Source organism: Oceanisphaera submarina (genome assembly GCF_046521305.1).
In the GTDB taxonomy this organism is placed as follows: Bacteria; Pseudomonadota; Gammaproteobacteria; order Enterobacterales; family Aeromonadaceae; genus Oceanimonas; species Oceanimonas submarina.
Genome location: NZ_JBKGFN010000009.1, coordinates 1 through 115,343, shown reverse-complemented (window position 1 = coordinate 115,343; position 115,343 = coordinate 1). Strand labels below are relative to the sequence as shown.

At 58.8% G+C, this 115,343-nt stretch carries 91 protein-coding genes, 1 pseudogene and 2 riboswitches; of the genes and pseudogenes, 35 read left to right on the top strand and 57 right to left on the bottom strand.

Going from position 1 to position 115,343, the window contains the following annotated elements; all coding sequences use genetic code 11:
• The first annotated feature begins 61 nt into the window (after positions 1–61).
• Positions 62–1,876 (top strand): MOSC N-terminal beta barrel domain-containing protein, encoded by a 1,815-nt coding sequence (locus ACLEIV_RS10450; protein WP_410456593.1) that lies wholly within the window; start codon positions 62–64, stop codon positions 1,874–1,876.
• Between the two features lie 74 nt (positions 1,877–1,950).
• Here the strand turns inward: ACLEIV_RS10450 and ACLEIV_RS10445 are convergent, their stop codons facing one another.
• Positions 1,951–4,770, bottom strand: a complete 2,820-nt coding sequence (locus ACLEIV_RS10445) for an FAD-binding and (Fe-S)-binding domain-containing protein (RefSeq protein ID WP_410456592.1) — start codon at positions 4,768–4,770, stop codon at positions 1,951–1,953.
• A gap of 227 nt (positions 4,771–4,997) precedes the next feature.
• Here ACLEIV_RS10445 and ACLEIV_RS10440 point away from each other — a divergent pair, with 227 nt between their 5' ends.
• A complete protein-coding gene (locus ACLEIV_RS10440) occupies positions 4,998–6,029 on the top strand; it encodes a Gfo/Idh/MocA family oxidoreductase (protein ID WP_410456591.1) in 1,032 nt (343 codons plus the stop codon).
• A gap of 70 nt (positions 6,030–6,099) precedes the next feature.
• On the opposite strand, the gene ACLEIV_RS10435 is transcribed toward ACLEIV_RS10440, so the two are convergent.
• Positions 6,100–7,140: a YeiH family protein gene (locus ACLEIV_RS10435; protein ID WP_410456590.1), complete on the bottom strand. Its 1,041-nt coding sequence runs from the start codon at positions 7,138–7,140 to the stop codon at positions 6,100–6,102.
• Between the two features lie 163 nt (positions 7,141–7,303).
• Between ACLEIV_RS10435 and ACLEIV_RS10430 the strand changes: the two genes are divergently transcribed.
• Complete coding sequence (locus ACLEIV_RS10430) at positions 7,304–8,197, top strand: LysR family transcriptional regulator (RefSeq protein ID WP_410456589.1); 894 nt, start codon at positions 7,304–7,306, stop codon at positions 8,195–8,197.
• Between the two features lie 71 nt (positions 8,198–8,268).
• Here the strand turns inward: ACLEIV_RS10430 and ACLEIV_RS10425 are convergent, their stop codons facing one another.
• The 5 genes from ACLEIV_RS10425 to ACLEIV_RS10405 all read right to left on the bottom strand — a co-directional run bounded on the left by ACLEIV_RS10425 (position 8,269) and on the right by ACLEIV_RS10405 (position 12,472).
• On the bottom strand, positions 8,269–8,742 hold the full coding sequence (locus ACLEIV_RS10425) for a YehS family protein (RefSeq protein ID WP_410456588.1): 474 nt from the start codon (positions 8,740–8,742) through the stop codon (positions 8,269–8,271).
• Entirely contained in the window at positions 8,732–9,001 is a 270-nt protein-coding gene (locus ACLEIV_RS10420; RefSeq protein WP_410456587.1) for an RNA recognition motif domain-containing protein, read from the bottom strand. Before ACLEIV_RS10420 ends, ACLEIV_RS10425 begins: the two co-directional genes overlap by 11 nt.
• 202 nt (positions 9,002–9,203) lie before the next feature.
• A complete protein-coding gene (locus ACLEIV_RS10415; protein WP_410456586.1) occupies positions 9,204–10,643 on the bottom strand; it encodes a sodium:solute symporter family protein in 1,440 nt (479 codons plus the stop codon).
• A 98-nt stretch (positions 10,644–10,741) separates the two neighbouring features.
• Positions 10,742–10,848: riboswitch (TPP riboswitch) on the bottom strand.
• A gap of 50 nt (positions 10,849–10,898) precedes the next feature.
• Complete coding sequence (locus tag ACLEIV_RS10410; RefSeq protein WP_410456585.1) at positions 10,899–11,840, bottom strand: DMT family transporter; 942 nt, start codon at positions 11,838–11,840, stop codon at positions 10,899–10,901.
• Between the two features lie 23 nt (positions 11,841–11,863).
• Positions 11,864–12,472 (bottom strand): nitroreductase family protein, encoded by a 609-nt coding sequence (locus tag ACLEIV_RS10405; RefSeq protein ID WP_410456584.1) that lies wholly within the window; start codon positions 12,470–12,472, stop codon positions 11,864–11,866.
• Positions 12,473–12,555: 83 nt separating this feature from the next.
• Between ACLEIV_RS10405 and ACLEIV_RS10400 the strand changes: the two genes are divergently transcribed.
• Complete coding sequence (locus ACLEIV_RS10400) at positions 12,556–13,464, top strand: LysR family transcriptional regulator (RefSeq protein WP_410456583.1); 909 nt, start codon at positions 12,556–12,558, stop codon at positions 13,462–13,464.
• A gap of 56 nt (positions 13,465–13,520) precedes the next feature.
• Here the strand turns inward: ACLEIV_RS10400 and pyrC are convergent, their stop codons facing one another.
• On the bottom strand, positions 13,521–14,564 hold the full coding sequence (gene pyrC, locus ACLEIV_RS10395; protein ID WP_410456582.1) for a dihydroorotase: 1,044 nt from the start codon (positions 14,562–14,564) through the stop codon (positions 13,521–13,523).
• A gap of 149 nt (positions 14,565–14,713) precedes the next feature.
• Positions 14,714–14,818, top strand: a riboswitch (TPP riboswitch).
• A 48-nt stretch (positions 14,819–14,866) separates the two neighbouring features.
• Between pyrC and ACLEIV_RS10390 the strand changes: the two genes are divergently transcribed.
• Positions 14,867–15,640: a 3-oxoacyl-ACP reductase gene (locus ACLEIV_RS10390; protein WP_410456581.1), complete on the top strand. Its 774-nt coding sequence runs from the start codon at positions 14,867–14,869 to the stop codon at positions 15,638–15,640.
• Positions 15,640–16,947, top strand: coding sequence for an LLM class flavin-dependent oxidoreductase (locus tag ACLEIV_RS10385; protein ID WP_410456580.1), 1,308 nt, complete (start codon positions 15,640–15,642; stop codon positions 16,945–16,947). The genes ACLEIV_RS10390 and ACLEIV_RS10385 overlap by 1 nt, the downstream gene beginning before the upstream one ends.
• Positions 16,948–17,066: 119 nt before the next feature.
• On the opposite strand, the gene ACLEIV_RS10380 is transcribed toward ACLEIV_RS10385, so the two are convergent.
• The 11 genes from ACLEIV_RS10380 to ACLEIV_RS10330 form a co-directional block, all read right to left on the bottom strand.
• A complete protein-coding gene (locus tag ACLEIV_RS10380; RefSeq protein ID WP_410456579.1) occupies positions 17,067–17,810 on the bottom strand; it encodes an ABC transporter permease in 744 nt (247 codons plus the stop codon).
• Complete coding sequence (locus ACLEIV_RS10375; protein WP_410456578.1) at positions 17,807–18,754, bottom strand: ABC transporter ATP-binding protein; 948 nt, start codon at positions 18,752–18,754, stop codon at positions 17,807–17,809. Before ACLEIV_RS10375 ends, ACLEIV_RS10380 begins: the two co-directional genes overlap by 4 nt.
• On the bottom strand, positions 18,751–19,902 hold the full coding sequence (locus ACLEIV_RS10370; protein ID WP_410456577.1) for an ABC transporter permease: 1,152 nt from the start codon (positions 19,900–19,902) through the stop codon (positions 18,751–18,753). Before ACLEIV_RS10370 ends, ACLEIV_RS10375 begins: the two co-directional genes overlap by 4 nt.
• Positions 19,903–20,139: 237 nt before the next feature.
• Positions 20,140–21,057 carry a glycine betaine ABC transporter substrate-binding protein OsmF gene (gene osmF, locus ACLEIV_RS10365; protein WP_410456576.1) on the bottom strand — a complete coding sequence of 306 codons (918 nt, stop codon included), beginning with the start codon at positions 21,055–21,057 and terminating at the stop codon, positions 20,140–20,142.
• Positions 21,058–21,366: 309 nt separating this feature from the next.
• On the bottom strand, positions 21,367–25,464 hold the full coding sequence (locus ACLEIV_RS10360; protein ID WP_410456575.1) for a hypothetical protein: 4,098 nt from the start codon (positions 25,462–25,464) through the stop codon (positions 21,367–21,369).
• A gap of 199 nt (positions 25,465–25,663) precedes the next feature.
• A complete protein-coding gene (locus tag ACLEIV_RS10355) occupies positions 25,664–27,673 on the bottom strand; it encodes a dipeptide ABC transporter ATP-binding protein (RefSeq protein WP_410456574.1) in 2,010 nt (669 codons plus the stop codon).
• 12 nt (positions 27,674–27,685) lie between these two features.
• Positions 27,686–28,561, bottom strand: a complete 876-nt coding sequence (locus ACLEIV_RS10350; RefSeq protein WP_410456573.1) for an ABC transporter permease — start codon at positions 28,559–28,561, stop codon at positions 27,686–27,688.
• 2 nt (positions 28,562–28,563) lie between these two features.
• On the bottom strand, positions 28,564–29,502 hold the full coding sequence (locus ACLEIV_RS10345; RefSeq protein ID WP_410456572.1) for an ABC transporter permease: 939 nt from the start codon (positions 29,500–29,502) through the stop codon (positions 28,564–28,566).
• Entirely contained in the window at positions 29,496–30,641 is a 1,146-nt protein-coding gene (locus ACLEIV_RS10340; protein WP_410456571.1) for an alkaline phosphatase family protein, read from the bottom strand. The genes ACLEIV_RS10345 and ACLEIV_RS10340 overlap by 7 nt, the downstream gene beginning before the upstream one ends.
• A gap of 37 nt (positions 30,642–30,678) precedes the next feature.
• Complete coding sequence (locus ACLEIV_RS10335; protein WP_410456570.1) at positions 30,679–32,157, bottom strand: ABC transporter substrate-binding protein; 1,479 nt, start codon at positions 32,155–32,157, stop codon at positions 30,679–30,681.
• 142 nt (positions 32,158–32,299) lie between these two features.
• Positions 32,300–33,223: a LysR substrate-binding domain-containing protein gene (locus ACLEIV_RS10330; RefSeq protein WP_410456569.1), complete on the bottom strand. Its 924-nt coding sequence runs from the start codon at positions 33,221–33,223 to the stop codon at positions 32,300–32,302.
• Between the two features lie 200 nt (positions 33,224–33,423).
• On the opposite strand from ACLEIV_RS10330, the gene ACLEIV_RS10325 reads away from it, so the two are divergent.
• The 3 genes from ACLEIV_RS10325 (at position 33,424) to sstT (ending at position 36,684) form a co-directional block, all read left to right on the top strand.
• Entirely contained in the window at positions 33,424–34,524 is a 1,101-nt protein-coding gene (locus tag ACLEIV_RS10325) for a TauD/TfdA family dioxygenase (RefSeq protein ID WP_410456568.1), read from the top strand.
• Positions 34,518–35,108, top strand: a complete 591-nt coding sequence (locus ACLEIV_RS10320) for an HD domain-containing protein (protein ID WP_410456567.1) — start codon at positions 34,518–34,520, stop codon at positions 35,106–35,108. Before ACLEIV_RS10325 ends, ACLEIV_RS10320 begins: the two co-directional genes overlap by 7 nt.
• Before the next feature lie 355 nt (positions 35,109–35,463).
• Positions 35,464–36,684 carry a serine/threonine transporter SstT gene (gene sstT / locus ACLEIV_RS10315; RefSeq protein WP_410456566.1) on the top strand — a complete coding sequence of 407 codons (1,221 nt, stop codon included), beginning with the start codon at positions 35,464–35,466 and terminating at the stop codon, positions 36,682–36,684.
• 130 nt (positions 36,685–36,814) lie between these two features.
• On the opposite strand, the gene ACLEIV_RS10310 is transcribed toward sstT, so the two are convergent.
• The 3 genes from ACLEIV_RS10310 to ACLEIV_RS10300 form a co-directional block, all read right to left on the bottom strand.
• Positions 36,815–37,762 carry a PDC sensor domain-containing protein gene (locus ACLEIV_RS10310; RefSeq protein WP_410456565.1) on the bottom strand — a complete coding sequence of 316 codons (948 nt, stop codon included), beginning with the start codon at positions 37,760–37,762 and terminating at the stop codon, positions 36,815–36,817.
• A gap of 238 nt (positions 37,763–38,000) precedes the next feature.
• Positions 38,001–39,404, bottom strand: coding sequence for an alanine/glycine:cation symporter family protein (locus tag ACLEIV_RS10305; protein WP_410456564.1), 1,404 nt, complete (start codon positions 39,402–39,404; stop codon positions 38,001–38,003).
• Positions 39,405–39,531: 127 nt separating this feature from the next.
• Complete coding sequence (locus ACLEIV_RS10300; protein ID WP_410456563.1) at positions 39,532–40,290, bottom strand: gamma-glutamyl-gamma-aminobutyrate hydrolase family protein; 759 nt, start codon at positions 40,288–40,290, stop codon at positions 39,532–39,534.
• 103 nt (positions 40,291–40,393) lie between these two features.
• Here ACLEIV_RS10300 and ACLEIV_RS10295 point away from each other — a divergent pair, with 103 nt between their 5' ends.
• Positions 40,394–41,284, top strand: a complete 891-nt coding sequence (locus tag ACLEIV_RS10295) for a LysR family transcriptional regulator (RefSeq protein WP_410456562.1) — start codon at positions 40,394–40,396, stop codon at positions 41,282–41,284.
• 77 nt (positions 41,285–41,361) lie between these two features.
• Here the strand turns inward: ACLEIV_RS10295 and ACLEIV_RS10290 are convergent, their stop codons facing one another.
• From ACLEIV_RS10290 to ACLEIV_RS10275, 4 genes are all read right to left on the bottom strand, one after another.
• Entirely contained in the window at positions 41,362–42,771 is a 1,410-nt protein-coding gene (locus ACLEIV_RS10290; RefSeq protein ID WP_410456561.1) for a YfcC family protein, read from the bottom strand.
• Between the two features lie 68 nt (positions 42,772–42,839).
• On the bottom strand, positions 42,840–43,949 hold the full coding sequence (locus ACLEIV_RS10285; RefSeq protein ID WP_410456560.1) for an NAD/NADP-dependent octopine/nopaline dehydrogenase family protein: 1,110 nt from the start codon (positions 43,947–43,949) through the stop codon (positions 42,840–42,842).
• Positions 43,950–44,142: 193 nt separating this feature from the next.
• Complete coding sequence (locus ACLEIV_RS10280) at positions 44,143–45,072, bottom strand: LysR family transcriptional regulator (RefSeq protein WP_410456559.1); 930 nt, start codon at positions 45,070–45,072, stop codon at positions 44,143–44,145.
• A 141-nt stretch (positions 45,073–45,213) separates the two neighbouring features.
• Positions 45,214–46,086 (bottom strand): LysR substrate-binding domain-containing protein, encoded by an 873-nt coding sequence (locus tag ACLEIV_RS10275; protein ID WP_410456558.1) that lies wholly within the window; start codon positions 46,084–46,086, stop codon positions 45,214–45,216.
• 91 nt (positions 46,087–46,177) lie between these two features.
• On the opposite strand from ACLEIV_RS10275, the gene ACLEIV_RS10270 reads away from it, so the two are divergent.
• Positions 46,178–47,143: a TDT family transporter gene (locus tag ACLEIV_RS10270; protein ID WP_410456557.1), complete on the top strand. Its 966-nt coding sequence runs from the start codon at positions 46,178–46,180 to the stop codon at positions 47,141–47,143.
• 142 nt (positions 47,144–47,285) lie between these two features.
• Here the strand turns inward: ACLEIV_RS10270 and ACLEIV_RS10265 are convergent.
• The 21 genes and pseudogenes from ACLEIV_RS10265 to ACLEIV_RS10165 all read right to left on the bottom strand — a co-directional run.
• A pseudogene (locus tag ACLEIV_RS10265) lies at positions 47,286–47,375 on the bottom strand (thioredoxin domain-containing protein); the annotation flags it as partial.
• Positions 47,376–48,419 carry an NADP-dependent oxidoreductase gene (locus ACLEIV_RS10260; RefSeq protein ID WP_410456556.1) on the bottom strand — a complete coding sequence of 348 codons (1,044 nt, stop codon included), beginning with the start codon at positions 48,417–48,419 and terminating at the stop codon, positions 47,376–47,378.
• Positions 48,420–48,733: 314 nt separating this feature from the next.
• A complete protein-coding gene (locus tag ACLEIV_RS10255) occupies positions 48,734–49,891 on the bottom strand; it encodes an iron-containing alcohol dehydrogenase (protein ID WP_410456555.1) in 1,158 nt (385 codons plus the stop codon).
• Between the two features lie 114 nt (positions 49,892–50,005).
• A complete protein-coding gene (locus ACLEIV_RS10250) occupies positions 50,006–50,593 on the bottom strand; it encodes a TetR/AcrR family transcriptional regulator (RefSeq protein ID WP_410456554.1) in 588 nt (195 codons plus the stop codon).
• Positions 50,594–50,751: 158 nt separating this feature from the next.
• Positions 50,752–51,351 carry an NAD(P)H:quinone oxidoreductase gene (gene wrbA / locus ACLEIV_RS10245; protein WP_410456553.1) on the bottom strand — a complete coding sequence of 200 codons (600 nt, stop codon included), beginning with the start codon at positions 51,349–51,351 and terminating at the stop codon, positions 50,752–50,754.
• Positions 51,352–51,521: 170 nt separating this feature from the next.
• Positions 51,522–52,220, bottom strand: a complete 699-nt coding sequence (locus ACLEIV_RS10240; RefSeq protein WP_410456552.1) for a pirin family protein — start codon at positions 52,218–52,220, stop codon at positions 51,522–51,524.
• A gap of 55 nt (positions 52,221–52,275) precedes the next feature.
• A complete protein-coding gene (locus tag ACLEIV_RS10235) occupies positions 52,276–53,235 on the bottom strand; it encodes a quinone oxidoreductase family protein (RefSeq protein ID WP_410456551.1) in 960 nt (319 codons plus the stop codon).
• A gap of 58 nt (positions 53,236–53,293) precedes the next feature.
• Complete coding sequence (locus ACLEIV_RS10230) at positions 53,294–54,289, bottom strand: glutathione S-transferase family protein (protein ID WP_410456550.1); 996 nt, start codon at positions 54,287–54,289, stop codon at positions 53,294–53,296.
• Between the two features lie 97 nt (positions 54,290–54,386).
• On the bottom strand, positions 54,387–54,881 hold the full coding sequence (locus tag ACLEIV_RS10225; RefSeq protein WP_410456549.1) for a DoxX family protein: 495 nt from the start codon (positions 54,879–54,881) through the stop codon (positions 54,387–54,389).
• Positions 54,882–54,947: 66 nt separating this feature from the next.
• Positions 54,948–55,208, bottom strand: coding sequence for a hypothetical protein (locus tag ACLEIV_RS10220; protein ID WP_410456548.1), 261 nt, complete (start codon positions 55,206–55,208; stop codon positions 54,948–54,950).
• 141 nt (positions 55,209–55,349) lie between these two features.
• Positions 55,350–56,711 (bottom strand): tRNA uridine-5-carboxymethylaminomethyl(34) synthesis GTPase MnmE, encoded by a 1,362-nt coding sequence (gene mnmE, locus ACLEIV_RS10215; protein ID WP_410456547.1) that lies wholly within the window; start codon positions 56,709–56,711, stop codon positions 55,350–55,352.
• A 335-nt stretch (positions 56,712–57,046) separates the two neighbouring features.
• Positions 57,047–58,708 (bottom strand): membrane protein insertase YidC, encoded by a 1,662-nt coding sequence (gene yidC / locus ACLEIV_RS10210; protein ID WP_410456546.1) that lies wholly within the window; start codon positions 58,706–58,708, stop codon positions 57,047–57,049.
• A 3-nt stretch (positions 58,709–58,711) separates the two neighbouring features.
• Positions 58,712–58,957 carry a membrane protein insertion efficiency factor YidD gene (gene yidD, locus ACLEIV_RS10205; protein ID WP_083399029.1) on the bottom strand — a complete coding sequence of 82 codons (246 nt, stop codon included), beginning with the start codon at positions 58,955–58,957 and terminating at the stop codon, positions 58,712–58,714.
• Positions 58,918–59,280, bottom strand: coding sequence for a ribonuclease P protein component (gene rnpA / locus ACLEIV_RS10200; RefSeq protein ID WP_104485617.1), 363 nt, complete (start codon positions 59,278–59,280; stop codon positions 58,918–58,920). Before rnpA ends, yidD begins: the two co-directional genes overlap by 40 nt.
• Positions 59,280–59,414 (bottom strand): 50S ribosomal protein L34, encoded by a 135-nt coding sequence (rpmH, locus tag ACLEIV_RS10195; protein WP_188630650.1) that lies wholly within the window; start codon positions 59,412–59,414, stop codon positions 59,280–59,282. The genes rnpA and rpmH overlap by 1 nt, the downstream gene beginning before the upstream one ends.
• Before the next feature lie 275 nt (positions 59,415–59,689).
• Complete coding sequence (locus tag ACLEIV_RS10190) at positions 59,690–60,442, bottom strand: amino acid ABC transporter ATP-binding protein (RefSeq protein ID WP_410456545.1); 753 nt, start codon at positions 60,440–60,442, stop codon at positions 59,690–59,692.
• Positions 60,443–60,449: 7 nt separating this feature from the next.
• Complete coding sequence (locus ACLEIV_RS10185) at positions 60,450–61,115, bottom strand: amino acid ABC transporter permease (RefSeq protein WP_410456544.1); 666 nt, start codon at positions 61,113–61,115, stop codon at positions 60,450–60,452.
• Between the two features lie 3 nt (positions 61,116–61,118).
• A complete protein-coding gene (locus ACLEIV_RS10180) occupies positions 61,119–61,877 on the bottom strand; it encodes an amino acid ABC transporter substrate-binding protein (protein ID WP_410456543.1) in 759 nt (252 codons plus the stop codon).
• Between the two features lie 191 nt (positions 61,878–62,068).
• A complete protein-coding gene (locus tag ACLEIV_RS10175) occupies positions 62,069–62,989 on the bottom strand; it encodes a LysR substrate-binding domain-containing protein (protein WP_410456542.1) in 921 nt (306 codons plus the stop codon).
• A gap of 65 nt (positions 62,990–63,054) precedes the next feature.
• Entirely contained in the window at positions 63,055–65,064 is a 2,010-nt protein-coding gene (locus tag ACLEIV_RS10170) for a CocE/NonD family hydrolase (RefSeq protein ID WP_410456541.1), read from the bottom strand.
• Entirely contained in the window at positions 65,048–66,643 is a 1,596-nt protein-coding gene (locus ACLEIV_RS10165; RefSeq protein WP_410456540.1) for a BCCT family transporter, read from the bottom strand. Before ACLEIV_RS10165 ends, ACLEIV_RS10170 begins: the two co-directional genes overlap by 17 nt.
• 387 nt (positions 66,644–67,030) lie before the next feature.
• Here ACLEIV_RS10165 and dnaA point away from each other — a divergent pair, with 387 nt between their 5' ends.
• The 12 genes from dnaA (at position 67,031) to ACLEIV_RS10105 (ending at position 86,525) form a co-directional block, all read left to right on the top strand.
• The gene (gene dnaA / locus ACLEIV_RS10160; RefSeq protein WP_410456539.1) at positions 67,031–68,425 is read left to right on the top strand and encodes a chromosomal replication initiator protein DnaA; all 1,395 of its coding nucleotides are present in this window, start codon (positions 67,031–67,033) and stop codon (positions 68,423–68,425) included.
• Between the two features lie 13 nt (positions 68,426–68,438).
• Positions 68,439–69,542 carry a DNA polymerase III subunit beta gene (dnaN, locus tag ACLEIV_RS10155; RefSeq protein ID WP_410456538.1) on the top strand — a complete coding sequence of 368 codons (1,104 nt, stop codon included), beginning with the start codon at positions 68,439–68,441 and terminating at the stop codon, positions 69,540–69,542.
• A gap of 2 nt (positions 69,543–69,544) precedes the next feature.
• On the top strand, positions 69,545–70,636 hold the full coding sequence (gene recF / locus ACLEIV_RS10150; RefSeq protein ID WP_410456537.1) for a DNA replication/repair protein RecF: 1,092 nt from the start codon (positions 69,545–69,547) through the stop codon (positions 70,634–70,636).
• Between the two features lie 4 nt (positions 70,637–70,640).
• On the top strand, positions 70,641–73,058 hold the full coding sequence (gene gyrB, locus ACLEIV_RS10145) for a DNA topoisomerase (ATP-hydrolyzing) subunit B (protein ID WP_410456536.1): 2,418 nt from the start codon (positions 70,641–70,643) through the stop codon (positions 73,056–73,058).
• 859 nt (positions 73,059–73,917) lie between these two features.
• Complete coding sequence (gene bcsG, locus ACLEIV_RS10140) at positions 73,918–75,579, top strand: cellulose biosynthesis protein BcsG (RefSeq protein WP_410456535.1); 1,662 nt, start codon at positions 73,918–73,920, stop codon at positions 75,577–75,579.
• A 29-nt stretch (positions 75,580–75,608) separates the two neighbouring features.
• Positions 75,609–75,812 (top strand): cellulose biosynthesis protein BcsR, encoded by a 204-nt coding sequence (bcsR, locus tag ACLEIV_RS10135; RefSeq protein WP_410456534.1) that lies wholly within the window; start codon positions 75,609–75,611, stop codon positions 75,810–75,812.
• The gene (gene bcsQ, locus ACLEIV_RS10130; protein WP_410456533.1) at positions 75,803–76,540 is read left to right on the top strand and encodes a cellulose biosynthesis protein BcsQ; all 738 of its coding nucleotides are present in this window, start codon (positions 75,803–75,805) and stop codon (positions 76,538–76,540) included. The genes bcsR and bcsQ overlap by 10 nt, the downstream gene beginning before the upstream one ends.
• Positions 76,537–79,128, top strand: coding sequence for a UDP-forming cellulose synthase catalytic subunit (bcsA, locus tag ACLEIV_RS10125; protein ID WP_410456532.1), 2,592 nt, complete (start codon positions 76,537–76,539; stop codon positions 79,126–79,128). The genes bcsQ and bcsA overlap by 4 nt, the downstream gene beginning before the upstream one ends.
• A gap of 10 nt (positions 79,129–79,138) precedes the next feature.
• Complete coding sequence (gene bcsB / locus ACLEIV_RS10120; RefSeq protein WP_410456531.1) at positions 79,139–81,385, top strand: cellulose biosynthesis cyclic di-GMP-binding regulatory protein BcsB; 2,247 nt, start codon at positions 79,139–79,141, stop codon at positions 81,383–81,385.
• A 13-nt stretch (positions 81,386–81,398) separates the two neighbouring features.
• Positions 81,399–82,505, top strand: coding sequence for a cellulose synthase complex periplasmic endoglucanase BcsZ (gene bcsZ / locus ACLEIV_RS10115; RefSeq protein ID WP_410456530.1), 1,107 nt, complete (start codon positions 81,399–81,401; stop codon positions 82,503–82,505).
• The gene (gene bcsC / locus ACLEIV_RS10110; protein ID WP_410456529.1) at positions 82,487–85,966 is read left to right on the top strand and encodes a cellulose synthase complex outer membrane protein BcsC; all 3,480 of its coding nucleotides are present in this window, start codon (positions 82,487–82,489) and stop codon (positions 85,964–85,966) included. The genes bcsZ and bcsC overlap by 19 nt, the downstream gene beginning before the upstream one ends.
• A 346-nt stretch (positions 85,967–86,312) precedes the next feature.
• The gene (locus tag ACLEIV_RS10105; protein WP_410456528.1) at positions 86,313–86,525 is read left to right on the top strand and encodes a hypothetical protein; all 213 of its coding nucleotides are present in this window, start codon (positions 86,313–86,315) and stop codon (positions 86,523–86,525) included.
• Between the two features lie 195 nt (positions 86,526–86,720).
• On the opposite strand, the gene ACLEIV_RS10100 is transcribed toward ACLEIV_RS10105, so the two are convergent.
• Positions 86,721–88,871 carry an inverse autotransporter beta domain-containing protein gene (locus tag ACLEIV_RS10100; protein ID WP_410456527.1) on the bottom strand — a complete coding sequence of 717 codons (2,151 nt, stop codon included), beginning with the start codon at positions 88,869–88,871 and terminating at the stop codon, positions 86,721–86,723.
• A 194-nt stretch (positions 88,872–89,065) separates the two neighbouring features.
• Positions 89,066–91,573, bottom strand: a complete 2,508-nt coding sequence (locus ACLEIV_RS10095; RefSeq protein ID WP_410456526.1) for a CoA transferase — start codon at positions 91,571–91,573, stop codon at positions 89,066–89,068.
• Positions 91,574–91,981: 408 nt separating this feature from the next.
• Here ACLEIV_RS10095 and ACLEIV_RS10090 point away from each other — a divergent pair, with 408 nt between their 5' ends.
• The 7 genes from ACLEIV_RS10090 (at position 91,982) to ACLEIV_RS10060 (ending at position 100,518) form a co-directional block, all read left to right on the top strand.
• Positions 91,982–92,212, top strand: coding sequence for a hypothetical protein (locus ACLEIV_RS10090; protein ID WP_410456525.1), 231 nt, complete (start codon positions 91,982–91,984; stop codon positions 92,210–92,212).
• A 44-nt stretch (positions 92,213–92,256) separates the two neighbouring features.
• Positions 92,257–93,852, top strand: a complete 1,596-nt coding sequence (locus ACLEIV_RS10085) for a BCCT family transporter (protein WP_410456524.1) — start codon at positions 92,257–92,259, stop codon at positions 93,850–93,852.
• 87 nt (positions 93,853–93,939) lie between these two features.
• On the top strand, positions 93,940–95,097 hold the full coding sequence (locus ACLEIV_RS10080) for an iron-containing alcohol dehydrogenase (RefSeq protein WP_410456523.1): 1,158 nt from the start codon (positions 93,940–93,942) through the stop codon (positions 95,095–95,097).
• 65 nt (positions 95,098–95,162) lie between these two features.
• On the top strand, positions 95,163–96,659 hold the full coding sequence (locus ACLEIV_RS10075; protein WP_410456522.1) for a CoA-acylating methylmalonate-semialdehyde dehydrogenase: 1,497 nt from the start codon (positions 95,163–95,165) through the stop codon (positions 96,657–96,659).
• Positions 96,660–96,865: 206 nt separating this feature from the next.
• Positions 96,866–97,768, top strand: a complete 903-nt coding sequence (locus ACLEIV_RS10070; protein WP_410456521.1) for a LysR substrate-binding domain-containing protein — start codon at positions 96,866–96,868, stop codon at positions 97,766–97,768.
• Between the two features lie 77 nt (positions 97,769–97,845).
• Positions 97,846–99,534 carry a dihydroxy-acid dehydratase gene (gene ilvD / locus ACLEIV_RS10065; RefSeq protein WP_410456520.1) on the top strand — a complete coding sequence of 563 codons (1,689 nt, stop codon included), beginning with the start codon at positions 97,846–97,848 and terminating at the stop codon, positions 99,532–99,534.
• Between the two features lie 558 nt (positions 99,535–100,092).
• Complete coding sequence (locus ACLEIV_RS10060; protein WP_410456519.1) at positions 100,093–100,518, top strand: Hsp20 family protein; 426 nt, start codon at positions 100,093–100,095, stop codon at positions 100,516–100,518.
• A gap of 69 nt (positions 100,519–100,587) precedes the next feature.
• Here ACLEIV_RS10060 and ACLEIV_RS10055 read toward each other — a convergent pair whose 3' ends face one another.
• From ACLEIV_RS10055 to glyQ, 4 genes are all read right to left on the bottom strand, one after another.
• A complete protein-coding gene (locus ACLEIV_RS10055; protein ID WP_410456518.1) occupies positions 100,588–101,850 on the bottom strand; it encodes a valine--pyruvate transaminase in 1,263 nt (420 codons plus the stop codon).
• Positions 101,851–102,009: 159 nt separating this feature from the next.
• Positions 102,010–102,351 carry an antibiotic biosynthesis monooxygenase family protein gene (locus tag ACLEIV_RS10050; RefSeq protein ID WP_410456517.1) on the bottom strand — a complete coding sequence of 114 codons (342 nt, stop codon included), beginning with the start codon at positions 102,349–102,351 and terminating at the stop codon, positions 102,010–102,012.
• A gap of 125 nt (positions 102,352–102,476) precedes the next feature.
• On the bottom strand, positions 102,477–104,546 hold the full coding sequence (gene glyS, locus ACLEIV_RS10045; RefSeq protein WP_410456516.1) for a glycine--tRNA ligase subunit beta: 2,070 nt from the start codon (positions 104,544–104,546) through the stop codon (positions 102,477–102,479).
• A 9-nt stretch (positions 104,547–104,555) separates the two neighbouring features.
• Positions 104,556–105,467 (bottom strand): glycine--tRNA ligase subunit alpha, encoded by a 912-nt coding sequence (gene glyQ, locus ACLEIV_RS10040; RefSeq protein WP_410456515.1) that lies wholly within the window; start codon positions 105,465–105,467, stop codon positions 104,556–104,558.
• Positions 105,468–105,600: 133 nt separating this feature from the next.
• Here glyQ and ACLEIV_RS10035 point away from each other — a divergent pair, with 133 nt between their 5' ends.
• Both ACLEIV_RS10035 and ACLEIV_RS10030 read left to right on the top strand, forming a co-directional pair.
• On the top strand, positions 105,601–106,170 hold the full coding sequence (locus ACLEIV_RS10035; protein WP_410456514.1) for a DNA-3-methyladenine glycosylase I: 570 nt from the start codon (positions 105,601–105,603) through the stop codon (positions 106,168–106,170).
• Between the two features lie 88 nt (positions 106,171–106,258).
• Positions 106,259–106,909, top strand: coding sequence for an OmpA family lipoprotein (locus ACLEIV_RS10030; RefSeq protein ID WP_410456513.1), 651 nt, complete (start codon positions 106,259–106,261; stop codon positions 106,907–106,909).
• Positions 106,910–106,960: 51 nt separating this feature from the next.
• On the opposite strand, the gene ACLEIV_RS10025 is transcribed toward ACLEIV_RS10030, so the two are convergent.
• From ACLEIV_RS10025 to fadB, 4 genes are all read right to left on the bottom strand, one after another.
• Positions 106,961–107,887, bottom strand: coding sequence for an AEC family transporter (locus ACLEIV_RS10025; protein ID WP_410456512.1), 927 nt, complete (start codon positions 107,885–107,887; stop codon positions 106,961–106,963).
• A 72-nt stretch (positions 107,888–107,959) separates the two neighbouring features.
• Complete coding sequence (gene tusA / locus ACLEIV_RS10020; protein ID WP_410456511.1) at positions 107,960–108,205, bottom strand: sulfurtransferase TusA; 246 nt, start codon at positions 108,203–108,205, stop codon at positions 107,960–107,962.
• A gap of 574 nt (positions 108,206–108,779) precedes the next feature.
• On the bottom strand, positions 108,780–109,955 hold the full coding sequence (gene fadA, locus ACLEIV_RS10015) for an acetyl-CoA C-acyltransferase FadA (protein WP_410456510.1): 1,176 nt from the start codon (positions 109,953–109,955) through the stop codon (positions 108,780–108,782).
• Positions 109,956–109,976: 21 nt separating this feature from the next.
• Positions 109,977–112,121: a fatty acid oxidation complex subunit alpha FadB gene (gene fadB, locus ACLEIV_RS10010; RefSeq protein ID WP_410456509.1), complete on the bottom strand. Its 2,145-nt coding sequence runs from the start codon at positions 112,119–112,121 to the stop codon at positions 109,977–109,979.
• Positions 112,122–112,497: 376 nt separating this feature from the next.
• On the opposite strand from fadB, the gene ACLEIV_RS10005 reads away from it, so the two are divergent.
• The 3 genes from ACLEIV_RS10005 to hemG all read left to right on the top strand — a co-directional run bounded on the left by ACLEIV_RS10005 (position 112,498) and on the right by hemG (position 115,211).
• Positions 112,498–113,127: a YigZ family protein gene (locus ACLEIV_RS10005; RefSeq protein WP_410456508.1), complete on the top strand. Its 630-nt coding sequence runs from the start codon at positions 112,498–112,500 to the stop codon at positions 113,125–113,127.
• Positions 113,128–113,219: 92 nt separating this feature from the next.
• Positions 113,220–114,677: a TrkH family potassium uptake protein gene (locus ACLEIV_RS10000; RefSeq protein WP_410456507.1), complete on the top strand. Its 1,458-nt coding sequence runs from the start codon at positions 113,220–113,222 to the stop codon at positions 114,675–114,677.
• 9 nt (positions 114,678–114,686) lie between these two features.
• Complete coding sequence (gene hemG / locus ACLEIV_RS09995) at positions 114,687–115,211, top strand: menaquinone-dependent protoporphyrinogen IX dehydrogenase (RefSeq protein ID WP_410456506.1); 525 nt, start codon at positions 114,687–114,689, stop codon at positions 115,209–115,211.
• Positions 115,212–115,343 lie beyond the last annotated feature (132 nt).

Sequence of the window (115,343 nt, the reverse complement as noted above, 5' to 3'; positions counted from 1 at the left end):
CCCAAACATTACCCGTTGGGCTGCTGTTGTAAACTGATACTAGTGAGCAAGGTGAAATAATATGGCGGTGATCACGGGACTGAATATTTATCCAATCAAGTCGGCGGCAGCAGTGCTGGTGGCGGAGGCCAGGGTTTCCCGGGAGGGGATCACCGGGGACCGCCGCTATATGTTGGCCCGATCGGATGGCAGCTTCGTGACCGCCCGCACCCATCCTCGTATTCAATCCATCATGGTAAAGCCGGTGGCCGGTGGGCTGGATCTGCAGTATGGCGATAAGCGGCTGGCGTTGCGCCAGCGGCAGTTTGGGCTGCAACCGGTCACTACATCCGTGTGGGACGATCAGTTTATCGCCTGGAGTACCCATCCTGAATATGATGCCTGGTTCAGCCTGATCCTGGAACAACCGGTGCAGTTACTCTGGGTGGGTGAAGAATCCGGGCGTTATCGCGACAAGCTGGGGACTGCTGTCAGCTTTGCCGACGGCTACCCGCTGCTGCTGCTCTCCGAAGCTTCGCTGGCCGATCTCAATCTGCGCGCCGATGCCCGCATGGAAATATCCCAGTTCCGTTCCAACCTGGTGGTGAAAGGCGTACGCCCCTTCGAAGAGGACGGTTGGCGGCGCATTCGTATCGGTGAGGTGGAGTTTCTGGTGGCCAAGCCTTGCAGCCGCTGCGTGATGACCACCATAGAGCCGGGCTGCGAGCACTTTAACCGGATGAAGGAGCCGCTGGCGACGCTGCTGCGTTACCGCAGGGGAGAGGACGGTGAGGTCTATTTCGGTCAGAATCTGGTGCCGCTCAACGAAGGGCACATTCATCTGGATGACGAGGTGGAAATACTGGAATACGCCAGCGCGCCCATTTATCCGGATGCGGCGCCCAAACGCCGGTCGTTGCGTTGTGTGGTGCGCGAACCGCTGGCGCGGGACATGGATACCTACTGGCTGGAGGCGGTGGACGGCAAGCCGCTGGCCGATTACCAGCCGGGCCAGCATCTGCCGGTGGCGCTGGATATCGACGGGCAGCGCCACTTGCGCTATTACACCCTGAGTTCAAGTCCGACACGACCGGGCCGTTACAGCATCAGCGTCAAGCGTCAGCCCGATGGCCGGGTGTCGAACTGGCTGGCAGAGGCATTGCAGCCGGGCTGCGAGCTGCTGGCGCATGCACCGGCCGGTGACTTCATGCTCAAACCGGCGGAAGGTTACCTGATGCTGTCGGCCGGCTCCGGTGTCACCCCCATGTTGTCGATGGTGCGGGCGCTGGCGGATCAGGGACGACTCGAAGATGTACATTTCTTGCATCTGTGCCGCACCGAGGCGGACATTCCGGCCCGGGCCAAGCTGGAACAGCTGGCCGTCGATCATCCGGGTTTGACGCTTGAATTTGTGCTGACCCGACCGGCGCTAGGAGAGGGTGGTCGCCTGAGCCTGGCTCGGCTGGCAGGGATCTCCGCTTTGCAGCAACGCCGGACCTATCTCTGTGGCCCGGCGGGCTTCATGCGGCAGGCCCGCAGCTGGCTGCTGGCGCTGGGTGTACCGGTGGGCATGCTGCAGCAGGAGTATTTCGCCAGCCCGCAAACCGATACTGTTTCACGTGAAACACTGAGTGTGAATATTCGTATCGGAGAGCGGGAATTCGTCGGTAATAACCGGCAGGATCTGCTGACCCAGGCGGAAGGTCAGGGCATGAGTCTGCCCTGGTCCTGCCGGGCCGGCATCTGCGGCAGCTGCAAACAGACGCTCGAGTCCGGCGAGGTGGAGCAGCCGGAGGCGCCGGCGCTGTCGGCGGCGGAGCGAGCGGCCGGGGTGATCCTGACCTGCTGCTGTGTGCCCCTGTCGGATGTGAAGTTGACCGATAGCCGCAAGAGCTAAGTAGTTTTTGTTATTTCGGAAAGAGGCAACCCTGTTGCCTCTTTCTTCCGCTAGCTGATTTGTGACGAAAAGATTTAAGCTGTCTTCGAGGCTTCATCCACCAGGTAGAGGATGGACTCGTAGCTGATGCCGCTGTGATGGCTGAGGCCCAGTTCGCAGGTGCGGCTGTTGCTGACCCCTCGGGTGCAGTCATTCGGTATTTGTTCTTTTAGCGGTTTCAAGGCGGCGGCGTTCAGCTCGGGCAGGGTAAAGCCCTTGTCACCGGCAAAGCCACAACACTCGATATGCTCCGGCACCACCACTTTGGAAGCACAGCGCTGGGCCAGATCCAGCATCTTGTCGGCCAGTCCCATGCGTCTGCTGCTGCAGGTGATGTGCAGCATCACGGTTTCGTCCACCGGCCGCAGTGTCAGCTTCTCCAGTGCCTGCTCCAGCACAAAGGCCACCGGCTCATAGACGGTGATTGGCAGGGTGAAGCTGTCCTGACTCAGTTTGGCGCAGGGGCTGGTATCCATCAGCACTGGCCAGCGCCCTTGCTTTGATGCCTGCCATAACCGGGCTTCCAGTTCCTGATTTTTGTTGTCGGCAAGTTCGGCCATGCCCTTGCTTTGATAAGGCATGCCGCAGCACAGGCTGTTCAGCTCCCGGGGGAGAATGACATCGAAGCCGGCTTTTTCCAGTACCGCCTGAGTCACTTCGGTCAGCGAGCGGCGGTCGGCGGCCGCCGGTGACTGACCCAGGGTGCGGCTGGCGCAGGAGGGGAAATACACGACTTTGGGCCGCCCCCGATCCGAGCCCTGTTCCGAACTCTGTAGCCGATGACGATTGCTGGCCGGGGTTTCCGGCAGCCACAGTGGCACCTTGTTATGGCTGAGCTTACGCAGTTCCCGGTTAATACTTGTTACTGTATTGCTACCCAGTAATTTGCGGCCTATATCCCCGGTATTCAGGCTGATGGCCACCGCCCTGGTGGTGGCGGCGAAATGCTCGGCACTCCAGCGGGCGATGGGTTCGAACTTTCGGTAACGGGAGATGCGCAGCTTGCGTATCAGGTTGCCGGTATTGATGCCCACCGGGCAGCGCTGTTCGCACAGGCCGGTGGCGGCGCAGGTGTCGACTCCCTGATATTCGAACACCTGCTGCAGCGAATCATCGGTAACCTCACCGGCTGCTTGCCGTCGTTGCAGCTCACGATAGAGTACGATGCGCTGGCGCGGGGTCAGACTCAGATCCCGGGACGGACATACCGCCTCGCAGAAACCGCATTCTATGCACTTGTCGACGATGTCGTCGGCGGCAGGCAGGGGTTTGAGGTTTTTCAGATGAGCCTGTGGGTCTTCGTTGAGGATCACCCCCGGGTTGAGAATGCCCTGCGGGTCGAACAATACCTTGATGCGTTGCAGCAGACGATAGCCGTCCCGGCCCCATTCCAGCTCCACATAGGGTGCCATGTTACGGCCGGTGCCGTGCTCGGCCTTGAGCGACCCCTGATATTCCACCGCCACCAGCCGAGCCACGGCGTCCATGAAGCCGCCGTAACGGTCCAGCTCGGCCTGGGTGTCGAAACTCTGGGTGAACACGAAATGCAGGTTGCCGGCCAGGGCATGGCCGAAGATGATGGCCTCATCGTAGCCGAAGCGGTCGAATAATTCGGCTAGTCTGCGCACCGCAGGAGCCAATTGTTCCACGTGAAACGCCACGTCTTCGATGATCACGCTGGTGCCGGTTTCGCGCACCGCACCCACCGCCGGAAACATGCCTTTGCGCATGGCCCATAGGGTGGCACAGACCGTCTTGTCCTGGGTGAAGGGTTCTTCGTTGAGGCGGGTGAAAGACGATATTGCCGTCATCGCCTGTTGGCATTGTGCCTGTAATTGCACTTCGCTTTCGCCGTGCACCTCTATCAGCAGGGCGGTGGCTTCCAGATGCAGCCCCTTGATGAAGTCCGGCATACCGGCGTTGTCGGCGATGGAGCGCAGCGCCCGGCCGTCCATCAGCTCGACTGCCGCCACCGGGGTGCTGGCCAGCTCGGTCACCGCCAGACAGGTGGTTTCGATGTCCGGATACACCAGCAGACAGGAGGCCTTGAAGGCATGGTCGGGCACAGTGTTGTAGGTCACTTCATTGATAAAACCGAGGGTGCCTTCGGAGCCAATCATCAGGTGAGCCAGCATATCGAAGGGGTCGTCGAAGTCGATCAAGGCATTGAGGCTGTAGCCGGTGGTGTTTTTGAGCCGGTACTTGTGACGAATACGCTCGGCCAGCGCCGTATTGTTTCTTACCTCGCCGGCCAGTTGCTCCAAGCCGGCCAGCAACTGTGGTTGTTGTTCGGCAAAGCGGGCACGGCTGTGCTGATTCCGGGTATCGACTGTGGTGCCGTCGGCCAGCACCAGGCTCATGCCTGCCAGGGTGCGGTAGGAGTTCTGGGCGGTGCCACAGCACATGCCCGAGGCGTTGTTGGCGGCGATGCCACCGATCTTGCAGCTGTTGATGGAGGCGGGGTCAGGCCCTATCTTGCGGCCGAAGGGGGCCAGATACTTGTTGGCATCGGCGCCGATCACGCCGGGCTGCAGGCTGATCCTGGCACCGTCGTCCAGCACCTGATGATGGCGCCAGTCGTTGGTAAGGGTGATCAACACCGAGTCGGACACCGCCTGGCCCGACAGACTGGTGCCGGCGGCGCGAAAGGTGCAGTGAATGCCATATTCGCCGCAAAGCTGCAGCACCCGCACCACTTCATCGGTGCTTGCCAGACGTAATACCAGTTGCGGCAGCAGCCGGTAAAAACTGGCGTCGGTGCCATAGGCCAGGCAGAGCGACGGGTCGGTAATGACACGCTCGGCGGGCAAAAATCGGCTCAGTTCATCAAGCAGCAGGCGGTAGCGGTGTTCCATCAGGCGTCCTTTCACATCATGGTCAGCAGTCTTGATAGGGTATCATTCGGTATTGTGGGCGGCTCCCTTCATTTTATCCCTGTTTATTGAAGGCATGGCTTTGCGGTAGAGTGTCGTCGCAAGCGCTGCGGACCAAATGTCTGCCAATACCTAAAATAATAAAGCCGTTGCCCGAATCCGGTCGCATGAAAGCCGGAGATCGAGCCTGATTTTTAACGAGGTTGACCATGATTAAAACCGCCATCATTGGCTACGGCCAGTCCGCCAGTATTTTCCATCTGCCCTTTATCGAGAGTTTGTCGGAATTCGAGCTGGTGGCCATCAGCACTTCCAAGCCGGAGAAGGCGGCGAAAGACTGGCCCGAGGTGAAGGTCTATACCGATGTGGATCAGATGCTGGCCGAATCCGGCGCCCGGCTGGTGGTGATCACGGCGCCCAACGAGGTGCACTACGAGCTGGGCCTGAAGGCGCTGAACCTAGGGCTGCATGTGGTGATGGAGAACCCCTGTGTTACCCAGTTGCATCAGGGCGCCGAGCTGATGCGGCTGGCCGACACCAATAAACTGTGCCTGATCCCCTTTCATAATCGCCGTTGGGACAGCGACTTCCTGACGCTGCGCAAGCTGCTGGCCGAAGATACCCTGGGACCCATTCACGGTTTCGAGTCCCACTTCGATCGTTTTCGACCGCGGGTGCGGGCAGAGACACCCGGCGAGGGTGCCGGTGTCTGGTTCGATCTGGGTGGTCACCTGGTGGATCAGGCGCTGGTGTTGTTCGGCAAGCCCCTGTCGGTGACCGCGCGTTGCCTGTCGATGCGTCCCGGCTCCGTGGTGACCGACTACTTCCATGTACAGCTGCACTACAGTGACAAGGAAGTGCTGCTGCACTCCAGCCCCTACCATCCGGGACCGACCCTGCGCTTCAAGCTGCAGGGCGAGCGCGGCTGCTATATCAAGCGCGGCTTCGATCCGCAGGAAGAACGGCTGCAGAACGGCATAGTGCCGGACTCACCCTTTCTGGCCAAGGAAGCCGAAGCGGACTATGGCGTCTTCTATTCCGATGAGGAGCCGGAAGTAATAGAGTCGGAAGTCGGGGGGTATCGCTATTTCTATCAGGCCACGGCCAAGGCCATTCGTGGCGAAGGCCCCTTGCCGGTGACCATGCAGGATGCGCTTGATGGCCTCAATATCATCAACCTGGCGGAAAAAAGCTCGACGGAAGGGCGCACGGTGCCGTTGACCGCCACCAGCTTCAGATAGACTCGAAAGAGATCAAAAAGCGGCGACCCCAGGGTCGCCGCTTTTGTGTGGTGGCCGTTGTTTAACCGGTTTATTTACTGAGCAGGATGTAAGCGATGATCAGGCCGGCGATAAACAGGGTTTCCAGCACTACCAGCAACACCGGCTTCCAGCCTACCGAGAGAATATCCTTGAGCTGGGTGCGTACGCCCAAGGCGGCGATGGCGGTCAGCAGCAGCCAGGAGGAGCTGCCGGCCAGCGGCTGGCTGACGGCGCTCGGGATCCAGCCCAGGCTATTGAGGATGAACAGTGCCACAAAGCCGAGCAGAAAGCCGGGAATCGCCACCCCCTTGCTGCCGCCGCTTTCACCACGTTGGCGGGCCGCTCGCTGGATCAGGATACCTATGGTCATGACGATGGGTACCAGCATGGCCACGCGCAGCAGCTTGACGAAGGTGCTGAGGTCGCCCACTTCACTCGACATGCTGTAGCCGGCACCGACGACCTGAGCCACATCGTGGATGGTGGCGCCGATAAAGAGCCCGGCTTCCTGCGGGGTCAGATCCAGTGCTGTGCTGATCATGGGGTAGAAGATCATCGCCAGGGTGCTGAGCGTAGTGACGCTGATCACGGTGAACAGGGTGTTCCGCTTGGTCTGCTCACTTTGATCAAGCACACTGCTGATAGCCATGGCCGCCGAGGCACCGCAAATGGCGACCGAACCACCGGTGAGAGTACCGAAAGAAGATGAAAAGCCCAGCGCGCGGGCCATGACCACACCAAAGCCGATGGTCAGCACCACAGATGAACACACCATCAGCAGCGGTGACCAACCCAGTGTGAGTACATCGCTGAAGGTGATACGCAATCCCAGCATGGCAACCCCGATGCGCAGCACCGTCTTGGCGGAAAACTCCAGCCCCGGCAGGCAGACCGACTCCTGACTCAGAAAGTTGAATGCCAGTCCGAGCAGCAGTGCCATCAGCATGGCGGGAGCACCGTATTGCTGTGACAGAAAGCTGGCGGCGATACCTATGGTGACTGCCACACAGACGCCGGGAAAGTAGCGTTTTCTTGTCTTTTCGATTTGTTGCAACATGCCCATTACCTGATTGTTGGTTCCTGCCGCCATGAGTGCCATCCTTGCCGGTTAATCTGTATTGAGGCCAGCTTAATGAAGCCTATGATAGGTTGTCATGGTATGAATCGGGCTCGGCAGGATCTAATGCCTTTTTATAGCGAGCCTGTTACTTTTCTGCATACAATGCTGCATCAATGCATTAACGAGCCTAATAATGGAAAGCAAATGGCTGCACGACTTCGTTGCCCTGGCCGAACAGGGTAACTTTTCCAAGGCGGCGGACGCGCGCTTCGTCACCCAACCGGCGTTCAGCCGGCGCATTCGTTCGCTGGAAAACTGGCTGGGCGTACCGCTGGTATGCCGGGATCGTTACCCCATGGCACTGACCGAGGCCGGAGAAAATTTTCTGGAACAGGCCCGGCTGCTATTGTCGCAGATTTATGGCATACGGGGCCAGTTGCGCCAGAGTCTGCAGGAGCACAGCAGCCTGAATTTTGTGGCACAACCCTCGCTGGCGGTTACTTTTTTCCCCGGCTGGATCCATTCATTGCGGCCGCAACTGGGCGACAGCCTGATCCGACTGAATACCGGCCATTATCATGATGCCATCGAACAGTTCATGTCCGGTTCGGCCGATTTTCTGCTGTGTTTTTCCGGCGACGATGTCAGCCCCATGCTCAATCGCCCGGAGGTGGAGCGGCGGGTGGTCGGGCAGGACAGGCTGGTGCTGGTGTCGGCAGCCGACGCGGCCGGTCACCCGTTGCATGGGCTGTCTGCAGACACGCCGTTGCGATTGTTGCTGTACCCGCCCACGTCTTTTCTGGGTGCCTTGATTCAGCGAAAATGCCTGCCGGCATTGAGTGAGCAGCCTTGTCTGCAGGTATGCGAAAATGCACTGGGCGAGGGGCTGAAGGCGCTGGTACTGCAGGGCGATGGGGCCAGCTTTTTGCCGGCGAGTCTGGTCAGGGAAGAACTGCTACAGGGGCGGTTGGTGGAGCTGCCGTTGTCGGCCTGGGTGAAGCTGGATATCGAACTGTGTGGCCGGCCCCCCTTTCGTTCCGAACAGGTGGCGTTGTGCTGGCAACAGATCCGCCAGGCGATAACCTAGCGGATGCGTGGTGCCCGGTTGGCGGCAAACGGCCGACCGGGCACGCGCTACCAATCGGCGTCAGCGGTCGCTTATTCGGCGCCGTGCCGACGCTGCAGCGCCAGGCCCTGCAGGAAGTTGCGCAGGAACTGATCGCCACAAGGTTGATAATGCTTGTGGCCGGGTTTGCGGAACAGCGAGGTCAGCTCGGGTTTTCTCACCTCAAAACCGGCCAGAGACAACAGGCCGAGAATGTCCTCTTCTTTCAATTCCAGTGCCACACGCAGCTTTTTGAACACCTGATTGTTGATGGGTTCGGCCTGTTCCGGACGCGGTGCCGGGCCACCTTTGCGCGGGCCGCGGTTCTTCAGGATCAGACCGTCCAGAAAGCCCAGAATCTGCTCGTTGCTGCAGCTGTGGTAATTGGCGTCTTCTTCCTTGGCCAGCAGGGCCAGGAATTGTGCTTCGTCTATGGTCACGTCACCCAGACCGAACAGCGCTATGGCTTGCCGGTCGGGCAGATCGAGGGCATAACGGACGCGGCGCAGTATATCGTTATTGGTCACGGTCGTTTTTCTCCCCGGGCTTTACTTCCGCTTTTTTGACGCGGATCTTCTGGCCGTCTACTTCCATGCCATTCAGGCTCTTGATGGCGGCTTTGGCCTGAGCCGGATTGGGCATGAAGGCGAAGCCGAAGCCCTTGGAATTGTTGGTGCTGGGATCCATGACCAGGTGGAAGTAATGCACCAGGCCGTAAGGTGCCAGCAGGGCCAGTACCTTTTCTTCTGTGGTGAGGCGGGACAGGCCCCGGATCATGATTTTCATGGTGTCTCCAGTATGACGCCGGTGCGCAATACAAGGCGGTGGTAAGAAGAAATCCGGCGCCGATAGCGCCAAAGGGTCGCGAGTGTAACAGGTTGGCCGACCGGCGTCTGCCCGCATCTCGGCGACCCGTTTCGCGTTTTAATTATGGAATAAAAACGAGGAATGATGGCCGCCCCGGGCGGGGCGGCCATTTTTTATCGATTCAGCTTTCCAGACTGCGGATGCGCTGGCGCAGTATCGAGAAGTCGAATGACGCGCGGTTCGGCAGCAGCATCAGCAGGCAAGACACCAGTACCGGCACCAGGGTAGCGAGAAGGAAGGATTCCAGCAGGTACTTTATTTCTGCCCCCGGCGCCGGGAACAACCAGAGGCCGGCCATCAGCCCGGCTGCGGTGCTAAGCACAGCGTTGTAGCTCTGGTAGCGGGCGCTGTAGAAACCGAAGAACACCGGAAAGGCGGCGGCGCAGCACAGCAAATCGGCGAGCAGAAACAGATAGAGCACACTGAAGCCCTGGGAGGCGACGGCCAGCACCGGAATCGACAGCAGCACGATCAGCCAGCGCGAAAGGCCAAGCAGCCTGTGGGCGCTGATGTTCGGCAACAGGCGGCGCAGATCCACCACCATCATGCTGGAAAGGCCGCTGATGGTGGAGTCGGCACTGCTCATGATCAACGCCAGGCCAAAGGGCAGCAGGCCGATGGCAAACCACAGCGGCATGCTCGGCATCAGCACACTGAACAGGGCCACCGAACCATCACCGGGCAGCTCCAGCCCCACGAACGCCAGCCCGAATAGCCCCATGATGAAGATGATCGGAAAGCTGACAAGGCCGCTCAGAATAAAGCCGTTGCGGATCACCTTGTTGTCCCGGGCGGCAAACACTCGCTGCCAGGTGCCCTGATAGAAGAGGCCGGTCAGCACCACCGCTATGAAAAAGGTCAGCCCGGACTTGAGCCCTGTGGTGTCGAGCGGATTCAGCAACTGTGGGGCTTTTTCCTGCAGTCCGGCGATAACCGGCCCCAGTCCACCGGTGGCCTGCCAGCCGAACAGCATCAGCAGCAGCAAAAACGGCAGTATCACCAGCATCTGCACCCGGTCGGTAAAGATGGTAACTCGTAGCCCGCCATAGAGGGTATAGAGCAGGGTGGCGCCCATCACTATGCTGGCGGTGATCCACAAGGGGACCGGCGCCAGCAGTGCCACCATCTGGGCGATGGCGGTCAGGCCGGCGGTAAGCGAAATAAACAGGTAGAACATCATGATCACCAGTACAAAACCGTACATGCCGCGGCCATAGCGGCCGAGCACGAACTCGGTGAGGGTGTGGCCTTCGGGCATCAGCTCGCGGATGCGGCCACCGAGCGGGATCATGATAAGCCGTGGCACCAGCACGCCGAGGGCGTAGCCGGTAATGGCGCCGATGCCTCCCCAGGTGGCGGCCTGGGCCGGACCAAACAGGATCCAGGTGCCCATGGTGGTGGCCAGCAGCGTCAGCATGGTGGCGCTGCCATTCTGGCTGTTGCGGGCCACGATGAAATCTTCCAGCTTGTCTTTCTGGCGACGGGCATAGAGCAGGCCGGGTATGGCAAAGACGGCAGCAAATAAGCAGAGCCACAGAATCGCGGCGGTGGTGTCCAGCATGATGTTCTCCCTTTGCCTGTAACAGGCAAGCATGACGACAGTAGCCATTCATTGGCTACCAGGCGCCGGGCAATCACGGGCAGATCGGGAGGGAGAGTGAGGTAAGTCATTTCCTTCCCTTCGCCGGCATTACCCGGATCAGGTTCGAAGGGTTACCGCAGTAAACTGCGGAGTCTCAGCCGGTTAGGCTCCCCCAGGAATAGTGTCAAGAGAGTAGAGAGACTGTCGGTGGTTGTCAATCAAAGGCCACCTTGCCTAGAGGTGCGTTCGGCGTGACGGCGTGCCGGGTACCGACGGCTTTTTCGGTACTGTGGCAGCCGAGGTTCGCTGAAGCTGCCAGGTGGCCAGGCAGGAGATAATGATGCCGGGCCAGAGTACGGCGGCAATCGGCTCCCCAATCAACAGCCAGGGCAGCAGGGTTACCGCAGCCGGATTGAGGTAGGTGTAGGCCATTACCCTTTGAGGGCCGAGTCGGATACTGCCACTTTGGTAGAGGTAAACACTGCCCAGGGTCGCGCACGCCACCAGATAGGCCATTGCCAGCAGATCATTCTGCCCCAGGGCTTGCCAATGCAGTGGGGTGTCGGTCAGCCAGACCGCAAGCCCCATCCAGAAAATACCGCCCAGCAGCGTAGCACAGGTCAGCACCCCCACAGAGTCACCACGATAGAGCAATTTCATGCTTAACGAATAGGCGCACATGCTGAGCACTCCCAGCAGAAAGATCTTGTCGCCCTCGTTAAGCTGGAGTGCCAGTACGCGGGTTGGGCTGCCCTCGAAGATGATCCAGAGTGCGCCCAGCATACCCAGCAGATAACTGAGTGCCTGGGGGCGCTTTATCGGCGTGCGTAACAGCCAGATCCCCAGCAGGCTGGTAAGCACGGGCACCAGAGTGAACAGGGTACCCGTGTTCAGGGCGGAGGTGGTATGCAGAGCCTCAAACAGACAGATAAAAAACAGTGAATAGAAAAGACTGATAACCAGGCCTCGCGGCAGTGCCGGCAGCAGCTTCTTTCGTCGTTCGGCGTTAATCAATATCCAGGGCAGCAGCAGGGCTGTAGCGAGCACAAAACGCAGTAGCGTCAGGGAAGCTGCCGGTGCTGCGGGGGCCAGCTGTGCCGAAACGATGAAGGAGCCAGCAATAAAGAAAGTGGCTAGCAGCACCTGCAGATGGGCGTACCCGTTTTGCGTAAGCATGTTTTTCTCCCCCTATGGCCGGCTCAGTCTTCAAAGTGATTTTGTACCCGTACGCAGTCCAATGAGCGTTGCCCCGGCTTTGGTCTGGCCGCTTTGTCCGCTTTGCCAATGGTCAGCATCATACCGATAACATGATCGTCGGGTAGCCGGATTAGCTCGGCAACACGTTGGGTGTCAAAACCGATCATGGGACAGCTGTCGTAGCCCATGGCCTTGGCCGCCAGCATGGCGGTTTGTGCCACAATGCCAACCGAGCGAATCGCCTCGTCACGTTGCAGTTGAGGCCGGTCTGCATAGAAGCCGTGAATCATCGACAACATGAGGTCACGAGTGTCGGTGGCAACATGGCGCCAGCAATGTTCGGGGTTGCGTTGCCAGGCCTGGGTATCGGCACAAAGCACCAGTAGCAGCGAAGCATCGGTTACCTGTGTTTGATCCCAGGCGGCTTCTCGCATTTCGGCGCGCAGCTGTGGGTCTTCCACCTGCACAAAACGCCAGTGCTGCAGATTAAAGGAGGTGGGAGCCTGCAACATATATTGGAACAACCGCTCAATATCGGCATCAGGCATGACGAAGGCAGGATCATATTGTTTGACTGAACGGCGTGCCATGATGGCGTCGAGGGTGTGCATGTCGTTTTTCCTGTGAATCATTCAAGTTGGTGGCCAGTATTTCATGTGCAAAAATGAAGAAAAACAGAATGGACGCATAGGTTATGTGCATAAATGCACGGCAGGATGACTGGCATGAAATTTACACCGCCTATCAGGTGGCCCAGCTGGGTTCGCTGAGCGCGGCGGCTCAGCAGCTTGAGGTGCATCACAGTACCGTGCTGCGGCGCATCAATGCGCTGGAGGCCAAGATGGGCACTCGTCTGTTTCATCGTCATGCCCGGGGGTATGCAGTGACCGAGGCCGGGCAGGCATTGTTGACCGCAGCCGCTCAGGCCGAAGAGACGTTTAGCCGGATGCGCGCCCGGGTGAACGAAAGCGAAGCCCTGGCGGGTACCTTGATCCTCACCTCGGTCAACAACCTGGTGCCTTACCTGACGCCCTTGCTGGCCGAGTTTCAGCAACTGCACCCTAATATCCGGCTGGAATACGCCGCCGACAGCCGGGTCTTCCGGCTGGAACAGGGTGAAGCCCATGTTGGGATTCGTTCGGTATTCAAACCGGAAGATCCAGACTATGTGGTGCAGCGCCTGACCCGGACCACGGGTACCCTTTATGCCAACCGCGAATACCTGCGCCGCCATGGCCGCATGTCGTCTCTGGAAGATATAGAAGGGCACCGCTTTATCGGTACTACCAGGCCGCGTCCCGGCAGTATGTACATGCGCTGGATGGAGCAGCGAGTGCCACCGGAGCAGATTTTTTACCGGGTGCAGGACTTCACCGGCTTTGTTCCTGCCCTTCAGGCCGGGATGGGGTGCGGGCCGCTGAGTTGCTGGCATGCCAGCCTGGCGCCCGAGTTGCAACCTCTGCTGACTCCTCCCGAGGAGTGGGCTCACGATCTCTGGCTGACCAGTCACGGCGATTTGCATCGCACCGCCAAGGTGCAGGCCTTTACGCAGTTCCTCAAGCGGAGGATCGCCGAGCGTCAGAATGACTTTATGCCGGCTTAAGGCTGAAATAAAAAACGCGGCCTAAGCCGCGTTATTACTTCGGCTGAGAGGCTGGCTTATTTCACCATCCAGTCGATGGTTTCACCGGCGCGGATCGGCACCAGCTGGTCGCCGCCCAGCGGCAGGGTGGGGTCAACGGTCCAGCTTTCTCTCACCAGGGTGATGGTGTCGGTATTGCGGGGCAGGCCGTAGAAGTCGGGGCCATGGTGGCTGGTAAAGGCTTCCAGCTTGTCCAGCGCGCCGGCTTCTTCGAAGGCTTCGGCATACAGCTCCACGGCGGCGTGGGAGGTGTAGGCTCCGGCACAGCCGCAGGCGGCTTCCTTGCGGTGCTGGAAGTGCGGAGCCGAATCAGTACCCATGAAGAATTTCTTGTTGCCGCTGGCGGCCGCCCGTACCAGCGCCTGCTGGTGGGTGTTGCGCTTGAGAATGGGCAGGCAGTAGAAGTGCGGCCGGATGCCGCCCGCCAGCATGTGGTTGCGGTTGAACAACAGGTGGTGAGCGGTGATGGTGGCCGCCACGTTGGCGCCGGCCTGCTCCACGAAGTTCACCGCGTGTTCGGTAGTGATGTGCTCGAGCACGATTTTCAGTCCGGGGAAGTCGCGTACCACATCCGGCAGCACGGTCTCGAGGAACACTTTCTCCCGGTCGAAGATGTCGATGCGGGAGTCGGTCACTTCACCGTGTACCAGCAGCAGGGTGCCGGTTTCCTGCATGGCTTCCAGCACCGGGTAGATGTTTTTCACATCGGTCACGCCCGAATCGGAGTTGGTGGTGGCACCGGCCGGATAGAGCTTGCAGGCCACAATCTTGCCGGTGGCCTTGGCCTTGCGGATTTCCTGCGGGTCTGTTTTATCGGTCAGGTAAAGGCTCATCAGCGGCTCGAACCGGCTGCCCTTTGGGCGTACCGCCAGGATGCGATCGTAGTAGGCCAGTGCCAGCTCGGTGGTGGTGGCCGGCGGCAGCAGGTTGGGCATCACGAGGGCGCGGCCCAGATAGCGGCTGGCATCGCGCACCGTGTCTTTGAGTTGTTCGCCATCGCGCAGGTGCAGGTGCCAGTCGTCGGGGCGGGTGATAGTCAGTGTGGTCGTTTTTACGGTCATAGTCGGCTCGGCGTGTTATCCATTACATCCAGATGTTCATTATCCACTTAGCGGCGGTTTTCACCAAATCTGCTGAAGCCTTAAGCCGCTCGGGCTGCTGATCGCTTCCGGCTTAAGGCTTACAGCTCCCCTCTGGTGTGTTATGGTCTGGGAGTGACACGGGGTGTCTTGCGGGCAAGGCCGGCAGGGCTGAGATAACACCCGTCGAACCTGATCCAGTTCATACTGGCGAAGGGATGTCAGCCTTTCGGCTATCGGCATATTCTGCCAGTCCATGCCTTCGCCTCTAACAAGAGGTAGCGATGCAAATGTCCATCAATCTGAACGAACAGCTGGTGCTGGTTACCGGCGGTGCCCGTGGCCTGGGCGAGCACCTGGTGCGCGCCTTTCTGCGTGAAGGTGCGCGGGTGGTGATCAACTATCTGCACAGCGCCGAGGCGGCAGCAAAGCTGGCGGCGGAAGCCCCCGGTCGTGCGCTGGCACTGCAGGCCGACGTGACCGATGCGGTTGCGGTGCAGGCGTTGTTTGCACAGGCTCATGAACATTTTGGCAGCCCGATCACCACCGTCATCAACAATGCCCTGCCGGCCTTTTCGTTCAATGGCGACGCTCGGCCGCATGCCGGTCAACTGCGCTGGGAAGATCTCAACCAACAGCTGGAAGGCGTGGTCAAAGGCGCCCTCAACACCACACAGGCGGCCTTGCCCGGCATGCGCGAGGCGGGCTTCGGTCGCATCGTCAACGTGGGCACCAATTTGTTCCAGAACCCGGTGGTGCCCTACCACGACTACACCGCCGCCAAGGCGGCGCTGCTGTCGCTGACCCGTACCCTGTCGCAGGATCTGGGCCCGGACGGCATTACCGTCAACATGGTGTCCGGCGGCCTGCTGCGCACCACCGATGCGTCTGCCGCCACCCCGGAAGCGGTATTCGACTACATCGCCGCCAACACCCCGCTGCGGCGGGTGACCACGCCGGCGGAATTTGCCGACGCCACCCTGTTCTTCGCCTCGTCCTGGTCCCGTTCGGTCACCGGCCAGAACCTGGTGGTCGACGGCGGCCTGGTGAAAAACTGATGGCGGCCCAGAATCAAGACCAGCGCATGATGCACCTGAACCTGTTTCTGTTCGGGTGCGGCCATCACAGGGCGGCCTGGCGTCACCCCGACTCGGCGGTGGAGCAGTTGGGTGATATTCGTTATTACGAGCGGCTGGCGCAGACCGCCGAGCGCGGCAAGCTGGATGCGGTATTCTTTGCCGACGGCCAGTCCACCGGCAATGTGGCGGACGGCAGCTACTGGTTTCTGGAGCCGCTCACCGCCATGGCGGCCATGAGCCGGGCCACGGATCGCATTGGCTTTATCAGCACCGTCTCCAGCACCTTTTTCACCCCCTTTCATGCCGCCCGCATGATGGCGTCGCTGGATCATATTTCCAACGGCCGCATGGGCTGGAACGTGGTGACCTCCATGTTCGACGTGGAAGCCCGCAACCACGGCTATGAGTCGATGCCGGCCCATGCCGAGCGATATCGCCGGGCCGAGGAGTTTGTGGCTGCGGTGATCAAGCTGTGGGACTCCTGGCAGGCAGACGCCCTGGTGATGGACCGCGCCGGCCACTACGCCGATCCTGAAAAAGTGAACCCCATCAACCATCACGGCGACTTCTTCCTGGTGGACGGCCCACTCAATGTGCCGCGTCCGCCCCAGGGCCATCCGGTGCTGTTTCAGGCCGGCGCCTCGGATCAGGGCCGGGCACTGGCCGCCCAATGCGCCGAGGCCATTTATGCGGTGGCCTACGATCTTCCGGCGGCCCAGGACTATTACCGGGACATCAAGCTCCGGGTGCGGGAGGCGGGTCGTAATGTCGATGTGCCCATCATGCCCGGGCTGGTGACCTATGTGGCGTCCACCGAGGCCGAGGCCAAGGCCAAGCAGCGGGAGCTGGACGAGCTGCTGCCCGCCGATGCTTCATTGCGTCAGCTGGGTACCTATGTGGGGCTGGATTGCTCCGGCTGGGAACTGGACGCCCCGGTACCGGCTTTGCCGTCACTCGAGGCGTTCACCGGGCCTAAGGGTCGCTACGGCACCATTTTGCGCATTATCGAGACCGAGCAGCCGACGGTGCGCCAGCTGCTGGGCCGGCTCGCCGCCGGCGGCGGCCACTGCACCATGGTGGGCACACCCGAGTCCATTGCCGACCGTATGGAGCTGTGGTTCCGCAACGAGGGCGCCGACGGTTTCAACCTGATGCCGCCCTCGCTGCCTGCAGGCATCGAGGACTTTGTCGATCAGGTGGTGCCCGAGCTGCAGCGTCGAGGCCTGTTCCGTACCGAATATCAGGGCAGGACCCTGCGCGATCACCTGGGGCTGGCAAAGCCGTAAGGGAAGTGGTTTAAGGTGTGTGACCCCCGCGGAGGCGGGGGTCCATGCAGCAGGCCGCGTCGAGGTTAAGGCCGTGCACTGCTGCTCTGGATGCCCGTGTGCATGGGCATGACCATCAATTACCCACCCGGCGGCGACAGCCGCCGTTCCAGCCTTTGAAACAGGGCATCGATCAGGATGGCCACCAGCGCCACCATGATGCCGCCCTGCAGCACGAAGGCCATGTTGTCGGTCAGCAGGCCGGCAATGATTACTTCCCCAAAGCCCTTGGCCGCCACCGTCGACCCTATGGTGGCGGTGCCGATGCTGATCACCAGCGAAATACGAATGCCGGCGATGATCATCGGTAATGCCAGCGGCAACTCTACCGACCACAGTTGCTGGCGCGGGCTCATGCCCATGCCGCGCGCCGCCTCGCGCACGCTGGCGGGTACCTGTTGCAGACCGGTGACGGTGTTTTCATAAATGGGCAGCATACCGTAGAGAAACAGCGCCACCAGGGTGGGCGTCAGCCCGAAGCCCAGCGCGGGAACCGCCAGCGCCAGCACCGCTACCGGCGGAAAGGTCTGGCCCAGATTGGCGATGGCCCGGGCCAGGGGCAGAAAATCCCGACCGGCGGCGCGGGTGACCAGAGTACCGCCGCCCAGGGCCACCAGGGTGGCGGCGGCGATGGCGATGAACACCGCCGCCAGATGCCACAGCAGCAGGTTCAGAAAACTGTCTCGGGGGTAGATGGCCGGGGCCCTTGCATCGACCAGCGGGCGAAACAGTGGCTCCAGCCATGCCATGTTGAGGGTCATGATCAGCAACAGCAGCAAGGGGAGGCCGATGCCCGACCAACCGCGGACAGATGAAAATGTCATGTTCTGGCACCCTGTTGCAGCAGATCAGGCATAGTGACCTGACCGAGGTGCTTGCCGGCGGCATCCACCACCCGAAGGCAGTCGGCGCCTTCCCAGATCAGCAGTGCCATGGCGTCGCGCAGGTTGGCGTCGGCCGCGATGGTGGGAGCCGGTGATGCCGATGGCTGTTGCAAGGGCGTCATCACCTGACTCACCTGCTTGATGGCGAGGAGGCGTAAAGAGCGATCCAGCCCGCCCACCAGACTCTGTACGAATCCCTCCCGTGGGTGGCGCAACAGGGCTTCGGGGCTGTCCAGCTGGAGCAGCTCGCCCTTGTCCATCACCGCGATCACATCGGCCATCTTCACCGCTTCTTCCAGATCGTGGGTCACCATTATGATGGTGATGCCCAGTAGCTGCTGCACCCGCAACAGTTCGTCCTGAAGGTGCTCCCGGGTCAGCGGGTCCAGGGCGCCGAAGGGCTCGTCCATCAGCAGCAGCTCCGGCCTTGCTGCCAAGGCCCGGGCCACGCCGACCCGCTGTTGTTCGCCGCCGGACAACTGATGTGGATATTTGTCGGCGAAGGTGGTGGCATCCAGCTTGAACAGGGTCAGCAGCTCGGTAACCCGCGCATCGATGTCCGCTTTTTTCCAGCCCAGCAGCCGGGGCACGGTGGCGATGTTCTGATGGATGCTTCTGTGCGGAAAGAGCCCGACCCCCTGAATGACGTAGCCGATGCGGCGGCGCAGCTGTTCCGGCGGCAAGCGGGTAACATCCTGCTCGTTGATCAGGATCTGGCCCCGGCTGGGTTCTATCAGCCGGTTGATCATGCGCAGAGTGGTGGATTTTCCGCAACCGGAGGTGCCGACCAGCATGCAGAACTGGCCGCGCTCTACCCTGAACGAGAGGTTATCGACGGCCATTTGTGCGCCAAACTGTTTGCTGAGTGCTTTTACTTCGATCATGCTTTTCCGCCTTTCTGTAGGGCTATCAGGGTGTCGATGACGATGGCGAACAAGAAGGCCAGCACCAGAGTCGGTACCGCGCCCAGAATCACCAGATCGGTGGCGGTTTGCCCGAGCCCCTGAAAGATGTAGGTGCCGAAACCGCCGCCGCCCACCAGGGCCGCCACCGCCACCAGGCCTATGTTCATGGTCACCACTACCCGCAGGCCGGTCAGAATCACCGGCGTGGCCAGCGGAAATTCTACCTGCCACAGGCGCTGGCGGGCGTTCATGCCCATGCCGGTGGCCGCCTCTCGCACCCGGGCGTCTATCTTGTCGAAGCCCAGCGCCGTGTTGCTGACGATGGGCAGCAGCGAATAGAAAAACAGCGCGATCACCGCCGGGGCGGCACCTATGCCCCTAATACCCAGCTCGGCCAGCAGCGGGTAGCCGGTCGCGAGCAGGCTGAGGGGGATCATCAGCAGGCCGAACATGGCCAGGCTGGGAATGGTCTGCAGCACATTGAGCACAGGAAAGACCATGGCCTTCAGCCTGGCCGAACGATGACAGCGTACCCCCAGCGGAATGCCAACCAGTACCGCCGGTATTATGCTGCCGAGTGACAGCTGCAGATGACGAACCGCCTGGTGCCAGAAGTCGGTCTGGTTGCGATACTCCCGCAGCAGAGACAGGTCGTTCCAGTGGCCGGAAGCCAGCAGGGCCATCACGCCAGTCACGATCACCGCCACCAGCGCCAGCCGGGGCAGGGGAGGCAAAGCCAGCTTGATGGCGGCGTCGGTGAGCAGCAGCGCCAGCCAGAATACCGCCAGCCAGAAGCCGCCATTGAGGGAAACCCGGGCCAGCGGGCTGGCATCGCTTAGCAGCTGTGTTCCGCTGGCGCCGACGGTATACATCAGCGTCATCAGCGTCAGAAAAATCAGCACCAAACGGATGCGTATTGCCGTTTTGAAAAGAGATAGCAGGTTGGTGAGTACCAACATCATCAACAGCGGTATCAGGGTGTGGAGGCCGGCGGCTTCCAGCAGGCCCAGGCCCTGGCCTGGCATGATGCGGTTGGGCTGCAGGCTGACGAAGGGCAGGGCAAGCAGCGACAGCAGCAGGGCGAACCCGAGCGTGCCGCCGACCTTGTCCAGATTGGAAAACTTCAAAAAAACTCCTGGCACATGCTTAAAAAACGCGAGGTACGGGTAACCCAGTTGATATCGAGGTACGACAGAAGCCGGTCCCGAGCACAGATACGCCGTAGGACATGACACTTCGCTGTTGCAGCCCACTGCAAACATTCACTGGATGTTTGATTGGGCTGAAAAAGGGCGTCCCGGCGAACAAGTTTGCCTATGGGGCTTTGGCTTCTGTCTACGAGGTTCGCTGTACCTGTCAGCCGGTCAGCCCTTCAAAAAACCCTTGTCGGACAAATAGCTTCTGGCAACGGCCTGGGCACTTTCGCCTCCGATGGCGATGCGGCTGTTCAGCTGTTGCAGGGTCTTGACGTCCAGCGACTGGAATATGGGCGCCAGAATGGTGGCGATTTCGGGGTGCGCCTGCAGGATTTGCTCGCGCACTATGGGCGCCGGGGCGTAGACGGGTTGCACACCCTTGTCGTCTTCCATCACCACCAGGCCGACCGAGGCGATGGCACCATCGGTACCGTACACCATGGCCGCATTGGTGTTGTCGGTTTGCAGCGCAGCCGCCTTGATGGTGGCTGCGGTGTTGCCTCCGGCCAGCACCAGCAGCTGATCGTCGTTCAGGGTGAAGCCATAGGTCTGCTGAAAGGCGGGCAGTACTGCCGGGCTGGACACAAATTCGGCCGAGGCGGCCAGTTTGATGCTGCCGCCCTGGGCCACATAGCGGCCGAAGTCGGACATGGTATGTAACTGGTTACTATCGGCGATGTCCTGACGCAGCGCTATGGCCCAGGTGTTGTTGGCGTTGGCTGGGGTCAGCCAGACCAGCTGGTGCTGGTCATAGTCCAGCTGTTTGGCCAGTTCGTAGCCTTGCTCGACGTTCCTCCATGCCGGGTCTGCTTCCCGGTTGTGGAAGAAGGCGGCGTTGCCGGTGTACTCGGGGTAGATATCGATTTCGCCGGAGGTAATGGCCTTGCGTACTATGGGGGTGCCGCCCAGTTGCGAGCGGTTTTCCACATCGAGTCCCGCATCTTCCAGTGCCAGATAGATAACATTGCCCAGCAGGCCGCCTTCGGTGTCGATTTTGGAAGACACCACTATGGAGTCGGCGGCGAGACCGGGCTGGGCCACGGCCATGGAAAGGGTAAACAGGGCCGAAGCCAGCGACTTTTTCATGTTGTTGTTCCTTGTCTGGAAGAATGAGTCCCGAAAAGCATAGGGGTACTCTATGCAAAGCTCGCTCCCCGGTAAACCGCTAACCGGTATTCAACTGTCCGCGTGCTGTAGTTCCAGAGGCAATCTCTGTTGCCTCTTCTGTAACTCCGAGCTGCCTGCAGACGGCGCCGACAGGCGACTCCGGAGCTGGAAGGAGGACAAAGGGATCTGCTCCGTCGACCTTCTGTTTCAGGGATGAAACGGCGAGTGTCATGTCCCATGGCGAGTCGGCGGAGCGGGCCCTTTGGCCGACGGTCTGGCCCTCGCTATTCAGCTCTTGGGCGGCTTGTCGCTGCCGGGTGTGTCCTTCTTGCCGCCGCGAGCGATGCGCAGCTTGAAGGGGCGCCAGAGGCCGTGGCTGGAGAAGCAGCTCCAGCCCCAGCGTAGCCAGCCGAGCAGGGCAAAGGCCAGCCACAGCGCCCAGGCCAGCATCAGCAACCGGTACACCAGCAGCGGCACCGACAACACCCAGGCCCGGGGCAGCGCGGCCTCGCTTCGGTCCTGATACCAGCGCAGGGTATTGGCATAGGAGTTGTTGCCACTGATCTGCATGTCGGGCAGGCCCAGCAGGCCCTGTTGTATGGCAAAGAACAGGTAGCTCAGCGCCAGCAGGGTCAGCAATACCAGGCCGATTTGTGCCAGATTGAACAGTCGACCGGCCTCGGCGTGCTGCCAGCGTCCGCGCAGGCCGAGGGCCAGCAGCCAGGCCACTACCACCAGCGCCATCCACAGGGGCACCTGGGTCAGCCCTATGCCCAGCAGCAGCCAGTGATGGAAGCGCAGCGGTGTGAAGGGCACCCGGCTCAGGCCGAAGGCCAGCAGCAGGGTAATGGCCAGCAGGCTCCAGAACAGCACCGCCGGGCCCAGCCGTGGGCCCATGGCAAACAGGATCCAGCGATCTTCGCCCAGTTCCAGCGTTATGTCGTTGTTGACGCTGGCGCTGCCCGGCTCGATGGTCGGCGTATAAAACAGCGGGCTTATGTCGTCGTCATGACGCCAATGAACCTCCAGGGTCTGGGCACCCGGTGTCAGCGGAAAGGTCAGGGTCCTGCCCTGCAGACGAACAGGCTGGACCTTGCCGCTTATGCTGACCGACTGCAGGCTGATGTTGTCGGGTAGTTGCAGGCTGTGCTGACCGCCCTGGCTGCTGCGCAGGTGCAGTTGCAGGCTGGCATCGATGGCACGCTTGCCGGGCTGCACGGTTAAACGGGTGCTGTCGATGGTCAGGGTCTGGCCGTCGACCCCGGCGGGGCGGCTGATATCGAGCGTGAGCCGTTCTCCGGGCCAGGGGCGCCATTCCGGCAGCCAGTTACCGGTCGCGCTCTGATGATGGATCACCGGTATACCGCTGCTCTCCAGATGCCAGACAGGGCTGGTATCTACCCGCCAGACTTCGGTCCAGCGGTGAGTCTCGGAGGCGGTCAGGGTAAGACTTGTGGCTTTTTCCAGTCGGGACTGCCAGCGGGCTTCCTGCTGGTTGGCGGCCAGAACAAGCATGACCTTGCCGCTCTGCACGCGAATGCCATCGGTGAGTACCGACTCACCCGTCAGCAAGGGTACCTTCAGCGAAACCGGCTGCCCGACCGGCGATTGACGGGTCACCCGGGTCTCGACTGTCCAGTCCAGGCCGAGTCGCAACAGCCGCTCTACTCGTACAAAGTCCGGCAACACGCCGGGCTCCAGTCTGGTTGGGCCCGGTGTGGCGCTGGCCGGTTGTATCCGGCTCAACCGTAGCTGTGCTTCCGGCACGCCGTTGTCGCCTATGCCTTGCAGGGTCCAGCCGCTTGCCTGCGCTGTCACCCTATGGGGCCGCAGGCTCAGGGGCAGACTAACGGCGCCCTGATCGGGCAGGGGGCCGCTCAGGCGGACCCGGTGAATGCCTGCCGGTAGTCGCAGATACAGGGTGCCGCCCCGCTCACGCAGCAGCGCCTCGGCGACGTCGCCATCGGTCAGTACCTGGCGTGGCATCCAGTGCTCGGTATCGGCCGGCAGGGGCACGGCGACCGCTTCCTGGGTATGTATTTCCAGTTCGGCAACCAGTTGCTGCGGGCTGATGTCCAGGTTCATCTGCGGTATCTGGGCGCAGTCCGGCAGGCAGTCGGGCGGAGCCAGCAATCGGCTTTTCAGTTGTTCGAGCAGGCGCGCATCCGGCATTTCTGCCCGGGCCGTGCCGGGCTGGACAAGCAACAGGGGGGCCAGCAGCAAGAGCGGCAGCCCTACCGGAACAAGGGCCGACAGCAGGCTGCGTTGCAGATGGAAGCCGCGGTCACGGCTGACATTAATGCCCGCCATACGCAGCACCAGTAGGCTGATCAGCCCGACCCGCAGCAGGTTCAATGCCAGATTGATGCCCGGTGACAGCAGTACCATCCGGATCTGCTGATCCCGTTGTACCGGGCCGTTCCAGCTCAGATCCACGCTGTTCCATTGCCAGTTCGGCAGACCGGGGCCGGTTTGCACCTTGGCATCGGGGTCGAGTGGCGCCAGTGGTTTGCTCTGGCCGGAGGCATAGGACGAGGTCAGCCGTTTGTCGGCGAGCTCCCGTAATGGTGCCGCAGCCGGTAATGCCTGGTCGGCGTCGGTTTTCATTTCCATCGGTGCCTCGGCTTCAATGGAAAAGGGGGGATATGGCGAAGTGTGTGCCAACTGCGGATACATGGCGGTGCGTATTTCTGCCACCATGAAGGGAATGGCGATCAGCAGCAACACCAGCAGGCTGACATTGCGATAACCGATCATGAATTTTCGCAGTCGCCCGGCGGGCAACACCCGCAGCAGCGCCGTGGCCGCCAGCAGATGCAGCCAGACCCAGCGTGGCGGGCCCAGTCCGCTGGATTGATGCCAGATCAGCCCCAGGGTCAGCAGGGTCAGCACACCCCATTGCCAGCCCCAGAGACGATAGGCGGCGACGGCGGCGATCAGCACCAGAAACAGATCCAGCAGGGTCCAGCGCTGCAGCCAGGTGTCGGAGGCGTTATCCATGCCCGAGGCGGAAAACAGTTTCCAGCCCGGCGGCAGATGCAGGCGGGTGTGCAGGCGTTGCAGGTCGGTATTCCAGCCCACCGCCGGCAGAGTATTGATGTTGCCCTGGTAGCGGCTGTCGGCGCTGAGGCTGAGCGTACCCCGGCGCACTTCCACCCCGACCCGCTCCGAGTCTGCCAGTTGGGTGATGAATTGCGGTTGACCGTCAATGGCAACCCGGCCCAGCTGCAGGGCCGGGGTGGTTTCCAGTCGCCAGCCTTTGGTCATGCGGCCGTTGATGTTGTCCTGCAGGGTGTAGCCGCCGCCGTCGAAGTCCAGCCACAACTGGCGGCTCAGCTCGAGTTGGTCCGGCTCGGGCTCTCTATCACCCCGGCGAATTTCCCTGAGCTGCATGCGATCACCCTGATTAATCAGGTAGGCGGGCAGACGTTGCCAGTCTGGCGGCAGCCTGGTTTGCTGGGGATCGATGGAGATCAGATTCTCGACCTCGACCAGCCGTAGCTGATTAACGGCCTGAAAGGCCCATACCTCCTGCTCCGGCCAGGGGGAGGGCACTCTGGGCAGGGCGAGGCTTGTAACAGGGTCCGGATGGCGGCTGCTCAGGTTGATGCTCCAGCGACCGGGACGTACCTGTACCCGCAGCCGGCCGTCGGGTTCGAGCCGTGCGGGCAGGGGGCTGTTCAGTTGCAACGGAATCTGTTCATCGAGTAGTACCGGGCCCAGCAGCAGTTCCCGTTGCTCGCCGGCCACTTCCAGGTTGAGCCGGGTGGTGATCTGCAGGGGAATGCTGTCTTCGACCTTGCGATATACCTGCAGGGTCAGAGCATTACCCTGAGGAGGGGGATCCTCGGCACCAGTCTTGCGCTGGCCGAGCCAGAGACGGCCATCTTTATCCAGATCCGGCCATTCTATCGATGCATCATTGATAGTGAGTGCCAGCAATCCGGTAGCCGGATTCAGCGTCAGGCTTTTCGGCAAACGATCCCAGTGCCATTGGCCCTCGATGCGATGTTGTCCGGCAGGCAGCCTGATGCGGGGTTTGCCCTTGTCGGCGGTCACCGGCACCGGTTTGCCGTTGACGGTGATCTGCTGGGGCCAGCGCCGATCGTCTCCGGGTAGTCGCACCCAGCTTTCCCGGTAGAGTTGCCACTGCTGGCTGAAACGACCGCCGTGCTCGCCGAGGTCGATAGCCAGTCGGCTGGGCCAGGCACATTGATGGGTGGCCTCCTGGTTATAGATAAAGGGGCAGTGTCGCTGTTCTTCACCATGCAACACCCAGTCAACCCAGGGTTGCAGCGGAGCGGGCACCTGTTCCGGGCTCAGGGCGAGTGTACTGACAGGGAGCAGGGTCAGTATCAGCAGTATGAGGTTGGCAATACGACGCATGGGGTCCCCTTGTAGCGGTGTTTTGCGGTGGAGAGATCAGGACCGTATCAAGATATTCTGTGATGTTACGTCCGGGAGCCAACCAAGCGTAGCAGGAGGTCGGAGCGAAGTGGAGCCAAATGATATTCCTTCACCAGCTGGCTCCCGTCATTACAGCCTGCCGAATGGTTGTCGTCGTATAAACGGTGAAGCGGCGGGATCAGGCGACACGCTTTATTTCCAGGTTTTTTGATGTCAGCGCTTCCAGAGAAAGGTGACAGCGCAGCCAGCCTTCACCGCAGGGCCGGGGTGGAGGGAGTACGCGATCACAGGTGCCCTTGATGGCGTGGGCACAGCGGGCCTGGAAAGCACAGCCCTGGGTTGGCAGGCCAGGCTCATGGCCAGCGGTTGACTCAACGGCGGGCATAGGGGTTCCCGGAGTCAGGGTCGCCTCCAGCAGTAGCCGGGTGTAAGGGTGTAGCGGACCGGATGCCAGCTGCCGGGTGGAGCAGAGCTGTACCAGTCTGCCTTGATACAGGACGGCAACCCTGTCGGCAAAGCTTTTGACCAGGCTGAGGTCATGGGTGATGAACAGAATGCCGATATTCCTGTCCCGTTGTAACCGGGACAATAGCCGAAGGATGGCTGCCTGCACCGATACGTCCAGCGCCGAGGTCACCTCGTCACACAAGAGTAGCTCGGGTCTGGCGGCCAGAGCCCGGGCAATGGCCGCCCTTTGCTGTTCTCCGCCTGACAGTTGGCCGGGCAGCCTGTCAAGATAGTCGGGATCGAGTTTCACCTCTTTCAGCAACTGGCCTGCTTGCTTCCTGCATTCGTCTCCCTGCAGGCCAAACCACTTGTTCAGCACCGGAGCCAGGCTCTGAAATATCGTCAGCCTTGGGTTCAAAGCGGCATCCGGGTGCTGGAATATGAGCTGAACATCACGCTTCTGTTCGGAGGTTCTGGCTTCGACACTCTCGGCGAGTGGTTGATCGTGGAGCCTGCATCCCCCTTTCTGAATGGGGTTGATGCCTGCAATGGCTTTCAGGATAGAGGATTTACCACTGCCGGACTCGCCAATCAGGGCCAGGGTCTGTCCTGTATTCAGGCTGAAGCTGATATCGTCTACGGTATTGATGACGGCTTGTTGTCGTAGTCTGTGTAGCCAGCCGGGCTTGTGATAACGAATGGCCAGATCCTGAACCTGAAGCAGGAGATGGTCCCTGTCGATTGCCGACGGCCTTGGTATCCCGGCCGTCGGCACCTGAGTTGGTGCAGGGAGCGGGAAATGGCAGGCCACGCCATTGTGCCCTCTGGACAAGCGGGGGGTCTGCTGCCGGCACAGTGACTGTGGGGACGGACAACGGGATTCGAAGGCACATCCTTGGATGTGGCTGCCGGTGGCGGGCGGTGCGCCGGGCAGCTCGGGGGGCAGCCCCTGTTCCTGATATCCCGGAGATGCGGCAAGCAGGGCCCGGGTATAAGGATGGCGGGGAGCGGCGATCAGCTCGGCCTTGTCGGCAGTTTCTATCAGGTGACCGGCGTACATGACGGCAATGCGATCACAGAGACTGGAGACGGCACCCAGATCATGACTGATAAAAACGATGCTGGTATCCAGCTCGTCTCGCAACTGCCGCAGCAAATGCAATACATGCACCTGAGTCGTGGCGTCGAGGCCGGTGGTGGGCTCATCCATCAACAGCAGGCGGGGTTTTGCCGCCAGTGCCATGGCGATGACCACCCTTTGCTGCTGGCCACCCGATAATTGATGGGGATAGCGATTCAGCAACTGTTTCGGGGTGGGCAAGCGCACCTGTTCCAGTAACGAAATGGCTTGATCTATGTGCCGTCCTTCGCCCTGGTACAGGCGGATTATTTCCTGCAGCTGGGCGCCTATGGTCATATGGGGAGTGAGGGCCTGCCCTGCCTGCTGGGGGATCAGGCTGATACCCCGTTGGTGAACCAGGGCGTCCGGCTGGTGTTCCCTGAGAGTGACCGGGGTGCCGTCCAGGCTTACCGATCCGGAGGCAACCCGGCTGCCGCTGCGCAACATGCCCAGCATGGCCATGGTCAGAGTACTCTTGCCACAGCCCGATTCGCCGACGATGCCGAGAATTTCCCGTGGTGCCAATGACAGGTTCACCCCTCGCAGTACGGCCCGGAAGTCTCCCTGATGGTCCTGATAACCGAGCTTAAGACCCTCGATAGCCAGTAATGAATGAGACATGATGTGGTTTCCTTAACGAACGGCGGAGATATTGTCCAGGCCCAGGCTCTTGGCCAGGGCATCCGAGGTCAGATTGATGCCGATGATCAGACTGCTCAACGCCAGAATCGGTGCGAGAACGGCCCAGGGGGCAAAAGACATGAAGCCCCTGTTGTCGGCGATCATCAGTCCCCAGTCCGGGGTGGGCGGTGATACGCCGAAGCCGAGAAACGACAGGGAGCTGAATGCCAGCAGCATCCAGGACCAGCGCATGGCGACTTCTACCAGGATCACGTCGAGCACGTTGGGCAGGATCTCGCGTCGGAGGATCATCAGATGCCCGTCCCCCCTCAGTCGGGCGGCGGTGATAAAATCGCGGCACAGCACTTCCTTGGCTGCGGTCAGCACCACCCGGATCACGGCGATGCCGTAGAAGAATCCCAGAGTCATGATGAAGACCAGAGGGCCGGGGCCGGTCATGCTGATGATCAGCAGCATGAACAGCAGCCAGGGAATAGACAACAGGGCGTCGACCAGGCGCATGCTCCAGTCTTCTGTTCTGCCACCCCGGATGGCGATGAACAGGCCGGCCAGCGAACCCCAACCTACGGCCAGCAGGGCGGCAGGGAAGGTGGTGATGATGGCTTCTCGGCCACCCATCAGGGTTCTGCTCAGTACATCCCGGCCCATCTGATCCGTGCCCAGCCAGTACCGGAGGTCGGGTGCCTGTAATACCGCTAGGCTGTCGGCGGCGGTGATGTCGAAGGGAGCCAGTACGGGTGCCAACAGGGCAACAAGTAGGTGCCCTGCCAGCAGCAGGACGCCGATTCGTCCGGAACGGCTGGCGGTCAGTCGGGTAAGCCAGAGGGGCCTGGTTGGTTTAACGGACCATATCAGGGATGCAGACATGATTATCTCAGCCTCGGGTTAAGCAGGGTGACACCGATATCGGCGAGCAGATTGCAGGCGATATAAATGGCGGACAGGGTCAGGGCGCAGGCTTGTACTACCGGGATATCCCTGTCGTAAACCGCTGAAATCATCAGGGTACCTATACCCGGATAGTTGAATATCTGCTCAATGATGACCACGCCCCCCAGCAGCCAGGCGACGGTCATGGCGGCCAGAGTGATCGTCGGCAATACGGCCGCAGGCAACACATGGCGCAGCAGCAGGCTTGCGGTGGGGATATGCCGGATCCGGGCCATCCTGATAAATCCGGAGGAGAGCACGTCAATGGTGCTGCTGCGCATCATTCGCATCATGTGAGCGGTACTGACCAATACCAGGGTAAGCGCCGGCAGCCAGGCGCTGGGCAGCAAAGTGTCCAGCCCGGCGTTGGCACCGGCCAGACTAATGGCTGGAAACCAGGGCAGCCAGATGGCGAATATCAGGGTAAGCAGGGTGGCGGTAATAAATTCGGGTATGGTCATGGCAAGCAGGGTGACACTGGATACCAGAGTATCCAGCCGGGAATCCCGGTGGATGGCGGTGGCCATGCCCAGCAACAGGGCGAGGGGAATGGCAGCCAGGGTGGCCAGCCCGCCCAGCAGGGCGGTATTGGCGATCCGGGGGAGCAATTCCTGATTCACCGGCCGTCCTGTGCTGAGGGAGAGACCGAAGTTTCCCTGGAGCAGATTGCCGCTCCATGCGATGAAGCGCTGAGTGAACGGCTGGCTCAGGCCGAAGTTGTCCCGGCACAGGGCCAGGTTGTTATCGGTGGCGTTGCGTCCCAGATAGTTGGTACAGAAGTCTCCCGGCAGGGCCTCGGTCACGGTGAATACCAGGCCGGCGACAAAAACCAGGGTGAAGCAGGCGTAAACCAGGCGCCTGCAAAGCAACATCAGCATGTCTGAGGCTCCTCGAAAACATCAGTCAGACCCAGCAGGTACGCCAGACGGGGCATGACCGACAGCGAATCGGCCTGAGAGAGTCGGGCTGGTCGTACGTCCGGGCCGGCGAAGATGGCAATGCGATCATCTCCCGGTTGATCGGGTCCCATACCGTGGGTGGAGACATATCTGGGTCTGGCTGTCGGCTGGTCGCCGCCGTGTTTGGCGGCGGACTCAAAGCTGGTATGGGGCGGGGCGACAAAGACCGACAGTCGGTCACATTGCTCGGCCGGAAGATAAGAGCGGTTGTCCAGTGGGGTGACACCAAAGGCGGCCAGTCTTGCACCGATGCTGGGCATGTCGGTGGTGGCGTCGTGCCTGACAAACAGCAGGCCACCGTCGCAGTGAGTGCTGACTTCTGGAATGATATGTTCGACTAGCAGCGCGGTTTCCACCTGCTGGTGGCCATGATCGCTGATGATGGCCAGGTTGTACTGACGATCGAGTTCACTGTCGCGCAGCCGGGTCAGCAGGCAGCCGAGTTGGGCGTCGATCAGCTCCAGCGACCAGGCAACCAGTTCCCTGTCATTACCCAGCACATGCTGGCAATAGTCCGGGCTGTTCAGTTCCAGCAACAGCAGATCCGGGCCTTGTTCGTCCAGTATTTGCCAGGCTTGCTGGAGCAGGCGGTGATCATTGGCGGCGACCCGGGTCAGGGACTCGGTGTTGCCGGTCAGTGGGTGTATGTCCGGGCTATTCAGGGATTTGGCCCGTAGGCAGCCGTCTTGCCACCAGGGAGACAAAAACCAGTCGCAGTCTTCCTCGCTGACCAGACCGAAGCCGATGGAGGCCACGCGTTTACCCTGCGCCCTGGCGTATCGCGCCAGAGTGGGGGCTTGCAGATCCTCGGCTGCGGCGGGGCGGAAACGCTGGCCGTCCCACAGGTCGTTGGCATAAACACCATGTCGTGTGGCATCCATACCGGTCAGGATGCCGGCCCGGGCCGGCATAGAATTCGCGTTGGCATCGGCAGCGAGCCGCTGGACAAGAGTACCTTGTCGTGCCAGTTGCTGCAGGTGCGGCAGTCGGTGTCGATATTGTTCAAACAGGTCTGCACCTACCCCGTCGAGCAGGATAACAATCAGTTTTTTAGACATAAGCATCTCGAGAAAGCGCCCCTGGGGGCGCGTGACATTAGGATTTTTCGACCTGGTGCCAGCGAATGGCAAAGTGCTCGACAGCGGGAATGGAGACATTGGCCCGCATCACCCGGTTGTTGTTCAGGTGGAAGGGGATCAGGGTGCTGCTGTCGTCTGTCAGCATCGCCTGGGCCTGCTGATAGAGCCGGGTGCGTTGCTCTTTGTCCAGCTCCTGGCGAGCCTGGGACAGTAGCCGGTCAAATGCCGGGTTGTTATAGGCGGACTCGTTCCATTGGGCCTGGCCGCCGAAGATTTCGTTCATGACCTGATCGGCGGGCCGCTGACCCCAGGCGGTATTGAAGGCCGGCTTCTTCATCCAGGTGGCACTCCAGAAGTCGGAAGCGGGCACAGTGTGTATGTTGACCTGAATGCCGGCCATGGCTGCCTGACGCTGATAGATTTCCGTCATCGGCCGAAAATAGTTATCGACGGCACTGGTGTAGATATCCAGAGTCAGATTGTCTTGATAGCCGGCCTCGTTCAGCAGCGCTCTGGCGCCGTCGATATCCTGCTCACATTGTTGTGCCAGCCGATACTGGTCGCCGGCCCATACCGGGTTGTCGCAGGAGATGGTCGCGCCGGCCTTGCCGAATAGCAGTTCGACCATTTCCTGGCGATTGACCACCATCTTCAAGGCTTTGCGCACCCGGGGATCCTGCAGGGCCGGGTTGTCGTTACGAAAGACAATGCCACGCCAGTCGCCGGTGGGAATCGAGTCGTAGTGGAAACCGGGATTGGCTTCAAACAGGCGCAATTGCTGACCGTTGACGCCGTTCCAGCCTGACCAGTCGATTTGGCCGGCCAGTAATGCCTGGGTGCGTGCGTTGTCATCCGGGATCCCGATCAGGTCCATGCCATCCAGTTTTGGCCGGCCTTCCCAGTAATCGGCGAAGGCATCAAACTGGCTGGTGCCTCTGGGGACGAATTTGGTCAGCTTGAAGGGGCCGGTGCCGATACCCATCAGAGCGGGATCTTCGTCGAAACCGACGGGAACTATCTTGGCCCGATAATCCATCAGCAAGATGGGCAGGTCGGCGTGCGGCTGTTTCAGCCTGAAGGTAATCTTGCCGTCCTCGTCGGCGGTGACCTGCTCTATCACCGACAGGGCTGCCCGGGCCGGGGCGTCGCGCTGGGGATCAAGGATACGATTGAAGCTGTAAACCACGTCGTCCACCGTCATGGTCTTGCCGTTATGAAACTTGACGTCCGGGCGAAGCTGAAAAATCCAGGTATCGGCGCCGGCATTGGCACTCCAGTCGCTGGCCAGGGAGGCGGTCGGCTGTCCCTGTTCACCTTGGCGTACCAGCCGGTTGTAGATCAGCTGGTTGGCGGCATAGAAGCGGGTGGGGGAAATGGGATCGAGGGACTCCTTGCCGTTGAATTCCACCCAGTGGGGAGTATTCAAGGTCTCGGCATGAGCCAGGGGGGCGCCGGAGATCAGCAGTAAGCCGGCCAGGCTGTGCTTCCAGTTCATATCGGGTTCTCGCTAGTAGTATCAGAGGAGTTGCCAGTGAGATTAGCAGGGGGGGATGACGTTTTTTTTATGTGAAAATGCCGTTTTACGCATTTGCCGCCATGGTTGCTAAGGCGCAGCCTTAGTAAAACCAGGTAAAGACTCATATGATTTCTTTTTGGGGCGCGCTTTCCTGTGCCAACTCTTGTAGCAACCACTGTCGAAACACCCGTATTTTTTCCAGGCTGCGTTTGTGGGGCGGGATCAACAGGTAGTGGTTGCTTTGGCTGGGCATTTGGTAGGAATGGGCCAGACCGAGTTCACGCCGTTCCAGCAATTGTCTGACCAGAGGATAGCGTACCAGCAGCAAGCCCAGGCCCTGAAGGGCGGCGGCAATGGCGAGGCTGGAGGTACTGAATTCCATCAGCGGCATGCCGTAGCCTTGTAGGGGGTCTTGTTGCCGGAACCAGTCCCGCCACCCTTCCCGGTAGCCGTAGCACCCCAGCTTGGGGTAAGAAGATAAGAGATGCAGGGGGGCGTCGGCCGGGTAGCGGATCAACAGTTCCGGGCTGGCCACCACGACCCAATTATCGTCGGTCAGCTGTTCCGCCTCCCGATCCGGCCAGTTGCCATAACCATTGATGATTTCCAGGTCCACCTCTCCCGGTTCATCCGGCATGGCATGGCTGGTAGCCAGGATTCTTAGCTGGATGCCAGGGTGGGCCTGCCGAAATCGGCTCAACCGGGGAATCAACCAGTGCTCGGCAAAGCTGTGCGCTACCCGCAGGGTTAATTGACTCTGCTTCTCGCCCTGGAACAGGTCATCCGTACCTTTTTTCAAAGACTCGAACAGCCAGCTGAGCAAGGGAAGGTAGGAACGGGCCTCGTCGGTGAGTTCGATACGGCTGCCACGACGTATAAACAGCTTTACGTTGAGGAAGTCTTCGAGCTGTTTGACCCGCTGGCTTATCGCTCCCTGAGTCACGCACAGCTCTGCTGCTGCGCGGGTAAGGCTTTGATAGCGGGCTGCCGTTTCAAAGGCCAGTAACGCATTGAGGGGGGGCAAACGATTGGTTTTATATTGCATGCTCTTCCACACTTGAGTCATTTTTTTCAATGGCCATATGCGGTCGGGTAGCCGCTGCCGGAGTCCGTCCCTGATACCCTGTTTTTATGGCGTTTTGATGACACAGGCTTCAGCATTTCTAAGGTAAAGCCCCAGAAATAATCGATTTTGCCGGTGATGTCCGGGCGATAGAGTAGCTCCCAACTAACGGGAGCTACATTATGTTGACACACTTCGAATTTGAACCTGACAGCCTGACGCTGATCTGGAATGACGGTCGGGTAACCCGGCTGGACGTGCTTTGGTTGCAGGATCATGAGCCTGCCGGCCGTCATGACAATGGCCAGAGATTGATCTCGGTACTGGATCTGGACTGGCAGGCCGGGATCCGTGCCGTGGAGCGGCAAGGGGAAGCCCTGACGATCCACCTGACAACGGGCAGGCAATTGAACTATCCACTGGTAAAGCTGGATCCGGACTGTCTGATGACATCCGAAGATGATCGATGCCAGTCAGGCAAGACACTATGGTACGGGAACGATTTTCAACTGCCGATTGTCGGGTGGCAGGACTATATCTGCAAGGATGACTGCCGCCGCCAGGCACTGGCCGCCGTCGCCGAAAGCGGTCTGGTCTTGCTGCGGGACGTGCCTTGCAAACCGGGTCAGGTACTCGAGGTGATCGAGACCTTCGGTTTTGTGCGTGAAACCAATTATGGCCGCCTGTTTGACGTGCAAACCGTCGTTTCACCCAGCAACCTGGCGTTCAGCAACCTGGGTCTTGGCCCGCACACCGATAATCCCTACCGGGATCCGGTACCCGGCGTACAGCTGCTCCATTGCCTGGCTAATGAGGTGGACGGCGGCGAGAATCTGCTGGTCGATGGTTTTCAGGCAGCGGCCCGTTTGCAGACAAAACATCCCGAAGCCTTTGAACTGCTGACCCGAGTCCGTCTGCCTTACCGGTTCAGTGACGAGCAGGCCGATTTGCGTAGCCGGGTGCCCTTTATCGAAACCGACGACAGTGGTCGGGTAATCAAAGTGCGCTACAACAACCGTTCCATTGCTCCTTTTATGCTGCCGTTTGAAGAGCAGAGGGCCTTCTATCAGGCCTACCGACTCTGGGCCGAGATCCTGTCCGCTCCGGAGCTGGCGCTCACCTTTCGTCTTGAAGCGGGCGATTGTCTTGTCTTCGATAATACCCGGGTGATGCATGCCCGCACCGCCTTTACCGATGGCGGTCGTCGGCATCTGCAAGGGGCCTACAGCGATCTGGATGGTCTCTATTCCACCCTCTACCGATCAGGAGTAAAGCCATGCTGAACCAGGCCCCGACGTCAGAAAATATTCTCGACATGATTGAAGCCATCTTCACCCTCCACGGTGCCGATTCTTACCTGGGAGAGGAGGTGACCATGGCTCAGCATATGCTGCAGGCTGCCTGGCTGGGTGAACAGCAGGGAGAAAACGAAGCCGTGGTACTGGCAGCGCTGCTGCACGATGTGGGTCACTATGCCAATAAGCTGCCGCCGGAAGTACTGATGTCCGGGACCGACAACCGCCATCAGGAATCGGCCGCATCCTGGCTGGCAGAATTTTTTCCGGCGGGAATAATAGAGCCGATCCGCCTTCATGTGGCGGCCAAGCGTTATCTGGTAACGGTGGATCCTGACTATCGGTCACAACTGTCTCAGGCTTCGATTGATTCTCTTGCCTTGCAGGGCGGCGATATGTCTGCGGAAGAAGTGGCGGTGATGGAGGCGAATCCGTATCTGGACATGGCCATTCGGGTACGACGACTGGATGACCAGGGCAAGGACCCCGAGTTGGCAACACCTGATTTCGGCTACTTCAAGCCCCGGCTGGCTCGTTGGCTGATGCCATCCGCGAGAGAAGCCGAATCGTGATCCCCATGGCGTGACGGCCTGAGGACTGATCACAAGAAGCAGCCAGGTTCTTGCATACAGCAGCGGGCGTTCGTAGAGCGCTCGTGCCATTGTTCTTCCTGGCCATCCACCGAAGGCGGAGCATCTCGCCAGGTGGGGTTGAAATGATGGGTTTCCAAAGGCTGATTCCTTGGTCTTTATTATCAAATATATGAATTTACCTGATCGTATATGCCAAAAAGTTAACTAGTGTTGGATTTAAATGCTACATAAGTTGCAAAACGCTGTGTTTTTGGTTTTTTTCTAGTCTGTTCTGCTATAAAGTCGCACCGACTTTAGTGTATGAGATGGATTTTTACCCATCTACAGGATGATTATGAACCAAACACAACCCCTTTTGCTGCGGATGACCAATAGTGTCAGCCTGGTGACGCAAATTATGATCGGCATTATCGCCGGTACCCTGCTGGCCGTATTATCGCCGGCCACCGCCAATTCGGTCGGTCTGCTCGGCAACTTCTTTGTGAGCGCGCTCAAGGCTGTGGCGCCGGTTCTGGTATTCGTGCTGGTGGCCTCGTCCATCGCCAACCATAAGAAAGGCAACCAGACCAGCATAAAGCCGATCTTGTCGCTGTACCTGCTGGGTACCTTCGCCGCCGCCCTGACCGCGGTGCTGATGAGCTTTGCCTTCCCTACCGAGCTGGTGCTGGCGATCAACGGCGCCGACGCTGCTCCGCCCGAGGGCATCGGTGAAGTGTTGCAGACTCTGCTGTTCAAAATGGTGGATAATCCGGTCAATGCGCTGCTGACCGGCAATTTCATCGGTGTACTGGCCTGGGCCATCGGCCTGGGTCTGGCCATGCGTCATGGCGCCGACTCCAGCAAGCACCTGTTCCGGGATATCGCCACTGGCGTATCCGGTATCGTCAAGTTCGTGATCCGGCTGGCGCCCATCGGCATCTTCGGTCTGGTGGCCAACACCATCGCCGATACCGGCTTCGATGCCCTGTGGGGTTACGCCCGGCTGCTGGCTGTATTGCTCGGCTCCATGCTGGTGATAGCCCTAGTGATGAACCCGCTGCTCGTCTATTACAAGATTCGTCGCAATCCTTACCCGCTGGTGTTCAAGTGCCTGCGTGAAAGCGGTGTGACCGCCTTCTTTACCCGCAGCTCTGCCGCCAATATTCCGGTGAACATGGATCTGTGCAAGCGGCTGGATCTGCATGAAGACACTTACTCCGTGTCTATCCCGCTGGGGGCCACCATCAACATGGGCGGCGCCGCCATCACCATTACCGTGCTGACCCTGGCTGCGGTGCACACCATGGGCATAGAAGTGGACATTGCCACCGCCCTGTTGCTGAGCGTGATCGCATCTATCTCTGCCTGTGGCGCCTCCGGTGTGGCCGGTGGCTCGCTGCTGCTGATCCCGCTGGCCTGCAGCCTGTTTGGCATCTCCAACGAGGTGGCGATGCAGGTAGCGGCCGTGGGCTTCATCATCGGCGTGCTGCAGGACTCGGCAGAAACCGGCCTCAACAGCTCTACCGATGTGCTGTTTACCGCCGCCGTCTGTCAGGCGGAGCAGAACAAGGCCTGAATTCGGGCCCGGTGAACGAAAAAGGCCGGTGGCTAACCCCACCGGCCTTTTTCATTGGGCAATGTTCACCGGTTTGCGGCCCGGGCGATAAGCATCATAGCATCGTGAAAAGGGATGAGCCGGTACAGAGTCAGGATCCCTGGTCCAGCCCCTGACTATCCCGACTCAGTTTGAGGTAGACCCCCAGACCGGTCAGCATGGCCACCGCCGCCATCAGCATCCATACCGCATTGAGCAATTGATTGCCGCCATCGCCGTCGAGCAGCGATTTAAACATCAGCAACAGGGCCTCGATAGATACCGCAATGATGATGGCCGCCATAAAGCGGGAGATGGTACGCCGGGTCGAGTCATGATGGTGGATGTCCTTGTTTACCAGTACCTCTTCCTCGAGGATGGTCTTGCCCAGATCGAATATCGACATCCCCAGAGTGATCAGGATAACGGTGCCGAAGGCGCCGGTTGCCACATTGCTGTCTGCATCAAACACCGAGAGCAGAGACTCGAATGCCGAGTACAGCAACAGGGCCGAGACCAGGATCAGCAGGCCACCGATCAGGCCATAGATCCACTGGAAGTAGCGATGACAGCGGAAACGCATCTCGTCACCGTTGAGGTAGGAAATCAGGCGCCTCAAGTTAAAGTTGATGACCAGGTAGCCGCGATCATGGCCCTGCTCGTCTACCAGATGCTGTACCACCGAGATTGCCAGCTGGTGGGTGGCAATCGACAGGTAGGGATTGGTCACCACTATGGCATTGGCTTTCTGTTTGGCGGCCAGCATATAGGGTCGCTGGCTGCGGTCGCTGCCTTTGCCCGGCGAGCGACGATTGCGCTCGCTCATGGTCGGGCTGTAGGCGGAGTCCATCAACTGGATGCCATTGCTGTCCAGGCTGTAGAGCAGTTCCACAAAGGGATAGGCCCGGCTGAGGTAGTCGATGCTCTGCTGCTGGACCTGACGGTCCTGCAACAGCGCGACTCCATTCAGGCTGGTCATGATGGATTCCATCAGGCTGTGAATAACGGACTCGTATTGCTGGTACTGTTCCAGCAGGCGGAAATGATTGTGGGTGCTCACGGCTGGGGGCTTCTCTGGCTTGCAAAGGATGAATGCTGAGGTCACGACTGTAGCGCAACTGGATGACCGTATTCGAAATAGAAACCGGATAATTGCCCAGGATGTGATCTCGGCGGGCTCGGAGAACGTAAAAAGGCCGCCAGGGTTAGCTAACGGCCTTTGGTTAGTAATCTGCCAACTACATTCGGTGATAGGTCGACTATCTACCGGGCACAGCATCAACAGCCTGTCGCCGGCATCAGCTACCGGAAACGTCGGCCCTGGCCTGATCCTGTTCTCGTTCCTGCTCGCGTTCACGCACCGCTATGTCCTGAAAAAACTCCTTCGACAAGGCAATCACCTTGGGGCTCAGCAGCAGTATGGCGATCAGGTTGGGGATCACCGCCAATCCGAATAGCAGATCGGAAACGGACCAGATCATCTTCAAGCCACCGACGGCACCGATAATGGTGAAGGGCAGGAAGATGTAGCGATAAGCCAGAGACAAACGCCGACCGCCCAGGAAGAAACACATGGATTCGCCATAGTAATTGATGGCGATAATGGTGGAGAAGGCGAACAGGATTATCGAGATGGAAACGATATAGCGAAAACCGGGCACCACGGTATCGAATGCCAGGCTGGCCAGGATGGCGGCATCGTTTTCCGTAGCCAGTACACCGCTGGTCAGGATGGCCAGGGCGGTAATGGTGCCCACCAGAAAGGTATCGATAAAGGTTTCGGTAATGCCCCACAACCCCTGACGAACGGGATGATCTGTTTTGGCCGATGCATGAGCAATGGGGGCCGTCCCCATTCCCGCCTCGTTGGAATAGAGACCGCGTGCCACACCATAGCGAATGATTTCCATAATGGCATAGCCGGCCACGCCACCGCCCACGGATTCCAGTGAAAATGCGGAGCTGAACATGCCGGCAATTACCTCGGGCAAGGTAGTGGCATGATACAAAATCGTGATAATGCCGCCCAGCAGATAGAATACCACCATGATGGGCACCACTTTCTCGGTGACCTTGCCCAGTCGGCGTACACCACCCACGGAAACCGCCGCCACCAGCCCCATCAGGATCAGCCCTGTCCACAGGGGATCCAGTGCCACCAGACTTTCGACGTTGCCGGCAATGGCGTTGGATTGAATCATGTTACCGGCCAGGCATACCACCGCCAGACAGACCGTAAAAATATTGGCCAGCCAGGGCGCCTTCAGGCCTTTTTTCATATACCAGGCCGGGCCGCCATGGAAGATGCCTTTCTGGTCTTTTTCCCGGTAGGCAATACTCAGCACGATTTCGGCGTACTTGGTCGCCATGCCGAAGAAGGCCGATATCCACATCCAGACGATGGCGCCGGGTCCACCCAATAGCAGCGCGCTGGCTACCCCGACTATATTGCCCACCCCCACGGTTGACGACATGGCTGCCGACGCCGCCTGGCGCGGTAGCAAGGTACCTTCACCGGCAATCTTGCTTTCAGGCAGGAAGGCGCGACCCAGGGTTTGTTTGATCGCGTAGGGAAAACGAAAGAGCTGAAAGAACCCCAGACGCAGGGTGTAATAAACGCCGATGCCCACCAGGGCGACCAGCATCCAGGGACCCCAAATCAAACCGGTCAGGGTGCCAATAATTTGGTTAATATCCAACATAAAATTATCCATAATCTACTTGCTTAAGGTTCCTGGCAACATACTCACAAGACAGGGGGCACCTGGCGGACCAGCTCCCTCTCGTCTGGCATGACCGTGATGCCACGACTTAACGAGCAACTACCTGTTATCTGCTGTGGTTTTTGCAGGCATCGACGAAGCTGCTGAACAGCCGAAGGTAGCGGGGGTCACGTTTCGCCATCATTTCTGGGTGCCACTGCACCGCACATATCCATCTGTTGCCGTCTTTTTCGATGCCTTCAACCAGGCCGTCCGGCGCCGTCATGGTGGCCTTGAAGCCGGGAGCTAACTCCTTCACCGCCTGATGGTTATAGCTGTTGATCGGCATAGAGAGTGCATCAAACGCGGCCGCTAAACGGGAATGACAGCTAATCTCGGCGGTAAACACCGGGTGGTACTTGGGAGAGTTCCAGTTGGTATGATGCAGGTCGGAAGGTCTCTGGCTGGCCAGGTCCTGATACAGGGTGCCTTCTGCCGCCACGTTCATCAGCTGCAGGCCCCGACAGATGCCAAGCATGGGAAAGTTCATATGCTCCAGCGCATAACGCACCAGCGCCAGCTCATGGGCATCCCGCTGGGGATTGATATCACCCAGGCCTGCATGCGGAAGTTCACCGTACAGCTGGGGATCTATGTCCGAGCCGCCGGTCAGAAACAGGCCATCCAGGCGCGACAGCAATTCGGGCAGGTTATCCTGATTCTGCATCACGGGGATAATAACGGGAATGCCTCCGCCATTTTCGATGGCGCGCACATAGTCGCTGGCCAACAGTTGCCATTCCTGTCCGCGAAACCCCAGTCGGGTTGATACACCGATCTGATCGTCTTCGCTGAAGTCAGACAGCACGCCAATTAACGGTTTCATGTTACTCTCCGGATCAGTAAAAATCGTCGTGCAAGACTACGCACAATATTAATACTTTAATAATATATATTAGGCATATGTGAATACCTTAAGAGTATCTTGAGTGGAATTACTTCAGCGCCGTCTCATACAGTTTTTGACCGTTGTGGAGCAGGGCAACATTCATGCGGCGGCAAAACAGCTGCATCTGGCTCAGCCTGCACTAAGCCGGGCCATGAAAACCCTGGAAGAAGAACTGGGGTTGCAGTTGCTGGTGCGCCATCCGCGCGGTGTAGAGCCCACGGCGGCCGGGCTGATACTGGTCGAGTATGCCAATCGCGCCGCCAGGGTTCTGCAACAGGGGGTTTTCATGGCCCGCGACAGTGCGCTCCGCAAGTCGGGCAAGCTGCTGATCGGATACGGTATTTTTGCCTCGATGAGCTGTATGCCCGATCTAATTGTCGGCTTCAGAAAAGCTTATCCGGATATCGAAGTGCATCTGCGCCTGCTGGCCACCAATGAACAGCTGGATGCGCTGGATAAAGGCAGTATCAACCTGGGTTTTGCTTTTTCCATTGCCTGCCAGCAACCATTGGCATCCTGGCGTATATCCCGGGAAAAACCGGTGGTGCTGGTCAGACAGGGACATCCCTGGTTTAACCGTAACAAGCTGACAGTCGAGGAGCTGGTGGATGAACCCATGATATTGGGCAACATTCAGCGCTGGGGCTATTACCGCGAAATTATCAATGCCATCTGCCTGAGTGCCGGCTTTACGCCCCGGGTCGCCGCCGAAGCCGACGAACTGCCGGACATGATGGCGCACCTGCGCATGGGGGAAGGCATCGGCATCATGGGGGAAGGGATCCTCGGTCAGCTCCCTTCCTCCCTGAAAGCTATCCCCTTGAGTAACCACAGGCTCACCTTTGATCTCAGCATGGTCTGGAACCCCGAATCGCCGGATGATGTCTCCCGACTATTTATCGAATATATAAAAAGCCAGACCCCCGGGTAACCCTGAGCTGGCACTCTATACAAAAAGGCCGCCAGGGTTAGCTAACGGCTTTCTTGTTGGTTATTGGTGGGCCGGGGTTAAGCTCCCAGCACCACGCCCAGGCTGAGCATGGCCATCACCATCAGGGTCAGCACACCGAGCAGGGGGCCGATAAATTTCAGCCAGACGCCGTAGGACACCCGGCCTATGGCCAGGCCACCCATCACTATACCGGAGGTAGGTGTCACCAGGTTGGGCAGACCGGAGGCGGACTGGAAGGCGGTGACGACCAGTTCGCGGCCAATGCCGGCAAAGTCGGCCAGGGGCGCCAGTATCGGCATCGACAGCACCGCCAATCCGGAGGAGGAAGGCACGAGCAGGCTCATCACCGCTTCTATAAAGTAAATGGCATTGATAAAGGCGATCTGGTGCATTCCCGACAACAGCTCTTCGGCGGCGTGGAGTATGGTGTGGGTGATATTGCCGTTATCCATTACCACCACCAGGCCGCGGGCAATGGCGATAATCAGGGCCACTCCGAGCAGATCCCGGGCGCCATCGATAAAGCTGCCGGTCAATTCGGCTTCCGACAGCCGGCCCACCAGTCCCACCAGTATGCTGGCACCGATAAAGAGCGCCGACAGCTCGGCCATCCACCAGCCGCCCGCCGACACTCCCCACATCATGACGCCGAAGCTCAGGGCGAAGATGGCGAGGATCAGCTTGCGGGTCGGGGTCAGCTCGGGGGCCTGCTGTTCTTTGCCGTGCAGAAAATGCCGTTCGTTTGCTTCCTTCTGATGGGCGACCAGGGAACGGGACGGATCCCGTTTCACTTTTTCTGCATAGCGCATCACGTAGAAGACGCAGGCCAGCCAGCCCAGCACCAATATCGCCAGGCGCAGGCCAAAGCCGTCCATGAAATTGATTTCGGCGGCATTGGAGGCGATGACGGTGGCGAAGGGGTTGATGGTGGAGCCCAGGCAGCCTATGCCGGCACCGATCATGATGATGGCAACGCCCACTATGCTGTCGTAGCCGGCGGCGATCATCACCGGGATCAGCAGCGCATAGAAGGGAATGGTTTCCTCGGCCATGCCATAGACGGTTCCGCCCAAAGCGAACAGCCCCATCAGCAGCGGTATCATCCATTTTTCCCGGCCCTTGAGCCGGGCCATGCTGCCGTTGATGCCGGCATCGATGGCGCCGGTGCGGGTCACCACCGCCAGAAAGCCGCCGATCACCAGCACAAACAGGGCCACATCGACGGCCCGGGCCACATAGCCGTCCGGATCATAAAACCCCTGCACCGGTGCCATCAGTATCTCGATAAGACCCTGCGGATTGGCATCAACCGGCTGATAGGAACCCACCAGAGGCACCGGGCGCCCGAGGGTTTCGTTCTTTTCCATCTGATACTGACCGGCGGGGATGATCCAGGTCAGTGCCGCCATCACCATGGTCAGCAGAAACAGTATGGTAATGGCGGACGGGAATTTTATTCTGGTCATTGGAATGTCCTTATTGCGTATCCAGGCTGGATGACCGGCGACGGGGCGGCAGGCCCCATCACCTGGTATCAGGCAACCAGTTCCATGATCTGCCGAACCGATTTACCGGCCAGGCCCATTTTTTCCAGAGTACGTCCGCTGCAAAAATAGTCGGTTTCGTTATAGGCGTTGTTGATATGCAGGCAGGATTCGACCAGCGCGGTTTTCACTCCGGCGAGCCGGCCGAACTCGAAGCAGGGCACCAGCAGATAGGCGGCATCTTCGGTAATGTAGCGATCCTGGGCCGATTTTGGGGCGCTGTTGAGCTTGCCGTGGGTTTCCGAGGTGCGGTTCAGCTCATAGACACTGCCGGCGCTCAGGCCATACAGGCTGTTCATGGCCTCCAGTTCGGATTTCAGCGTCAGGCCCAGTGCCTCGCCTACCGTCAGCCGTTCCTGCTCCATGACCGCCGCCGCCCGGGCGGTGGCGATTGAACAGCAGTCTTTGTAGTAGTTGAACTGGCCGTCGAAGTTTTCCAGCAGACCCATGTTGAGGGTGGTCAGTAGCGGATGGCCGCCGAAGTTGATGTTTTCCAGCCCGGCGGCAATCACGTTGTCCAGGGCGGTCAATGGCAGCGGCATCAGTGGCTGCAGGCGTTCGATGGCCTCCCGGGTACGACCGGCGGGCAGGGCGGCCACCGGCAGTTGCTGCTTCATGCCGAGAATGGCCACTTGTGCCGGGCCGACGATGCGGGTCGCCCAGGGAATGGAAATGGCATCGACCAGGGTGACGTCCAGCGCCCGGTAGCCTTCTTCCTGTTTGATGCGGTTAAAGACCAGAGAGCCGTAATTGCCTGGCATCAGCAACAGGGTCTGGCCATCGCGCAGGTGCGGCAGCATGGCCCTGAACAAGGGTTCCTGAGCGAAGGACGGCACCGGCAGCACCAGCACATCGGCGAAGGCCACCGCCTCGGCCAGATCGCGACTCAGGGCATGGATGGCCTGGGTGCCGGCGAATTCCAGGGGCACGCCGTTGAACTCGGTCAGGGCCTGAATGCCGCCGCGCCGGGCGATGTCGTCCAGCGGTTGATCGAACCCGGGAGCGCCATACAGGCAGACCCGGGTTCCCATCAGGGAAAAATGGTAGGCGGCGGTCAGGCCGGCATTGCCGGAGCCGATCACGGAAACACGAGTGGTCATGGGTTTTCCTCTGACGATGGATTGCTGATGGCGCCAGACTAGGAAAAACCGGGAACGCAGGATAATGCACAGGCCTTCTTGAACCATGCAGAAAGGACATACTTCGGCGGGGATCTATATGTAATTGTTTGATGAACCAGATGTTAATCTTGTTATGCGCTTCGTCACCACCGAAGAAAAAATGTGACGCAAATCACCTCGGTCCGCAGAGATCCCGCATCGGTCCCATGTTCAGCACTATTCCCATGTCTTCGGCCAGCTCGGTAAAGTGCTCGATAAAGCGCTGGGCATGGCGGTTGAGCGGGCGCAGGGCCGGGTAGAGAATTTCAAATTCGAATGGCAGCGAAAAGGCCAGTGGCCGCTCAATCACGGCGTTATGCTCGCTGGCAATGCGGGCGGTAAAGGGATCCGTGATGGCCATGCCCAGCCCTTCGCGTACCAGGGCTGCCGCCGTGGTGGCCAGCGAGACCTCGATCTGCTCGGTCATGTTCAGCTGGTAGCGCCGCAGCAAGGCATCGATCAGGCGCTGGCTGACGTCTTTTTCATGACGGATCAGCGACAGCTCGGCCAGATCATCCACATCAATATGTGATTTTTCTGCCAATGGAGAACAGGCGGGCAGCAGGCACACCGACTCGCATTTCACCCGCCGGGCCCTGACCCCGGCCAGCGGCTCGTCGATAAAGGCAAAACCGATGTCGGTGGTCTGGCTCTGCACCCTGTGCACCACTTCTTCCGAACGGTAGGTTTTCATCGCTACCTTCATCTGCGGCGTCTGGTGCAGAAAGCGGGCCAGGGTTCGGGGCAGCAAGTCGTTGGAAAGCAGCGGCATGGCGGCGATATTGAGGCGGCCGAAGCGATGGGCGCGAATAGAGGCGGCGGCCTGATCGAGCCCGGAGACGGCCTCGAAGGCCCGGGCCACCTCCAGATAAAAAGCCTCGCCATCATCGCCGAGCTGCAGCCGGTTGCCCTTGCGGATAAACAGCTGGAACCCCAGCCGCTGCTCGAGCGCCGACAACAAGCGGCTCACCGCCGGCTGGCTTAGGTTAAGCCGTTCGGCGGCGGCGGTGACCGTCTGGCATTCGACAATGGCTTTGAAGGCATTGAGCTGGGAGAGTTTCATAAGGCGTTGGTCGTTATCCTGAGGTGATCCGGTCGGGCGGCTCGTCGCCATCCTGATATAAACAGCTTATCAGAGCGCCTGTGTTTACAGAAAATGGATTGCTGTAAATGGCCAGGCTTCATCGTCCTGCGGCAGTTGAGGCTAGCCATGGCTCTGTTGCAGGCAGAAGGAGATGAAGCGACGCAGCAGGGCCGAATGATATTTTTGCTTGTGCCATGCCAGTCGGAGGGTGCGGGATAAGTGAATATTCACATCGATAACCGCCAGACGGCCGCCGGCCAGTCTGTCTTTTGCCGCCCTTCTTGAAACAAAGGCCAGTCCCAGTGCTTGCTCTACCGCCAGCATCACGGACTCCAGGGTGTTGAGCTCCAGTATGTTTCCCAGGCTGCCGAGCCTGGGTAGCAGCTCACGGTCAAACTGTTCACGGTTACCCGACCGTGGCTCACGCAGCACCCAGTCGTGGTGTTCGAGTTGAGTCAGGCTCAGTTTACGCTTGCTGGTCAAGGGATGATCCGGGTGAGCGACGATCAGCATTTCATCGCTGAGCCAGTCTTGCGTCACCAGTGCCGGATGGTAATTTTCTCCCTCGATCAGCGCCATATCCAGTTCGAATCGCGCCAGCATGCCACACAGATTATGGGTGTTGGTGATGGATACCCTGGCCTGCAGACCGGGTTGTTGCGCCAGCAGCTGTGGCAGCAGGTAATTGCCGATGGTCTGGCTGGCGCCCAAGCGCAGTATGCCACTGGGCTCGCCACTTTCGTCAAACAGGTGTTCTATGTCGGTGACGCGACTCAGTACCTCTTCGGCCAGTGGCTGCAGTTGCTGGCCCTGTGCATTGAGTTTCAGGTGCGGATGAACCCGGTCGAACAGCGGGTGACCCAGGCGTCGCTCCAGCTCCGCCAGCGCCTGTGACAGGGCGCCCTTGCTCAGGAAGAGTTCCTCGGCCGCCAGGCCAAGGTTGCCGTGCCGGGCAATGCTGGTAAACACCTGCAGTTGTTTCAGGCTTATCATTTAGAAATACCAAACGTAATGTTTAAATCATTTAGATATCATGAATGAGTGGGCTTTTCTATGATGGGTTCAGTTATTGAGGAGGCCCATCATGCTGACTATTTACCGCGAACGTTTCGCCACTGCGCCCACTCCCATGGCGGGGCTGGCCTTAGGTATCGCCAGCCTTGGCTGGTGCTGGGAGAATACCGGGTTGTTTGCCGGTGGTGCCCAGACGCTGGGCGCCGCCATCGCCGCGGTGCTGCTGCTGATACTGGTGGGCAAGTTCGTGCTGCATCCCCGGCTGCTGGCGGAAGATCTGGCGCACCCCGTCGTAGGCAGCGTGGTGCCCACCTTTGCCATGGCGACCATGGTGGTGTCCAAGGCTATAGGCGGCCATCCGGGGACCGGACTCTGGTTGTTCGCGGTGGCGCTGCATCTGGTGTTTCTGGTGACCTTTGTCTGGCACCGGTTCAAGGATTTTCGGCTGCATCACATGGTGCCCAGCTGGTTTGTACCGCCGGTAGGTATTATCGTGGCCGATGTGGCCAGCCCCGGTGGCGCCCTGTTGCCTCTGGCTCAGGGGCTGCTGTGGTTTGGCATGGTCTGCTATGCCTTCATGTTGCCCATCATGCTGTATCGCCTGATTTTCTGCGCGGAGGTACCGGACGCCGCCAAACCGACCATCGCCATTCTGGCCGCACCGGCCAGCCTGTCTCTGGCCGGTTACCTGACGGTCATCGGCAATCCTTCCCCCCTGCTGGTGGCGGTGCTGCTGGGCATAGCGATGCTGATGACAATGCTGATTTACCTGGCCCTGACCAAGCTGCTGCGACTGCCGTTCAGTCCGGGTTATGCGGCTTTCACCTTTCCGTTGGTGATAGGCGCCACCGCTCTGTACAAGGTGGCCGCGCTCGCCGGACACTGGGGGCTGGATGATCAGATCCAGAGCCAGCTGCGCCTGCTGGCTGGCGGTGAGTTGATAGTGGCCACCCTGGTGGTCGCCTATGTGGCCCTGCGTTTCGCGCTGTTTTTCGGCCCCCAGCGCAACATGGAGCCGGGGCTGGTGCAATCCTGAGCCGCCATGCCTGATGGTGTTGCTGGCGGCAGATTCCGGGCTAGCTGAACGTAAAAAGGCCGGTGGCGAATGCCCACCGGCCTTTTGGATCTGTTGTTCCGTTCGGCGGCTGTCTTTCTGTTACAGGTCCTGGGTCAAAGTCTCTCCTGATCCGGTATTCGGTGATGGCGCCGGACTCGGCCAGTATCTTGTCATCGATCCCGATCACCGGGGGCTTGCCGAGCGGGTGTATTCAGGCCAGCTCGTCGTCGCCGACGCGCACCACCAGCTTGCCGAAGTTCTGCCCCTGCAGCAGACCGATAAAGGCCTGGGGGGCATTTTCCAGCTCGTCCACCAGCTGCTCGCGGTAGTGAATGTTGCCGTCACCCAGCCACTGGCTCATGTCACGAGCGAATTCGTCGTAGCGGTGGGCGTAGTCGTCGAAGATGATAAAGCCCTTCACGGTCAGGCGCTTGACCAGAATGTTGCCCATCAGTTGACCGAGGCGATCGGGGCCATCCGGCAATGCGGTGGCGTTGTACTGGGAGACCAGACCACATACCGGGATGCGGGCACCGGTGTTGAGCAGCGGCAATACCGCGTCCAGCACCTTGCCGCCGACGTTTTCAAAGTAGACATCGATGCCATCGGGGCAGGTTTTCGCCAGTTGTTCGGCAAAGTCGTCGGCCTTGTGATCGAGACAGGCGTCTACGCCCAGAGTCTCGAGCGCGTAGCGGCATTTCTCTGTGCCACCGGCCACCGCCACCACGTGACAGCCCTTGAGCTTGCCTATTTGTGCCACGGTCGCACCCACGGGGCCGGTGGCGGCGGCAACCACGATAGTCTCGCCCGGTTGCGGCTTGCCGATATCCAGCAGCCCCATATAGGCGGTGAACCCGGGCATGCCGAGTACGCCCAGGGCGTAGGAGGGCGGCACCTGGGCGGGGTCCAGCTTGATCAGCCCCTCGCCATTGGAGAGGGCATAATCCTGCCAGCCGCTGTAGCTCAGCACCCAGTCACCCGCCTGGTAGTCGGGGTGTTTGCTGACATGGACCCGGCTGACGGTGCCGCCGACCATGGTGTCACCGATGGCGACCGGTTCGGCGTAGGACCTGGCGTCGCTCATGCGACCGCGCATGTAGGGATCCAGGCTCAGAAAGACGGTACGCAGCAGTAACTGGCCCCGGCCCGGCGCGGGCATGGCGTTCTCCTGCAGGGCGAAGTTGGCGGCGGTGGGGGCACCAACCGGGCGCGAGGCCAGGGTGAGTCGGCGATTGATATGGGCAGTTTGTTTCATCTTGTTCTCCTTCATGTTTGGTTTATACCAACCCCAGTAATGTTCTGGCCATATTGAGGCCTCTTCTGGCACACCGAGTAGCCCGCAGATGGCGCCTGCAGGCAACGCCGGAGCTCAAGGAAGAAGCAGGCCCTTGTCCGGGATTGATATCGCAGTCAAAAAGATCGAATGTTTAAGATAATTGGCTATGTCCTAATTCAGTGTGTCTTGTCCGGCAACATTCTGTTTTTATTAGAGTTAATCTAAGCACGAAAGAGTCTACATCAAGGCTGATACGCAGACAGTCAACTCATACCTAGCCAATATAATGGGTATTACAGGCTGGCCAGCAGTATCTGGCGGCAGTGGTCGGGGGTGACGTCGCCGTGTTCACCGAGTGCGACCATGCCGTGGCTTGTCAGGCGGTCGATGATCTCGTCGATATGCCCGGCTCCCAGGTTGTAGTCGCCGAGGCGGGTCTTGACGCCGACGGACTCGAAGAAGGCGCTAGTGCGTTCGATGGCGGCTTCGGCCTTGTCGTCGTCACTGCCTTCATGGATGTTCCATACCCGCTCGGCGTATTGCACCAGCTTGCCGAGCTTGGTGGACTTGCGCTGGCGCAGCATGGCGGGCAACACCACGGCCAGGGTCTGGGCATGATCCAGGCCGTGCAGGGCGGTGAGTTCGTGGCCCAGCATGTGTGAGGCCCAGTCTTGCGGCACACCGGCGCCGATCAGGCCGTTCAGGGCCAGGGTGGCGGTCCACATCAGGCTGGCGCGGGTCTGGTAGTCTTCTGGATCGGCCAGGGCCTCGGGGCCGATTTCAATCAGGGTGTGCAGCAGCCCCTCGGCGAAGCGATCCTGCACCGGCGCCTGAGCCGGATAGGTCAGGTACTGCTCCATGACGTGAACGAAGGCATCGACCACGCCGTTGGCCACCTGACGGGTGGGCAGGGTGTAGGTCTTGACCGGATCCAGCACGGAAAAACGCGGGAACACCTGCTCGCTCATGAAGGGCAGTTTGGCCTGCAGCGCCTTGTGGGTGATCACCGACCCCTTGTTCATCTCGGAGCCGGTGGCCGGCAGGGTCAGCACGGCCCCGAAGGGCAGGGCGTGCTCTATGTTCTGGCCGCCTTTTAGCAGAATTTCCCAGGCATCTCCCTCGAACAGGGCGGCGGCGGCGACGAACTTGGTGCCATCGATCACCGAGCCACCGCCGACGGCCAGCAAAAAGTCGATGTCGTTATTGCGTACCAGGGCCACCGCTGCCATCAAGGTTTCGAAGCCGGGGTTGGGCTCTATGCCACCGAACAATTGCACCTCACGCTCACCGAGGGCGGTGATGACTTCGTCCAGGGTACCGGTGCGGCGGGCACTTTCGCCGCCAAACAGCACCAGTACGCGGGCGTTGGCCGGTACCAGCTGGTTCAGGCTGGCTATCTTGCCGGCGCCAAATTCGATACGGGTCGGGTTGTAAAAGCTGAAATCCTGCATAGGTTACCTTCGTTTCGTTTTAATGATAAACGGTTAAATTAGACCGGTCGTCTAGTTTTGTGTGCTGAAAAAGCCCGCACCATGGCGGGCCAGTTAAGCCAAATCAATTAAAAGTTATCGGTGCGTGAGCAGTTGCCGGGTCATGGTCATCGCCAGGCTCAGATGCCGGTCATCCCGGTGCAGTTTGGTCAGCAGGCTGGCGCCCAGCCACAGTTGATAGAGGCTGGTAGCCAGCAGGGTCGGCTGCTCTGCCTGCAGGGAGCCATCGGAGACACCAGCTGCAATGCAGCCACCGATGCGGCCAATCACCTGGTCGGTGCCGGTTTTCAGGGTCAGGCGCATCGGTTCGGACAAGTCGGCTACTTCGGCGCTGAGCTTGACCACCAGGCAGTCGCTGCGGCCTTGCGGGCTGCAATAACGACGCTGCCATTCGCTCCAGTAGCCCATCAGCCGCTCCCGGCCGTTTTGTTCCGGCCGGCCGAACAGGGCGTCGAGTTCGGTCAGGTAATGGCTGAAGTAATCCTCCAGCAAGGCCTGACCAAACTGCTCCTTGGACTTGAAGTAGTGGTAAAAGGAGCCCTTGGGCACGCCCGCCTGTTGCAGCAGGGCGCTGAGCCCGACCGAGCTGAAACCCCGGGCGGCGAGAATATCGCGACCGGTATCGAGCAGGTGCTGGCGGGTATCTTGATGTTTGGTGTTCATGAGGTGCACTCTACACACAACTAGACCGGTCGTCTAGTTTGGTTTTCGTTTCTCTGATGATCCGCCGGCTTTGATCGGGGGGAGCACAAATTTGTCCGTTGGAAAGCCAACAGCGCCCCTGGAGGAGTATATCCTTCCAGGGACGTTGAGAGGGCCTGTTAAGCGTTAAGCTTGGCTGCAATTTGAGCGACATGTTCACCCTGGTGACGGGCGATACCCAGCTCACGCTCGTCTGGTTGGCGCGAGCCATCGCCGCCGGCAATGGTCGATGCACCGTAGGGCGTGCCGCCACCGACCTGGGAGACATCAAACAGCGCAGGCGTGGTATAGCCAATGGGTACGATGATCATGCCGTGGTGCGCCAGGGTGGTCCAGGTAGAGGTGATTGTCATCTCTTGCCCACCACCGGTGCCGGTAGAAGTGAACACGCTGGCTACTTTGCCGGCCAGGCCGCCATTGGCCCAAAGACCACCGGTCTGGTCGAAGAAGGTGCGCATCTGCCCCGACATGTTGCCGAAACGAGTGGGTGTGCCCACGATGATGGCATCGTACTCTGCCAGTTCCGCCGGCGTGGCGACGGGCGCCTCTTGATCAACCTTGCCGCCGGCCGCCTTGAACGCGTCGACATTCATGGTTTCCGGTACACGCTTCACCGTTACCTCTACTCCAGCGACGGCACGAGCGCCTTCGGCGACGGCGTGCGCCATCGTTTCCATATGGCCGTACATGGAATAATAAAGAACCAGAACTTTAGTCATTTTTGCGTCCTCTTTCGGTGTGGTTTGATTTGTGTCTGTACTTCTTGTTATGCGGGCGATCAGATCGCCAAGTAATCCCATCGGAAAATCTCCACTCAGCGTCCGGGGAGGCGGGAACACGCCTCTTCAATGTAATCTATATCCGGGAACCAACAAGCCGGGCTCCTTGCTTATGCCACGTCCACCAGCACGATTTCACTGTCTTCCCGGGCTCTGACCTTCAGCAGATGTTCATCGCGAATGGCGATGCCGTCGCCGGCAGTGGCCACCACGCCATTTACTTCGATCTGGCCGCTGGCCGGCACCAAATAGACCTGGCGGCCGGCAGCGATGTGATATTCATCACTTTTACCGGCCTTAAGGGTTGCTGCGATCAGACGAGCATCGGCACGGATCGGCAGCGCCCCGGTGTCACCGGGCAGACCGCTGGCGAGGGTGACAAAAGATCCGCTGCGCTCGCCCTTGGGAAATGGCTTGGTACCCCAGGTCGGTGGCAGGCCGGTTTCATTGGGCATGATCCAGATCTGGAATATCTGCGTCGTCTCGTCCTCTGCATTCATTTCGCTGTGTGCAATGCCTGTTCCGGCGCTCATCACCTGTACGTCGCCGGCCTCGGTTCGGCCCCGATTGCCGAGACTATCCTGGTGGGTAATGGCGCCCTTGCGAACATAGGTGATGATTTCCATGTCGCGGTGCGGATGGCGCGGAAAACCCGTATGCGGCGCTATGGTGTCGTCATTCCAGACTCTGAGATTTCCCCAGTGCATGCGCTCGGGATCGTAATATTCGGCGAATGAGAAATGGTGACGGGTGTCCAGCCAGCCATGGTGGGCGCCGCCCAGTTCGTGGTGGGGTCGTAGTTCGATCATTGCAGAGCCTCCTCTTCATGTGACCTGCTTCATGTGAATAAGGGCTGTCAGAACCTTATGGGATCAGGACAATCTTCTCGGAGCCACCCTCATTGACCCTATGGTAGGCCGCGGCCGCCTCGGAAAGCGGCAGCTCGATAAAACCGTCCGAAACCGGTATGCCCCCCTCAAATGCGGCGGCTATTTGCTCAAGCATCCTCGCGCAATCTTCCAGGCGGTACAGCAGTGAGTTGACGCCGATAATCGAGCCGCCGCGGCGGTACAGATTGAGCACAGACATATTGCTCAACCCGTCCTCTGGTGCCGCAATGACCGCGATGCGTCCAAATGAATCGAGGGTATTCACCGCCGCCGACAACCAGTAGCCGGTGGTATCGAAGATGACTTCCGGTGCTTGCCGTTGAAAGTGGTCGCGCGCCTGCTCTGGCAGTTGATCCGCATCCGGTAGCTGAAAGGCACTGATACCCCGGGCTTGCAGCTCTTGCGCCACCTCGGCACGCCGCACGGCCAATGCCACATTGGCGCCCCTTGCCTGGCCCAGCGCTTGCGCGGCCTGGGCCACGGCACCGGCGCCTATGATGAGGAAACGGGTACCCGCCTGAACCTGACTTCGTTCGAGGGCATCCCAGGCGGTGATAAAGGGAACCCCGCAAGTGGCGGCTTGGGCGAAGGTAAGCGACGCAGGCATCAGGGCGACGGCATTGGCGGGAACAACCACATATTGCGCATGACTGCCGTCACGATAGAAACCAAAGCCCTTGCCGGTGCCGCCCCATACCGCTTTCCCCTGAAGTTCTGGCGGCCCGTTCACCACCACACCGGAAAAATCCCGCCCGGGGATGCGAGGCGTGGTGGTGTAGGGAAAGCGTCCGAGCACGTTCTTTACATCACTGGGATTGATGCCCGTTGCCCGCACCTCAATCAGGACTTCGCCGGCTTCGGGCACGGGCGTTGGCACGTCGCTCAGTTGCAGTGAATCCAGGGTGCCGGTTGCTGAAAACTGTAGAGCTTGCATGTTTGACCTCAAAACCGGGTTGATGGGTGCTGTACGGGGCGGCTGATTCACTTGCTGCTCAGTCGGCCTGGCGCTGCGTGAGTCGCTCGCGCTGATGCGGGCTCTCGAGATTCAATACCGGGCCCGCCGGTACCACGCCGGTTGGGTTGATGGTGGCGTGGCTGCGGTAATAGTGCTCTTTGATATGTTTCATGTTGACCGTCTCGGCCACGCCAGGCCATTGGTACAGTTCTCGCACATAACCGGCCAGATGCGGATAATCTTCAATCTGCTTCAGGTTGCATTTGAAGTGGCCGTGATACACGGGATCAAAACGGATAAGGGTGGTAAACAACCGCCAGTCTGCTTCGGTGATCTGTTCGCCGAGCAGGTAACGCCGTGTCGACAGCCGCTTGTCCAGTTCATCCAGTGTCTCGAACAAGGGAAATACCGCCTGCTCGTAGGCTTCCTGAGTGGTGGCGAACCCGGCCTTGTAAACACCGTTGTTTACCCGGTCGTAGATCCGGGCGTTGAGGCTGTCAATCTCGGTGCGCAGCGCCTCTGGATAATAGTCGCCGGGCTTGGCGCCAATGCCGTCGAAAGCCGAGTTCAGCATGCGGATAATCTCGGAAGATTCGTTGCTGACAAACCGGTTTTGTTGCTTGTCCCATAACACAGGAATGGTTACGCGGCCGCTGTACTCGGGGTCGGCGGCGGTATAGATCTGGTGCATGTACCGGGCCTGGAAGATGGGGTCTGCCACCACGCCGTCGTCCGCTGCAAAGGTCCAGCCATGCTCACCCATTAACGGGTTGACCACAGATACCGAAATCATCGACTCCAGCCCTTTCAATTTACGAAAGATCAGGGTTCTGTGTGCCCAGGGACAGGCCAGGGAAACGTATAAATGGTAGCGTCCGGCCTCGGCCCTGAACCCGGCTTCACCGGTAGGCCCGGCACTCCCGTCGGCGGTGATCCAGTTGCGAAATTGCGACTCGCTGCGAGCGAAGCGACCGTTGTTGGATTTGGTGTCGTACCAGCGGTCAACCCAGTGTCCATTTACAAGCAGTCCCATTTTGTGCCTCCGTTTGTGTTTGAGTATCTTGGCCTGGGGGCTTATCTCCCCTGGCGCGCCTGTGCTGTGCATAATAGGTATTGAGAGAGCCGTGGCGTTATACGCCGGAGCTCGGTGATGACGAGCGGCCTCGTTCAGTGCTGTCTTTACTCGCCATGTCACTCAGCGTGCCATCCAGCGACCACTTTCCGCCCCCGTTAAACACCAATGCCACCGAGATGCTGAGCAGGGCCAGGCCAAATTCATACCCGTTGTTACTCATGAAGAGTCCATTGGGAAGGTGGACACCGATGATGGCAACGAGCATGGTGATCGCCAGCATGAAGGCCGCGGGCCGGGTCAGCAGTCCAATGAGGAGTGCCATACCACCAAAGAACTCGGCACTACCCGCTGCCAGTGCCATCAGGTAGCCAGGTTCCAACCCAATGCCAGCCATCCACTGCCCCGTGCCTTCCAGACCATAGCCGCCGAAGCTGCCGAACAGTTTCTGAGCGCCGTGGGCCACAAAAATGGCGCCGGCCGGAAGACGAAGCGCCAGGCCGGTAAGACTGTTGTTGGTGACAAGAGTGCGGTGGATAAGATCTTTGTTCATGTAGTATCCCCAGGTAGCATCGGTGTTGCCGTTCAATGGAATTACTATATTTAAAGGGGTTGGCAACTAACAGCGGAACAATTTGACCTTTATCATCAGGAAAACTGAACCAGAGTTTCGCTTATCATCCTGGATGCACTGCAGACTCTCGACGCCATAGAGCGGCGCCAAAGCTTTGCCGCCGTTGCCGAAGCGTTGCCGGTACATTTTCAAGGCCTCCGGGGAATTGGCGGCGCGCGGCCGAGGGGTGGGGAGCTCCGACAGCGTACTGGCCTGCGCTTTGCGATGCGGTTCATCTCCCTTTCCCCCGAACAGGTCAGGAATCATCTTCACTCCAGGTGAACAAGGGCCAGTCTGGCCGCTGCCAGCTCCGGGCTGACGTCATGAGTAACCGCTTTTCTATCAAATAATGAGCCGATTCGTTGTTTATTCGGCTCATGTCTATGAACATTAGCGGCCGTGCCGGGCTTACTTCCCGATACAGAACGAGCTGAAAATTTTGCCTAACAGGTCATCCGAGCTGAATGCGCCGGTGATCTGACTCAGCTGTTCCTGGGCCAGGCGCAGTTCTTCGGCCACCAGTTCGCCGGCCATGTACACTTCCAACTGCTCCTTGGCCATGATCAGGTGCTGATCGGCGTGGTGCAGGGCGTCCAGGTGGCGGCGGCGGGCACTGAAGCCGCCCTCGGTGCCGCCCTGAAAGCCCATGCAGGCTTTCAGGTGCTCCTTGAGTGCTGCTACCCCCTGACCGGTCTTGGCGGAGATGGGATACACAGGGTGTTCGCCATCGCTGACCACCGTCATCGGCTCACCGCTCAGATCCGCCTTGTTGCGTACCACCGTCAGCCCGATATGGGCCGGTAGCCGGTCGACAAAGTCGGGCCAGATGTCCTTGGGGTGCAGGGCGTCGGTGGTGGTGCCATCGACCATGAACAGGATGCGATCGGCCTGTTCGATTTCGCTCCAGGCCCGTTCTATGCCGATACGCTCCACCGCGTCGGTGGCCTCACGCAGGCCGGCGGTGTCGATCACGTGCAGCGGCATGCCGTCCAGATGGATATATTCGCGCAGCACGTCGCGGGTGGTGCCGGCGATGTCGGTGACGATGGCCGACTCCTTGCCGGCCAGGGCGTTGAGCAGGCTGGACTTGCCGGCATTGGGCCGGCCGGCGATCACCACCTTCATGCCTTCACGCATGATGGAGCCCTGGCGCGCCTGGCGCTGGACCTCGGTCAGCCGGTCCATGATGCCGTACAGTTCGCCGGCGATCTTGCCGTCCGACAGAAAATCCACTTCTTCTTCGGGGAAGTCGATGGCCGCTTCGACGTAGATGCGCAGGTGAGTGAGAGCTTCCACCAGGCCGTGAACGTGATTGGAAAACTCGCCCTGCAGCGATTGCAGCGCCGAGCGGGCGGCCTGCTCGCTGGAAGCCTCGATCAAATCGGCGATGGCCTCGGCCTGGGCCAGATCCAGCTTGTCGTTGAGGAAGGCCCGTTCGCTGAATTCGCCGGCCCGGGCCGGACGCAGACCGGGCAGTTTCAGGATGCGCCGGATCAGCATGTCCAGCACCACTGGGCCACCGTGACCCTGCAGCTCGAGTACGTCTTCGCCGGTAAAGCTGTTGGGGCCCTTGAACAGCAGGGCGATGCCCTGATCCAGTACCAGGCCCTGTTCGTCCCTGAAGGGCAGATAGTCGGCATAGCGGACTTCGGGCACCTTGCCGAGCACGGCCCGAGCCACGGCCTCGGTATGAGGGCCGGAAACCCGGATTATGCCCACACCGCCCCGACCGGGGGCGGTGGCCTGGGCCACTATGGTATCGTTCGACATCTGTTCTATTACTCCACAACTACTGGCCTGTGCATAAGCCGAAGGGTGACATTATGCAGGTCACTCACATGTCAGGAGGAGGTAAAAGGGATTAGCTCAGCCGACCGTGACATGCCATGGCCAACAAAGGCTCCTGCAATGTTGGCATTCCCGCCATCCCTGGCGGTCAGATGGCATGTCCGAGCCCCCAGGGATGGGTTTACGGCGTGTCGGCGGAGCTAACCCTTTTTCCGCCTTCTTCACTATCTTGCCTGTCATTTTGTCACAAAAAATAAAGGCGACCCTGGGGTCGCCTTCAGTGTATTGATTTCCGGCACTGACGGCCAGCAGCAGCCTTAGGAAGCGGCTTTGCTGTGCAGGCCTTTCTTCTCCAGCTGGCGGAAGATATACCACTGCTGGGTGATGGTGACCACGTTGCTCACCAGCCAGTACAGGGTCAGACCGGCAGGGAACCACAGGAAGAAGAAGGTAAAGATGATGGGCATGAACTGCATCACCTTCTGCTGCATCGGATCGGTGACCGTGGTCGGGCTCATCTTCTGGATCATGAACATGCTGGCACCCATCAGGATGGGCAGCACGAAGTAGGGGTCACGAACCGACAAGTCGTTAATCCACAGGAAGAAAGGCGCGTGGCGCAGTTCTACCGACTCCATCAGCACCCAGTACAGGGAGATGAAGATAGGCATCTGTACCAGAATCGGCAGGCAGCCACCCAGCGGGTTGACCTTCTCTTTCTTGTACAGTTCCATCATGCCCTGAGACATCTTCTGGCGGTCGTCGCCATGACGCTCGCGCAGGGCCGCCAGTTTGGGCTGCAGCATGCGCATCTTGGCCATGGAGGTGTACTGGGCCTTGGTCAGCGGATACATGATGCCGCGCACCACGAAGGTGGTCAGCACTATGGCCAGACCCCAGTTGACCACGAAGCTTTGCAGGAAGTGCAGCAGCTTGAACAGCGGTTGGGCGATGAACCACAGCCAGCCGTAATCCACGGTCAGATCCAGGTTTTCTGCGGCGGCAGCCATCTCGTTCTGCAGCTTGGGACCCAGCCACAAATCGGCGGTCAGGGTCTGCTCGCTACCCGGTGCCACCGTGACCAGCGGTGCCTTGAAGCCGATGATGGCCTGGCCCTGGTTGTTCAGCGAACGGCTGTACAGCTGATTTTGTTCCTGCTTCGGCGCTATCCAGGCAGACACAAAGTAGTGCTGCAGCATGCTGACCCAACCGCCTTCGGTGGTCTGGTTCAGGTTGGCTTCGCGCACCTTCTTGAAATCGTACTTGGTGTAGCGGGTTTCGCTGCTGGAGTAGGCCGGGCCGCGATAGGCGGAGGCCATCAGCATGTTGCCGCCTTCTTCATTCGGGTTGACTTCGCTCTGCTTCAACTGCCCATAAAGCTGGGCCTGTACCGGCTCGGCGCTCTGGTTATCGATCCGGTAAGCGACCTTGACCACGTGATTGTTGCGGCTGAGGGTAAAAGTCTTGGTGAACGCCACGCCCTTGTCGTTGGTGAAGGTCATGGGCACGGTCAGGCTGTCCTGGCTATCGGTCAGCTGGTAGCTGGTCTGTTCGGTATGATAGACGGGGCGACCGCTGGCGTTGCCATCGGGGCCGTCACGACCGATAAGGCCACTCTGGGCCACGTTGACGAAGTTTGAGCCGTTGCTGAGCAGCACGAACTTGTCGTCGGAATTCAGTTCGTCATCGTGCTCCAGCAGCTCGGCACGAACCACATCACCGCCACGAGTGTCGATGGTCAGCTTGAGGCTGTCGGTGGTGATGGTCACCAGACGGCGACTGGCGGTCGGGACGACATCGGTCGGTACTTCGCCAGCGGCCAGATCCGCTTCGGGAACAAAGCTGTCGTCGCCGGTGCTGGTCTGGGTGTTTGGTTGCGCCGTCACTGGCTGTGGCGCCTTATCGGTTTGCCACTGTTGCCAGATGAGGAAGCTCACCAGCAGCAGAGCGATAACAAGAATATTGCGTTGAGATTCCATAGTTTATTTTCTTCGCTTTGTCGGGACCGGATCGTGGCCGCTTGGACCTAAAGGATGGCATTTTAATAGACGTTTGACGGTTAACCAACCGCCTTTTAAAAAACCGTGGAGCCGGATGGCTTCAATGGCATATTGCGAACAGGTGGGAGTGAAGCGGCACCTGGGCCCGAGCAGAGGACTGATAACCAGCTGGTAAAGGCGAATAAGGCCTACGCTGAGTCGTTGCAGCGGCGAGAAAGCGTGCGCCATAGCCTATCCAGCAGCTCGAACAGCTCGTCGTTGGGCACATCCCCGATGCCTTTCTTGGCGATCACCACAATATCAACGTTGGGCAAATTATGCTGCTTCAGGCGAAAGGCTTCGCGGGCAACACGTTTGACCCGATTGCGCCAAACGGCACGCTTGAGTGCTTTTTTGGGTACGGCTAGTCCCAACCGGGGGTGACCCAGTTCGTTTGGTTTGGCAAGAAGTGTGAGATGTGGGGAGGCGGCTCTGACGGGGTTGTCGAAGACGTTTTTGAAATGGGCGGGAGTTAACAAACGTAACTCCCGTGTAAAGGTATGCCGGGCCATTAGGCGCTCAGACGGGCACGACCTTTGGCGCGACGAGCGGCCAGTACTTTGCGACCACCTACAGTGGCCTTGCGAGCACGGAAACCGTGGCTGCGTTTGCGCTTCAGATTTGAAGGTTGAAAAGTGCGTTTCATAGTAGTTATTACCGCTGTGTCAGTTTGCTATACAGTTTGACCATGTGCTCGACAGACGCATAAACATCACCGAGACGGCCCCACCAAAGAGGCCGAATTCTAAACAGTTCTGTATATGACGTCAATCGACATGGTGTTGATTGACGACCCCGAAGGCAAAGTATTTTACCGGGCGGGATCGATCCCGGGATCCTTAGCGATCGCGGGGCTGCGATTATACAGTCCCCGAAGGTCCGTGCAACTAAAAGCGCGGGATCCTACCGTGACAGGATCCGCTAACCATTCTCGTCCCGATCGGGCAGCACCTTGCGCAAGAAGGCCCGGGTGCGGGGATCCCGAGGGTTGGTCAGCAACTCGGCGGGCGGGCCCTGCTCCACGATGCGGCCGCCGTCCATGAAGATCACCCGGTCGGCCACATCGCGGGCGAAGCCGATTTCGTGGGTGACCACCACCATGGTCTGGTGCGCCAGTGCCAGCTTTTTCATCAGCCCCAGCACCTCGTCCACCCATTCCGGATCCAGCGCCGAGGTGGGTTCGTCGAACAGCATCACCTTGGCGTGGCTGGCCATGGCTCTACCTATGCCTACCCGCTGTTGCTGGCCGCCGGACAGGGATGACGGATAGGCGTCGGCCTTATCCTCCAGCCCGATATTGCCCAGGATGCGTAACGCCTCGGCGTGCGCCTCGCTCTTGGGTTTGTTCCACACCGTGATCAGCCCTTCGGCGATGTTGTCGCGGGCGGTCTTGTTGGCAAACAGCGCATAGTTCTGAAACACGAAGGAGGTGCGCTTGCGTAGCGCTATGGCGTCCTTGCCGCCGTGTCTGGCCAGATCGATGTTGAAGCCGTCGATGTCCAGGGTGCCGGCCTCCGGGGTTTCCAGCAGGTTCAGGCAGCGCAGCAGGGTGGACTTACCGGTGCCCGAGGGCCCCAGTATCACCACGATTTCGCCTTTCTTGATATCCAGACTGATGTCGTTAAGCACCGTCTGGCCGTTATAGATCTTGGTCAGGTTACGCAGTGTAATCATGGTGCTCCTAATAGGCCGCGTTCAGCCGCCGCTCCAGTCGCGTTTGCAAATAGGTAAAGAACACCACCACGGCCCAGTAGATAAGGGCGACTGCAATAAAGGCTTCGAAAAACTTGAAGCTGCTGGACGCCTCCTTCTGGGCCGAGGCCATGATTTCGGCCACCCCCAGGGTGAAGGCCAGCGAGGTGCTTTTGATCATGTCGATGAAGTAGTTCATCAGCGATGGCGTGGCGATGCGTGCCGCCTGAGGCAGTATGATACGGCGCATGGCCTGACCGCGGGTCATGCCAATGCTCATGGCCGCTTCCATCTGGCTCTTGTGCACACTCAGGATGGCGGCGCGAATCGATTCCGCCATGTAGGCGGCAAAATGCAGGGTCAGACCGATGACGGCGGCGCTGAAGGCATTGAGGCCGATGAAGATCGGCATGATCTGCGGCAGACCGTAATACAGCAGAAACAGCTGTACCAGCAGCGGGGTGCCGCGAAAGAAAGAAATAAACAGTTTGGCCAGGGCGTTGAGCACCGGCAGCTCGAAGGTTCTGATCACCGCCAGCAGGCCGGCGATGATCAGGGCGAATACAAAGCCCAGCAGCGCCATTTCCATGGTCGTGCCCAGATATCTGAACAGGATCGGAAACAGCGCCAGGGTATAGTCGAGATCGAATTGCATACTTTATTTACTGGTGATGTCCGCACCCAGCCATTTCTCCGAAATTTGCGTCAGGGTGCCGTCGGCACGCATTTCGGCCAGGGCCTGGTTCACTTCGGCCAGCAGTGCCTGCTGTTCGGGAGTTTTCACGAAGGGAAAGGCATTTTCCATGGTGTCGAACGGCTTGCCGGCCAGTTGCAGCGGCAGTCCGGCCTCCTTGATCAGCTGGGCGGAGCCGACTCTGTCCATCACGAAGGCATCGGTACGACCCAGCGCCACGTCCTGCTCCAGGTTGGTCTCGTAGGTAATGATATTGATTTCGTTGCTGGTGTCATGCTTGCGCATCAGTTGTTCGAAGTTGGAGCCCAGGTTGACCGCGACCTTCTTGCCTTTCAAATCTTCCAGCCCCTGGATGCTGTCATTGCCCTTGCGCACCACTATCTGGGCGCCGTCGTATACATAAGGGTCGGCGAAGTCATACTTCTCGAGCCGTTCCGGGGTAATGGTGATCTGGTTGGAAATGGTGTCGATGCGACCGGTTTCCAGCATGCCGAACAGGCCGGAGAAGTTGGTGGTTACAAACTCTACTTCGCGATCGAGGCGCTCACCGATGGCGTTCCATACATCGACTTCAAATCCCTGCAGCTTGTCCTGCTGAACGAAGGTAAACGGATAGTAGCGACCAGACATGCCGACCTTGACCGCATCGGCCGCCATGGCCGGCATGATCAGGGAAGTGGAAAGGGCCAGGACGGCAGCCAACAGCTTGATGGATTTGAACATGAGTAACTCTCCTGATGATCGACGGCATGACCGCAACGGATGCAGTCATCATCGCTACAGCATAAATGATGAAGGTCTTTTTATACCAGCCAAAGGCAGCATGCCAGTGTTTTACAACTTAATAACCTGATCGATACGGGACCGGACAAGAAATATCCGCAAATCGGTATTCTCGTGGTCACTCGGAACATTCAGCTGTCCCTGTTCGGCAGCAGCCACTGGGTGAACATCCGGGTCGCGACCGATGGATGGCGGTGAGTGGGTTCCAGCAGACACAGGTAGCCCTTGCTGGGCATGCTGTGGGGCAGGGCCTGCACCAGGGTACCTTCCTGCAGATAGGGCTGCAGCAGGCGGGCCCAGCCGAGGGCGATGCCCTGACCGGCCAGGGCCGCCTGCATCAGCAGCTGGTAGCTGTTGGTCTTGAGGGTACGAGCGGGAGTCTGGTAAGGAGCTGCAATAGCCTCAAACCAGTCTTTCCAGGTCAGCCAGTCGTGAAAGTAGTCTTCCAGTTCCAGCAGGGTATGTTCGCGCAGCATCTGTTGCGGGCTGGTAACAGCTCCGGCCTGTTGCAGATAACCGGCGTTACATACGGCAATGACTGCTTCCTGTTCCAGGATACGGGTGATCTGTACGCCGGGCGGCTCCATTTCTCCGGGCACCAGGTAGTAAAGCGCCAGATCGAACTCGCTCAAATCCAGTTGCCGGGGGTCGGCCATGGTCAGGATGCGGATTTCTAGTTGTGGATACAGTTGTTGCAGTTCGGGCAGTTTGCGGGTCAGCCACATGGAGGCGACGGTAGGGCTGGACGCCAGTGTCAGCTGCAGGCTGCCCTGACGTCGGGTCAGGGCGGCGGTGCCGCTGGCCAGCTCTCGCAGCAACCGCTGTACCAGCTGAAAATAACGTTCTCCCGCCGGGGTCAGGGCCACACCCAGGGCATCGCGATGAAACAGCGGCCGACCCAGACACTCCTCCAGCCGCTTGATTTGCCGGCTGATGGCGCTCTGGGTCAGGCTGAGCTCGGTCGCCGCATGGGTGAAGCTCTGGCTGCGCGCCGCCGCTTCAAAGGCCTGCAGACAATTAAGGGGAGGTAGGGGCTTGATCCGTTGGGACATATCAGTTTCCTGCGGCTGTCCTGTTCTGAATAAGCCCCTACCTTACTCCCGGCCGGTTCTCAAGGCTACTGGGCAAGCCGTGGAATACGGTATTCCCAGCTCTTGTCGTTGAACACGTCACCATTAAGCCAGGCCTGTTGCCGGGCACTCAGGTAGAAATACTGCTCGTCGCAGGCCAGGTGTAGCTCGCTCTCCACCCGCACCTCCCAGTCATCCCGCCCGGCCCGGTACAGCCAGTGAATATCGGCCTGGGTCGCATCGGGTTCATAGGGGCGGGTGCGGTATTCCTCGGTGGCCTTTTGTTCTACCCAGAAACCGTGCTCGAGGAAGCGATAGGTACCCATGTCGTCGTCCACCCGCACGCAGACTTCGCCACTGGCCACGTCTTCGGTGATGGTGCGTTTGGGGCTGGACTCGCGCAGGAACTCCATGTCGATCGGTCGGGCGGATTCCGGCGACAGGAAAGGATTGTCGATAGCCTCGCCCTGGTATACCGGCAGGGTTAGACGCTGTTGGCCGGGCACCAGGCTCAGGGTGGTCAGCCTGGGGCTGGGCCAGAGCAGTGGGAAATGGGCGGTGGCGATGGCGACACGCAGTCGGTGACCGGCGGGTACCCGGTAGCCGATGTTGTCCAGCTCCACCTCGAAGTCCATCTCTTCGCCCGGTACCGGCGGGGTCAGTTCGGCCTTGTCGTGGCGCAGTGCCAGGTTCAGGGTGCCGTAGCTTATCAGGGTGGCACGGCCGTCGGGTGACACATCGCTGAGGCGCACCGTAACCTGGCCGCAGTTCTGATCCACCGAGCCTCTGAGTGCCACCCTCGGGTTGCCCAGCAGCGGCAGCGGTTCACTCAGGGGGACGCTGTCGAAACACAGGGACAGGGCATCGTCCCTGCGCTGATCGGTAGGGAAGTCGGGGCCGAACCAGATGGCGCAGTACTCGCCGCCATGAACGCCGGTGGTGAGCGGAGAACAGACACCGGCGGCGGAGGTCAGCGCATGTTCTCCGGGTTGCAGGCCCTTGTCGGTCAGGCTGAACCGCCGTTGCACCACCTGGCTGGCGGGCCAGCCGTCGGTCTGTACCCAGTCGCCGGAGCGGTAAGCGGTCATGGCGGAAGGCGGCTGGGCCTCCTGCAGGTAGAAGGTGCACTCGGGCTCGTCCATGATGCCGGTGTCTATGTCCTTCAGCCAGTGATCCCACCAGCGCAGCGCTTCCTGCAGAAAGCCGATGGCCGGATCCGGAATGGCGAAGTGGGGATACTTGTGGATCCAGGGACCGATCAGTGCCTTCTTCGGGCACTTGAGGTGTTCCATCATCCGCACCGGGGTGTTGCGGTAGGCATCGCCCCAGCCGCCGATGCAGTAAACCGCAGCTTCTATATCCTCGTAGTTCTCACAGATGGAGCCATGGGCCCAGTAGGCATCCCGGGTGCTGTGCTCAAGCCAGGGCCTGGCCAGCAGCGGCATGTTTTCCAGTCGGTGCTTCCACATGGCCTGCCAGTCGTCGCCCACCAGGCGGGGATCCGGCACGGCGGCGGAAAAACTGAGCATGGTGGCGGCCCAGCCCATGTTTTCCAGCAGCAGGTTGCCACCCTTGAAATGCACATCGTCGGCGTAGCGGTCGTCGGTGGAGCAGATGGTGATGATGGCCTTCAGCGGCTTGGGCCGGCGCGCCGCCAGCTGCAGGCTGTTGAAGCCCCCCCAGGAGATGCCCATCATGCCCAGGTTGCCGTCGCACCAGGGCTGGCGGCTGATCCAGTCGATGACCTCGAGCGCGTCGTCCTGTTCCTGCTGCAGATACTCATCCAGCATCAGGCCGTCGGACTCGCCGTTGCCGCGAATATCCACCCGTACACAGGCGTAGCCATGGCCGGCCAGATAAGGATGAGTCAGGGCATCGCGTACCGCGGTGCCGTCGAGCTTGCGGTAGGGCAGATATTCCAGGATGGCTGGCACCGGCTGCTGCTCCGCGTCGGCGGGCAGCCAGATGCGGGCGGCCAGGCGGGTACCGTCCTTGAGGGGGATCATCAGGTGCTCTATTTCACGCACCTGACGGGGAAACTCATGCTTGATTTGCATTGGTCGGTGTTCCTTCAAATGATGAGGTGTCGCTGGCCGGTGCCGGATCCGGGGTGGGTGACATGGTCACCAGGGCCGGATTGGACAGCCAGTGCCACAGAGAGCCACTGGCCAGCAGGATAATGAACATGGCGGGCAGGCCGCCCAGGTTGGACAGCATCTTGACCCCGTCGAGGCCGACGAAGGACACCATTACCCAGGACACGGTGCCGATCACAGAGCCCCACAGCACCTTGATACCCAGGCTGCTGTCCAGGTTGCTGTCGGCAGTCAGGCCGTGGGTGCAGAGGCCACCGATGGCATCGGTGTTGGAGTCGGCGGCGGTAACATAGGAAATAAAGGCGATAAACAGCAGCAGCACTATCATGATATTGCTGCCCGGCAGTTGCTCGAAAATCCGATACAGCACATGCTCCACCCCTTCGTTGTTGAGTACCTCGTTCAGGCCGGCCGCCTGTTGCATGTCCAGATAGATGGCGGTGCCGGAGAAGATGCAGATCCAGGTAATGGCGAACAGGGACGGAAACAGCAGGTTGATGCGGATGAAGTCACGGACCGTGTAGCCACGGGCAATCTTGCCGAGGAACAAGGCGGTAACCGGTGCCCAGGCAAACCAGACGGCCCAGTAGAAAATGCTCCACCACTGGGGCCAGGGATCGCTGGCGGCGGCGCCGGTGAACAGGCTACGGGTAAAGAAGGTATCCAGGTACAAACCGAGAGATTCGGTGCCCAGGGCGATCATGAAGATGCTGGGGCCGAAGCAGAACATGAACAGACCGAGAAACAGTAACAGCCAGGCGTTCAGCGCCGACATGCGCGCTATGCCTTTTTTCAGGCCGCTGGCGGCGGACAACACGAAGGTGGCCACGATCACCGCTATGATGATGCCCAGACGCAGCGGGGTGGTTTCACCGCCCAGATACTGACCGGCACCGCCGGCCAGGGTCAGGGCGCCGGTACCCAGGGAAGAGGCCATGCCGGCCACCAGGGCATAGAGTGCCACTGCATCGATGAAGGTACCGAAGCGACGGGTAATGCGGGCGCCCAGTACCGGCTCCAGCATGCTGCCGATGGAGAAGCGTTTGCGCTGGTTATAGAAGGCAAGGGCGAACACCAATGAAGGAATGGTGTAGATGGCGTAGGGGGTAAAGGACCAGTGCAGGAACATGGTGGCCATGGCGAAGCGGGCGGCATCCGGTGAGCCGGCTTCCAGCCCCGTGCTTTCGGGCGGTCCGAACAGGTGATAAAGCGGCTCGGCGGTAGTCCAGAACAGCACGCCAACCGCCAGGGTGGTGCACAGGGTGATGGAAAACCAGCGCCAGCGGCTCAGCAGCGGCTCGGCGTGATCGCCACCGATGCGGATTTTTCCGAGCGGTGAAAAGTAGATCACCACCGCCAGCACCAGCAGATACAGGCTGCCGAGGCTGAATAGCCAGGAAAAGTTATCCAGTATGGCGCTGTTCAGGGATTTGGTGGTGGTGAGAAAGGCATCCAGATTCAGGTAGCTGGCGAGCAGTGCACCCAGCAAGAGCAGGAAGGTGGGCCAGAACACTAGGGGTCTGATGTTGGTCGATGACATATTATCAATCACTCCGTGATGGGTACTGCGTATCCTTTTGTGCTTTCTTGGGGGCAGGATAGAACTCCCCCGGTTTCGCAACCTTAAATTAACATGGCATCTCAGTCTGCCTAGGGGTCCGGAATCGCTCAATTAACATATGAGTATGGGGTCATGACCATTGATCATGGGGAGTCTGTTTGGCTTCTTTGATTTGGCGGATCGAGTGATCCGCCATTGTGTGGGTAGCTTGTTTATAAATCGAAGGATCCTGTGTATTAAGTTGAAAGTTATTCACAGATGTCAAGGATCATATTTTACAGGATCGAGACGATCCAGCTAGAGATCCCGCCTCTGGCTCAGTAGAATAACGTCCCCTTGATTGATCCCTTTGTTCCAGGAGTTCTGATGAGCGCTATGCTTTGGCAGCAGTGTCTTAACCGGCTACAAGATGAATTGCCTTCGGCAGAATTCAGTATGTGGATCCGGCCGCTGCAGGCGGAGCTGGGCGACAATACCCTGACCCTGTTTGCCCCCAATCGTTTCGTGCTCGACTGGGTGCGGGACAAGTATCTGCTGCGGATCAACGGCCTGCTGAGTGAATTCTGCGGCAGCAACTGCCCGCAGATGAAGTTCGAGGTGGGCAAAAAGCGTACGCCGGTCAACCTGGTGACCAGCAGCAGTAACAGCGGCAGCAGTGGCAACAGCGGCAAGACTCAGAGCCGGGTGCAGAACACCCCCTCCTGGATCGAGCAGGCCGACGATCGGCCGCAGATCACCTACAAGAGCAACATGAACATCAACTATACCTTCGACAACTTCGTCGAGGGTAAGTCGAACCAGCTGGCCCGGGCCGCGGCCCGTCAGGTGGCCGATAATCCGGGGGGCGCCTATAACCCGTTGTTTCTGTACGGCGGCACCGGTCTGGGCAAGACTCACCTGCTGCACGCAGTGGGTAACGGCATTCGTGCCCGCAAGGCCGATGCCAAGGTCATCTACATGCACTCCGAGCGCTTCGTGCAGGATATGGTCAAGGCGCTGCAGAATAACGCCATCGAAGAATTCAAGCGCTACTACCGGAGTGTGGATGCCCTGCTGATCGATGATATTCAGTTCTTCGCCAACAAGGAGCGCTCGCAGGAAGAGTTCTTCCATACCTTCAATGCGCTGCTCGAGGGGAACCAGCAGATTATCCTGACCTCGGATCGTTATCCCAAAGAGATCAACGGCGTCGAAGACCGGCTCAAGTCCCGCTTTGGCTGGGGCCTGACGGTGGCGATAGAGCCGCCGGAGCTGGAAACCCGGGTTGCCATCCTGATGCGCAAGGCCGACGAGAACAAGATGCGCCTGCCCGACGAAGTGGCCTTCTTTATCGCCAAGCGACTGAGATCCAACGTGCGCGAGCTGGAAGGGGCGCTGAACCGGGTCATGGCCAACGCCAATTTCACCGGCCGGGCCATCAATATCGACTTCGTGCGCGAGGCGCTGCGCGATCTGCTGGCCCTGCAGGAAAAGCTGGTGACCATCGACAACATTCAGAAGACGGTGGCCGAATACTACAAGATAAAGCTGGCCGATCTCCTGTCCAAGCGCCGCTCCCGCTCGGTGGCGCGCCCGCGTCAGTTGGCCATGGCGCTGGCCAAGGAGCTGACCAATCATTCTTTGCCCGAAATCGGCGATGCCTTCGGGGGCCGCGATCACACCACGGTGCTGCACGCCTGCCGAAAAATCGGCCAGCTCCGGGAAGAGAGTCATGATATAAAGGAAGATTATTCTAATCTTATCCGCACCCTGTCTTCCTGAATCGGAGAACCCCATGCAGTTTACCATCAGCCGCGAAGCGATACTGCGACCCCTGCAATTGGTATCCAGTGCCCTGGGGGGCCGCCCCAACCTGCCGATCCTCAACAATATTCTGCTCAGCGTCGAGAACGATGCCCTGTCGATGACCGGGACCGACACCGAAGTCGAAATGGTGGCGCGGGTCGAACTGCAAGGGGCCGTGACCGCCGGTCGCACCACGGTGCCGGCGCGCAAGATGCTGGACATCTGCCGGGGTCTGCCCGATGGCGCCGAACTGAAATTTACCCTGGAAGGGGAGCGGCTGATCCTGCGTTCCGGGCGTAGCCGTTTCAACCTGTCCACCCTGGCGGCGGAAGACTTTCCCAATATCGAGGAATGGAGCTCCGAGCTGGAATTCGATATCAACCAGCTGGCACTGAAGAAGCTGATCGAATCGACCCAGTTCTCGATGGCCATTCAGGACGTACGCTATTACCTCAACGGCATGTTGTTCGAAACCGACGGTCAGTGGCTGCGCACCGTGGCCACCGACGGCCACCGCCTGGCGACCTGTCAGCGTCAGCTGCTGGCCGACGAGTTGCCGGCCCAGCAGGTAATAGTGCCGCGCAAGGGGGTGCTGGAGTTGGTCAAACTGCTCGAGCATGAGGATCTGGATGTACGGCTGCAAATCGGCAAGAGCAACATTCGGGCGGTTACCTCCGGTTTTATCTTCACCTCCAAGTTGGTGGATGGTCGCTTCCCGGATTATCGCCGGGTGTTGCCACGCGAGTGTGACAAGACCCTGATCTGCGGCCGTGAAGAGCTGCGCCAGGCCTTTTCCCGGGCGGCGATTCTGTCGAACGAAAAATTCCGTGGCGTACGGCTGAACATGCAGGCACAGGTGCTGAAAATCACCGCCAACAACCCGGAACAGGAAGAAGCGGAAGAAGTGCTGGATGTGGATTATCAGGGCACGGATCTGGAAATCGGATTCAACGTTTCCTATGTGCTGGATGTGCTCGGCACCCTCAAGTCCGACAAGGTCAAGGTCAGTCTCAAGGATGCCAGCAGCAGTGGTCTGATCGAGGCGGAGGACAGCGGGGACGCACTGTACGTAGTGATGCCGATGCGATTGTAAGCATGGCGCTGCTCAATCTACAGCTGAAGGACTTTCGCAATATCCATCATGGCCGCCTGGTGCCGGCCGCCGGTATCAACTTGCTGGTGGGGGCCAATGGCAGCGGCAAGACCAGCATACTGGAAGCCATTCATTATCTGGGCTTCGGTCGCTCCTTTCGTACCCATCTTACCGGTCGGGTAATCCGGCAGGGTGAACCGGCGTTCACACTCTTTGCCCGGGTGCAGCAGGATGACGACGGCCTGCCGGTGGGTCTGAGTAAAACCCGCGGTGGCGATACCCGGCTCAAGGTCGGCGGCCGTACAGCCGAGCGATTAGCCGACCTGGCACACATCCTGCCCATTCAGTTGATCCACCCGGAAGGGTATAATCTACTGACCGGTGGCCCCAAGTTGCGGCGGGCCTACCTGGATTGGGGACTGTTTTATTCCAATGCCCGCTTTTTTACCGTCTGGGGGCAGTTTCGCCGGCTGCTCAAACAGCGCAATGCGCTGTTGCGACAGCAACGCCCTTGTCGGGAATTGAGTTACTGGGATCGGCAACTGGCCGGCGTGGGTGAAGAGTTGAGTCTATTCAGGCAGCAATATGCCGAGGCTATCGAGCCGGTGATCCGCTTGATAGCGGCAGATTTTCTGCCTGAATATGATTTTTCGTTCGATTTTTTTCGTGGCTGGGACCGGCAGATGACGTTGGCCCAGGTACTGGAGCAAGGCCTTGAACGGGATCTGGGGCTGGGCTACACCCAGTCCGGACCGCACAAGGCAGAGATCAGGATAAAGGCCCGGGGCATGCCGGTGCAGGATCTGCTGTCACGCGGCCAGCTCAAGTTGCTGGTGTGCGCCATGCGGCTGGCCCAGGGCCTTTATCTGAAAACCCGGTCCGGACAGGACTGCATTTTTCTGATCGACGACTTTGCGTCTGAGCTGGATGAACACAAGCGTGCTTTGCTGGCGCACCGGTTAACCGAACTGGGTGCCCAGGTATTTGTTTCCGCTATCGATGTGGCCCAGCTCAGTCAGATGATCACACGGGATAACAGTAAGCTGTTTCACGTGAAACAGGGTGAAATCACCGAAACCCAGGAGTGCGAGTAAGCCAATGAGTGAACACACTTACGACTCTTCGAGTATTAAGGTATTAAAAGGTCTGGATGCGGTCCGGAAACGTCCGGGCATGTATATCGGCGACACAGACGATGGCACTGGCCTGCACCACATGGTGTTTGAGGTGGTGGATAACTCGATAGATGAGGCCCTGGCCGGGCACTGTAAAGACATCGTCGTGACTATTCACGTGGATGGCTCTGTTTCCGTGTCCGATGATGGCCGGGGTATTCCGGTCGACATGCACGAAGAAGAAGGCCGCTCCGCCGCCGAGGTTATCCTCACCGTGCTGCACGCGGGCGGCAAGTTCGACGACAACTCCTACAAGGTGTCCGGCGGCCTGCACGGCGTGGGGGTATCTGTGGTGAACGCCCTGTCCGAGAAGCTGCAGCTGACCGTATGGCGCAGCGGCAAGGTACACGAGCAGACCTACCGGCACGGTGAGCCCCAGGCGCCGCTGGTGGCCGTGGGTGATACCGTTAAATCGGGTACCCTGATCCGCTTCTGGCCCAGCCATGAAACCTTTACCAATACCGAATTTCATTTCGATATCCTGGCCAAGCGGCTGCGTGAACTGTCGTTCCTGAACTCGGGCGTGTCCATTCGCCTGCTCGACGAGCGGGAGAACAAGGAGGTGCACTTCGAGTATGAAGGCGGCATCCAGGCTTTCGTCGAATACCTCAACCGCAACAAGACCCCGATCCACCCCAAGGCGTTTCATTTCGTCAGCGAGCGTGAAGACGGTATCTCGGTTGAAGTATCGATGCAGTGGAATGACTCCTATCAGGAAAATATCTTCTGCTTTACCAACAACATCCCCCAGCGGGATGGCGGTACCCACCTGGCCGGCTTCCGGGCGGCGCTGACCCGTACCCTGAACACCTTCATGGACAAGGAAGGTTACAGCAAGAAGGCCAAGACGTCGGCCTCCGGTGACGATGCCCGCGAAGGCCTGACCGCCGTCATTTCGGTCAAGGTGCCGGATCCCAAGTTCTCGTCCCAGACCAAAGACAAGCTGGTGTCTTCCGAGGTGAAAACCGCGGTCGAGCAGGCCATGGGCGAGCGCTTGAGCGAATTTCTGCTGGAAAATCCGGGTGACGCCAAAATCGTGGTCAACAAGATCATCGATGCGGCCCGTGCGCGGGAGGCGGCGCGCAAGGCGCGAGACATGACCCGCCGCAAGGGGGCTCTGGACCTGGCCGGCCTGCCCGGCAAACTGGCCGACTGTCAGGAAAAAGATCCGGCGCTGTCCGAACTCTACATAGTGGAGGGTGACTCTGCGGGGGGCTCGGCCAAGCAGGGACGTAACCGCAAGAACCAGGCGATTCTGCCGCTCAAGGGCAAGATCCTGAACGTGGAAAAGGCGCGTTTCGACAAGATGCTGTCTTCTCAGGAGGTGGCCACCCTGATCACCGCCCTGGGCTGTGGCATCGGCCGGGACGAATACAACCCGGACAAATTGCGCTACCACTACATCATCATCATGACCGATGCGGACGTGGATGGTGCTCACATCCGTACCCTGTTGCTGACCTTCTTCTACCGGCAGATGCCGGAAATTGTCGAGCGAGGCTATATCTATATCGCTCAGCCGCCGCTGTACAAGGTGAAAAAAGGCAAGCAGGAGCAATACCTGAAAGACGAAGATGCCATGCTGCAGTATCAGACCAGCCTGGCGCTGGATGGTGCCAGCCTGCACGTGAACGAATCGGCCCCGGCCATCGGTGGCGAGCACCTGGAAAAACTGGTCAATGATTACCGCAAGGTACAGATGCTGATCACCCGGCTGTCCCGTCGGGCGCCGGAGCTGGTGCTCAACGAGCTGATTTACCAGCCCGAGCTGACCCTGGAGGCCCTGACCGATGAAGAGCTGGTCAAGAACTGGGTCGCGGCCGTCAACCTGTCGCTGGAAGGGAGCAATACCAATGGTGCCGAGTATCTGCTGGATTACGACTTCTTCGAAGAGCGCAGTTGCTACCTGCCCAAGGTGAAAGTCCGTCAGCACGGTATCGAGCGGGAATTCCCGATCAGCTACGACTTCTTTGCCTCCGGTGAATACCGCAGCATCGTCTCCCTGGGTAACGGCATTGCCAATCTGATGGAAGAAGGCGGCTATGTGAAGCGGGGCGAGAAGACCAAGACGGTATCCAGCTTCGCCGAAGGCCTGGAGTGGCTGATGCACGAGAGCAAGCGTGGTCTCTACGTACAGCGTTACAAGGGGCTGGGCGAGATGAACCCGGATCAGCTGTGGGAAACCACCATGGATCCCGGCTCCCGTCGTATGCTGCAGGTCACCATCGAAGACGCGGTAGCTGCCGATCAGCTGTTCTCTACTCTGATGGGTGATCATGTTGAGCCGCGTCGCGAGTTTATCGAGACCAACGCGCTGAAAGTCGCGAATCTGGATATCTGATCCGAGTCGCCCCTCATGATGTAATAACATCACTTAATGCCGCCCGTCAGGGCGGCATTTTATTTTTGGGCCTTTCAAATATGCAGGTCTGTGGTGCCAATCTGGCGGTGTCGCATCATATTTCTTCGATCTCGTTTTCCGACTTGGCTGGAAGAAATGAAAAGTAGAGTTTGACACGTCATATTCCCTCCAATACTGGCCCTTTATGAACCCCTTACCCCCTTCGGATGAAAGGCGTGATCAATCATGATCTCTGCCTGCTGCCGTAAACAAGCGCGGTTGATGGAGGGCGAAAGGGTGTGCTACCCGAGTCCTTTCCGAAGGTGGCACCGGCTTTCAGTTTGTAGCGTATTAGCCGGGCGAGTGAACCCGCCATAGTGCTTGTGACTGTCTATTCTTGTTTATTTTTTCCTGTGCTAACAACGATCTGGAGCTAGTATTGGATTACAGCTTACGGCTATCCATGGAGTGTTTTTTCACCAGCGGAAGGTCTGATACCAGGATCTCCATATTCTGGTTCAGTGACAGACAAATACGATGGCGGCAGATACCGGAATGGTTACCGGTCCTGGCAGCCAGTGAGGAAAATCTGGGACAAGAGGTTATTTCTGACGTTACTGCCCGGCGACAACCCAGACTATCTGTTTGCCGGTCTTTCGAGAGGAATAGACATGCAGATGAGCGATATTGTGTGTGTAAGTTTTGTTGTAGGTAGCACTCGTGCTGCCACCGGGTTATTTCCTGTAGGGCAAGTTTTCTCGTCTTCGATGGTGGCGGAGTGTCTTGCGGTTATCAGTGCTCGATTGGAATCCCAAAGGGATACGGCGGCGCGAATCCATTGCTTTTGCAGATACGCGGCATGAATAAAGACATCGACGCTGCCAATCGCTCTTCATCTTCCATGCCCCTGTTGGGGCCGTACTGGCGCGGTCTGGGTGGCTGGAATTATTATTTTCTGCTGAAGTTCGGTTTGCTGTGGCATGGTTACCTGAATTTCCACCCGTTGGCCAACCTGGTGCTGGTGGCATTTTTGTTGTTGCCGATCCCGAATATCAGGCTGCATCGCTTGCGCCATTGGCTGGCGATGCCATTGGGAATAGGGTTGTTTTATCATGACACCTGGCTGCCCGGTGTCGGGAGCCTGTTGAGTCAAGGTGATCAGCTGGCGGGCCTGAGCGGAGTCTATTTACTGGAGTTGATACAGCGCTTTATCAACTGGCAGATGTTGGGGGCGGCCCTGGTGCTGTGGGTCGCCTACCTGTTCCTGGCCCAGTGGCTCCGTTTCACTGTGCTGGTGGTGGCGGCCCTAGGCTGGCTTAATCTACAGGGGTTTTCTGTTCCGGCGGTGAATCTGCTGCCGGTGGGATTCTCGTCGGTGGCCGAACATCAGCTCGTTCAGCCGCAAACCGCCCCGTTTCAGGTGTCATCAGCCGGCGTTCAGGCGACCAATCAGAATCTGAATGCCGCGCTGGATACCTTTTATCAACAGGAACGACAGCGGCAAACCCGCTTCCCCGATTCGTTACCTAGCGACGCCGTGCCCTTCGATTTGCTGGTGATCAATATCTGTTCGCTGTCATGGTCGGATATGGCAGCGGTCAAACTGGCATCGCATCCTTTCTGGCAACGGTTTGACATTCGTTTTCAGAACTTCAATTCGGCAACCTCTTACAGTGGCCCAGCCGGGATCCGCTTGCTACGCGCCAGCTGCGGTCAGCCTGCTCAGGAAAACCTGTATCAAGCGGCCGATCCCCATTGTTATCTGTTCGACAACTTGGCGCAACTGGGTTTCACCACTCGGCTGTCCATGGATCATGATGGTGATTTTGGTGGCTACCTGACCGCTCTGCGCCAGCATGGTCAGCTGCAGGCCCCACTGATGTCCCTGCAGGGTATTGACCGGGCGCTGGTCTCGTTTGACGGCGCGCCTGTGCTGAATGATACACAACTGTTCAGTCGCTGGCTCCAGCAGCGTCAGGTGGATGATGAGACCCGCACAGCGACCTTCTTCAACCTGATCCCGCTGCATGATGGTAATCGCCTGCCCGGTCAAAATATCACCGCTCCCTATCATGATCGTGCCCTTAACCTGCTTGAGCAGCTGGATACCTTCTTCGACACACTGGATCAATCAGGTCGGAAGCTGATGGTAGTAGTGGTTCCCGAACATGGAGCGGCATTGGTCGGCGACAAGGTGCAACTGTCCGGCCTGCGCGATATTCCCAGCCCCTCCATGACCCGGGTTCCGGTCGGCATCAAGTTGTTTGGCATACGGGCGGAGCAGCAGGGATCGCCCCTGGAGATTGAGGCCCCCAGCAGCTATCTGGCGATTTCCGAACTAATTGCCCGGTTGGTGGATGGCCGCCAGTTCGAGGCGGCGGATATCGACTGGCAATCCCTGACCCAGGGACTGCCGCAAACGGTGGCGGTGTCGGAAAATGATAATGCGGTAGTAATGGAATTTCAGGGCGACAGTTACATCCGTCTCAGCGAGGGTGACTGGGTGCCCTACCCCCGATGATATAGCTTGTATATCAAGGAGTAGCATGGATGCATAAAAACAATGAATATGATGGTCTGCTCTGGGTAGAAGAAACCCAGGATGACCTCGGCGCCTTGGACCGGATGGTGTCGTTGCCTGAACTGGGATACCAGGATATCGGCCGGCAGCAGCAACTGGCTGCCATTGTCGAGCGTTGGCCCTTGTTGAGCGAGCTGTCGCTGTCGATGGATGGCGAAAAATCATGCCGGTAATTGCTTTGCAGGGGATTCGCGGTGGTACGGGTACCACCTCAGTGACGGCCGGCCTGGCCTGGGCCTTGCGGCGACAGGGCAAACGGGTGCTGGTCATCGATTTCTCGCCGGATAATCAGCTGCGTCTGCACTTCAACTCTTCGGTGTCGTTGGCGGAGGGTTGGGCCCGGGCTGAACTGGATGCACAACCCTGGCACCAGGCGGCGTTGTGCTATGAAAATGGGTTGGATTTTCTGCCCTTCGGGCAGCTGTCGGTGGCCGAGTATCATCATTGGCTGGCACAACACCAGCAGGCGCCCGAGCGCTGGGTGCAATATCTGTCTCAGTTGCGCGACGGCGGCGATTATGGCTGGCTGCTACTGGATTTTCCTGCTTCCGGACCGGCCTGCACCGAGCAGTGGCGGGAGATAGCCGATGTGGTGTTATGTGTGCTGACGGCGGATGCGAACAGCCATATTCGTCTGTATCAGCAACCGCTGCCGTTGGGGATCCGGCTTTTGCTTAACCAGTTTTCTGCCGATAGCCGCCTGCAGCAGGATTTGCAGCAATACTGGCAGCAACATCTGAATGCCTTGTTGCCGGTGTCGATACACAGAGACGAGGCGATGGCCGAGGCGCTGGCTGCCAAGCAGCCGGTAGGCGCATACGATGCCGCCAGCCTGGCGGCAGATGAGCTCAATATACTGGCCAGCTGGTGCCGGGCTCATGTGAGCGGAGTAAGATCATGAGCTGGCTGATGAGACCACTGTTCAGCCAGGGGCTGCAGGCATTGGGGCATCGGTATCGGGGGTATCGTCATCAGGGTAGCTCGGTACTGGCCGCCAGCCTGTGTTGTTCAGGTCTTATCCTGGCCTGGATCCTGTTCAGGCTGGAATCCCCCGGCTGGCAGGTGCTGCGTAGCCAGGTTCGCTACTGGTTTCCCCATCTGTCGCCGGAACGTCCTCGACTGGGGGATGGTCTGCGTTATTTGCTGCAGAGCGGCTGGTTGCTGCTGACTTATCCTGCTGGGCAACGAACGCCGATATGGGCGCGCTGGTCAGCCCGAGTGCTCAGTAATGATGGCCTGCGGCGACGGCCAGTAAAAATTACGGGCCGGCAGCAACCAGATGCAGCCCCGGCGGCTCCTTCCGGACGACTCCGTCGCGTCGGGCTGATACTGATATTGCTGTTCTCGGCCCTGCTGGCCTTGCTGTGCATATCTCAGCCTTTTGACCTGCAGACGCAGCTGGTGTTTGTGTTGGTGTTGTGGGTGATGGCCATGTTGGTTCGTTGCATACCCGGTCGCTTTGCCGGACTGCTGATGATCATGCTGTCGCTGCTGGTGTCCTGTCGCTATCTCTGGTGGCGCTATACCTCTACCCTGAACTGGGACGATCCGCTCAGCCTGTTTTTCGGTTTGCTGTTGCTGGCGGCAGAGACCTATGCCTGGCTGGTGCTGGTGCTGGGTTACTTTCAATCGCTCTGGCCTCTGCATCGTCAGCCGACGCCGTTGACGATACCGCCGGCCGAGTGGCCGACCATCGATATCATGGTGCCGACCTATAATGAACCGCTGAGCGTGGTCAAGCCGACCATCTATGCGGCTCTGGGCATCGACTGGCCGAAGAACAAGCTCAATATCTACCTGCTTGACGACGGTAACCGGGCGCCATTCCGGGCGTTCGCCGAGGAGGCCGGGGTTCACTATATTGCCCGGCCAACCCATGAACACGCCAAGGCCGGTAACCTGAATTACGCCATGCGGCAGGCCCGTGGTGAATTTGTTGCTATCTTCGACTGTGATCACGTGCCGACCCGCACCTTTCTGCAATTGACGATGGGCTGGTTTTTTAAGGATAAAAAGCTGGCCATGCTGCAGACGCCGCATCACTTTTTCTCGCCGGATCCGTTTGAACGCAATCTGGGCCGCTTCGGTCATACCCCGAATGAGGGTTCTCTGTTCTACGGTTTGCTGCAGGATGGCAATGACATGTGGGACGCGACTTTCTTCTGTGGATCCTGTGCCGTTATTCGCCGCAGTGCGCTGGATGAGGTAGGCGGCATTGCAACCGAAACCGTGACCGAAGATGCTCATACCTCGCTGCGGCTGCATCGCTGCGGTTATACATCGGCCTATATCCGAATTCCTCAGGCCGCCGGCCTGGCGACCGAAAGTCTGTCTGCCCATATCGGTCAGCGGATCCGCTGGGCCAGAGGCATGGTACAGATCTTCCGACTCGATAATCCCTTGCTGGGCAAGGGTTTGAAGCTGCCTCAGCGACTCTGTTATGCCAACGCCATGTTGCACTTTCTGTCCGGCATTCCCCGGCTTATTTTCCTGACCGCACCGATGGCCTTCCTGTTACTGCATGCCTACATCATTCACGCTCCGGCACTGGCCATTGTGCTCTACGTACTGCCGCACATGATCCATGCCAACCTGGCCAACTCCAGAATTCAGGGTAAATACCGTTATTCGTTCTGGAACGAGGTCTACGAAAGCGTGCTGGCCTGGTATATAGCCCGGCCGACTACCATGGCTATTCTCAGTCCTCACAAGGGTACCTTCAACGTGACCGCCAAGGGTGGATTGGTGGACAGGGCCCATTTTGACTGGGTTATCAGCAGGCCTTATCTGGTGTTGGTGCTGCTTAACCTGTGCGGCCTTTTCGCCGGTGGCTGGCGGCTGGCATATGGTGATGCGGCCGAGATGCCGACGGTTATCCTGAGCATTGGCTGGGTACTGTTCAATTTGATGATACTGGGCGGAGCCATCGCCGTAGCGGTGGAGGCCAGACAGGTACGGCTGTCACACCGGGTCGATATTGCTCTGTCTGCCGCCGTCAAGCGGCGGGATGGCCACCTTTTTCCCTGTACGGTGCGTGATTATTCGGACGGCGGCATGGGCATCGAACTGCGCGAGGATGGCCTGCTGCACGAAGGGGACTCGGTTACCCTGTTGCTTCGCAAAGGACGGCGAGAATGTATCTTCCCGGCAACCGTGAAGCGTCGATTGGGTCGCAGTATCGGGCTACAACTGAGTAGCCTGACCCGAGAGCAGCATATCGAGTTTATCCAATGTACTTTTGCCCGGGCCGACACCTGGGCGCGCAGGCAGGATGAATTTGCCCGCGATAAACCGGTAGCCAGCCTGAGCGATGTGCTGATGCTGGGTTGCAGCGGCTTTTACAGCCTGCTCGAGTACCTGCCAAGGCCACTGGCGCACCTATTTGGTAGCGTGGGTTGGCTGTTGTTATGGCTGGCATCCTTTATGCCGCGTATACCAAAAAAAGACACGCCGTTACCCGACCTGAAACGAGCAATGGTTCAACCTTGATGAGGTAATAATGATAAAAAAAATCGCCTTGTTCACTCTGATGCTGGGGAGTTTCAATACCCCGGCCAATACGGAAGATATATCGGTGCAGATGGCTGACCGGCTGGAACCGATTCCGACCCGCGAGGTTACTCTCGATTTTGCGCAGCTCGCGACCGAGTCGAAGGGGAACCTTGTTCTGCGTGGCAGTAGTCCCGAGGGGAAGCTGGAGTTCGGAGTACGCAGTGACGAAATGGTATCAGGCGCTCTTTTGGACCTGGAATTTATTCCGTCACCGGCATTGTTACCGGTCGAGTCCCAAGTGAAGGTGTATCTCAACGATGAAATGATGGGAGTGGTGCCGGTTGCCAGTGGGCAACTGGGTAACCGAAGTCGGGTTCAGGTGCCGCTGGATCCTCGTTATATCGGCGATTTTAACCGGGTAAAGCTGAACTTCATCGGTCATTATCAACGCACCTGTGAAAATCCGGCCCACAGTGCCCTGTGGCTGGATGTCGGTAGTGGCAGCAAGCTGTCGTTACGCTATCAGGCATTGCCGTTGAAGAATGATTTGTCCTATTTTCCAGAGCCGTTTTTCGATAGCCGGGATAATCGACCACTGACCCTGCCGATGGTGTTTTCCGCATCACCGGCGCTGGCTCAGCAAAAGGCGGCGGCAGTACTGGCATCCTGGTTCGGTGCTCGGGCCGCGTGGCGTGGTCAGCAGTTTCCGGTGTTATTCAACCAGTTGCCTACACGGCACGGCATTGTCTTTGCCACTAATGAGCAACGTCCGGATTTTTTGCGGGATTATCCCGCCGTTGATAGGCCGACCGTGGAGATGATTAGTCACCCGGAAACTCCTTACGTCAAGTTGTTGCTGGTACTCGGTCGTGATGATGACGATTTGATCACCGCCGTACGGGGCATAGCCCAGGGCAGTATTCTGTTTCGTGGGCAGAGTGTCACCGTGGCGGATGTCAGTCCGCTAATGCCGCGTCAGCCCTATGATGCTCCCAACTGGGTGCGCACCGACAGGCCGATTACTTTTACCGAACTGCAAAATTATCCCGAGCAACTGCAGACTTCCGGTATCGAGCCTTCGCCAATGGCGCTGACCCTGAACTTGCCGCCCGATCTGTACATGGCGCGTGATCTGGGTATCGATTTGCAGCTGAAATACCGTTATACCTCGCCAAAAAACGATGACGGGTCGCGGTTGACTGTTCATCTCAACGATCAGTTTCTGCGGGCTTATGCACTCAAACCGCGAGAGCAAAGCGGGGAAACGCAGTTGCAGATGCAGCTGTTCAAAGAAGCTGCCGGTGATAATCAGCTGACCATACCGTCCCTCAAGCTGGACACCAGCAACCAACTGCGCTTCAACTTCGACTATGCCAACACCATCCTTGGTGGTACGCCCGAGCATTGCGAGACCTACCGGCCCATCCCCAATCAAGTGGTGATCGATGGTCACTCGACCATCGACTTCTCCGGTTACCGCCACTTCATGGCGATGCCGAACTTGCGCGCCTTTGCCAATGCCGGTTTTCCATTCAGTCGACTGGCAGATCTGTCCCAGACTATGGTCGTGGTTAACGAACACCCGGCTCCGGCGCAGGTGGGTGCCTTGCTCAATACCCTGGGCGCCATTGGCGCACACACCGGCTATCCGGCACTGGGGGTACGGCTCAGTGATGACTGGCAACAGGTGCAAGACCGGGATCTGGACGTACTGCTGATAGGTTCAATACCGGCCAGTCTGCGTGATGATCACAATATTCACCTGCTGTTCGAGGCCACCAAAAGCCGGGTGCAGATGCCTGCCCGCCAGGCGTCACGACCCCATTTGATACCGGACAGACTGGATGACACGCCGGAGAGTGAAACCATAATCGACTCTGATGGCCCCATGGCGGCGGTAATTGGTTTCCAGTCTCCCTTTCATGAGCAACGTAGCGTGGTGGCACTGCTGGCTGACAGCCCTCGGGGTTATCAGCTGCTCAATGAAATGATCAACAGTGGCGATCAGCGTGCCGATCTGTCGGGCACACTGGCGGTGATTCGGGAATCGGGAGTTCAAAGTTTACGGGTGGGTAAGGCCTACCATGTGGGCTATTTGCCCTGGTGGGAACGAGTCTGGTTTATGTTGTCACCGCACCCGCTGGTGTTGGCTGCCCTGGCGGCTTTCAGTGCGCTGCTGATGGCATGGGTATTGTGGTTGTTTTTACGAACGCTGAGTCGCCGTCGGCTGTCGCCGTCGGCTGTCGCCGGATGAGAAGGACTAACCTATGAGCGGCATGATGGCAGGAATGCTGAGCCTGGTACTGCTTTGGTCGGGCAGTACTTTGGCTGCTTGTGACTGGCCAGCCTGGCAACACTTCAGGCAAGCCTATATCAGTGAGCAGGGACGGGTGATTGATCCCGCCGGAGGACGAGATATTACCACTTCGGAAGGGCAGAGCTACGGCATGTTTTTCGCCCTGGTGGCCGATGATCGTGACACTTTCGCGCAGTTGTTGCAGTGGACGCAAAATAACCTGGCGGCAGGAGATATGACGGCACGGCTGCCGGCCTGGCTATGGGGACAGGATCAGCAACAGCAATGGGGCGTGCTGGATCCCAATTCTGCTGCCGACTCGGATTTGTGGCTGGCCTATGATTTGCTGGAAGCCGGTCGGCTGTGGCATAACCGCCGTTACCTGATGCTGGGTACTTTGCTATTGCAGCGCATCGCTCGGGAAGAAGTGGCGAACATTCCCGGCCTGGGCGTGATGTTGCTACCGGGGAAAAACGGTTTTGTCGAAGAGCAGCGCTGGACTCTTAATCCCAGTTACTTGCCGCCCCAGCTATTGGCGCGTTTCGCCGCTTTTGAAGGCCCTTGGCTGGCGATGCGACATAGCAACCAGCGCTTGTTGCTGGAAGCGGCCCCCTCCGGTCTGCTGCCAGATTGGGTCGTCTGGCAGCCAAAGGAAGGCTGGCTACCGGATCCCAAGACCGGCAGTATCGGCAGCTATGATGCCATCCGCAGTTACCTGTGGGTCGGCATGTTGGCCGACGACGCCACCGATAGGGCATCACTGACGGCACACCTGCAACCGATGGTCGAGCTGACCGCGACTTTGGGTGTGCCGCCTGAACGAGTGGATGTATTGACTGGCAAGGCTTTCGGTAGTGGGTCGGTCGGTTTTTCCGCTGCTTTACTGCCTTTGCTGCAGCAAACGAGCGCAGCGGAAGTACAGCGCCGGCGACTGGCCGCGCAGCCAGTCGGTGAGCAATCCTATTACGATGCGGTGTTGACCCTGTTCGGGCAGGGCTGGGATCAACGGCGTTATGCTTTCAATCAAGCGGGTGAATTAGTACCTGGGTGGGGTAATTCATGTTCAAGTTATCGTTAAGCTTACTGAGATGGTCGTTTGCTCTGGTCCTGTTGCCGGTGGCTCTGTTACCGGTTGTGCGGGCAGAGGTAACACCCGAGCCCTGGCTGTTGGAGCAGGTTTGGTTGGGCGAGGCCAGCAACCGGGATAACCTGGTTGAGGAGTCATTGCATCGCCTGGAGCTGGTTGCCCCTGATTACCCTCAGGTAATAGCGGCGCGATTGCGGTTGGCGCTGCGCCAGGACGACGTTCCTCTGGCTCGCCGGCAGCTGGAGCGGCTGGCTTTGTTGGCGCCAGAGTCGGTTGAGTATCGCCAGGCGCAAAATGCCATGCGGCTGGTGACGGGCGCTGGACGGCAACAATTGCAGCAGGCTCGGTTATTGGCGGCAAGCGGCCGTCTTGCAGAGGCCCGGCAAGCCTATCAGGACTTGTTCGGTGAAAATTTTCCCAGTCTGGACCTGGCGGTGGAATACTGGCGGCTGGTAGCCCGACTGCCCGAGCAGCGGTCGCTGGCGATAACCCGCTTACAGACATTGGACCGTCGTTATCCCGGTAACGCTAATCTACGCGGCATACTGGTTGATCTGTTATTCGAAGACGAACGAGCAGAACAGGGTTTTGCCCTGTTGCAACAGATGGCTGCCGATCCTGCCACCCGCAGTCAGGCGCTCAATCTCTGGCTGGCGCAAGTCAAACAGATGCCGGTGAGTGAGCAAAGCCTGGTCCAGTTGCAATTGCTGGTGGCGGCATCCGAGGATAGCGCAGGAGGGCAGGCCGATGAACTGCTGCGCCGGCAGCAGACCTTGCTGGCACAGCCGGCTTTTCGGGATCGGATCCGAGGACTGGCGCTGGTGGATCAGGGCCGGGGCGCGACTGCTATCCCGCTGCTGAAGCGGGCGCTGGTTGCCTATCCAAATGATGCGCGTCTGTTGGGCGCTCTGGCGATAGCCTATGGACGTGAAGGCAATCGCGGCAAGGCCATTTCACTATTCGAGCAAGCACTGCTGCTGGCGGATGCCGACAATGATGAGCTCGGCAAGTGGCAGAGTTTGCTGCAGACCAATCGCTACTGGCTACTGATTGAGCAGGGTGATCGGGCGTTGAAGACGGAAAATGTCGGTCTGGCTCGACAAAAATATCGGCAGGCAAGCGTGCTGGACGACAGTGACAGCTATTCCTGGTTGGGGTTGGGGGAGGTGGCGTTGGCCCTCGGTCAGTCGACACAGGCCGAAGGATATTTTCGACAGGCGCTGCGGCGGGATCCGCTTAATGGTGGTGCCCTGCGGGGCATGCTCGGCCTGTATGAACAGCAATCACCGGCTCAGGCGCTGAATTATCTGCAGCAGCTGTCCCCTCGTCAACGGCAGGCCTTGGGAGACCGTGAGCCTCGGCTGCACAGCGAACTGTTACAGCAGCAGGCGGAACGGCTGGAGCAAGAGCGGCAATGGCAAGCGGCGGCCGAGACGCTGTCCCTTGCCCGCCGGCTGACCCCGGATGATGTCTGGCTGACATACCGGCTGGCGTCGGATTTGCGGCTGGCGGGTCAGCCGGCACGGGCCGATCAGGCCTTTGCCGAACTGGTATCGCGCCAGCCCGATGATCCGGAACAACTGTATGCCTATGCCCTCTATCTTTCATCCAGTGGGCGTGAAGCGGCGGCACTGGCACATCTGGATACCTGGCCGCGAGCTCGATGGAGCACAGATATGACCGAGCTGGCCCGGCGGTTGAAACAGGATCAAGTACTGATCGAGGCCCGTCGCCTGCGAGAGCAGGGAGATGAGACCGGTGCACGGGCTCTGTTGCTGGCACAACCGGCCAGCACTCGTATCGGACTGACGTTGGCCGATTGGGCGCTGGAAGTCGGTGACCATGAGCGAGCCCTGACCGGCTATCGACAGGTGCTGGAACGAGAGCAGAATAATGATGAAGCCCGGCTGGGTGAGGTTGAGGCGCTGATTGCCGGCGGTAATCTGATTCAGGCACGTCGGCAGTTACTCGGGCTGAATACGACGCTGGATCAACCGCCTCCGTCGCTGAACCGCACGCGCCGGATTGCCCAGGCCTGGGCGGCGGTAGGGGAATGGCCGCGAGCAGAGCAGTTATTCCAGGATGCCAAGGCGCAGGCAAGGCAACAGGCGCCATCGCAGGAAAGTGCCTGGCTACTACGTGATGCGGCCAGACTGGCCTGGGATAACGGACAGCCGCAACGGGCCCTGTATGACTACAGCCAGGCGATGGCGGCCGGCAGTCTGGCGGATCAGCCACCGACGGATAATGTCGACTTCACCCGACTGACCCGGGTGAACGCCGATGATGACTGGCTGACCCGCAGCATTCGCGCCGATGCGGCAGATCTGTACCGGCAGCTGGATACCACCATCACACTCGGATATGACTATCAGCGTTCCAGTGGCACCGGAGGGTATTCGGATCTGACGGCCCATACCAGTATGCTGGAGCTGGAAACACCGATGCTGGATGGCCGGGCATTTTTCCGTGCCGACATGGTGCAAATGGATGCGGGCAGATTCGATGATGGCGTTTACGAGGAAACGTTTGGGACCTGTCGGGAAGTGGGTTGCCGTGACGATTATCATCAGAGCACCTCGGGGGGCAGTGTTGGCGTGGGTTGGCGGAATGAGCACTGGCAGGGGGATATCGGCACCACGCCACTCGGTTTCGAAGTGGTGGACTGGGTCGGTGGTCTTGGCTATAGCGGCGACTGGCGTGATATCGGCTGGACCCTGAGTGCGTCCCGGCGGCCCTTGGTCAGTTCATTGCTGGCCTTTGGCGGTACCCGGGATCCCAATACCGGCATCAGCTGGGGTGGAGTGAGAACAACCGGTATCAGCCTGAGCGGTAGTTACGATCAGGGTGGCGACCATGGTGTGTGGGGTGACATCAGTGCCGATTTGCTGACCGGTGAAAATGTTGCGGATAACCGGCGTACCCGATTGATGGGCGGCTATTACTACAGGCTGGTCAATCAGCCTCACCGTCAGGTTCGTATCGGTATGAACAGTATGTGGTGGCAATATCAGAAAGATCTCAGCGGTTATTCGCTGGGCCAGGGCGGTTATTTCAGTCCCCAGCAATATCTGTCTCTGGCACTGCCGGTGAATTATCGCGAGCGTTCCGATAACTGGTCATGGGAACTGGGTGGCTCTGTGTCCTGGTCCCGTTCGGTCACCGAGGATCAGCGGCGTTATCCTCTGGCGGGATTGATACCGACGGGACTGCCCGATGCGAATACCATCGAGCAGGGTGACAGCAGCAGTGGATTTGGCTATACCCTGCGTGCCTTGATGGAACGACGGCTGAATGCGGACTGGCTCCTGGGCGTCGGCATCGATATCCAGCAGGCGAGAGACTACACTCCCAGTCATGGCTTGTTGTATCTTCGTTATTCGCTGGGAGGTTGGCAGGGCGATTTGGATCTGCCGCCACAACCGTTGACCCCTTACGCCGAATTCAAATGATCTTTCTGCTTTGTGGGGCGAGCATATGGTGGCTAGTCCCCATGGACATCTTGATCATTGCAGATATGTTAATTCTAGGCGATTGACTGTTGCACCCAGATAATGGCCCTGGGTTCGACATATTTATGTATCGCCTCTTTTCCCGTTCCCGGCCTGTACCAGCGCGCTATTTTCAGTGCGCTGACCTTGCCTTTGGCATAGACGCCGGATGAAAGCCCAACACTGAGCCATTTACCATAGTGATCGCCTGTTCAATATTGCCTTAGGGCAGCATGCAGAGCTCGGGAGCAGCACTTTTCTCACGGACCATGCTTTGTGCCAGGTTGACTGCGGCTAGGCCATCGTGATGGCGGGAAAATCCGGTGATGCAAGGCAGATAAAAGTTAATACCGGTAAAACCCGTGCCTATTACTTCTTCCGGCAAGGGGGTGTCTATTATCAGGTGCTACCGAAGATGAAGGAAGAACATGCCATCAAGCTGATGGAAGAGCTTTCTGACTACCCGTCTCAGCATTGCTTATACAAGTGGGTCTTCGGGGTTATTTGGGTCATGAAATGAGGTGAACCCTCAGTGAAACATGAGATTTTATCGGTGCGAGCTTTATATTAAGCTGCCGTTTTTGATATGAAAATACCCATGCGGTGAGTGAGAGCCAACAGTTATCATCATGGTTGATCAGAAGGGGAGCATGATGCTCCCCCTTTTTTAATGGCCGTTATGCCTGTGAGGGTAAAAGCTCCCCGTACTCAAAAATCAAAAAGCTTCCGGGCAAAGGCCGCCGGCACTGCCGGTATTAAGCGCCGTACCATTGATGGAAAAGACATCCTCCGGGCCCTGGGTAAAGCTCGGTGCATTCCAGCTGGACCACATACTGCAATTGAGACCGCTGTTGGTGACCCGGAGATCCCCATCTATTTTTTCAAAAGGTCCATTGAGTGAAATACCACTGACAGCAGCATGGTCGATTACCACCTTGTCCAGCGTCATATTCTTCATTACGGATAAGGGGCTGTTATTGGTGATGATGCCGGATTTTGCGGTGTTGCTGATACTAATATCCTTCAGTGTCATGCCGTCCACACCCGCCAGAAACAAGCCGGCATTGCTGACCGAATCTATGGTCAGATTTTCCAGATGGTAATTCGAGTTATAGCCGTCAACATTCGCCACCGAAGGGTCGGCGGTAAAAGTGCTGATGTTGATGCCACTGCGCATGCCGATATTGCCGATCCCTATGTTGTGTATTCGGCTGTTTTCAATTCGGATGTCATCACCTACGACAATGGCAATACCATCGGCGGAGGTGTGACCGACTTCCACCTCGTTTACCCTGACCTGCCTGGCCAGGTGTAGTGCTATTCCTTCCTGGGACGTATCGACGATACGAGTCGTGTCCAGCGCCAGATCCTGGATCCGATTCCCCAGCAGCCCAATACCGACTTTCTCTATGCGGGACTCACTGATATTGACCTGGGTTGCTTCATTCAGACGTATCCCAACCGCCGTCAGCGAACCCAGGGGGTTACCGTTGGAAAAACCATCGGCGCTGGACTGATCCAGGTTGTAGATATGGAGCCGGTGAGCGGTAAGCTGCTCGCCTCTTTCATAGTTGAGACCGGCTTGTGCGGTATCATGGATGGTCAGCGTGTTCAGTGTGATCCGGTTGGCCCCATCACCCTGAATTCCATGTCGACCGCCGGAGAGGGTGAGATCGTGTAAGCCGGTGTCGGAAGCCAAACGGATCACATCCTGATCTGTACGGGGGTTATGAATGCGGGCACCGGTGCCAATCTCAAGGCTGCGGCCCGTGCTGGGGGACTGAACCCGGTAGCGGCCGGCCAGGACCTGACCGCGTTTGAGCGCCAGGGTCTGCTCTGTTTCAAGCCGGGTATCCTGATCGGTATTGAGGAAAATAATCTGGTCGGGGCGAGCACCGTTTACCAGGCTTGTCACCTGATGCTTCTCTGCTTCGGAGATGATCAGCATGTCGTCGAAAGCGCGACCGGTCAGCGGGTCAATCCCCGTTTCCAGTGATCCAAAGGTACCGGCCTGGCTGACGATATCGACGTCTCGTACCGGAGATTCTACCATGCGCTGTTCCAGTGCGGTGAGGGTGGCTCTGTCGCTATCCCGACGCAGCAAGGGGATCCTCAACTTGATACCGAGGAATCCCTGGCTGCCCCGGATATCGTCATGTTGCCATTCCCCGCCAATACTGAATCTGCTCTGACGTCCGAGCAGGGGAAGGCTATTGATACTATATTCCAGCCTGGCTCTGGGCCCTGAAATGTCCGGCGTATTCGACGCGGTAAAATGATATCCCCCACCATACAATCGGAGTTGGTGGGCCTTGGGAATGGCAGCGGGGAGTGGTAGCGCCCGGCCGATTTCCGCATCGAATCCCTTCATGGCTTTTTCTTCGCCGGCGCGGTAGCCGATGCTACTGTTGTGCAAAGACAACTGGTCGTATCCCGGCATCGAATAGGTTGAGCGGCCAACAGGCAAGTAGCCGTTTACCCTTGCATCCCATTGTTCGCTCAGTAATTCGGTGCCTAGTGTGACCTGGTTGAAGTGATTGCCATGGTCGCTGCGGCGGCGATCGAAGAAAGCATAACCACCCCATATCCATTGTTGATTAACCAGCTCTCGGTATCCCAGTCCCAGGTTCATCTCGCGTGATGAGTGGCTATCCAGCTTCCCCCTGAAATCGGCGAATAGCAGGCGGTGTTCGGTTTGATAAAGCGGTAAAAAAACCTGACTGCTGCCCAGGTTGCGTTGCGAGCCGGTTTTTACTTCGACTTCTACATGAGGATCCCATTTTAAAACCTGCGCCTGCAGGGGTTGGTTGATCAAGAGGCAGGAGCCGAGCCAGTAGAGTACTTTTCGATGAGTGAACAATTTCATGAGTGGGGGCTATGGTCTGTGTCGATTAAAAAACACATCATATCAAATAAAAACAAATATCATTTGCATTTGTTTTTATGATTTTCGGTTTGATCTCGGATAATTCAGATCTGAGCTGCCAATCGGGGGCTAGCCCGGTTGGCAGCATGGGGGGAAGCTAACCTTGCGGATCAGCTTCGAGAGTGGGCGACAGGTCAGCCGGGCAGATATTCACGGCCCCAGGCTGTCCCGGCGATCCGCTTGCTCAGCATGGTATCGATTTCCTCTTCGCTGTAACCGACATCGGCCAGAACGACGCGGGTGGAATGTCCAAATTGCTCGGTCGGGGTCAGGGCGACGACCGCTGCTTCGGTGGGACGAATCGAGTAATGATCTATCTGGGTCACACGGTGGCCGCTGGGGTGGTTGTCGTAGACAGAGAAAGCGTAGCTGCCTGACCCCACCTGTCCGTCGGCTGCGCGGCTGTATGCTTCCCGCAGTTCTTCGATACTGAGCGGCCTGGCGGCAGCAATATCGGCGGCATGCAGCACATCAACCCAATAGTCGGAGGTGGCCGTCCTGAAGGTTGCCGTCAGGAATGCGGCCGTATTTTCCGCAGCCTTGATACCTGCCAGACCTTCTACTCCGGCCAATGTATCAAGTTCGGACGGACCGGCATCCAGGAAGACCCAGCCATCACCGGTTTGATAAAAGTGTGACAAGGCATGATTGCCCAACACTTCCCGGCCGGAAGGCTCGCAGAAGGGGCCGCGGCCCTGATAATCGAAGGCAAAGGAAACCTGTGCCAGATTGGTGATGGCCGACAGCGAGGTCCGGGCCCGGGAAACGGCGCCTGTTTTCAGCCGGTGATAGAGCGCGACCACCATGCCCAGGCCGCCGGCAAAGCCGCAGTTCACATCCAGGGTGCCCAGGTGAGCGTGCTCTTCCGGAGTTTGAGGGCCACCGAAACGGCTCATGATACCGCTGTTGGCCTGAATGATATCGTCATAGCCGATGTAGTCTGTCTTGGGACCGCGGCGGGGGCCACCCAGACAGTCCAGGCGACAGAACAGCACGCCAGGATTGATGGCTTGCAGGCTGTCGTGATCGAGCCCCAGCGGTTTCATCTGGCGTTCGGGAGCGTTGATCACCACCATATCGACCGAGCGTACCAGCCGGTGGAAGGCTTCCTTGCCTTCCGGCGAGGTAATGTCCACCAGGGCGCTCTGCTTGCCCATACCGGTCTGGAAACTGAACAGGGTACCGATCAGCGGATCATAAAAGGGAGTGACCGGATCCAGTTTGATGACATCGGCACCGAAGCGACCCAGAAAAGCGGTGGAGTGAGGCCCGGCGATGACGTTGGTCAGATCCAGTACTTTCAGGCCGTCCAGCCAGCCTTCCTGGTCGGCCGGTTTGACGTCTTTGCCCCGGGGGCGGGTAACGACCTCCTGCCTCGCCATCGCAGACAGCTCGGTCAGGGCCTGCTCGAAGCTGACCTTTTTTCTCGGACGTGGAGACAGCATCTGCTCCGCCGACTCTTCCAGCCAGGTGACGGGGCCTGGTTGTTTCATCAGTCCGAATTCGGGATCCTCCACTTCCACTATCAGGCCGGAGGCATTGGTGTGTTCGTCGTTGACCCATTCCCGGGTGGTTCTGTGAGGCGCACCGGGGATCTGGCCTTCACCGAACACCCGGCCCCATTCGGTCGAGGTTTTGGTCAGGAAGACTTCTTTCATCCGGGCGGAGATAATGTCGGCCCACTTCTTCGGCAGAGGATAGACACCGATGGAAGTTTCACCCTTCCACTCGGCAATCGGCAGATACAGATCCTCCACATCCGGCAGACCATCGGCGACCAGCTGATCATACAGGCCCAGAGCCTGCAAGCAGCGTTTGGCATGGTTGCGGTGCGACGGACACACTACATAGAACATGCGGCCGTCTGCACATTCATAGGTACGGTAGAAGGGATCGAGATATTCCTGCAGCTCCTCGTAACTCACATCCATCGGCTGGCAGGTTGCCTTTCTGCGTTCGATTTCTTCTTCACGCATGGTCTTGTAACGTTCCGGCATGCCTTCTATGACGATGGAGTTGTAGGACAGGCCTTCCATCAGTGCGGCGGCGATGGGTACTTCTATGGTATCGCCTCGGCCTGTCTTTTCCCGGGCCAGCAGCGCCATGACGACAGAGCTGGCTGCCAGGGTAGTGGCATAGGCCGAGCCCAGAGGCAGTGGAGAAAAGCTGGGGTTAAGGCCCATCAGAACACGGTTGAAGCCCATGTCGGTAAAGGCGCCCGAGGTCGCGGCCACCACCGCTTCGGTGGCTTTCCATTCGCGACGCAGCTGGTCATTGCTGGCAAACCCGGGGAGCGACAGGGTGATCAGTTCCGGGCGTGTCGTGCGCAGTTGTTCAAAGTCTACCCCCAGTTTCTTCATCACCCCCGGCCGGAAGTTTTCGATCACCACGTCGGCCTGATCGATCAGGGAAAACGCCTGTTCCAGTCCAAAAGCGGTTTTCAGATCCAGGCGCAGGCAGCTCTTGTTCCGGTTGAGAACGGCATTGGCCGGATGATCCCATTGCGGTCCAGCTGGGGGATCGATATGAACAACGGTAGCACCGAGATCGGCAAGTATCATGGCAACAGCCGGACCTGCAATCTGCTGACCGAAGTCAACAACGCGGACACCTGACAAGGGCAATTTATTTTCCTGTTTCATGTTTATCTATCCTTTTTAATTCAACTTGTCTTAAACCCTGCCGCTCATTGGACCTGCCAATGCACCGGAGTCGGCACTGGTGGGTGTATATTTCTTATGCCTGCTTGGCAAGGGAGATACTAGGATTGAAAAAAATCGTAAACCAGCAATAAAAAATAACCCTGAGCCATCATTTTATTTATTGGTCAGCAATCCTGCTTTTTCACTCATCAAGTTCTATTACTTGAAGTAAAGGGGGTGGGTGGATTTCTTGTGCGGAGTAAAGAGCAAAAAGAAAAGGTAATAGCTGCCGAAGCTGTGCAGGCCCAGGTGTTTCTTGCTCGGGCATCATGCCTGGGGCTCGGCAAGCAGGGCTTGAACCATGGCAAGCCGTCTTCGCAGCCGAGATAAAGAGCCGTGTATCATTGGATGGGTATCGTTATCCATCCGGCAGTTACGGCTTGTCAGGCCTTATTTTTCTGGCAGAAAATCGACAAGGACATAAATATTTTATGGCCTCAGGCCATTTTTTTATTGCTTCTCACCTGTTCACATATCGATAACAATCGGTTCGGTATCAGGGCTTCTCTGCAGAACCAGGGCAAACTGGAAAATGGCGGCGAGGCTGATAACGACAGAGTCCATCATCACGGCATCTGAAGTAGCCGGTGATGGCCAGGGTGAATAAATGAGAGGACTTCATTTTGGAAAAAGATAAGGGACTATTATCACAGGGCCATCCGATCATGGTATTTGGGTCGGCGCTACTGGTGATCGCATTTGTATTGTTTACGGTAATCAATCCGGAATATGCCAATACTATTTACACGTCGGCCAAGGATTTTATTGCCGGGGAATTGGCCTGGTATTATATCGGATTGGTCAGTTTCACACTTTTTTTTGCTATCTGGCTGATTTTCAGTCGCTACGGCAGTATCCGGCTGGGAAAGGACGATGAAAGGCCTGAGTTCAGCAATTTTTCCTGGTTTTCCATGTTGTTCGGTGCCGGAATCGGAATAGGAATCCTGTTCTGGAGTATTGCCGAGCCCATCTATCATTTTCAGGGCAACCCGCTGCTTGCCGCAGGTGAACAGATGACGGTGGAGGCGGCTCAGGTTGCCATGCGCATTTCCATATTTCACTGGGGGCTGCATGGCTGGGGTTTGTTTGCGGTAATGGGACTGGTGTTGGCCTATTTTTCCTATCGCAAGGGGCTGCCGCTATCGATCCGCTCGAGTCTTTACCCGATCTTCGGGGAGCGAATCTATGGTCCCATCGGTCATGCGGCCGATCTGCTGGCCGTGTTCGGGACCGTTTTCGGCATCGCGACGTCTCTGGGACTGGGAGCACAGCAGATCAACGCGGGGTTGCAGTATCTGACCGGTATTGAGGTATCGAGTGGCAACCAGGCTATTCTGATCGCCGTTATTTCCATTATTGCCACCATTTCGGCGCTGACAGGCGTCAACAAGGGCATTCGTATTCTCAGCGAACTGAACATGCACCTGACGGTGCTGATTCTGGCCCTGTTTATTGTCTTCGGCCCGACGGCCTATCTGCTGGGGTCCTTCTTTACCAATATGGGTGACTACCTGTTTCATGCGGTGGAACTGGGATTCTGGGTCAACCCGGATCCTGAAAGTCCCTGGCAGGGATGGTGGACTCTCTTTTACTGGGGCTGGTGGATTGCCTGGTCACCCTTCGTCGGTATCTTTATCGCCCGAATTTCCCGGGGGCGTACTATCCGGGAGTTTGTGCTGGGGGTGTTGGTTGCTCCTACCGTGCTCGGTGCCTTCTGGATCACCATCTTTGGCAATACGGCTTTGTTTATGGAGCTGTTCGGCAATGGCGGCGTAACGGCTGCGGTCAATGAAGACATTACCATGGCCTTGTTCAAGACCATCGAACTTCTGGATCTGGGTCAGGCTCTGACCCTGCTGTTTGCCATCGTCTGCACCATCATGTTGGTGACCTATTTCGTGACCTCGGCCGACTCCGCCACCCTGGTTATCTGTACCCTGATTTCCATGGGACACGAAAATCCACCGTCCCGCTATCGGGTGTTCTGGGGTATCGCGATTGGCGGGGTGTCGGCCGTGTTGCTGTTCGCCGGTGGGCTGAAGGCTCTGCAAACCGCCTCCATTGTCGCGGCCCTGCCATTCTCGGTGGTGGTGATCATGGCGATCTACGGCCTGTGCAAGGCACTCAAGCAAGACGTGGCGTCGGCAACAGATCCAACACAGGAGCGGGCAAGTGTGCAGGTTCAAGAGGCTATCGCCAAAGCATCCGGCGGAGTCTGAAATTCACCGGGTATATACCGGACCGGGTGAGGGCTGAAACCATATCGCTCACCGTTTAATGATTGTTCAGCAGGATTGGAGTCCTTTATGTCAAATCAGATCATTCTTCCACGGATCATGCAGGTTGGCGAAGGTGCCAGCAACGAAGTGCCCAATGTACTGGCCAGCCTGGGCTGCAAGCGGCCCTTGATCATTACCGACAACATGATGGTGGAGCTTGGCTATGCCGCTCGTATACAGGAGTGTCTGTCTCGCCACCAGATAGCCTCGGATGTCTTTGCCGATACGGTACCCGAACCCACCGTCAGCTCGATACAGGCCGGGGTCGACAGGGTCCGTGATGGCGACTACGACAGCATCATCGCCCTGGGGGGCGGCAGTCCCATCGACAGTGCCAAGGCCATTGCCATCCTCGGCAAGCACGGCGGCACCATGCGGGATTACAAGTTCCCCCGCATGGTTATCGAAGCCGGGCTGCCAATTGTAGCGGTGCCGACTACCGCAGGCACCGGCTCCGAAGTGACCCGGGTCACCATTATTACCGATGAGACGACCGACGAGAAAATGCTCTGCATGGGCATCGGCTTCATGCCGGTAGCGGCTCTGGTGGATTACAACCTGACCCTGAGCCTGCCATCGCGGATCACCGCCGACACGGGCATCGATGCCCTGACCCACGCCATCGAAGCCTATGTCAGCAAGAAGGCCAATCTCTACAGCGACAGTCAGGCGCTGTCGGCGATGCGGCTGCTGGCCCCCAATCTGCGGCGTGCCTATCATGACGGGGCGGACAAGGAGGCCCGCGAGGCGATGATGCTGGGGTCGACCCTGGCCGGCGTTGCTTTTTCCAACGCCTCGGTTGCGCTGGTTCATGGCATGAGTCGACCCATAGGCGCCGCCTTTCATGTACCTCACGGCCTGTCCAATGCCATGTTGCTGCCGAGCGTCACCCAGTATTCCCTGCCTGCCGCCCCGAAACGCTACGCGGATTGTGCCCGTGCCATGGGGGTGGCGGATGTACAAGACAGTGTCGAGGTAGCCAACGACAAGCTGCTGAAAGAATTACATGCGCTCAACGATGAACTGCAGGTGCCGACGCCGGCACGATTCGGCATAGACCGACAGACGTTCTTCGATCTGATGCCGACCATGGCCGAACAGGCGCTGGCTTCCGGCTCACCCAACAACAACCCCAGAGTGCCGAGCATCGACGACATGATCGCTATCTATCGCCAGCTCTGGTAAGCCAAATTCATTACCCACAACTCAACGGCAGCCGGGCTGTCATGCATGGACACGAGGAAAACAATATGACGACTGTAGGACACCTGATCAACGGCCAGCTGGTTACCGAAGGCACCCGGAGCCAGGATGTATTCAACCCCGCCACCGGCGAAATCAGCAAGCAACTCGACCTGGCCTCGACAAAGACCGTCGAGCAGGCGATTGCCGCCGCCCAGGCCGCCTATCCTGCATGGAGAAATACCCCTCCGCTCAAGCGGGCCCGCGTCATGTTTCGTTTCAAGGAATTGTTGGAACAGAATGCCGACCGGATTTGTCAGTTGGTCGGTGAAGAGCACGGCAAGATCTCCCACGATGCCATGGGTGAGTTGCAGCGTGGTATCGAAAACGTGGAGTATGCCTGCGGTGCTCCCGAGTTGCTCAAGGGTGAACATAGCAAGAACGTGGGTCCCAATATCGACTCCTGGAGCGAATTCCAGCCCCTGGGTGTGGTAGCGGGTATTACCCCGTTCAATTTTCCGGTGATGGTACCGCTGTGGATGTTCCCCATGGCGATTGTGTGTGGCAACTGCTTCGTGCTCAAGCCGTCCGAGCGGGACCCTTCATCCACCCTTTTTATTGCTCAATTGCTGCAAGAGGCCGGGTTGCCTGATGGGGTGATGAATGTGGTCAATGGCGACAAGGAAGCGGTCGATGCCCTGTTGCACGATGATCGCGTCAAGGCGGTGAGCTTTGTTGGCTCGACTCCGATTGCCGAATACATTTACAGCATGGCCAGCGCCAATGGCAAGCGCTGCCAGGCGCTGGGTGGCGCCAAGAATCACGCCATCGTCATGCCTGATGCGGATATAGACAATGCGGTCAACCAGCTGCTCGGCGCCGCCTTTGGTTCTTCCGGCGAGCGTTGTATGGCGTTGTCGGTCGCCGTTGCCGTCGGCGATGCCGCCGGGGACGCGCTGGTAGCCACCATGAAGGAAGCGATGCAGAAGCTGAAAGTGGGTCCTGGTACCGACAGCAGCAATGATTTTGGCCCGGTGATCACTCGCCAGCATCAGGAAAAGGTGGTGGCTTATATCAACAGTGCCGAACAACAGGGTGCCACCATAGTGGTGGATGGACGCAACCCCGAGGTTGCCGGTCATGAAAACGGCTACTTCGTGGGCGGAACCCTGATCGACAATGTCACGCCCGAGATGACGAGTTACCAGGAAGAAATATTCGGACCCGTACTGCAGGTGGTGCGGGTCAAGAGTATGCAACAGGCCATGGATCTGATTGATGCTCACGAATACGGCAACGGTACCTGCATCTTTACCCGCGATGGCGAGGCGGCACGTTATTTCTCCGACAATATCCAGGTGGGCATGGTCGGCATCAATGTGCCCTTGCCGGTACCGGTTGCCTATCACAGCTTTGGTGGCTGGAAGCGTTCCCTGTTCGGTGATCTGCATGCCTATGGTCCGGATGCGGTTCGTTTCTATACCAAACGCAAGACGGTAACCCAGCGCTGGCCTTCGGCCGGAGTCCGTGAGGGGGCCGAGTTTTCGATGCCGACCATGAAATAAAAGATTTCGGCGGTCCTTCGCCGTTCTGCTCTGGCTAATTTGAGCCGCATCTCCTTTGGGGGATGCGGCTCTTTATTTTGATGGCCATAAGGTCGAAGATGGGAGCGCAGATGCAGAAGCTGGTTTATCAGTGTTTCTCGGAAGGAAAAGGAATGTCTGTACCGGGATAGTTCATCGAGGCCGACAATATTTTAAAGAAGGACACCATGAAAAAAAGGCTTCCCCCTCTGAATTGGCTACGTTCATTCGAAGCCGCCGCACGTTATCTGAGCTTTACCCAGGCCGCTGGCGAGCTGAATCTGACTCAGGCGGCGATCAGCCAGCAGGTGAAGGGGTTGGAATCCCAGTTGGGGGCCGCGCTGTTCAAGCGCCTGCCCCGAGGGCTGGAACTGACCGATGCGGGCCTGGCCTATCTGCCTGCTATTCATGAAGCCATCCAGCGGCTGTCGGTGGCTACCGATGAAGTGTTCGGCCAGGGACGCATTCACCAGTTAACGCTCAGGGTCAATCTGGTTTTTCTGACCACCTGGCTGGCTCCTCGCCTCGGCCGTTTCAGGGCCAGGCACCCGGATATCGGATTGCGTTTCACCAGCAATATCTGGTGCGGTGAGAGTGACAAGGAAGCGGACGTGGAAATCCGCTATGGTCAGGGTTCCTGGGCAGGACTGAAGTCCGAACGGTTGACCTGGGACGAACTCTTTCCTGTGTGCAGTCCGGCATTGATCGACGAACCTTTATCATCTAAATCTCTTGATGCGCTGGGGCAGCATCCTCTGCTGCATGTGATCGGTTATGAAGAGGGCTGGGGCTACTGGTTGAACAGGACGGGCTACAGTCATCTCGATACACCTAGCGGGCTGCAATTCGATACTCTGATTTCGGCACTGGAGATGGCGGCACAAGGCCAGGGCTTTGCGCTGGGCAGAAGTTCACTGGTTGAAGGCATGATTGCCGATGGCCGGCTGATTGCGCCCTTCAGCCAGAAGGTGGCGACCTCGGAAGCCTTTCATCTGGTTTATCCCACTCATCAATACATACACCCTCACGCGGAAATTTTTCGCTCCTGGATTGTGGAAGAAGCCACGGCCGGCCGGGAGCGGCAGGAGTAGTCATCGTCATGGGCGTCGTACCACGCCTGAGCAACTACACTGGCTATATCGTTGAACCGAGATAGCAGGACAGCCGTATGACCCAGAGCAAATCCCGTAAATATTCCAGCCAGGTGGTCGACGGGCCCACCAAGGCCCCGGCCCGAGCCATGCTGCGGGCGGTCGGCTTCGAGGACGCCGACTTCAGCAAGCCGCAGGTGGGTATTGCCTCTACCTGGAGCAGTCTCACCCCCTGCAACATGCATATCGACGGCCTGGCCGAAGAGGCCGGCCGTGGCGCTGATGCGGCCGGCGGCAAGAGCATCATTTTCAATACCATCACCATCTCCGATGGCATCGCCAACGGCACCATCGGCATGAAGTACTCGCTGGTGTCCCGGGAAGTGATTGCCGACTCCATCGAAACCGTGGCGGGCTGCGAAGGCTTCGACGGCCTGGTGGCCATCGGCGGCTGCGACAAGAACATGCCCGGCTGTCTGATTGGCCTGGCCCGACTGAACCGGCCGTCGGTCTTTGTTTATGGCGGCACCATAGCGCCGGGAGCCAACCATACCGATATTATCTCGGTGTTCGAGGCGGTCGGCGCCCACGCCAAGGGTGAGAAGTCGCTGATTGAGGTGAAACAGATAGAAGACACCGCCATTCCGGGCCCCGGAGCCTGCGGCGGCATGTACACCGCCAACACCATGGCCTCGGCTATCGAGGCCATGGGGATGAGCCTGCCGGGCAGCTCGGCGCAGAATGCGACGTCGAACAGCAAGCTGACGGACTGCCATGAGGCGGGGGCCGCCGTGCTGAACCTGCTGGCACGGGATATCAAGCCTTCCGACATCATGACCCAGGCGGCGTTCGAGAATGCCATTACTGTGGTGATTGCCCTGGGGGGCTCGACCAATGCGGTGCTGCACCTGCTGGCCATGGCCCATGCGGTTGATGTCGAGCTGAGCCTGGATGATTTTACCCGCATCGGCAAACGGGTGCCGGTGCTGGCCGATCTGCGGCCCAGCGGTCATTACATGATGTCCGAGCTGGTGGCCATCGGCGGCATACTGCCACTGATGAAGACCCTGCTCGAGGCCGGTTTGCTGCACGGCGATTGCCTGACGGTGACCGGCCGGACCCTGGCCGAAAATTTAGGCTCGGTGCTGCCCTATCCGGCGGGGCAACAGATCATCCGGCCGCTGGATAATCCGATCAAGGCCGACAGCCACCTGAGGGTACTGTATGGCAACCTGGCGCCGGAGGGCTCGGTGGCCAAGATCACCGGCAAGGAAGGACTGACTTTCACCGGCCCGGCCCGGGTATTCGGCTCCGAGGAGGAAACCCTGGAGCGGATCCTGGACGGCACGGTCAAAGCAGGCGAGGTGCTGGTGATCCGTTACGAAGGCCCCAGAGGCGGGCCCGGCATGCGCGAAATGCTCAGTCCGACGTCCGCCATCATGGGCAAGGGGCTGGGTCAGGAGGTGGCGCTGATCACCGACGGCCGCTTCTCCGGCGGCAGCCATGGCTTCGTGGTCGGCCATATCACGCCGGAAGCCCAGCAGGGCGGGCCGCTGGCCATCGTCGAAGACGGCGACATCATTACCATCGATGCCGAGCTGAACAAGCTGGAAGTGCAGTTGTCCGAAGCGGACATAGCGGCCCGGCTGGCCAGGTGGCAGGCACCGCCGCCACGGTATCGCCGTGGCGTGCTGGCCAAATACGCACACACGGTCAACTCGGCATCACAGGGTGCCGTGACCGATGCGCTGGATGATATCGACTGATACCCATCGGATTAAACGATCGATACTTTTTGACTGTTATCTCAATCCGGACAAAGGGTCCGCTTCTCCGACCCGCTCAAGCACCTCCTTGTGGCGCTCAGCACATGACATCCGACCGCCAAGGATGGCGGGAGTGTCAGCATTGCAGGAGCCGTTGTTGACCTGTCATGTGATGGTCGGTGAAGCAGATCCCTTTGTCCTCTTTGATGCTCCGGCGTGGCCTGTTGGCGCCGTCTGCGGACCACTCGGTGCTCAAGAAGAGGCAACAGAGAACGACTCCTACGACCGTGAAATGCCATGGATGGCATTTCCGAGCTCCCATGGATGGGTTCATGGCGTGTCGTGGGAGACGGCTGTGTTGCCTCTGGCCTGAGGACTCAATATGAATTGGTATGATATCGGCTGAAAAACATGCAAGCAGGCCCTTGAAAGTGACATTCGAGGGCCTTATATCTTTAAGTGAGGCAAGGGAATCGCTCAGCCGAGGATTCCATGATTGCGCGTCTCGCCCGTCCAAGATGGAGGGCACCTTAACGTTGCTCACAAGAGGATATTATTATGTCACGCTTCGATCTCACTCCCCTGTACCGCTCCGCCATCGGCTTCGATCGCCTGGCATCCCTAATGGAAAACGCCGCCAGCGGCAGCAGCAACACCGGCTATCCACCGTACAACATAGAGCTTATCAGCGAGAACCAGTATCGCATTTCCATGGCGGTGGCTGGCTTTGCCCGTGAGGATCTGGACATCACCAGCCATGAAAACACCCTGATGGTGAAGGGAAGTAAAGAGCAGGACGAATCACAGAAGAATTATCTGTATCAGGGCATCGCCGAACGCGGTTTCGAGCGCCGTTTCCAGTTGGCCGATCATGTCAAGGTGACGGGTGCCGACATGGAAAATGGCCTGCTGCATATCGATCTGGTACGCGAAGTACCGGAAGCCGCCAAGCCGAGAACCATTGCCATCGGCAAGACCGAATAATCGCGGTCAAACAGGCACATCAAAAAACGCCGGCCATTGCCGGCGTTTTTGTCTATTAGGTGTCGTTGTTTATTCGACGACGGGCGCCTGGTAGATCGCCAGCACTTCTTCGGCCAGTATCTTGATGCCGGCCTGTACATCGGCTTCCGACTGGGCGTAGTTGAGGCGAATACATTGTTTGCTGTGAGCCCAGCCGCCGTCTTCGATACCCGGGAAGAAATAATGGCCGGGCACCACCAGCAGGCCTTTCTGTTTCAGGCGCTCATACAGTTCCTGACAGTGAATAGGCAGATCCTCGAACCACAGCCACAGAAACAGTGCGCCTTCCGGCTTGTGAATATGAAACTGGGGCAGGGGGATGGCCTGCTGCAGCCAAGTTACCGCCTGCTGTGCCTTGGCCTGGTAGAAGGGGCGGATCACCTCGTTGCTGAGCTTGATCACGTCACCGTTTTCCATCATCGGCAGCGTCAGGGCCGGGCCCATGCTGCCGGGGGCCAGGTTGATGATGCCGCTGATGTTGGTCATGGCCTGAATAATGGCAGGTGGAGCTACCACTATGCCGCAACGTACGCCCGGCAGCCCCAGCTTGGACAGACTCATGCACAAAATGGTGTTGTCGTTCCAGAACGGCTTGGCATCGGTGAAGATGATGTTGGGGAAGGGCATGCCGTAGGCGTTGTCGATCAGCAGCGGGATGCCTTTCTCGCGCGCGATGTCGTCCAGACGCATGATCTCTTCGTCGGTCAGCACGTTGCCGGTGGGATTGGTGGGCCGGGAGACGCAGATCAGACCGATGTCGTCACCTACTTCCAGCTGGTCGAAATCGACGTGATACTTGAACAGGCCGTTATCCAGCCGGGTGATGGTGGGCTTGCAGGCTTTGAAGTGATCTTCGCTCAGGGCGCCGTCGCCGTAACCTATGTATTCCGGCGCGAGCGGGAACAGCACCTTTTTCTTGCGGCCGTTGCCAAAGTCGCCGGCCAGCAGGTTGAACAGATAGAAGAAGGCGGTCTGGCTGCCGTTGGTCAGGGCGATATGCTCGGGGCCGACCGGCCAGCCCAGTTCCTTGGACAGCAGCTTGGCCAGGGCGCGAATATAGGCATCCTTACCCTGGGGGCCATCGTAGTTGGCCATGGCTTTCAGCAGATCGCCATTTTTCACCAGCTGCTGGGATTGCTGATCCAGATAGGCCAGCACCTCGGGAATCGCGGCCGGGTTGCCGCCGCCCAGCATGATGGTGTTGGGGGTGGTCAGGCCCTGGTTGAGATCGTCCATCAGCTGGGTAATGCCGGCGTGGCGGGTGAACTTCTGACCGAATGCTGAAAATTCCATGAGATAACTACCAAAGAGAAAGCGGTTGTCGAAAGGGTCACGTTATCCGATATCGTCTCTGGTGTCGACCGAGGTGGGGAGCGACGACACCGCCCTGGTGTTAACCGTTATCTGCAACACCAGGGCGATGGGTTCGGGGCTTATGGGGGCTAATAAGGGCTAGTAAGAATAGGTCTGGGTCGGCCGGGCGTACTTGTCCGGCTGGGCTGCGTAGCTGATCTTGAGCGCCAGCACCGTGCATTTTTCTTCGTCTTCCATGAAGGGGCTGAGTTCGCTGAGCATGTTCTGCCGGGCGGAAGAGTCCTGCCAGCGTTCCCAGCATTCGATGTTTTCCCAGTTGGATATGACATAGAAATGATTGGGATGATGTGCGTCCCGGTAGGCATCGCCTTTCAGAAACCCGGGCCTGTCGGTGATTTGCAGCATCAGGCTGCGGACTTTCTCCAGGTAGGCATCTTCCAGCCCTTCGGCGATATGACGTTCGATAATGACTTTAATCATCGGCACTTTCCTTGTTGCATTTCGATACTATTAATTTGTAACACAAATTCCGGGGGATTTGGTAAGACCAGAAAATAAAAAGCCCCGCATCGGCGGGGCTTTCGAGGCTCACAAAGCGAGGACCGTTACTGCAGTAGCGAGATATCCGCGATTTGCAGGAACAGGTTGCGCAGCTGGTTGAGCAGCGCCAGGCGATTCAGTCGCATGGCTTCGTCTTCCGCCATTACCATCACCTGATCGAAGAAGCTGTCCACGCCTTCACGCAGGGCGGCCAGCTCGCTCAGGGCGCTGTCGTAATCGGCGGTGGCGAACAGCGGCGTCAGGCGCTCGGCCAGTTCGGCCAGCTGACTGGCCAGCACCTTCTCGGCTTCGTCCTGCAGCAGGGCCGGGTTGATCTCGCTCGGGATCTCGCCCTCGAACTTGGCCAGAATGTTACCCACCCGTTTGTTGGCGGCAGCCAGGGCGGCGGCGGCGTCCAGCTCGCGGAACTGGCTGACGGCCTTCACTCGGGCATCAAAGTCGGCCGGGCGGGTCGGACGGCGCGCCAGCACCGCCTGAATGACATCCACGCCGTAGCCAAGATCCTGATACCAGGTGCGGAAGCGGCCCAACATGAAGTCCAGGATCTCGTCGGCGGCCTTGGCGTTGCTCAGCTTGTCGCCGTACAGTGCCTTGGCCTGCTCGATAAGAATCGGCAGATCCAGGTCGTAGTCTTTTTCGACGATGATACGCAGGGCACCCAGGGCGGCCCGGCGCAGAGCGAAGGGGTCCTTGTCGCCTTTGGGAGTCTGACCGATGCCGAAAATGCCGACCAGAGTATCCAGCTTGTCGGCCAGCGCCACGGCGGCGGAGATGTCCTGGCTGGGCAGATCGTCACCGGCAAAACGGGGCTGATACTGTTCTTTCAGCGCCAGGGCCACGGCTTCGTCTTCGCCGTCGTGGCGGGCATAGTGCATGCCCATCACGCCCTGGGTGTCGGTGAACTCGAACACCATGTTGGTGACCAGGTCACACTTGGACAGCAGACCGGCACGTTCCGCCTGAGCCTTGTCGGCACCGATGGCGGCGGCGATAAAGCCGGACAGGGCGCTGATGCGCTCGGATTTTTCCTTGACCGTACCCAGCTGTTTCTGGAACAGCACCTTGTCGAGCTGTTCCAGCCGGGATGCCAGCGGTGTCTTGCGGTCGGTATCGAAGAAGAACTCGGCGTCGGCCAGACGCGGACGTACTACTTTTTCGTTACCACCGATGATCTGACTCGGGTCTTTCGACTCGATATTGGTGACGAAAATGAAGGTCGGCAACAGCTTGCCGTCGGCATCGTAGACCGGGAAGTATTTCTGGTCGCCCTTCATGGTATACACCAGCGCTTCGGCCGGTACCTTGAGGTATTTTTCCTCGAAGACGGCGGTCAGCACCACCGGCCATTCCACCAGCGAGGTGACTTCTTCCAGTAGATCCTCGTCGAGGTCGGCAATGCCGCCTGCGGCGGCGGCGGCCTGTTCGACACCGTTCTTGATGATGGTCTTGCGGCTCTCGAAGTCGGCCAGCACCTTACCGGTCTGCTCCAGCGCCTGCAGGTAGTGGTCTGCATGAGCCAGTTCAAATTCCTGCTCACCCATGAAGCGGTGACCGCGCAGGGTGCGGGCCGAGTCGACCCCCAGAATGGTGGCCGGCAGCAGCTGGTCGCCCAGCAGCAGGGTCAGGGTATGCACCGGGCGGATAAACTGGATGCTCTTGCCACCCCAGCGCATGGCCTTGGGGATCGGCAATCGGCTCAGCGCCTGTTCGACCATGGCGGGCAGCAGCTCGGTGGCGGCCTTGCCCTTGATGTCGGCGATGTGTACCAGCCACTCGCCCTTGTCGGTTTTCAGGCGTCCGGCCTGACCGACCTCGATGCCGTTGCCCCGGGCCCAGCCCATGGCGGCCTTGGTGGGGTTGCCGTCGGCGTCGAAGGCGGCCTGTACCGCCGGACCGCGTTTTTCCAGCTGCTTGTCGGGCTGGCCGGCGGCAAGCTCAGTAACATACACCGCCAGGCGGCGGGGAGCGGCATACCAGTGCACCTCGGCAAAGGGCAGATCGGCGTTGGTAAGTTCTTGCTTGAGGTTGTCGGCAAAGGCCTGGCCCAGGCTGCGCAATGCCTTCGGCGGCAGCTCTTCGGTACCGAGTTCAACCAGAAAATTCTGTTCAGCCATGCTGGTCCCTTATCCTTCTTTTTTACACATGGGGAAGCCGAGGGCCTCGCGGGAGGCGTAGTAAGCCTCGGCGACTGCCTTGGTCAGGGTGCGGATACGCAATATGTAACGTTGACGTTCGGTGACCGAAATCGCCTTGCGGGCATCCAGCAGGTTGAAGGCGTGGCCCGCTTTCAAAATACGCTCGTAGGCGGGCAGCGGCAGCGGCGTTTCAAGGGCCAGCAGGTGCCGACATTCTTTCTCGCACTGTTCGAAGAAGCCGAACAGGAAGTCCACGTCTGCATGTTCGAAGTTGTAGGTAGACTGTTCTACCTCGTTCTGATGATAAATATCACCATAGGTGGTCTTGCCCAGCGGACCGTCGCACCACACCAGATCGTAGACCGAGTCCACACCCTGAATGTACATGGCCAGACGTTCCAGGCCGTAGGTGATTTCACCGGTGACCGGCTTGCATTCCAGGCCGCCTACCTGCTGGAAGTAGGTGAACTGGGTCACTTCCATGCCGTTGAGCCAGACTTCCCAGCCCAGCCCCCAGGCACCCAGGGTCGGGTTTTCCCAGTTGTCTTCCACAAAGCGGATATCATGCACCAGCGGATCCAGACCCAGTGCCTGCAGCGAGCCCAGATAGAGTTCCTGCAAGTTGTCCGGTGAGGGCTTTATCATCACCTGGAACTGATAGTAGTGCTGCAATCGGTTGGGGTTTTCGCCGTAGCGACCGTCGGTAGGACGGCGAGAAGGCTGCACATAGGCGGTGGCCATCGGCTCCGGGCCTATGGCGCGCAGACAGGTCATGGGATGAGAGGTGCCGGCACCTACTTCCATATCCAGAGGCTGTACTATGGTGCAGCCTTGCTGGGCCCAATAATCCTGCAATGTCAGGATCAGACCCTGAAAGGTATTGATATCGAATTTTTGCATGATGTTCGCGCCTTGATATAGGTGCATTCGCAGTGTGAAACTAGGCGGATGAGTATACCTTCTGACCCGATGCGAATATAGGCTTAGGGTGTGTCCCGTTCGCATTACAGAATACAAATGGCAAGGAGAGACCATGCTGGCACGCTGTGGCTGGGTGAATGACGACCCGAGATATCAGGCCTATCACGACCGGGAGTGGGGAGTGCCCGAGTACGATGGACGGGCTCTGTTCGAGAAATTGTGTCTGGACGGCCAGCAGGCGGGATTGAGCTGGTTTACCATTCTCTGCAAGATACCGGCGTACCGGGCGGCCTTTGCCGATTTCAACCCGGAGCTCATCGCCACCTTCGGCGAGCAGGATGTCGAGCGGCTGATGCAGGACAAAGGCATAGTGCGCAACCGGCTGAAGATCCGCTCGGTGATCACCAATGCCCGGGCCTATCTGCGGATGCAGGAGCAGGGCATCGATTTCGGCCACTGGCTGTGGGACTTCGTCGGCGGCAAACCGGTGATCAACCGCTGGCCGACCCTGAATGAGGTGCCGACCAGCACGAATGAGTCGGAGGCCATGGCCCGGGCGCTGAAGCGGCGCGGCTTTTCTTTTGTCGGTGGCACCATTTGTTATGCCTTCATGCAGGCGACCGGTATGGTTAATGACCACTTGCTCAGCTGCCCCCGGCATCCGATCCACGACAGCAGCTGACATCCGGGGTGAAATGAGGCTTTGTAGAACCCCGCAAGCGGGGCTATATTGTGGAATACTTGTGCTTGCTACATATGGAACCTATTTTATGAAAAAAATCTGTCTGGCTGTTGCTGCGACCCTGGCTCTTTCTGCCTGTACCACCAACCCTTACACCGGTGAGCGAGAGACTTCCAAAGCCGCCATCGGTGGCGGCCTGGGCGCCCTGGCAGGAGCCGTCATCGGTGGTGCTTCTGCCAGCTCCAGCGATCGCAAGAAAGGCATCCTGATCGGTGCCGCCAGTGGCGCGGCCCTGGGTGGTGGCGTCGGCTACTATATGGACGTACAGGAAGCCAAACTGCGTGACCAGATGCGTGGCACCGGCGTCAGCGTGACTCGTAATGGCGACAACATCATCCTGAACATGCCAAGCTCCATTACCTTTGCGGTAGACAGTGCCGATCTGTCGCCCAGCTTCTATAACACCCTGAGCGGTGTGGCCATGGTGCTGAAAGAGTATGAGAAGACCTACGTCAACGTGGTGGGTCACACCGATAACACCGGCTCTGCCAGTCACAACCAGGCGTTGTCCGAGCGTCGTGCCGCTTCCGTGGGCCAGTTCCTGATCAGCCAGGGCGCCGCCGCCAATCGATTCAACATTCGTGGTGTCGGTTTCAATCAGCCGGTTGCGAGCAACAACACCGCAGACGGCCGGGCCCAGAACCGTCGGGTAGAGATCACCCTGAGCCCTATCTCCTAAGCGCTCCGGTTCTTGGTGACAGAAAAATGCCCGCTCATCAGCGGGCATTTTTTATGGCTGCAAGGCACCCAACAGCGACATCCATAACGGTAACACCGCCATCGCCAGCAGAGTCTGGCCGGTGATCACGGCGGCCATCAGCGGCGCGTTGCCGCCCATCTGCCGCGCCAGTATGTAGGATGAAGTCGCGGTAGGCAGGGCGGTAAAGAGCACCACCACTCCCAGCTCTACCTCTTTTAGCCCCAGTAACCAACCCGCCGTCAGTGCCAGCAGCGGCAGCAGGCCGAACTTGATGACGCAAGCCTGCCAGAACGCGGCTCCGGTACCGCGCAGCGCCTCGAGCTGCAACGCGACCCCCACGGCAATCAATCCCAATGGCAAGGCGGCCTGCCCGGCCAGGGCCAGGGTGTCCCGACTCCAGCCGGGCAGCCCTATACCAGAGACATTGAGGGCTATGCCGATGAGACAGCCGAGCAGCAAGGGATTTTTGGCCAGCGCCCGCAGGGCACCCCAGAGTCCGGATTGGCCACTGCCACCACAGCCGACAAACATCAATACGCAGAGGATATTGACCAGAGGCACCATGATGGCAATGGCCACGGCGGCGGCAGTAATACCGGCCTCACCGTACAGGGCCGCGGCTCCGGCCAGACCCACGTAGGTATTGAAGCGCAGGGCGCCCTGAAATACAGAGCTGAAAGAGGGTAGATCCAGCCCGAGCCGGTTGCGCAGTAGCCAGAGCCCGGCGGCCAGCAGTATGAGCAGGCCGGCCAGCAGGCTGATCATGCCGCCAAAAGCCACCTGACCGAAGTCGGCCGTGGCCAGGGTGCTGATCAGCATGGCCGGAAACAGCAGGAAATAGATAAAGCGCTCGGCGCCATGCCAGAACTGCGGATCGGGAAAGCGCAATCGCCTGAGCACAGCGCCGGTGAGAATCAACAGAAACAGGGGGCCGAGCGCATTGCTGACGGTGAGCATGGGTATCTTTACCAAACGAGACTGGCGGCTAGTATGACTGCCGGGAGGGCCTCATATCTGCGGCCCCATGATTCAGTTGCCTTTCTGGATCAGGAACTGGTAAGGCAGTTGCTCTACCTGGCAGGACAGCAAGGCGTGATCCATGAACTGGCAGAAGCTGGGAATATCCCGGGTGGTGGAGGGATCGTCGGCGGTGATCAGCAGGGTTTCGCCGGCGGCCATGGTGCGCACCTGCTTGCGGACCATCATCACCGGCTCGGGGCAGCGCAGTCCGGTGGCATCGAGGTGATGCTGGGGATCGAGAAGAGACATCGTCATATATTCGCTATCTTGCAATAAACCTGACTATTTTAATGCTGTTTAAATTATGGTCAACCGTTAAGGAAGTTTTAAGCGGTAAGCTGTCAGCTGTAATACCCATCGCATTAAATATTCGATCTTTTTGACTGTCATACCCATCCCGGACAAAGGGCCCGCTCCACCGACCCGCTCAAGCACCTCCTTGTGACGCTCAGCACATGACGTCCCTGTCATGTGATGGTCGGTGGAGCAGATCCCTTTGCCCTCCTTGATGCTCCGGCGTCGCCTGTTAGCACTGCCTGCGGACAACTCGGAGTTCCAGAAGAGGCAACAGAGAACGGCTCCCACGACCGTGAAATGCCAAGGACGGCATTTCCGAGCCCCCACGGAGGGCTTATGGCGTGTCGAGGGAGGCGGCTGTGTTGCCTCTGGTCTGGGGCCTCAATATGACCAGATCATTACTGGGATTGGTATAAGAAGACAAAGGAGGCTGCTCCGCCGACCTTCCGTTTCAGGGATGAAACGGTGAGTGCCATCGCCTACCGCGAGCCGGCGGAGTGGGCCCTTTGTCTGATTGATCTACAAACGACGGTTATACCCGCTCGAACACGGTGGCGATGCCCTGGCCCAGCCCGATGCACATGGTGGCCACGCCGAAGGTGGCGTCTTTACTTTCCATCAGGTTCAGTAGTGTGGTCGAGATGCGGGCGCCGGAACAGCCCAGCGGGTGCCCCAGGGCGATGGCGCCGCCGTTGAGGTTGACCTTGTCGTCCATCATCTCCAGTAGTCCCAGTTCTTTCAGTACCGGTAACGACTGGGCGGCGAAGGCCTCGTTCAGCTCGAACAGGTCGATATCCGCTATCGACAGTCCGGCGCGTTTCAGTGCCTTGTGCACTGCCGGTACCGGTCCGTAGCCCATGATGGCCGGGTCACAGCCGGCCACGGCCATGGCCCTGATGCGGGCGCGGGGCTTCAACCCCAGGGCGGAGGCCTTGTCGGCGGACATCACCAGCATGGCGGCGGCGCCGTCGGACAGCGCCGAGGAAGTGCCGGCGGTCACGGTACCGTTGACCGGATCGAACACCGGGCGCAGCTGGGCGAGGGATTCCAGACTGGTGTCCGGACGAATCACCTCGTCCTGCTCGAACAGGGTCAGGCTGCCGTCGGTTGAGTGGCCGTTGGTAGCCAGTATTTCGTTGGCGAAGCGACCTTCCCGGGTGGCCAGGTGGGCCCTTTGATGAGAGCGTACCGCAAAAGCATCCTGCTGTTCGCGGCTGATGTGGTGCAGCCGGCCCAGCATTTCGGCAGTCAGTCCCATCATGCCGGAGGCCTTGGCTACATTCAGAGCCAGGCCCGGATGGAAGTCCACCCCGTGGTTCATGGGCACGTGACCCATGTGCTCGACACCGCCGACGATAAAGACATCGCCATCGCCGACCATGATGGCGCGACTGGCATCGTGCAGTGCCTGCATCGAGGAGCCGCACAGCCGGTTGACGGTCACGGCGGCCACCTGTTTGGGCAGGCCGGCCAGCAGGGCGGCGTTGCGGGCTATGTTGAAGCCCTGCTCCAGGGTTTGTTGCACGCAGCCCCAGTACACATCTTCGATATCGGAGGCGGCCAGCGCCGGGTTACGGGCCAGCAGGCCGCGCATCAGATGAGCGGATAGATCCTCGGCTCTGACGTTGCGAAAAGCGCCGCCCCTGGAACGACCCATGGGGGTACGAATGCAGTCGACAATGACGACCTCGTTGAGTGCCTTGTTCATGCTGTTGTCTCCTTGCGCCAATCAGTAAAACGTCTTGTTGTCGGCGGCCATTTGGCGCAGACCGGAGCTGACGTGATAGAGGGGGCCCAGATGGGCGAATTTGTCGGCCAGCGCCACGTAGGCGGCGAGTCCCATCTTGTCCAGGTAGCGGAACACGCCACCGTGAAACGGCGGAAAGCCGATGCCGTACACCAGCGCCATGTCCGCCTCGGCGGGGGAGTCGATAATGCCTTCTTCCAGGCAGAGCACCACCTCGTTGATCATGGGAATCATCATGCGGGCTATGATGTCGTCCGGCTCGAAGTCGGAGCGTTCGCCGGCGACGGTGGCCAGTAGCTCATGGCTTTCGGGATCCGCTTCTTTCACCGGCTTGCCTTTCCTGTCCCGGCGGTGGTCATAGAAGCCTTTGCCGTTCTTCTGGCCGAAACGCTGCTGTTCATACATCACATCGATGGCATCCTTGCCGCTCTTGCCCATGCGTTCGGGGAAGCCGTCGGCCATCACCGCCGCTGCATGATGACCGGTGTCGATTCCCACCACGTCCAGCAGCCAGGCCGGACCCATGGGCCAGCCGAATTGCTGCTCCATCACCCGGTCGACCTGTACGAAGTCGGCGCCGTCGGCCACCAGTTGATTGAAGCCGAAGAAGTAGGGGAACAGCACCCGGTTGACGAAGAAACCCGGGCAGTCGTTGACCACTATCGGTGACTTGCCCATGGCCGCGGCATAGGCCACCACCCGGTTGATGGTGTCATCGCTGGTCTGCTCGCCGCGGATGATTTCCACCAGCGGCATCCGGTGTACCGGATTGAAGAAGTGCATGCCGCAGAAGCGCTCCGGCCGCTTGAGGCTTTTGGCCAGAGTCGAGATGGGAATGGTCGAGGTGTTGGACGCAATCACGGTATCGTCTGCCACATGGGCTTCCACCTCGGCCAGCACCTGTGCTTTAACTTTCGGATTTTCGACTACCGCTTCCACCACGGTGTCGACGCCCTGCAGGCCGTCATAGCTTAAGGTAGGGGTGATGCCGGTCAGTACTGTGGCCAGTCTGGTGCCATCAATCTTGCCCCGCTCCAGCTGTTTGTTGAGCAGTTTGCCGGCCTCGTTCATGCCAAGAGTCAGCGCCTGGTCGTTGATGTCTTTCATCACCGCCGGAATCCCCTTTACCGCCGACTGATAGGCGATGCCGCCACCCATGATGCCGGCGCCCAGCACCGCCGCCTTGCGGGCGGGTTCGGCGGCCCTGACCGCCTGTTTGGCTTTACTCTTGATAAACTGATCATTCAGGAAAATGCCGACCAGGGCCCGGGCGACCGAGGTCTGGGTCAGGGTGATGAAATTGCTTTGTTCAATGCGCAGTGCCTGATCCCGGTCCAGTCTGGCGGCGGCTTCGATGGTCGTTACCGCCATCATGGGGGCCGGATAATGGGGGCCGGCCTTGGCGGCCACCATGCCTTTGGCAGTATTGAAGCTCATGGCCGCTTCCAGCTTGTCCAGCGTGAGCGGTGCCGTTTTCTGTGCTCGTTTTGCCTGCCAGTCTTGTTTACCTAAAGCGGCGTCTTTCAGCAGCTGTATGGCAGAAGCCTGCAGCTTGTCGGTGTCGACCACCGCATCCAGCACACCCAGGGCGAGGCAGACATCTGCTTTATTGTCCTGACCTGTGGTGATCCACTCCATGGCGTTGTCGGCCCCGATCAGCCGGGGCAGCCGTACCGTGCCGCCAAAGCCGGGCATGAGGCCAAGTTTGGTTTCCGGCAGGCCGATGCGGGCGCTGACGTCGCCGATACGAAAATCGGTAGCCAGGATGCACTCGCAACCGCCACCCAGGGCGTAGCCACGCACCAGGCTCACGGTCGGGAAGGGCAAATCTTCGATGCGGTTGAAAATGCGGTTGGCCTGAGACAGCCAGTCGTCGAGTCTGGCTTGTGGTAGGTCAAACATGTCCAGAAACTCGGTGATATCGGCACCGACAATAAAGGCGTCTTTGCGGCTGGTCAGCATCAGGCCGTTCAGATCCGGGGTTTGCTCGAGTGCGGTAACGGCCTGCTCCAGCGACAGCAGGGTGGCTCTGTCCAGCTTGTTGATGCTGCCCTTGCCGTCAAAGCTCAGTTCAGCAATACCGTCTTGCAGTAATTGTACAGAGAGGGCTTCGCCTTGGTAGATCATCCTAATGTCTCCTTAGATTCCCTTGGGCTGCTCCGATACTCCCGGGCAGGGATGAAGTCACTATGAACAGAAAAACAGCAGAGTTCAATATCAAATTAAAACAATTGTTTTAATTTTGTCTGGTTATTTTCAAGGGGTTAAAACCCGGCTGTAAACGAGCAAAAGATGACTTCCCCTGCCGATTCGGCAACAATGTCGCGCTATTTTTCGCCGGCTTATAGGAGCTGTTGACCTTTCGGGATGATTTTTGCCGCAGTGTGTGGGTTCGGCTAAACGCGTTTGTCTAGAACAGAATTCAACCTCGAAAGGTATGTAGACCCTAATGGGGCCTAATCATCAATATCGGGCGACTTTGCCTTGCCTGGGAGTGAGAGTCATGAATATGTCTCCCTATCTGGTACCGGCTACTTCGGTGGTGTGGGAGCAGGAGATTAAAAAAAGCCGCTTTATCGCCTATCTGGCCCATACTCCGGACTCTGCAGCAGCCAGGGCTTTTATCGAGGCGGTGCGCACCCGGGAGCCTTCGGCGGGCCATCACTGCTGGGCCTTTGTTGCCGGCATGCCGACCGACTCCCGGGTGCTGGGCTTCAGTGATGATGGTGAGCCTTCGGGCACAGCCGGTAAACCCATGCTGGCCCAGCTGCAGGGTTCGGGAATTGGCGAAATTACCGCGGTCATTGCCCGTTATTTCGGGGGCATCAAGCTGGGTACCGGGGGGCTGGTGCGGGCCTATGGTGGCACCCTGGCGTCGGCATTGACGCAACTGAAGACCGTTGAGCGGCGCATCATGGCCTCGCTCGACGTCAGAGCCGATTACGGCGATATGGCGTTGCTGGAGTTTTTGCTTGGTGAATATCAGGGGCAGTGGCTACAAGTGGATTACGGTGCCGAGGTAACCGGTGTGCTATCGGTTGAGGCGCGAGCCGTACCGGAGTTTTGTCGTCAACTGCTGGATCGTAGCCAGGGACGAGTGGTGGCCAGACCGGTGGAACCGGATGCTGGCTGAGTTTGGGGTCTGTTGAGCTTTCGAGGTGATTTTGCTGCTCGAACAAAATTTAACCGCGAAAGATCAGCAGACCCTTGTATATTGGAAGTACCATGCATATACGCACAATTATCCGCATCGTGGGCATTCTGGTCGCCCTGTTCAGCGTCACCATGCTGGCCCCGGCTCTGGTGGCCTACATCTATCGGGACGGTGCCGGACTCGATTTTTTCAGTGCCTTCGTTATCTGTCTTATCCTGGGCTTGGCGCTGTGGTTTCCCAATCGCACCCACAATAAAGAGCTGAGAGCCAAAGAAGGCTTCCTGATCGTGGTGCTGTTCTGGACCGTGCTGGGCAGTGTGGGGGCCATTCCCTTCATGCTCAGTACCGAGCCGGATATGACGGTGGCCGAGGCTTTCTTCGAATCTTTCTCTGGCCTCACTACCACCGGCGCTACCGTGATTAGCGGCCTCGATACCTTGCCCAAGGCTATTCTGTTTTACCGGCAGATGCTGCAGTGGCTGGGTGGCATGGGGATCATAGTGCTGGCGGTGGCCATACTGCCCATTCTCGGCATCGGTGGCATGCAGCTGTTTCGTGCCGAAATACCGGGCCCGGTCAAAGACAACAAGGTGGCGCCCCGCATTGCCGAAACCGCCAAAACCCTGTGGTACATTTATCTGGTGTTGACCATTGCCTGTGCCCTGCTGCTCTGGCTGGCGGGCATGAACCTGTTCGATGCCATCTGTCATTCCTTTTCTACCGTGGCCATCGGCGGCTTTTCGACTTACGACGCCAGCGTGGGCCATTTCAACAGCCCCATGATCAACCTGATTATCGTGGTGTTCCTGCTGATTGCCGGGGTCAACTTCAGCCTGCACTTTGCCGCCTTCGCCAACCGGGGATTGCGGTTGTCGGTGTACCGCCTCGATCCGGAAGTAAAAGTCTTTATCGGGATACAGCTGATACTGACACTCATCTGTCTGTCGGCCCTGTGGGCGCATCGGGTATATACGGATCCTTGGCAGGCACTGGACCAGTCGCTGTTTCAGGCGGTATCCATTTCCACCACCGCCGGTTTCAGTACCACCGGCTTTGCCGATTGGCCGTTGTTTCTGCCGTTACTGCTGATGTTTTCCTCCTTTATCGGTGGTTGTGCCGGCAGTACCGGCGGCGGTATCAAGGTGGTGCGTATCATGTTGCTGAACCTGCAGGGAATGCGTGAGCTGAAGCGGCTGATCCACCCAAGAGCCGTCTATCGTATTAAACTTGGCAATAAGGCATTAGCTGATAAAGTGGTGGAAGCGGTGTGGGGCTTCTTTGCCGCTTATGCTCTGGTCTTCGTGCTCTGTATGCTGGCGCTGCTGGCAACCGGCATGGAAGAACTGACGGCCTTTACCGCCGTGGTGGCTACGCTGAATAATCTCGGTCCGGGCCTGGGTGATGTGGCTGCCAATTTCGGCACCACCACCGACGGCGCTAAATGGATCATGGTCCTGGCCATGCTGTTCGGCCGTCTTGAAATATTTACCTTGCTGGTACTGTTTACGCCTGCCTTCTGGCGTAGCTAAGAGGAGTCTATGGAAAAACTGTTGGTACTTTATTCATCTCGCAATGGTCAGACGAGAAAAATCATCGAGGCGATGCAGGATGAATTTAGCGGTTACGATGTGGAAGTATCAGACTTGCATGGCTCCACCCGGAAAAACCTCAGCAAGTATGACAAGGTGCTTATTGGCGCTTCTGTTCGCTATGGTCATTTCCATCGGGACCTCTATAACTTTATTCATATCCACAGTGAGCAGTTGGCCGCAGCCGATGCGAGTTTCTTCTGTGTCTGCCTTACCGCACGCAAGCCGGAAAAGGCCGATCCCAAGAACAACGCCTATATAAAAAAGTTTCTGGCCAAGTCACCCTGGCGGCCGCGAGCCATAGGCGTGTTTGCCGGCGCGCTGAAATACAGCGAATACAATTGGTGGCAGACCCGCATTATCCAGCTGATCATGAAGATAACCGGCGGCAGCACCGATACCAGCCGGGATCTCGAGTTTACCGATTGGGATAAAGTCAGGGATTTTGCCCGACAACTGGCTGGTAAAAGATAACGGGAAGTTAACAAAACATGAATAAAAAGCGGTTTAAGATTATTTTATGTACAAAGCCGCCTTTTTTCATAAAAATGTCAAAAAAGCCCTTGCGCAAAATCGGCCGCTCCCTATAATGCGCATCCACTGACA

What these genes read in the sequence shown, in the direction of transcription:
- ACLEIV_RS10330 (WP_410456569.1), bottom strand. Translation starts at nt 33,223, where the DNA reads ATGCAATATAAAACCAATCGTTTGCCCCCCCTCAATGCGTTACTGGCC.
- ACLEIV_RS10055 (WP_410456518.1), bottom strand. Translation starts at nt 101,850, where the DNA reads ATGGAATTTTCAGCATTCGGTCAGAAGTTCACCCGCCACGCCGGCATT.
- ACLEIV_RS10025 (WP_410456512.1), bottom strand. Translation starts at nt 107,887, where the DNA reads ATGCTCACCGTCAGCAATGCGCTCGGCCCCCTGTTTCTGTTGATTCTC.
- ACLEIV_RS10420 (WP_410456587.1), bottom strand. Translation starts at nt 9,001, where the DNA reads ATGAAAATCATGATCCGGGGCCTGTCCCGCCTCACCACAGAAGAAAAG.
- ACLEIV_RS10440 (WP_410456591.1), top strand. Translation starts at nt 4,998, where the DNA reads ATGATTAAAACCGCCATCATTGGCTACGGCCAGTCCGCCAGTATTTTC.
- ACLEIV_RS10360 (WP_410456575.1), bottom strand. Translation starts at nt 25,464, where the DNA reads ATGCGTCGTATTGCCAACCTCATACTGCTGATACTGACCCTGCTCCCT.
- glyS (WP_410456516.1), bottom strand. Translation starts at nt 104,546, where the DNA reads ATGGCTGAACAGAATTTTCTGGTTGAACTCGGTACCGAAGAGCTGCCG.
- ACLEIV_RS10340 (WP_410456571.1), bottom strand. Translation starts at nt 30,641, where the DNA reads ATGTCTAAAAAACTGATTGTTATCCTGCTCGACGGGGTAGGTGCAGAC.
- ACLEIV_RS10105 (WP_410456528.1), top strand. Translation starts at nt 86,313, where the DNA reads ATGGCGGGAAAATCCGGTGATGCAAGGCAGATAAAAGTTAATACCGGT.
- bcsR (WP_410456534.1), top strand. Translation starts at nt 75,609, where the DNA reads ATGCATAAAAACAATGAATATGATGGTCTGCTCTGGGTAGAAGAAACC.
- ACLEIV_RS10005 (WP_410456508.1), top strand. Translation starts at nt 112,498, where the DNA reads ATGAATATGTCTCCCTATCTGGTACCGGCTACTTCGGTGGTGTGGGAG.
- osmF (WP_410456576.1), bottom strand. Translation starts at nt 21,057, where the DNA reads ATGAAAAAGTCGCTGGCTTCGGCCCTGTTTACCCTTTCCATGGCCGTG.
- ilvD (WP_410456520.1), top strand. Translation starts at nt 97,846, where the DNA reads ATGACCCAGAGCAAATCCCGTAAATATTCCAGCCAGGTGGTCGACGGG.
- ACLEIV_RS10080 (WP_410456523.1), top strand. Translation starts at nt 93,940, where the DNA reads ATGTCAAATCAGATCATTCTTCCACGGATCATGCAGGTTGGCGAAGGT.
- ACLEIV_RS10405 (WP_410456584.1), bottom strand. Translation starts at nt 12,472, where the DNA reads ATGCACACCCTCGACGCCATCATGGCACGCCGTTCAGTCAAACAATAT.
- ACLEIV_RS10170 (WP_410456541.1), bottom strand. Translation starts at nt 65,064, where the DNA reads ATGCAAATCAAGCATGAGTTTCCCCGTCAGGTGCGTGAAATAGAGCAC.
- ACLEIV_RS10190 (WP_410456545.1), bottom strand. Translation starts at nt 60,442, where the DNA reads ATGATTACACTGCGTAACCTGACCAAGATCTATAACGGCCAGACGGTG.
- bcsZ (WP_410456530.1), top strand. Translation starts at nt 81,399, where the DNA reads ATGAGCGGCATGATGGCAGGAATGCTGAGCCTGGTACTGCTTTGGTCG.
- ACLEIV_RS10235 (WP_410456551.1), bottom strand. Translation starts at nt 53,235, where the DNA reads ATGCAAGCTCTACAGTTTTCAGCAACCGGCACCCTGGATTCACTGCAA.
- bcsG (WP_410456535.1), top strand. Translation starts at nt 73,918, where the DNA reads ATGAATAAAGACATCGACGCTGCCAATCGCTCTTCATCTTCCATGCCC.
- rnpA (WP_104485617.1), bottom strand. Translation starts at nt 59,280, where the DNA reads ATGGCCCGGCATACCTTTACACGGGAGTTACGTTTGTTAACTCCCGCC.
- ACLEIV_RS10090 (WP_410456525.1), top strand. Translation starts at nt 91,982, where the DNA reads ATGGGTATCGTTATCCATCCGGCAGTTACGGCTTGTCAGGCCTTATTT.
- tusA (WP_410456511.1), bottom strand. Translation starts at nt 108,205, where the DNA reads ATGACGATGTCTCTTCTCGATCCCCAGCATCACCTCGATGCCACCGGA.
- bcsC (WP_410456529.1), top strand. Translation starts at nt 82,487, where the DNA reads ATGTTCAAGTTATCGTTAAGCTTACTGAGATGGTCGTTTGCTCTGGTC.
- ACLEIV_RS10225 (WP_410456549.1), bottom strand. Translation starts at nt 54,881, where the DNA reads ATGAACAAAGATCTTATCCACCGCACTCTTGTCACCAACAACAGTCTT.
- ACLEIV_RS10000 (WP_410456507.1), top strand. Translation starts at nt 113,220, where the DNA reads ATGCATATACGCACAATTATCCGCATCGTGGGCATTCTGGTCGCCCTG.
- dnaA (WP_410456539.1), top strand. Translation starts at nt 67,031, where the DNA reads ATGAGCGCTATGCTTTGGCAGCAGTGTCTTAACCGGCTACAAGATGAA.
- yidC (WP_410456546.1), bottom strand. Translation starts at nt 58,708, where the DNA reads ATGGAATCTCAACGCAATATTCTTGTTATCGCTCTGCTGCTGGTGAGC.
- ACLEIV_RS10095 (WP_410456526.1), bottom strand. Translation starts at nt 91,573, where the DNA reads ATGAAACAGGAAAATAAATTGCCCTTGTCAGGTGTCCGCGTTGTTGAC.
- mnmE (WP_410456547.1), bottom strand. Translation starts at nt 56,711, where the DNA reads ATGTCGAACGATACCATAGTGGCCCAGGCCACCGCCCCCGGTCGGGGC.
- ACLEIV_RS10410 (WP_410456585.1), bottom strand. Translation starts at nt 11,840, where the DNA reads ATGCTTACGCAAAACGGGTACGCCCATCTGCAGGTGCTGCTAGCCACT.
- ACLEIV_RS10075 (WP_410456522.1), top strand. Translation starts at nt 95,163, where the DNA reads ATGACGACTGTAGGACACCTGATCAACGGCCAGCTGGTTACCGAAGGC.
- ACLEIV_RS10250 (WP_410456554.1), bottom strand. Translation starts at nt 50,593, where the DNA reads ATGAACACCAAACATCAAGATACCCGCCAGCACCTGCTCGATACCGGT.
- ACLEIV_RS10350 (WP_410456573.1), bottom strand. Translation starts at nt 28,561, where the DNA reads ATGTCTGCATCCCTGATATGGTCCGTTAAACCAACCAGGCCCCTCTGG.
- ACLEIV_RS10175 (WP_410456542.1), bottom strand. Translation starts at nt 62,989, where the DNA reads ATGTCCCAACGGATCAAGCCCCTACCTCCCCTTAATTGTCTGCAGGCC.
- ACLEIV_RS10030 (WP_410456513.1), top strand. Translation starts at nt 106,259, where the DNA reads ATGAAAAAAATCTGTCTGGCTGTTGCTGCGACCCTGGCTCTTTCTGCC.
- ACLEIV_RS10380 (WP_410456579.1), bottom strand. Translation starts at nt 17,810, where the DNA reads ATGACATTTTCATCTGTCCGCGGTTGGTCGGGCATCGGCCTCCCCTTG.
- ACLEIV_RS10100 (WP_410456527.1), bottom strand. Translation starts at nt 88,871, where the DNA reads ATGAAATTGTTCACTCATCGAAAAGTACTCTACTGGCTCGGCTCCTGC.
- ACLEIV_RS10335 (WP_410456570.1), bottom strand. Translation starts at nt 32,157, where the DNA reads ATGAACTGGAAGCACAGCCTGGCCGGCTTACTGCTGATCTCCGGCGCC.
- yidD (WP_083399029.1), bottom strand. Translation starts at nt 58,957, where the DNA reads ATGGCGCACGCTTTCTCGCCGCTGCAACGACTCAGCGTAGGCCTTATT.
- ACLEIV_RS10185 (WP_410456544.1), bottom strand. Translation starts at nt 61,115, where the DNA reads ATGCAATTCGATCTCGACTATACCCTGGCGCTGTTTCCGATCCTGTTC.
- ACLEIV_RS10270 (WP_410456557.1), top strand. Translation starts at nt 46,178, where the DNA reads ATGCTGACTATTTACCGCGAACGTTTCGCCACTGCGCCCACTCCCATG.
- bcsB (WP_410456531.1), top strand. Translation starts at nt 79,139, where the DNA reads ATGATAAAAAAAATCGCCTTGTTCACTCTGATGCTGGGGAGTTTCAAT.
- ACLEIV_RS10450 (WP_410456593.1), top strand. Translation starts at nt 62, where the DNA reads ATGGCGGTGATCACGGGACTGAATATTTATCCAATCAAGTCGGCGGCA.
- ACLEIV_RS10325 (WP_410456568.1), top strand. Translation starts at nt 33,424, where the DNA reads ATGTTGACACACTTCGAATTTGAACCTGACAGCCTGACGCTGATCTGG.
- ACLEIV_RS10290 (WP_410456561.1), bottom strand. Translation starts at nt 42,771, where the DNA reads ATGACCAGAATAAAATTCCCGTCCGCCATTACCATACTGTTTCTGCTG.
- ACLEIV_RS10345 (WP_410456572.1), bottom strand. Translation starts at nt 29,502, where the DNA reads ATGCTGATGTTGCTTTGCAGGCGCCTGGTTTACGCCTGCTTCACCCTG.
- sstT (WP_410456566.1), top strand. Translation starts at nt 35,464, where the DNA reads ATGAACCAAACACAACCCCTTTTGCTGCGGATGACCAATAGTGTCAGC.
- ACLEIV_RS10050 (WP_410456517.1), bottom strand. Translation starts at nt 102,351, where the DNA reads ATGATTAAAGTCATTATCGAACGTCATATCGCCGAAGGGCTGGAAGAT.
- rpmH (WP_188630650.1), bottom strand. Translation starts at nt 59,414, where the DNA reads ATGAAACGCACTTTTCAACCTTCAAATCTGAAGCGCAAACGCAGCCAC.
- ACLEIV_RS10415 (WP_410456586.1), bottom strand. Translation starts at nt 10,643, where the DNA reads ATGCTGGACACCACCGCCGCGATTCTGTGGCTCTGCTTATTTGCTGCC.
- ACLEIV_RS10275 (WP_410456558.1), bottom strand. Translation starts at nt 46,086, where the DNA reads ATGATAAGCCTGAAACAACTGCAGGTGTTTACCAGCATTGCCCGGCAC.
- ACLEIV_RS10035 (WP_410456514.1), top strand. Translation starts at nt 105,601, where the DNA reads ATGCTGGCACGCTGTGGCTGGGTGAATGACGACCCGAGATATCAGGCC.
- gyrB (WP_410456536.1), top strand. Translation starts at nt 70,641, where the DNA reads ATGAGTGAACACACTTACGACTCTTCGAGTATTAAGGTATTAAAAGGT.
- ACLEIV_RS10320 (WP_410456567.1), top strand. Translation starts at nt 34,518, where the DNA reads ATGCTGAACCAGGCCCCGACGTCAGAAAATATTCTCGACATGATTGAA.
- ACLEIV_RS10240 (WP_410456552.1), bottom strand. Translation starts at nt 52,220, where the DNA reads ATGATCGAACTACGACCCCACCACGAACTGGGCGGCGCCCACCATGGC.
- bcsA (WP_410456532.1), top strand. Translation starts at nt 76,537, where the DNA reads ATGAGCTGGCTGATGAGACCACTGTTCAGCCAGGGGCTGCAGGCATTG.
- fadB (WP_410456509.1), bottom strand. Translation starts at nt 112,121, where the DNA reads ATGATCTACCAAGGCGAAGCCCTCTCTGTACAATTACTGCAAGACGGT.
- glyQ (WP_410456515.1), bottom strand. Translation starts at nt 105,467, where the DNA reads ATGCAAAAATTCGATATCAATACCTTTCAGGGTCTGATCCTGACATTG.
- ACLEIV_RS10385 (WP_410456580.1), top strand. Translation starts at nt 15,640, where the DNA reads ATGGCGGCCCAGAATCAAGACCAGCGCATGATGCACCTGAACCTGTTT.
- ACLEIV_RS10180 (WP_410456543.1), bottom strand. Translation starts at nt 61,877, where the DNA reads ATGTTCAAATCCATCAAGCTGTTGGCTGCCGTCCTGGCCCTTTCCACT.
- ACLEIV_RS10255 (WP_410456555.1), bottom strand. Translation starts at nt 49,891, where the DNA reads ATGCAGGATTTCAGCTTTTACAACCCGACCCGTATCGAATTTGGCGCC.
- ACLEIV_RS10435 (WP_410456590.1), bottom strand. Translation starts at nt 7,140, where the DNA reads ATGGCGGCAGGAACCAACAATCAGGTAATGGGCATGTTGCAACAAATC.
- bcsQ (WP_410456533.1), top strand. Translation starts at nt 75,803, where the DNA reads ATGCCGGTAATTGCTTTGCAGGGGATTCGCGGTGGTACGGGTACCACC.
- ACLEIV_RS10300 (WP_410456563.1), bottom strand. Translation starts at nt 40,290, where the DNA reads ATGAAACCGTTAATTGGCGTGCTGTCTGACTTCAGCGAAGACGATCAG.
- hemG (WP_410456506.1), top strand. Translation starts at nt 114,687, where the DNA reads ATGGAAAAACTGTTGGTACTTTATTCATCTCGCAATGGTCAGACGAGA.
- ACLEIV_RS10390 (WP_410456581.1), top strand. Translation starts at nt 14,867, where the DNA reads ATGCAAATGTCCATCAATCTGAACGAACAGCTGGTGCTGGTTACCGGC.
- ACLEIV_RS10165 (WP_410456540.1), bottom strand. Translation starts at nt 66,643, where the DNA reads ATGTCATCGACCAACATCAGACCCCTAGTGTTCTGGCCCACCTTCCTG.
- ACLEIV_RS10375 (WP_410456578.1), bottom strand. Translation starts at nt 18,754, where the DNA reads ATGATCGAAGTAAAAGCACTCAGCAAACAGTTTGGCGCACAAATGGCC.
- ACLEIV_RS10445 (WP_410456592.1), bottom strand. Translation starts at nt 4,770, where the DNA reads ATGGAACACCGCTACCGCCTGCTGCTTGATGAACTGAGCCGATTTTTG.
- ACLEIV_RS10305 (WP_410456564.1), bottom strand. Translation starts at nt 39,404, where the DNA reads ATGTTGGATATTAACCAAATTATTGGCACCCTGACCGGTTTGATTTGG.
- wrbA (WP_410456553.1), bottom strand. Translation starts at nt 51,351, where the DNA reads ATGACTAAAGTTCTGGTTCTTTATTATTCCATGTACGGCCATATGGAA.
- dnaN (WP_410456538.1), top strand. Translation starts at nt 68,439, where the DNA reads ATGCAGTTTACCATCAGCCGCGAAGCGATACTGCGACCCCTGCAATTG.
- fadA (WP_410456510.1), bottom strand. Translation starts at nt 109,955, where the DNA reads ATGAACAAGGCACTCAACGAGGTCGTCATTGTCGACTGCATTCGTACC.
- ACLEIV_RS10280 (WP_410456559.1), bottom strand. Translation starts at nt 45,072, where the DNA reads ATGAAACTCTCCCAGCTCAATGCCTTCAAAGCCATTGTCGAATGCCAG.
- ACLEIV_RS10355 (WP_410456574.1), bottom strand. Translation starts at nt 27,673, where the DNA reads ATGTCTCATTCATTACTGGCTATCGAGGGTCTTAAGCTCGGTTATCAG.
- ACLEIV_RS10220 (WP_410456548.1), bottom strand. Translation starts at nt 55,208, where the DNA reads ATGATTCCTGACCTGTTCGGGGGAAAGGGAGATGAACCGCATCGCAAA.
- recF (WP_410456537.1), top strand. Translation starts at nt 69,545, where the DNA reads ATGGCGCTGCTCAATCTACAGCTGAAGGACTTTCGCAATATCCATCAT.
- pyrC (WP_410456582.1), bottom strand. Translation starts at nt 14,564, where the DNA reads ATGACCGTAAAAACGACCACACTGACTATCACCCGCCCCGACGACTGG.
- ACLEIV_RS10230 (WP_410456550.1), bottom strand. Translation starts at nt 54,289, where the DNA reads ATGGGACTGCTTGTAAATGGACACTGGGTTGACCGCTGGTACGACACC.
- ACLEIV_RS10260 (WP_410456556.1), bottom strand. Translation starts at nt 48,419, where the DNA reads ATGAAACAAACTGCCCATATCAATCGCCGACTCACCCTGGCCTCGCGC.
- ACLEIV_RS10430 (WP_410456589.1), top strand. Translation starts at nt 7,304, where the DNA reads ATGGAAAGCAAATGGCTGCACGACTTCGTTGCCCTGGCCGAACAGGGT.
- ACLEIV_RS10400 (WP_410456583.1), top strand. Translation starts at nt 12,556, where the DNA reads ATGTGCATAAATGCACGGCAGGATGACTGGCATGAAATTTACACCGCC.
- ACLEIV_RS10285 (WP_410456560.1), bottom strand. Translation starts at nt 43,949, where the DNA reads ATGACCACTCGTGTTTCCGTGATCGGCTCCGGCAATGCCGGCCTGACC.
- ACLEIV_RS10060 (WP_410456519.1), top strand. Translation starts at nt 100,093, where the DNA reads ATGTCACGCTTCGATCTCACTCCCCTGTACCGCTCCGCCATCGGCTTC.
- ACLEIV_RS10070 (WP_410456521.1), top strand. Translation starts at nt 96,866, where the DNA reads ATGAAAAAAAGGCTTCCCCCTCTGAATTGGCTACGTTCATTCGAAGCC.